Here is a 115,343-nt window from a genome sequence, read left to right as displayed (position 1 = left end):
TTCACCACCAGCGGCGATGCCTATGACCTGACTCGGGAGGGGGGGCACAGCCAGAGGCGCATCCTGCATGCCGAAGACATCACCGGCCGGGAGATCCAGCGGGCTTTGGTGGCGGCAGCAAGGGCCAACAAAAATATCACCATTTACGAGCACCACATTGCCATAGATCTGATGACCGAATCGAAGATCCTGCGCAAGCGGGTCAAGCCCAATCGCTGCATTGGTGCCCATGTGCTGGATATCGACAGCGGCACGGTCAAAACCTTCAAGGCAAAGATTACTCTTCTGGCCACTGGTGGAGCTGGCAAAGTCTACCTCTATACCTGCAACCCCGATGTGGCGACCGGCGACGGAGTCGCCATGGCCTACCGTGCCGGGGCAACCATCGCCAACATGGAATTCATGCAGTTCCACCCCACCACCCTCTACCATCCCAATGCAAAATCATTCCTCATATCGGAAGCGGTCAGGGGTGAAGGTGCCATACTGCGCCGCCGGGACGGGACCGCATTTATGGAGAAATACCACAAACTGAAGGATCTGGCGCCGCGGGACATCGTCGCCCGGGCCATCGACAACGAAATGAAAACCTACGGTGACGACTGCGTCTTCCTCGACATCACCCACAAAGACCCGGAATACGTCAGGAACCGTTTCCCCAACATCTATCAGACCTGCCTGGAATATGGGCTGGACATGACCAAGCAAGGGCTGCCGGTTGTGCCGGCCGCCCATTACCTATGCGGGGGAGTTGCCGTCGACACCAACGCGGAAACGGATATTCAGCATCTCTATGCCATCGGTGAGGTGGCATTCACCGGCCTGCACGGCGCCAACCGCCTGGCCAGCAACTCGCTGCTGGAAGCCGCCGTTTATGCCGGTCGTGCCTATGTCCATGCGGTACAACAACTGAAGTCCAACGATTACCACTTCCCAGAAATTCCGGTCTGGGATTCGGGCACTGCCACCAGCAGTGACGAGATGGTGGTGGTTTCCCAGAACTGGGACGAAATCCGTCGCTTCATGTGGAATTATGTGGGGATCGTGCGGTCCGACAAGCGTCTGGAACGGGCCATGCACCGGATCAAGCTGATTCAGGAAGAGATCGAGGACTACTACTGGAACTTTAACGTCACGTCGGATCTCATCGAATTGCGTAACATTGCCACTGTGGCAGAACTGATTGTCAAATGCGCCCGGCAGCGCAAGGAGTCCAGGGGGCTCCATTACAACATCGACTATGCTGATCGGGACGACATTCACTGGAACAAAGATACCTTTGTCAAAAAACAATTTTAAATGCCTTTAGCAGGTTGTTGGAAAAACGTCGAGAGGCTGCCGAGCTGCAAGGCCAATGCGAGCGAAAAGCCGAGGCGTACACTTTGTACGTTGAGGTTTTGAGCAAGCGGTAACACAGCAGATCGGCACTTTAGGCTCTGTGGGTCCGCAATAGTTTTCCAACAACCTGTTAGTATCCTCGGAGAGCTCCATGGAGATAGACGACTACAGGGAACAGATAGACCGGCTGGACAGTGAGCTTCTGCGGATATTCAACGAACGTGCAGGCCTGGCCCTGAAGATCGGCGAGATAAAAAAGGGGCTTGCGCTGCCTGTCTATGATCCTTCCCGGGAGAAAAAGATTTTCCAGCGCATGCAGGAACAAAATCCGGGGCCATTGGATGATCAGGCCATTGTTAGGCTGTTCGAGCGGGTAATAGACGAATCGCGCCGGCTGGAAAGGCTGATGACACGTTGTAAGGAGGGTAACGAATGCTGATAATAATGAAAAAGAACGCCGATGAGGCTGCACAGGTGCACCTCAAGGAATATCTGATCAGCCGTAATTTCGATATTCACCAGTCAACTGGAGCAAACAGGGTCATAATCGGCGTCATCGGTGACACGGAAAAACTGGAGCCGGTCGAGCTGGAAGCGATGCCGGGGGTGCTGCAGGTCATCAGGATCAACAAGGAAGAATGATGCCGGTTGCTGAATAACCGTAGACTACGCAAATAGAAGGGGCTGTGGAAAATTCCACCGCCCCTTCTGTTTTCTTATCTCTGTCAGGATAAACGAAAAGGGTTTATGCTTGCGCATAAACCCCTAAGTTTTTGGTGGAGCTGAACAGGATCGAACTGTCGACCTCTTGAATGCCATTCAAGCGCTCTCCCAACTGAGCTACAGCCCCATTCAAGAATCCTTTTTATACCAGAGCCCCTTTTTGGTGTCAACACTTTTTTTCATTTTTTCTTCTTGACCGCCAGATGCTCATTGGCTATAATCCACGGACCATTTCAGCCGGAGTGGTGAAATTGGTAGACGCACTGGACTCAAAATCCAGCGGGAGCAATCCCATGCCGGTTCGACCCCGGCCTCCGGCACCATCTAGTAATCCACAGAAGTTTCAAGCAGTCCATGAAGCCCTGAGAAATCAGGGCTTTTTCTTTTTGCATTGTCCATTAATGTCCTTTTGGGTATAGTGAAATCCATTGGTTTTGGGTATAGCGGTAGGTGTAAATATACCTACCTGAGATCCTCATATACCCAAACAAGGAGGGAAAACCAATGCCTAAGAAGATTGTGCCTCTTTCGGACGTTCAGGTGAAGAATGCAAAGCCTCAGGGAAAAGACACTACCTTGTTTGATGGTGGCGGCTTGTACCTCCTTGTCGGCCGGCAGAAGTTTGACAAGGCCGGTAAAGCTTTACCTGTGTCAAAGCTGTGGCGGATGAAGTACCGTTTTGCCGGAAAAGAGAAGCTACTTTCTCTTGGTGCCTATCCCGCTGTCACCCTTGCGGATGCAAGGCAACGTCGGGATGAGGCGAAGAGACTTCTAACCAATGGTGTGGATCCTGGAGAACTGAAGAAGTCTCAAAAAGAAGCAAGGAATGAGACTGCCGCTAATTCTTTTCAACAGGTGGCCCTTGAGTGGCACACCAAATACAAGGCGACCTGGTCACAAGTCCACGCGGCCACCATTCTTGATCGATTGGAAAAAGAAGTTTTCCCATATTTAGGATCAAGACCTGTGTCTGAAATCAAGGCGCCTGAATTGCTCGTAGTTCTCCGCAGGATGGAATCGAGGGGAGCACTGGACACTGCACACCGGGTAAGAAACCATTGCAGCAATGCCTTCCGTTATGCCATAGCTACCGGCAAAGCTGAACGGGACCCGGCTGCGGACCTGCGGGGAGCATTGCCACCTGTGAAATATGGGCACATGGCGGCACCGACAGACCCGAAAGACGTCGCACCTCTTCTGAGAGCCATAGACGGCTTTCAAGGGTCATTCGTCGTCAAGTGTGCCATGCAGCTTGCCCCTTTGCTTTTTGTTCGTCCTGGGGAACTCCGGCACGCGGAATGGGCCGAAATTGATTTTGAAGCCGAAGAATGGAATATCCCCGGCGAGAAGATGAAAATGAAGCAGCCGCACCTGGTTCCTCTCCCTCTGCAGGCTGTTGCTATTTTAAAAGCTTTGCACCCGATTACCGGGCACAGCAAGTACGTGTTTCCCTGCCACCGTTCGCCCCTTCGCTGCATGAGCGAAAATGCTGTCAATGCAGGATTGCGACGCCTGGGATTTGAAAAGGCTGAGATAACAGGGCATGGCTTTAGAGCGATGGCGCGGACGATCCTTGATGAAGTTCTTCAGGTCCGGCCTGATTTCATAGAGCATCAACTAGCACATGCAGTAAAGGACCCCAATGGCAGAGCATATAACAGGACTGCCCACCTTGCCGAGCGCCGAAAGATGATGCAGACTTGGGCTGATTATCTTGATGGCCTGAAGGCAGGGGCAAAGGTCATTCCAATACGGTCTAAGACCGCCTGAGTGGCTGCCTGAATTTATCTACAGTGAGCGCTGGAGACCGCACATCTCCATTTTTTCGCTCGCGGGAAGATAGCTCCAATACTGGTCAGTTTCCATCTCCTGCACTTTTCGCAGTGCCGGCCCCTGGTCCCGCAACATCGGCACCAGTTGCCCCGTTTCGGTCAGCAACTTGAACTTTCTGGGGTTACTGCTCAGCCACATCTGCAGAAGTTCTATCGCTCGATCAAGGGGCAACTCATCCTTCATTGCCAGGAGTTGTTTCATCCCCTCGGGGCCAAGCGCTTTCGCTACCTGATGGCTCATTACCTGCGTCATTTCATCCATCGTTTTCGGCGTCAGCATTAGGCACTCCCCCATTTAGCAGCATGAAGAAAAGAGCCTTGAATGGGCGCAGTCCAGAGGGCTCCAATTGCCCAAGGAGGCATTCCCACAACAAGGCTCAGATTTCAATGTACTGACAGAATTAGGTTGTGTCAATTCAAAGCTATTGTGCCTATTGGGGCAAAGAGCAGGACCGGACACGTACACGATCCCCGCGAGCAGCACCTCGTCACGAGGGCCATGCAAGTGGGTCCAGTTGCTTCCCCTCAATGCACCCGGTGAACTTCCTTAACAACATCATCCGGGAAAGCCTGCGCCACTTCATCAAGCAGAAATTGCGTGTCATCCACCGTAAGCCCGGTAATCCTGGCAATGTCTTCAGTAGTATGCACCGTATAACCTTCACCGTCGCAATGGGTGGGTTTGGGAAGATAGGCGCAAAATTCATTGATCAGGGCAAACAGCCCCGGCCTCATCTGCTTTTTCAGTTCTTCCGGGCTGTGGCGATGGGCATCAACCATCAATTTTAACCCCTTTGGTGTGGCCTTTTCTGCTTCCGGTAAACGTTCGTATGCCTGCAGCGCGTAAATCCATTCTTTGCTTATCTTCTCCATGGTCTCCCTCACTTCCTTTCTTGAATGACTGAAACGGCGTTACTGCTCAGACTGGTCATGGTTCCCATAGCCGTGGCGGCAACGGTCTTAGCCGCCTCAATTTTTACTACATTAGCCTGCTCTGCCTGCTGTATCTGCGCTTTGCCTTTCTCCAGCAAGATATTTGCTTCAATCTGCCATTTCTGCCGTAGATTTTCCTGATAGCCTAATTCCAATGTGCCGTTCACCTTCTCCACTTCCAGGTTGGCGAGAATCCCCCGTAGCGTCCCCTCGAACTCGGCAATGTATGCCTCTTGCTCTACCCTGAATTTCTCGATGATCAGCCGCGAATTGTCCAGGGAGAGCGCCGAGAACTTGATTGCAAAGTCCGAGTGCAACTGCTCTATGGATATCCCGGCCTGAATGGAAAGCTGTACGTTCTTCTGCGCCAGGTCGGCAATGGTCTTGACGATTTCCCGGTTTAGGTCGTTCTTGTTGTTCTGGTATGTGGTGAGCACTTCCCGCTGCAGGGCCTTGGTCATGGATGTGGGGTAGCGGCACCCCTTTGCCCCGGTCCTCGCCCCGGCAAGGTCCATGGCATCACGCATAGCCTGTAGATCACGTTCCCGCCCCTGGTTGAAAATGGCATCCTGTACCGCCTGTTCAATCCCTACGCCACTGGTCTGCACATACTCCATGAGCTTGTTTTGCAGGGTGTCCAGGTCGGCCCCCTGCCAGATGTGTGAGCGGTACTTTTCCAGGCTGTCATTGGACAGGTCGATATTGAGAAGCGCCTGTTTCAGCTTCGGCAGGTCGGCAATGGAGATTACCCCCGCCCTCTGCGGTTCAAAGGTCGGAGTCTGAGAGAAATTGAACCACGACAGATAGGGGAGAGAGGCGATGTTTTCCATGCGCTGCATGGCTTCCTGTACTTCGTTCTGCAGTTCCTTCACTTTTGCGTAGATGTCCGCCGACAGTTCTTGAGGGGTCATGATGATCTCCTTTGTTATTTTTGCTATGCGGCAATCGTTGTGAACTCGGGCTAAGCCATGATGACACCGGTATCAGGCTCTTCCGAAAAAGGCTGGATGGTTACCACATCTTCAAACCGTACAGCGCCGGGACCGGCTGCCCTAAAGTGGTATTCGCCCATCTCAGCGAACAAGCGGTCAATCAAGGCTTTGCGTGCAGCCCCCGCCATGTTGCGCAAGCGCTCTTCTTCACTTACGCTACATTGCCCCTTCCGCAAGATTTCGTTGAAGAACTTGCGGAACTCAAGGTCTTCATTGCGGCTGCTCTGAATAGATCGGATCTTCTGCAGGCTTTCGTCTACCACCTTCACCTTGCCGGTGATAAGCGCCTTCGCCTTGTCGATAGGTTCAGCAACTATTCCACGCAACCTGGTCAGCTCCGCCTGCAGGTCGTCAAGCTCCCTCTCCTCCCGTTCACCTTCGGCAACGAGGACAAGAAGCTGCGGATAGCCTGCCTCTATCTCCGCAATCCGTTCTCCCGCATTTCGTCTGCGGTTGTCCAGCCAGTTCATTGCGTCCACCAGTTGTTTCCGGCTCTTGGTGCATTCTTCCGCTGTCTTCATCGTGATTCTCCTTTTCAATGATGTTTTGTACCTTTTGTACCCTGCCCACAGACGGCTATTTTCTATACAGCAGGGTTTTGTACCTTGGCCTCGTACTTTTGTACCCATCAAGGGGGCAAAAGTTATTCTTTAAAATTAAGGGGTTGCAGAGCAAAAAGGGCTTTTGTACCTTTTATGCCTTTTGTACCCGCCTTAGTTATGTCGTATTCATGTAGCAGATCCCTCCTTCCCGCCAAATTTATTGACTATCTCAGCGGTACCTTCGTTAAAGCTTCCGATTCCGTCGCCCTTTTGTCACCCTTTTGTGAATTTTGTAGCTTATATAAATAATAATGATTTTTATTTTCATTATTTATATATATTCGCGCACGTAATCCCTTGAAGATGTTGGGTTTTGTTGGGGTTTTCGTACTTTTTACTTTCTGGTTTTTGCTGCACGTCTCCAGCCAGAGACACATTCACGGTACAGTTGACCAGCCCGACGAATTTCCTGCTGAAACTGGTCATCACGTTGCCGCTCAAACGCCGCGTCTATCTCATGCAGGGCGGTCATCAACTGTCGCCATTTACCGTGCAGGTTCTTCAACACCCATTGCCAGCAACTACCGCCAGGGTCATGCTGCCTCATTTTCGCCAACAGGTTGTCAATCGCTCGCTGATGATCTTCAGCATTAAACGGTATATCCCTATGATCTGCTTGGCGGTCCTTCCCCTCAGCCTGGTAATTTGTTGCCGACGATGAACCGGCCAACTTCGTTTCTCTCCATCCCATTTCCTTATTTCCCTACCGGGTACAAAAGGTACAAATGGTACAAAAGCCTTTTTTACCCTGTAACTCTCTGATTTTTCACATACTCTTTTGTACCCTGCATTTACACAAAAGCCCTTCACGATGGTACAAAAGCCATTTTCTGTATCTGCCCTTCCTTGTAGTCGGGTACAAAAGGTACGAAAGGGAAAAAGGGGAAAGGAATAATATCCCCTCCCCTCACATTGCTAACCTGCCTTTACTTGCGCCGGATGAAGTATTGCCGGGTTTACGGCGTACAGCACTGAGGGCCTGCCGCCGCTGTTCCGTTTGAATGGCTCGCTAATGATGTTTCGAGCGGTGAGGATTTTAAGAGCCTTCTCCAGGCGGTCGACAGTCCTGAACTGGCGCATGCTCTTTATCGCTTCGTTCTGCCGGAATGATGGTTTCCCGGTGGCGATGATCCACCGAAGCACAATCTGCGCATCGTTTTGCGCCGGTTCACTCCCCATGGTTTCGAAAGCAGTCTGGGCATGTGTGATAAGGAGCTCACACAAGTCAAGGGCTCGCTCGATGGTCTGAGCGTTGATGGTGGAAACTTCGGCGCCATGCTCCACAACATGAAACAATCCGGCAATCCGAAGGGCTGCGCCAGGGAGCTTGCTCGTCCAGTCCTGGAAGCTGTAGAATTCCCCGTCCGGTCCCTGCCGATCCTCAATATACTGGCTGAACTGGTGCCAGGCTTCCAGTGCCCCCGTGTCCAAGATCAGTATCCGCGCCTTTTCTTTTCCCTTGCTGTCAAGGTCAGGTTCTATGGCCAGCAAATTCATGATCCCGGCGCGGTACGCCTCTTTCACCTCTTTCGCTATTACCACCCGCTGCGTCACGTCCCTGGTACCTATCCTGCTCTTTGGCAGGCAGTAAAGGAATCTGGCAAGAGTACCGTTCCCACGGAAGCACGTCTTGTTTCCTTTCCCCAGATCGGCAATTACATCCGGCTGCACTGTGAGGCCGAAAGTTAACGCCGGTCTGTGAAGCATGACAGTCCGCCCTTGCCGATCAACACGGACCGAAGAACCGGCATGTCCTTGAAGGAATACGTTAAGATTTGCTTTGCCGCCGCTGTAAAGTCCACCCATGACCTCGAATACCCCTGATTCATCGGATAAGAGCGCCATACGCTCACCATGATCGAGGAGAAGTGACTGAAGGCGCTCAGGGGTGGTGTCATCCGTCCATAGTCGAGGGGCTATCAGTTCATCCGGCGTGTCTTCCTCAATTTCGGTGATCTCCTTAAGCAGTTCATCGCGCCCGGCGGCGCTGGTGTCGGCCTTGGCAGCACGGGCCTTTATCTGGTCAATAGCCTTCTGGTTTATCTCCCGCTGGTGCTTGATTCGCTTTATATCCGGTCTGAGTCTGGCGGCCTCCTCCTGTTCCCATTCTGTCAACGGCGCGGTGATAGCGGTCTTCACGGCGGTCTTTCTATTTCCAGGATCCAGGGCCGTCACAGTCCAGACGTTTACCGGTTCAAAATATTCTTCTCCATAGGGTGACACCTCAAAGCGCTTGGCCAGACAAGCGGCGACCGCGGCCAGGGCGAACATGACGGCAAGCCCCGGCGGCGTCTGGGTGGCGTCAGAAACAGCCTGGCAGAATTCTCCCAGGTATCCCGGCAGGAGGTGGGCCGGTATCTCCGGCGTGTCGATCTCCCCGAAAAGCAGGGGAGCATCCCAGGTATCAGCGGGGGCAACCTGGTTGTCTGCCGGCGGTTCATCATGCCCGGTTTCCGCTGGGGCCTTGTCTGTAGACGATTTTTCTGCAGGGCTTTCAATTTTGGCGTCTGGGGGGATATTATTGGGAGAGGAAGGGGGAGGTACAGGCTGTGCTGCTTCAATATACTCTTTAACACGGCCAAGCCCTTCAGCCAGGTGTAAATCATTGAAGTCAGTCGGCCTGTTGGTGGTATCCTGAAAGGTAGGTTTTGCAAGATACCCCCCCACGGCGCAGGCTGCTTTGGTTGCATCGATAATGCCGGTGTTTTCTTCCGGTTTCGCGTCAAGGTAGATAAAGGTTCCGTCTTCTTGCTTTTCCTTTTTCCATGCATCGTTATCTGCTGCAATGATGATCTTGATTTCAGGGCGTGCGGCTCTTATTACCTCGGCAACTGGCTGCAAGTTCCTGACATCGAAAGCGACTATCACACAACGTCCTGTTGCCTGGTGGATACTCGCGCCGGTTGCGTACCCTTCACAGACAATAACGGTGTTATCCTTCGCCTTACCAATAGTGAAGAAATGCCCGGTCTTGGCGCTGCCGGCCTTAAACTTCCTGTCGCCGTCCGGCCGGATGAACTGTACCCCGTGAATCGTTCCGGCCATGTCCTTGACTGGGATTATGAGGGAATTTCTGAGACATTTCAGGCCATAGGAGTGAACGCCTTTCCTTTGGAGATATGGGTGATCATCGGTTGCGTCTTTGGCTGTTTTACAAGTCTTGCCGCACCATTTCCTGCACTCGGCGCGCTGCTCCTCTTCTGCCTTTTCTCTCTCTTCACGGGCACGGGCTATTCGTTCCCGCCATTGTTTGCGCTGCTCAATGGTCATGGCTTTTTCAGGTGTGGCGCTCCATGTCTCTTTAATGTCCAGTTTCCACGATCCAAAAGAACCGGAAGGAATGCCGTCACTGAAAAGGGTATAGTAACCGTTCCGTGAACCGGCCTTGTCCTGTCGATCCCTGAAGCGGTGAAGCTTCCCGTCTGCCACGATACTGCAGTCTGGTTCAAGCCCTGCCGCCTGCATCGCGGTCAAAAACTGCTCCTCAATAGTCATGGCCGCACCTCACGGCCTTTCTTTTCAACCTCCTTTATTTGCCGGTAAAGCCATTTCCGATGTGCGGCCAGCCTACGGACTTCCTGAAAAAGGGTGCCTGCTGCATACTTCCTGATTACGGCCTGTGTCGTTTCATCGTCTGGGAATACAAATTCAACAAGGTCTAAACCGGGGATAATAGCCAGTGGCTTAGCTTTTGATGCGGTCATTATGGCCGCTGCAAGTTCTATATCTGTAGTCTTAAAGTCTTCGAGTCTGGTCATGATTGCCCCTATTCCATTGCCTGGATAAGAGCCTGTATGTCCGATAATTTCCAGTAGGAGCCTCTACATGACTCGATTTTTAACGGGGGTGGACATACTCCCTTTTGAATCAACGCATACCACCGGCTTTTTGACATTGGCAAATAACCGGTAATCCCACGTTTACGATCTCCAATCACGTCAGGTAGCTTCAATAAAATCTCTTCTTTTTGCCTTACATCCATTGTAATAATCCTTTCTTTCCGATGATGGATATGTATCAAGTTCAATTACCAAGTCCTAGTACAGCCTCTAGAGACGTGTATTGTCCTTTTACGGCCTCGTTCTTTCAGTAGTGCAACATAAATTGAGTGTCAATAACTTATTTATAAGATTTGCAGAATTTTTCTGAATCAGTTTTATATGGTTTTATTCAGTTTTATTTGGATGTAAAAAAAATGAGGAGTAAAAAATAGGTAGGGAATCGCTACACGTTCACGATGAGGATTCCCTTAAGGGGGAGGAATTTCAAACATTCAGGTAGAGAGCAAAGCATAGGCACGTATCGCAAGCCTATGGCCCATTATCACAGACGAGACTGGAACAGGCTTACACCTCCGCCAGAGTGGCAGACGGGCGGTTGACTTTACCGTATTCACGTACTAGACTGGCTACCCTGCCTGTCGTAATATTCAGCCTAGAGATGGCAAGGGATACCGCTGCTGCACACCGGTTTACCTCGGCTTGCGAAGGATCGACCGAATAGACCAACGTATCATGAACCATCCCAAGCACATCGGCAACCTCTACTAAATCAACCTCAAGCCTGTTCCATTGTTGCTCCATAAGCTCCTCCTTTAACATTGATAGCTTCATCCACAAGGTGCCTGCTATAGTGCTCTTGCGTGGTCCCTACTTTATCAGGCGGTCCGCCTCAGCCTTTTCTGCTGGGGTCATGCCGTACACGGCTTTGTGAAGGTCAACATAGACTTCACCAGCAAGGCTATGTAAGCCGTAAGCCTGGGAATAATCAAGGGGGTGCTTCAGTAGGCCCACCCCATCACGGATATAGCCCAGGGCATTGCTCAGAACAGCCAGACGGGCAACTACCTCTTCCAGGTCAACATCGTTCAGAAAAGGAGACGTTTCATTTTCCTTCGTCATTTCCAACCTCCCTCACTACGCAATGAATAGCACAGCCAATGTCTGTAAGCATCCGGTCCGAAAGCCTCTACCTGTTCTTTAGTCAGAATAATGCTTGTGATTATGGTGAGTGGGATGAGTTTAACTGTTCAGATTTCACAATCCTGGGACTAAAGGTGATGATTTCTGATTCATTACGATCAAGTTTTACCGCCATAATTTGACATTTCTGCACAGTTGCCGTGATGAGCATGGGGCACGGAACTACGTATCTTTTCAGAAAAGGAAATTTGGCGGCAACATCTTTAATTAGACTCCAGGAAGCGCCTTTTCTGTTTTTCTTGCCACATCCCCGGTAGATCGTTACCGTTTCAGGTAGTAACTCATAGACGGCCAGTTCTTCAGCCGTCATCATCTCAGTAACGGGCCCTGACTTAGGCAGCAAGTGCTTTAATATCGCTTGGTAATCAAAGATGTTGTCACAACCGGTCCAGTTCTCCCCCAGAATGCGGAGCCATAGTTCACCCGGCCCAATTTGCTTTACCATGTTGAGGATTACCCCCATCCGTGTGTATGAGTTACACAAAACAAGCTGACGGTAAATTTCATCGTTTGTCATGAACCCCGCGACCTCGTGCGTGTCCAGGATACCGGGTGTGCTGCAACTTCCATAATTCTGCACAAGTCCATCACTCATTGCTTTACCCCTTCCAGGTCAACATCGTTCAGAAAAGGAGACGCTTCATTTTCCTTCCTCATTTTCAACCTCCTTCACTACGCAATGAATAGCACAGCCGATGTCTGTAAGCATCCAGCCGAAAGCCGCTACCTGTTCTTTAGTCATAATGAACCGGCCAAGTTCATTTGAGGGTAGGTTGTTTATCTCGTCTCGAAGAAAATCCGAATAAGCCCCAGCCCTCAATAGTTCCAAGCTTACATCTTGCATGGTTGCCTCCCTGGTTTTTCGGAAGAGACTACTGCAAGAAAAACCCAATGTCAAAACAAAAAATTGTGTAACATATTGATTTTGTTCATCATCATGATGATGAACAGCCTTTGTAAAATTATTGTTTTCCTGAATTGGTAATGTCAGGTTTAGGTATACCCTTGGCTGACAAAAATAAAGATGCCGGAAAGTGTCAATTTTAAATCATAAATAAAATTACTTGACACATTTCTTTTTAAGTCATAGACTCTATTCTGACAGTTAAGCAAAAGTCAGGGGGCATATATGAAAGGGCAGAGAATTGGATATGTGAGGGTTTCCAGTGTAGATCAGAACACTGACAGGCAGCTTGACGGAGTACAGGTAGATAAGACGTTTCTGGAAAAGGTTTCAGGAAAGGACACGAACCGGCCAGAATTGGCGGCTATGCTTCAGTTCGTCAGGGAAGGTGATACGGTTATAGTTCACAGCCTTGACCGCCTGGCACGCAACCTTGACGACCTTAGAAAAATCGTCAAAGACCTTACAGGCCGAGGCATTGCAGTTCAGTTCATCAAGGAAAACCTCACCTTCACCGGCGAAGATTCTCCCATGTCAAACCTGCTGCTTTCGGTGATGGGAGCTTTCGCAGAATTCGAAAGGGCACTTATCAAGGAACGCCAGATGGAAGGAATAGCAATTGCCAAGCAGGCCGGCGCATATAAGGGGCGGAAGCGCTCAATGACCGCAGAAAAGATTGCTGAAATCAAGACGAGGGTGGCCAACAACGAAAAGAAGGCAAAGATAGCCCGTGATATGGGCATCAGCCGGGAAACTCTGTATCAGTATCTTGCTGAGTAACGCGGCGATTGACCACCTTGGGTGTAGTTTTGGGGGTTCTATTTGGGAATATAGTAAGTAATATAATGCAAAAACAATATGTTGCTGGTGTTATTCGACCCCGGCCTCCGCACCAGAGAAAGACAAGGCCCCATGGTTTTTCGCCATGAGGCCTTTTTTCATTCGCCATACCGATGACCGATGGGCCTTTCCATGGAAGATACTCTTTATTTGCCGAGGATTCCCCGGAGGCCCTTTTCAAGAAGTTCTTTTTCCGGAGGTTGGCGTTCTCCTTCCTTTCCTTTGAGAAGCTTTTCCCTGATGGTTCGTTCGAGCTGTTCCTTCCCTTTCTGTTTCAACTGTTCACGGACAGCCGAAACATCCAGAGCGAATTTCGGCGCGGAAAAGTTCCCCGTTACTTTGAGCGGCAAAATGCCCCACCCTTTGTCATCGGTAACGAACCGCCCCAGGCGTCCACCCGTTATCCTGCCGGTCAGCTGGGGGGCGATACGGGTTTGCAGGGAAATATCTAGACTCTTATCCAGTCCCGCCGTTCCTTTTGGCGCCATCTGCACGTCTCGCCCGGCGATGGTGCTGTCGATCATAATTTTGCCATGGCTGACCCTGAAACTGCCGTTAAATTTTTCGAAATTGATTACCCGCAATTGCTCTATGCCCAGGAACTGCGCCAGGCTTTGAACAAGACCGGGGCCTGTCAGTTTTCCCTGGGAAATTTCATAGTTTCCCTGCCCGCTGATGTTTTTCTTCATGGCCGCCATCTGCGTTCCCATGCCTGAGACCTGTCCCTTGAAGGAAAGGGTGCCGAAAACCGTTCCGGCAGGCTTAGGGGCCAATGCCGTCACGAGAGTTTCAGCTTTTACGCCGGCGACCGACAATGCCGTTGTATAGGCAAAACCCTTCCGCCCGAGATCGATGCGGGCCGTGTCGTTGAAAGACCCTCCAGCCACATTTCCTTTCAATTCGTCAATGCTGAGAACGTTCTCTGCAAGCCGGTATTTGACCGACAGCCCGGTGACCGGCAGCCCCTTTAACGAAGTCTGTCCCAATTGTATCGATCCCACGGCACGTACCGGAAGATTCATCGGCCCCGGTTCAGGCTTTTCCTCTGCGGCGCCTGCCTTCTTCGGGCTCTTTCTCAGAAACGGGTCCAGATCGAAACGGTCCGCGCTCACGGAACTGGTAAGGGACAAGGGCTTGCCGAGCAGGTCCGCAACAGTGAATGCTAGCTTTAGCGTGTTGCTGCCCATGACAAGCACCAGGTCACGGGAAGAAAGCTCTCTCCCCTTCAGTGCAAGGGTCCCTGAGAGAACCGGACGCTGGCCGGAAGCCGTAACAGCCACCTTGGTCAATTTCACTTCTCCGTCCTTTAGCAGTTCTTTCGGTGCCGAAACCGGGCCAGCCAGATGCAACCGTACATTCACCTCCCCCGAAGGGGCGAGAGCGCTGGTTTTTGCCGCCAGCTGTGGCGGCAGCCCCGCCACCAGCTTCCCCAGGTCGGCAGCCTTGATGGTGACGACTGCGTTCATTGCTGGCTTTTTCCCCACATCTGCGGCGTTTCCGCCCATTTCCAGCTTTGCCCCCGGAACGGTTGCTTTTACAGTAAAGGGAAATTGCCGATCCATGGCTATATCCTTGGCATCGATTTCGACACCGGTAATCTCATAGATAAAGGGCCGACCGTTTGTTTTGCGATCTTCGTAGCGTATTTTCCCGCCGGTCAGTGCAACCTGCGATACCAGCAGGTTGATCTCCCCTTTCTCAGGTTTTGCCTGCGGGGCTGCCTGCTCCTTCTTGGCTAGGATATCAGAATAGTTGAAAGTCCCGTCCGGCAGACGAATCACTTTTATTGCCGGAGAATCGAGCAGTATCTGGTTTACCACCACCCTCCCCGACAAGAGGGGCCAGAACCGGTACTTCAGCTTTACCAGCCCCGCCTGGACGAACGGCTCAACACCGTCTTTTTCCAGTACCGTCAGGTTCTTAAGGACAATACCCGAGAAGACACTCACCTGAACATCCCCCAACCGGACCTGCCGTTGCAGCTTTTTTTCGACCATGGGCAGCACCGTTTTTCTCACCCCGGCCGGACTGACGAGCACTTTGACCAGAACGGCAACAATGGTGAAAAACACAACTATTGCAGCAACGACAATGCCTGTTATCTTGAGCGTCTTGTTCATGGCTCCCCCCTTCAGGGTCCATTACTCACTCTGTACTCGTTTTTGACGATGAGCCGGTCCCGTTACAGGATAAGGCTGAAATTGCTGCGAAAGGAGGCATAAAGGTCCAGGTACTGCTCCGCCAGGCGGGAAAGTAGGAAGTTCTGCAGTACCTTCTCCCGTGCCTTTTTCCCCATTGCTTCCCGCAACCGGTCATCCTTCAGGAGCAGCACGATACGCTCTGCCGTTTCCTGTGGCGAACTTACGAGAAAGCCATTCACCCCATCGTCGATCTGGTGCACAATGCCCCCCACCCGTCCACCGATCACCGGTGTTCCTTTCAGCATCGCTTCGGCCACCGTCAGACCGAATCCCTCCTGCAGGGATTTCTGCAATACGACGGCGGCCCGCCTCTGCAGGGCGTTCGCCAGTGCGGAATCCTGGGAACTGAGAATCAGCAAGCGCTCTTCCTGGCACTTTAGCAGCGACTCGTATATCTGCGCCCCTTCGGGGTCGTCGGTCGCCATGCTTCCCAAAAGTACCAGGGTACATGGCACTTCCCTTCTGGCAATCCTGAATGCCTCGATCACCCCTTCCGGATCCTTCCAGCGGTCGAACCGTGAAATCTGGACAACGAGGGGCAGATCCACCGGGATGTCGTAGTGGCTGAGGCGTTCATCCATTTCGGGATCGCTCAACTCTCTATTCTTCTGGGAAAAGGGATCGATGGCAGGCATGAAGAATACCTGTGGCGTGCTCAGTTCCTGCCGGTATTCGGGCAGCGACATGATGACAGCGTCGTACATCTGGATGTAGCTCTGCAGATATTCCCACAGCTGGGGATGGGGATTGCTCAGTTGAAGATGGCAGCGCCATATCCAAGGGCCCCGCTTCCGGTTATGTGCCACGATCGGCAAAGGCTGCGGGTCGTGGACAACGACCAAGTCATGATTCAGGTGCATTCTGATGGCGTTTTCGTGGATAACCTCCTCGAACACCTGGACCTTTCTACGCGTGAAATGATACTCGCCCCCCTGCAGGGCGTTATGCATCTTTTTGGTGATGGCAAAGAAGTCGGGCGAGCCCGAGATCACGCGCCAGCCGGTCTTGATGCCGAGCCGGTTCATGAGGAGCGTGAGGGAAGAAAGAATCTCCGAGACCCCCCCGCCATAAAACGTGGAATTAATGTGAACGATGTGCAGATCGTTGAGGCGATGGGCCTTGCTGAGAATGCGATCAACAGCTTCACTGCCGATCAGCGGTTCATAATCATGGATATTGGCGATTTTGTGGAATTCCATGTCTGCCCCGCACCAACAATCCAATTGGGTGGGATGCACCACATACTGAAAGTATAAGACGAATAATTTCTCTTGCACCGTCCCAGCAGTAATAGCAGATTTCATTCTCCGCACGGATAAGCCGGTAAGTAGGCGTGCTAATAAGGGCAAAGATCTAAATTATGTACTTTCGGTTATTTGGAATCTAATTTTTAATGTGTTGGTTTAGTAATTGAAAAAGCAGCAGACTGTTCCTCTCAAAGCAGCTTCTGTTTTGCGATTCTTCTGGTATGTTTAAGGAAAGTTTTGTTTTTCACCGGGGAGGGAACGATGAAGAAATTAGTGATGGCAATCCTGCTACTTTTGCTGACGATTACCGCCGGTTGCGGGGACCACCGCAACGAGCCACAGTTGTTTACCACCGACATATTGAGCAATCAGGCATTCGATGGGGACATCGAGGTTAGCTCCACCACCACCTCCATCACTCAAGGTGCCGACAATGTTTTCGTCGGAATTGATCCTGTAGCCGTTTCTGAAACCCGTGGCTTTCTTGATTTTTCATTGGACACAATACCGGTCAACGCAGTCATTCAATCTGCAACACTCAGCATTTTCATCAATAACATCACATTCCTCGGTCCGACAGGAACCATACCGGTACAAATCGACCTGGTAAACTATGATCCGCAAAAACTGCTGGAAGGTAACTTCTTTCAGCCCCCGATTCTGAGCACCTCATTTCAGCCACCACTCAATCTCAACGACATTGGCAAAGACGTTGCCATTGATATCACACCCTTGATGGCAGAAGCACAACGGCAAAGGCTTAGCGCTCTTCAACTGCGGTTGCGATCTCTAACTAAGGCAGCAGGTCTCGTTGAGATCGACGAGAAAACCGTTGCACCGTTATTAACGGTCAGTTATTTCTGATCCGTTCCATATATCCACCTGGCCCCCCCCTGGCGAAATCCTCTTCCAGGCCCGGTTGCTCGATGATGGCAGAGACGGCACTGGCCAGCTCAACGCTCCTTGAGTCTCTGCCTGCTTCTTGCAGGCTCGTGGCCAACTGAATGAAAATGCTTTCCACAATCTGTTTCTGCACCATATTCATTATCACCAGGGGCGCTTCCGATTCTTCCGTCTGATTGAGGGCCGCTCTACAGGAAGCCGGATCGGTTGATGTTATGCTGCGGCAGAGCAACGGCCGAACCGGGTGGATGGAACACGCCCCTGCTTGATCCAGAAATGGGCAGAAAATCCCACGCCATGCCCGTTCCCCATCTTCCATCCATCTGATCCGCGCGACGAAATCCTTGAGGACCGGTAGCATGTCCGCCCGGCCAGTGCGCTGCAGGTGGCGGGCAATGACCATTGCTTCGGGAAAAAGGACAGAAACAGTAAGCCACAGCAATGGGGACAGCCTGGGCCGCAAGCGATGGTGGTACAATGGTTTTCAGCAAGAGCTTCCTTTACTCGGGCTTCCAGCCATGCCGCAATGGTGCCCATCATCTGCACAACGCCTTCGGTTCCACTGGAACTGAGGGCCAGTTTCACCTGCTCCCCGACAAATTCTTTCACCTCTTTTCTCATCCAATCCGCCATGGGAAACACCTGTTTTTGCGAGAGAAAATTTTATTCATGCCATTGCATTGGTAAAAATAAGATCTAAAATTATATTCATTTAATTTTAGGCTCTGATCCGGGAGGGGATATGGCCAGAATGGTAACGGTTCGATTCATTGACGGGGCGATTGAGCAGGTTCCGCCATCCCTGCTCAAAGAGCTGATAGAACTGCGGGAAATCATCGCCTTTGAGAGATCTGAGGGGTGGGTGTATATAGGTAAGGCCGCCATCAGGAGGAAATTGAAGCCCATCCAGGGGCCCGGCCAGCGTGCCTACGACATCTACCTGGAATGAGGGAGCCGGCGGCCCCCTCATTCATCACTTTTCGGCTTACTCCATCTCGTCCATCACCTCATCCATATCCATGTTGGTGTCATCGTCTGTCCCAGCCGGAGGATTACCGTAATTCATTTGGGGATGCTGCATCATCGGGTGTGAGCCATGGGGCAACATTTCCATGGATGCCCCGCCCATCTCCGTTTGCTGCTCGACCAGCCTGGTGATGATCTGTGACATAATTCCCAGCTTTTGATCATCAGGCGCTTCATTCATTCGATTCACCAGGTCCTGGAGCTCAGCATTCATTTCACCGTTACCCTGCATCATCATGGAGAGCATTCCTTTGCCGTGTCCCCCAGGCATCATGGCTCCGTGCATCCCGTCCATCCTGCACCCTTCCGTGATGAACGTCAGTTCCTGGCGCACTTCAGAGGATGGTACCCGGTCCCCCTTGGCGATTTCGTCCAGGCGGTCCAAATGCTTACGCATATCTGCCAAGTGCTGCTGCATCAGCTTCGGCACATCCTGCAGTGCCGCTTTCTTTTCTGCAGGCAGGGCGGACAGCACTTCATTATGCTGCTTTTCCAGGAGATCGGCACTGCGCCTCATTTCTTTTACCGCCGTGCGGACAACTTCACCTGGAGTGGTTTCGTTGTTCCGTGCTATATTATCCAGGGCGACGGCAAAATTAAGCAGGTTGTGGCGATAGGCCATGGCAAGCCGGTGGTTGGGATTACTCATCAACTCCTGCCTCAACTGGGGATTTTGTTCCATCATCTGCTTCATTTTAGCCTTAAGAGCGGTACTGGATATCTCGGCAGCAACAGCAGGCAAGGCAACAGCAGTCAGGATCGCTGCGAGGACGATGGATCGGACAGTGCGAGGCATGGGTTTCTCCTTTTACTGGACTTGTTTAATAGATGCATCTGTTCAGCGACAAGCTTAACGCATTTTTATCTTTTTGCACGGCCATCCGTTGAGGATAATATGAAACACAAAACACGCTCGTATGGACCAATTCCGTAGGGCCATTGAGCCCCCCAGCAATTCTGTCCATCCCTTGCCCCACACTACCCATCTAATTACTTAGTCGCATACATAGGTAAGTATCTACAAACAGATCTCTGCGTTCTGCACATGGTGGGGGTTTTCATCACGGATGGAGATGAGAGAGTACCTGACTTACCAGCGTTTGGTAATCTCGATCAGGTGGTAGCCGAACTGGGTCTGCACCGGTCCCAGCACCTTGTTCAGTTCACCGGAAAATACCACCTGATCGAATTCCGGAACCATCTGCCCTTGGGCGAAGGTACCCAGGTCGCCGCCGCGCATCCTTGAAGGACAGGCGGAATTGAGCTTGGCCACTTCACCGAAATCGGCACCTTCCTCGATCTGCTTCTTAAGCTGCTGACATTCTTCTTCCGTGTCCACCAGGATATGGCGGGCATTTGCACATGGCATGGTCAACTCCTTGCGATATGGATTTACCCTGAGCACTTAAACAGAGGCTCCGGGAGATTTTTGGATTCTTGTGTGGGAGTTAGGCAGATGTTCAGGCATTTAGTTTCCTGGCAACGAACACCACATGGCGCAGCCCTCCCCTTCCCGGCCGCTCGTTTTTTACCGAAAAACCGCCGTCCCTGAGTCGCTGATCGAACCCGGCATCATAGTTTTCCCCCCAGACGGCAAAGATACCATTGTCTTTCAGGGCAAGACGGGCGTGCTCGACGGCCTTGCTACCGTAGAGGGGATCGTCGCGCTTGTTGGTGCGATGATGGGGCCCCCTGTAAAGGTCCAGGACGATGGCATCGAAACCTTCTTCGCCGCTGCCGATCCTGGATCTGCGAATCACCTGGGCCACATCGGCTATCTCCACCGTCACCCGCGGGTCATTGACCGCCCCGTCCGTGAGCGGCGCCAGCGGCCCTCGGCACCATTCGAGAATCACCGGGTTCAATTCGGCCACCACAACCCGGGCTCCTGCCGGCAGAGTATCGAGAACTGCCCTCAGAGTACAGCCCATACCCAGCCCTCCCACTAGGACACGGGGAGCCGAACAGGTTTGCAGGTGAGCGCAGGCCAACCGCCCGAGGGCAAGCTCCGACCGATTGGCCCTGCTGTTCATGAGCACGAGGCCGCCTACAGTGATGAGGAAATCGTCTCCCCGCCGGCGAAGCTGCAGTTCTCCTTCTTCAATGGTAACCGTGTCTATGATTGTCCAGGGTAGTGCCATGTCATATCTCTCCGTGGGAGCAGCCCGATCCACCTGAAATGAAAAACCCCGCCGGGAAAGACGGGGTTTTCGGGGGGATTACATTGCAGCGGCTATGTTTAAGCCAGGTCCTCGACTGCCTTGTAAATGATGTCGAAGAGTTCGGGAATGTCTTTCTCAGCGATGCAGGAAAAGGCGATGCGCAGGTCAGTCTTGCTCGTGGAGATGGCACCGACGCCGTATTTGTCCAGCAGGTGGACGCGCAGCTTTTCCGCTTCCACCGTTTTCAGTTTCAGGCACATGAAGTAGCCGGAATTGAATGGATAGTAGGTCCAGGCCTTGTCGTACTTGCCGCTGTTGAGGACTTCCTTGGTTTTGAGAGCACGACCCTTCATTATCTGCAGTTTCTCTTCCTTCTGTTTGAGGAAATCGGGAGAGCGCAGCGCTTCAATGACGAAGGTCTGGGAGGGGTGCGGACAATTGGAGATACGGGCGCGGATGATGCCCATGGCCTTTTTCTCCAGGGCGGTCATGACCGGCGCGTTTTCGTAGCTGTTGCCGTCGGCGAAGGTGACGAAGCCGGTACGGAAGCCCCAGACGAACTCCTCTTTGGTCGCACCGTCCAGCTTGATGGCCAGGATGCGGGGATGGAGGTTGGCCAGCTTGCCGAACAGGGACTCTTTAAGGCTGTCTTCGTAGAAAAGCCCGAAATAGGCGTCGTCGGTGATTGCCACCACGTTGCATCCCGCCTCTGCTACCTCTTTGATGGCGGCGACGATGGCATCCCCTTCGGCAACCGTCGGGGTATAGCCGCTCGGATTGTTGGGGAAGTTGAGCAGTACCACTGCCTTGCCCTTTTCTTCGGCGGTGTTCTTGAGCACCGTTCTGAAGGCATCCACATCATAGCCGCCGGCGACGGTGAAGGTCGGATATTTCTGAACGATGGCGCCGCAGCAGGTGCCGAAGGTCAGGTTGTAGTTGCCCCAGAGCATGTCGGGAAGGATCAGGTGATCACCCTTGTTGATGAACATATCGGCAACGATGGAAAGACCGTGGGTAAGCGCATTGGTGACAATGGGATTGCTGAAGTGCTTGCCGCGCTGGCTGGGATTTTCCCGCAGCATCTTTTCACGCCATAGGGAGCGCAGTTCCGGTTTTCCGGCAGGGGGGGCATAGGGGTAAATATCCTTGGGATCGAAGGCGGAAAGCTTGTCCTGGATGCACTGCAGAAACATCGGGCCGCCGTTTTCCGTGGCAATGCCGATAGTTGCGTTGAATTTGTTGGCCTTTTCCTTGGCTTCTGCCGACTGGGTCAGAATTCCTTTGGGGAAAAAGAGGTTTTTACCCAGGTCCGAAAGCATTTCAAGGACATGGGGACTGTGCTGGGCAAGCTGGTTGTTCAGTTCTGTTGCTAATGGGTTCATGATTTTCCTCCGGGTATTTGAAATGATCTACGGCAAATCGGGAGATTTATTAATGATAACCTGAATGGTGCCAGGGGGCAGATGAAATGCCGCCGCTCAGACCCATGGATAATACTCGAAAGAATTCATCCCTGCAACAGTTGTTACGACCCGGACAATACTTTTCTCAGCGCCCCCTCATTTATCGATACGAAATTATTTTAGTAAAAATAAAATTTACATTGACTTTTACCCAAAGTTAAAATAATTATTATTACTAAAATAACCTTGTTTTGTTGAGGGCATCAAAAATACACCAGACCTGCTGTTTTACTGCAGGAATAATCCACCGGGGCATCATGTCTGAATACAATATTGGAGCGAAGATTAAGGCACTTCGCCGCGCGCGAAAACTGACACTGAACGATGTGGCCAATGAAACGGGGTTTTCAGTGGCGCTCATATCGCAGATAGAAAATGATAACGTTTCCCCTCCCATCGCCACCCTCTCCAAGATCGCACGTTTTTTCGACGTAAAGATCAGCGTTTTTTTCGCTGAGTCCGAGGAGGAGTGCCGCTACGAGGTTATCCGGTCCCACGAACGCATCGTCATACCGCGAGTCATCTCCCAGGAGGGGGCCAACCATGGTTATTTCTACGAATCCCTTTCCAATCACCGGAAAAACAAGCGGATGGAACCATTCATCCTATCTCTCAATGAAAAGGCAATGGACACCAATACCTACTGCCATGAGGGAGAGGAGTTTCTTTTCGTACTGAAGGGGAGCGGCGAACTGCTGCTTGATGATCAGAGCATCGCGCTCAACGAAGGGGATGGCGTCTATTTCGATTCCACCCTCAACCATCGGTTGCTTGCCGCCGGAACAGAAGAAGTCAAGGTTCTTGCGGTCGTAATGAGATAAAACAACGATCCATTAATCCCAGCAAGGTAAGGATGCGAAATTATGTCCAAATCGCCAGTTTTACCCATACTGAAAAATCCGCTCAAGCCTGCAACAAAAATAGATTTCAACATTCCCGGCGAGATCTCCCGTCCGGCCGGGGGCTATGAAGAGGCCATGCAGGAGGGGTATGACCTGATTCAGCGCCCGATCCGGTCAGTGCGCATCGACCAGATCGAAAAACAGCACTTCAAGAAGCGCATGACCGTCTGGGAGCGCATCAGGGTCCTTACGGAAGAAGAGCCCAACATCCTCTACCAGAACTGGGGCAAGAACCTGGACGGAGCATCGCTTGTCACCGGTATTCTCAATATAAACGGCCGTGATGTGGCTCTCTACGGGCATGATTTCACGGTCCGCGCCGGGTCCATGGATGCCACCAACGGCCGAAAGCTCGCCCTGCTCTTTCAGATGGCGGGAGAGAACGGCATTCCGGTCATCGGTATGAATGACAGTGCTGGCGCTTTCGTCCCGGCGGGTGTGGGGGGGCTTGACGGCTACGCCGAGGCATTCACAGCATTGCGCAAGATCAGCGGCGTTGTGCCCAGCATCATGTGCATGTTCGGCTACAATGCCGGCGGTGGCAGTTATCTCCCCCGCCAGGGGAGCTTTGTCATCCAGCCCAAGGATACCTTTTTCGGCCTAACCGGTCCGGGCGTCGTCAAATCCGTTCTGGGTGAGGACGTTACCCCCGAGGATCTGGGTGGTCCCCTCGTCCATGGCGGCTCGGGGGTAGCGGACCTGACCGTCGAGGATGAAGTCGCGGCGCTGCGCACCGCCCTCCAGCTGCTCAATTACATCCCGGGCAATAATGCCGTCATGGCTCCCTTCCAAGAGACCAGCGACCCGATCAACCGCAAGACATGGGAAATCAACACCCTCCTTAAGAAAGCTTTCAACTCCCCCACCGGCTTCAACACGCCCTTCGACGTTTCTATCATCATCCAGCAGGTCTGCGACCATGGCGATTATTTCGAGCTACAGCGGGACCGGGCCAGGAACGTCATTACCGCCTTCGGCCGCCTGGGAGGGAACGTCATCGGTTTCGTCGCCAACAACAGTGCCGTCGATTCAGGACAGATAGACGTTGACGCCGCCTACAAGGTGGCCCGCTTCAACCGCTTCTGCAATCTTTACAACATTCCCATGATCTTCATGGAGGACACGACCGGTTTCCTCCCCGGCCGGGAACAGGAGGCCCGCGGCATTGTTCAGGCTGGACGGGCCATGCTCGACTCCATCATCGACATCAGGACGCCGAGGATCCTGCTGATCCTGCGTAATGCCTACGGCGGGGCCTATGCCTCCTACAACAACTATCCCACCGGGGCCGATCTGGTGCTCGCCCTGCCGACAACGCGACTGGCCGTCATGGGCCCGGCAGGCAAGGAGTTCGTCTATAAGGAACAGCTGCGCCGGCTGCGCGCCGCGGTCGTGGAGCGGGTGAAAAACGGCGTTCTTGCCCGGATCGAGGCCGGAGCCGGAGAAGACGCGGCCCGGATCGATGCGGAAAATGAAGCTGCCGAATGGCTGCGCAACGAGGAGGCGGCCCTGAGCCTCAGCTATGAAAAGGAGCTGATGAACCCGCGGGAAGCCCTTAGCCTGGGGTCGATCTCATCCCTGGTCATGCCCACCGACCTGCGCAAGGTCCTCGGTGAAAATATGAATTTTTTCCTCAGGCACTATAAACCGGCCCCGCTACAGGCGGTCCAAAGGGAGTTCCACTAGCAGGCCGACCTGCTTGTGACCCGAGAAAAGGGAGATCCAATGACGCACGCTTACGATCATTACATGCACAACCCGCTGATACACAAGGACCGGCGCCTCTCTACCTCTCCATCCCCCTGGATACGCTCCTTCTCCTGCGAGGATCTGAAACCGCTCATCGTCTGTCGCGGCCCGATCCGCAAGGAAGCTATGGACGTCTATGAGGAAATGGGCATCAGCCACTATGGCATCCTCATCTCGGAGAAGGACTCCATCGTCTATCCCCGGGCGCTGGCTCCGGAACTTCGCACCCTGACCGATTCCCGACGGGTCCATCGCGTCCCCGACTACAGCGGCGCCGGCAAGGAGGAACGGCTGGAGCGGATTCACCAGATCATCCGCATCGCCAAGGAAAACGGCTATGATTCCATCTTTGCCGGCTACGGCTTCATGGCGGAGGATGAGGAGTTCGTTGCCGCCATCGAAGCTGCCGACCTCATCTTCATCGGTCCCTGCTCCACGACCCAGGCGGGCGCAGGCAAAAAGGACGAGGCGAAACGTACCGCTCTCAGCGTCAACGTCAGCGTCACTCCAGGGATCGATAACGTTACCGCGCTGACTTTGGTAAAAAAGCACGACTCCAGGGAAAAACTGCTCGCTCTTGCGGCATCGGACGGCCTGGCCTGCGATCCCGCAGTTCTCGACAATGCTGCCCTTCCCCTGGAGGATCTTGCCGACCACATCCTCATAGCAGCCTATGCAAAGGGGATCGATCTCTTTTCCGTGGAGGAACTCTGCACCCAGGTCCGGGATGGAGTGGCGGCCATGTTCAGGAAATACCCCAGAAGCCGTGTCCGGCTCAAGGCGATTGGCGGGGGGGGCGGCAAAGGACAGCGCATCCTCGGAGGGGCGCTCCTTTCAGCGAAAACACTTGACGACAAGACTATCGAGGCAGCTGCTTCGGAAGCCCCAGCCCTGGTACGGGAAATACTCAACGAGGTCAAGGCCAACGGTGTCGGCGACAACAAGAACATCCTCGTGGAACTGAACATCGAGCAGACCCGCCACAACGAAATACAGCTCCTGGGGAACGGCAACTGGTGCATCGCCTTGGGTGGGCGCGACTGTTCCCTGCAGATGCATGAGCAGAAGCTTCTGGAGATCTCCGTAACCCAGGAGGGACTTTCGGCAGCCATCGCCGAGGCTGAAACCCTCGGCAGAACCGCCGAAGCCGCCGCCCTTCAAAGCGACCTGAAGGTCCTCCGGCGGATGGAAGAGGAATCGGAGCGTTTCGGCAAGGCAGTCGGACTCGATTCCGCCTCCACCTTCGAGTGCATCGTCGATCGCGACCGGCATTTCTTCATGGAGGTGAATACGAGGATTCAGGTGGAGCACCGGGTTACGGAACTCTGCTACTGTCTGAAATTCGTTAACCCGGAAGACGAGAACGATTTCTTCATTGTGGAATCTCTGGTGGAGGCCATGGCCCTGCTGGCACGCCACAAATCCCGGCTCCCCCGTCCCGAACGTATCCCCCGCTGCAACGCTTCCGTGGAAGCGCGTCTCAATGCTACCGATGCCTCCCTTTCTCCCCACGCCGGAGGCGTTATCCGTTACTGGTCAAAGCCCGTCCAGGGTGAAATCCGCGATGACCAGGGGATCAGCATGCTCAATCCAGATACCGGCCAGTTCATGAAATACAACGTGGCCGGTGCATACGATTCCAACATCGCCCTGCTCCTCACCACCGGCAACGACCGCCGCCATAGTTACGAGAACCTCTGCGACGTCATTCGCAGCACCACCATCAACGGGGACAATCTGGCCACTAATCTGGAGTTCCACTTCGGCCTGGTGAACTGGTTCCTGGGGCGCAACGTCAACGCCAAACCGACCACCCGCTTCGTCACCCCCTATCTCACCCTGGTGGGCCGGCTCAAGGAGGAGGCGGACAAGCTGGACCCGGTCCATGCCTTCGTGCAGATGAAGAAACATTATGGGAAGCGCCTGGCAGAGGCGTTTCCCGATAATCCTCGAGCGGCGAAGATCATGTCGGAGGCCCTCGACCGCAAGGGGACTCTCATTACCCGGCCCATGGAGCGGCTCCTCGCCAACCCTCACCTCCTCTCCGGCTGGCTGAGCATGAACACGAAAAACTTCCGAATGGACAAGGGAAAAGTCGTCTGGCTCAGGAACCCCTTGGGTGTACTAAACGAGACCTATGAGATTCTCCACATGTCCTACCGCCCCCACAAGCCTGCCGCCGACGTCATCTGGAGCCATGACAACGAACTGTTGCAGGAATCCCTGGAATTCTACCGCACCCTTCGTGAAAGCTTCGGCCTGGCCAGGGACGAGTACTTCAAGCTCAACGACATCCTGCTGCTGGACAAGCCCCAGGGAGTGTATGACGAAGAGACCTGGTCCAGTATCCGCTCTGCCCATTTCGGATACGAAGCGGGGTTGGAACTGCTCGGCATGCTCTTTCTCATCGGTGAAAAGGTCGGATTCTGGGATCTGCGGGTTGAAGAAAACCTGGAGATCACCATTCCCGAGTATCTGACCGACCCGGACCTCCAGGCGAGGATGAAAAAGGTGCTCGTTCCTCCTCCGGCGACCAGGGCCGACGAAATAGTCGCCGTCTGCGGCGGTATGTATTACGGCCAGGAGGCCCCGGGCATGCCCACCTTCGTCAGTGAAGGGATGCATTTCGAGAAGGGGCAGCCACTCTACATCATCGAAGTGATGAAGATGTTCAACAAAGTCTGCGCACCATTCTCCGGGACAATAGACAAGATCCTCATGCAGGGAGCAGACGGCACAATCGTCCAGAAGGGGCAGCCCCTTTTCAAGGTGACTCCTGACGAACAATTCGTCGAAACGGATCCCGCCGAGATCGATCGTCTGAAACGAACCACGACCACGGAATACTTGCAAGCAGTGCTGTAACGGCTGGAAAACAAATTCAAATAAGGAGGGGTAGTATGAACATCCACGAATACCAGGCAAAGGCCATTCTCCGAAAATTCGGCGTGCCGGTCCCTGACGGTCATGTCTGCTACAACGGCGCCAGCGCCCGGGAGTGGGCCAAGCGTCTGGGAGAGGGCCCTTGGGTTGTCAAGGCCCAGATCCATGCCGGAGGCCGCGGCAAAGGGGGAGGCGTCAAACTGGCCCGCACCCCCGATGAAGTGCGCAACATCGCCCGCGATATGCTCGGCATGATCCTTTCGACCCACCAGACCGGTCCCGACGGTAAGGTGGTCAACCGGGTCCTTGTGGAGAACGGCTGCAATATCGATAGGGAACTCTATGTGAGCTTGCTGGTTGACCGGACAACGTCGAAGGTGACGGTCATGGCCTCCACCGAAGGGGGGATGGACATCGAAGAGGTGGCGGCCAAGACCCCGGAGAAGATCTTTGTAGAGGCGGTGGATCCCCTGGTGGGGCTCACTCTCTTCCAGTGTCGCAATATTGCCTTCAGCCTCGGCCTGGGCGGAAAGCTGGTCAACAAGGCGACCAAGGTGCTGCAAGGGCTCTACGAGACCTTCATCGCCTGCGACTGTTCTCTTTTGGAGATAAACCCCCTGGTGATCACCGCAGAGGAAGAGATCCTCGCCTTGGATGCCAAGTTCGGCTTTGACGACAACGCCGTCTTTAGACAGCCGAAAATCGGCGATATGCGCGATTATGACGAGGAGGACGCCAACGAAGTTGAGGCCTCACAGCACGATCTCTCCTACATCTCCCTGAACGGCAATATCGGCTGCCTGGTCAACGGCGCCGGGCTGGCCATGGCAACCATGGACATCATCAAGCACTATGGCGGCGATCCGGCCAACTTTCTTGATGTGGGGGGAGGAGCCACTATCGAGCGGGTCACCGAAGCATTCAAAATCATTCTCTCAGACCAGAAGGTGCAAGGGATTCTCGTCAACATCTTCGGCGGCATTATGAAATGCGACATCATCGCCACCGGCGTCGTGGCGGCGGCCAACCAGGTTTCCCTCCAGGTGCCGTTGGTCGTGCGGCTGGAAGGGACCAACGTGGAGCGAGGCCGGGAAATCCTCGAAGAAAGCGGGCTGAATATCGTTGCTGCAGACGGCATGGCCGATGCGGCGCAAAAAATCGTCAAGGCGGTGAAGGAGGCATAATAATGAGCATCATGATCAACAAGGATACCAAGGTCATTACCCAAGGGATCACCGGTGCAACGGGCCTCTTCCATGCACAGGGAGCCCGCGATTACGGCACAAAGATGGTCGGCGGGGTCACCCCTGGCAAGGGTGGCACCACCATCGACGGCTTCCCGGTATTCGACACGGTGCGGGAAGCCGTGGAAAAAACCGGCGCCACAGCCTCGGTCATCTATGTCCCCCCACCATTTGCAGCGGACTCGATCATGGAGGCGGTGGATGCGGGAATAGAGATGGTCTGCTGCATCACCGAGGGCATTCCCGTGCTGGACATGGTCAAGGTGAAGCAGTACATGGATGGGAAAAAAACCCGCCTGGTCGGCCCCAACTGCCCCGGCGTCATCACTCCGGGGGAGTGCAAGATCGGCATCATGCCCGGCTACATCCACAAGCCAGGCAAGGTTGGTGTCGTTTCAAGGTCCGGCACCCTCACCTATGAAGCTGTCTGGCAGCTTACTTGCCTGGGGCTCGGGCAGTCCACCTGCGTCGGCATCGGCGGCGATCCCGTCAACGGCACCAATCATCTGGACGTCCTGCGCATGTTCCAGGCTGATCCGGACACGGAAGCGGTCATCATGATCGGCGAGATCGGCGGTAATTCCGAGGAAGAGGCTGCTTATTTCGTCAGGGACCACATGACCAAACCGGTGGCGGCTTACATCGCCGGGGTCACCGCTCCTCCGGGCAAGCGAATGGGCCATGCAGGGGCGATCATATCAGGGGGCAGGGGAACGGCAGCGGAAAAGATGGCCGTACTCAGGGAATGTGGCATCAGCGTTGCGGAAAGCCCGGCCGAGATGGCCCGGGCGCTGCTGAACATCTACAAGCCATAGGTGTCCCCACCTTCATTCGTTTATCGTAACCACAGAGGAGAAGATAACATGAGTAAAAAATGCCCCCTCGAATATCATTCCACCGGCAGGAAAGGCAAGATCGAGGTCATCGCCACCAAACCGTGCCTCACCGCCGAAGATCTGTCTCTGGCCTATTCCCCAGGCGTGGCCGAGCCATGCCTGGCCATCGAGAAAAATCCCGCCGATGCTTATAAATACACCGCCAAGGGAAACCTTGTGGCGGTCGTTTCCAACGGCACCGCCGTCCTGGGACTGGGTAATTTGGGCGCCTTGGCAGGCAAGCCGGTCATGGAGGGGAAAGGTGTCCTCTTCAAGCGCTTTGCCGACATAGATGTCTTCGACATCGAACTGAACACGGAAGATCCCGACGAGATCATCAAGACATGCCAATTGCTGGAGCCTACCTTCGGCGGCATCAACCTGGAAGATATCAAGGCGCCCGAGTGCTTCTACATTGAGGAAACCCTGAAAAAGACCATGCAGATCCCGGTCTTCCACGACGATCAGCACGGCACGGCCATCATCTCGTCGGCCGCTCTTATCAATGCCCTTGATCTGATCGGCAAGAAGATCGAGGACATCCGCATCGTCGTCAACGGCGCCGGTGCCGCCGCCAATTCCTGCGCCAAGCTGGCCATTGCCCTGGGGGTCAAGCCCGACAACATGATCATGTGCGACACCAAAGGGGTCATCTACAAGGGGCGCACCGAGGGCATGAATCCCTACAAAGAGCTCTTTGCCGCCGATACCCACTTTCGCACCCTCGAGGAAGCGGCACAGGGGGCCGACGTGCTTTTCGGCCTTTCCGTCAAGGGGGCCTTCACCGCCGACATGATCCGCAGCATGGCACCCAACCCGATCATCTTCGCCATGGCCAATCCCGACCCGGAAATCACCCCGGAAGCGGCATACGCGGTACGAAGCGACGTGATCATCGCCACCGGCCGGTCCGATTATCCCAACCAGGTCAACAATGTCCTCGGCTTCCCCTTCATCTTCCGCGGCGCCCTGGATGTCCACGCCAGCTGCATCAATGAGGAAATGAAGCTGGCCGCCGTTCACGCCCTGGCCAGGCTGGCCCGTGAAGAGGTGCCCGATTCGGTGAGCAAGGCCTATGGCAACGTCAAGTTCACCTTCGGCCGGGACTACATCATTCCCAAGCCGTTCGACCCCCGGGTTCTTCTCCATGTGGCACCGGCCATAGCCCAGGCGGCCATGGATACCGGAGTGGCGCGGCAACCCATAGCCGATATGGATCTTTATCGGGAGCAGCTGGAACGGCAGCATGGCACCTCCAAAGAGATCATGCGCATGATCATTAACAAAGCCAAAAGCGATCCGAAAACAATCGCCTTTCCTGAGGGGGATAACGAAAAGATCCTCCGTGCCGCCAAAGAACTGGTCGAAGAAGGCATCGCCAAACCGATCCTCATCGGCGACCGGAAGAAAATCGTCGAAAAGATGGCCGAACTCAACATGGATCTGGATGTGCCGATCATCGATCCGACCGAGTACGAGCGGACGGAAAATTATGCCCAGGAACTTTATCAGCTTCGCCAGCGCAAGGGGCTTACCCTGTCCGAGTCGCTGCGCGTTCTGAGGCGGAAATCCCGCACCCATTATGGATCGATGATGGTCAGAACAGGGGATGCCGATGCTCTTCTCGGCGGTATCGACACCCACTATCCGGAAACGATCCGCCCTGCCCTGGAGGTGATCGGCAAACAAAAGGGGCTTTCCAGCGTTCACGGCCTCTATATGATGGTCTTCAAGAAAGAGATATTTTTCCTGGCCGACACCACGGTCACCATCGATCCGACTCCGGAAGAGCTGGCAGAAACTGCCATACTGGCGGCCGAAAAGGTGAGGATACTGGATATAGAGCCGCGGGTGGCCATGCTCTCCTTCTCCAACTTCGGCTCAGTCAACCATCAGCAGACAAAGAAGGTGAAGCGGGCGGTGGAGATCGTCAAGGAACGGGCGCCGGACCTGATCATCGAAGGCGAAATGCAGGCCGATACCGCCGTCTCTCCACAGTTGCTCGAAGGCTTCGGCTTTTCCAAGCTGAAATCCAGGGCCAACATCCTCATTTTCCCCGACCTGAACTCGGGAAACATCTGTTACAAACTGCTCCACCACCTTGGGGGTGCCGAGGCGATCGGCCCGATCCTCATGGGCATGGACAAGCCGGTGCACGTGCTGCAGCGAGGCGATAGCGTCGATGAAATAGTCAAGATGGCCGCCATAGCCGTGGTCGATGCCCAGAGTGCGCCGTTGTCAGCCTGCGCGGAGCCCAGGTCGCAACGCACATCCCATGGCCACTCCACCTACGATTCGTTCCCTGCCGCAGCAGGCATGTTTGCTAAAGGAGACATCCAGTGAGAAAAATGGTAACCATCGACGGTAACACCGCCGCCGCCCACGTGGCCCACGCCACCAACGAAGTCATCGCCATCTATCCCATCACCCCTTCATCGGTGATGGGTGAAATATCCGACGCCAAGAGCGCTGCCGGAGAAAAAAACATCTGGGGCACGATTCCCCTGGTCTCGGAGCTGCAATCGGAGGGGGGTGCTTCCGGCGCCGTCCACGGTGCACTGCAGGCCGGAGCACTGACGACCACCTTTACCGCCAGTCAGGGGCTGCTGCTGATGATCCCCAACATGTACAAGATTGCCGGTGAGCTCACCTCCACCGTCTTTCACGTCTCAGCCCGGGCACTGGCCACCCAGGCACTCTCCATATTCGGTGATCACTCCGACGTCATGGCCTGCCGTTCCACCGGCTGGGCCATGCTCTGCTCCAACAATGTCCAGGAAGTGATGGACTTCGCCCTGATCGCCCAGGCAGCAACACTGCGCGCACGGGTGCCCTTCCTCCACTTTTTCGATGGTTTCCGCACCTCCCACGAGTTGCAGAAAGTGGAGGAACTTACCTTCGATGACATGCGGGCCATGATCGACAATGGGCTGGTCAACGCCCACCGTGCCCGAGGGCTGTGTCCCGACCGGCCGATGATGCGCGGCACCGCCCAGAATCCCGACGTCTATTTCCAAGGGCGGGAAACGGTCAACAAGTACTACCCCCCCTGCATCGGCATCGTCCAGGAGGAGATGGACAAGTTCGCCTCTCTGACCGGCCGCTCCTATAAGCTGGTAGAATATGCCGGCGCAGCCGATGCCGAGCGGATCGTGGTCATTATGGGTTCCGGTGCCGATACCGTCGCAGAAACGGTTGAAACCCTGATCAAGCAAGGTGAAAAGGTGGGGGTGGTCAAGGTGCATCTCTATCGACCTTTCCCACTGGAGGCATTCATCAGCGCCCTCCCCGCCACCGTCAAGAGTATCGCCGTCCTCGACCGTACAAAGGAGCCCGGCGCACTGGGAGAGCCGCTCTTTTTGGATGTCAGGGCCGCCATCGGCGAGGCCCTGGCCGACGGCAGCGCATCCTTCAAGACCAGTCCGACAATCGTCGGCGGCCGTTACGGCCTCGGTTCCAAGGAGTTCTCCCCCGCCATGGCCAGGGCGGTTTTTGACAACTTAAAGGAGGCACAACCGAAAAAGAGTTTCGTGGTAGGCATCACGGACGACGTGACCCATTCCAGCCTTCCCTTTGATCCCGGTTTCAGGAACGACATGACCGGAACCTACGAGGCCATGTTCTACGGCCTCGGCTCTGACGGCACGGTGGGTGCCAATAAGAACTCCATCAAGATCATCGGCGAGAGCACCGACAATTTCGCCCAGGCCTACTTCGTCTACGATTCCAAGAAGGCGGGAAGCATCACCACCTCCCACCTGCGCTTCGGAAAGAAGCCGATCAACGCACCTTATCTGATCGATAACGCCGATTTCATCGCCTGCCACAACTTCACCTTCCTGGAGAAATACGACATGCTCTCCAAGGCCAAGCCCGGCGGCACCTTCCTGCTCTGTTCCCCCTTCGACCATGACTTGGTCTGGGACCGGATGCCCATGGAGGTGCAGAAGCAGATCATCGACAAGAAGCTGCGCTTTTACGTGATCAACGCCATCAAGCTGGCCGAAGAACTGGGGTTGGGGGCACGCATTAACGTCATCATGCAAACCGCCTTTTTCAGCATTTCGCAGATCATTCCGCTTGATACGGCCGTCGCCGAAATCAAAAAAGCCATCAAGAAAAGCTACGGTAAGGCCGGCGAAAAGGTGGTCGCCAAGAATAATGCAGCGGTGGATGCGGCGCTTCGCAATATCCATGAAGTAAAGGTAACGGCCCGGGCAACCAGTGACCTGCGCATGCCTCCGCCGGTCTCAGCCGATGCGCCTGCATTCGTAAAGGAGGTCACCGGCCGGATCATCGCCGGTTTCGGCGACGACCTGCCCGTATCAAGCATGCCCGCCGACGGCACCTTCCCTACAGCCACTTCCCAATTTGAAAAGCGCAACATTGCTGTGGAGATTCCCATGTGGGATGAGACCGTCTGCGTCCAGTGCGCCATCTGCTCTTTCGTCTGCCCACACGCCGCCATCCGTGTCAAAGCCTATGATCCAGCCCTTTTGTCCGGCGCTCCCGCCACCTTCAAATCGGCTGATTCGCGCATTCCCGAATTCACCGGGCAGAAGGTCACCTTCCAGGTTGCGCCTGAAGATTGTACCGGTTGCGGGGCCTGTGCCCACAACTGCCCGGCTGTCAACAAGGAAGACCCGGCGCGCAAAGCCCTGGACATGCGTTTCCAGCCGCCGCTCAGGGCTGCAGAGGCAAAGAACTACGAATTTTTCCTGGCCCTCCCCGATATGGATCCGGCCCAGCTGAAACTGGATACCCTGCGCGGCAGCCAGCTGTCCAGGCCGGTCTTCGAATATTCCGGAGCCTGCGCCGGCTGTGGCGAAACGCCCTATCTAAAACTGCTGTCCCAGCTCTTCGGCGACCGGGCCATGATCGCAAACGCCACAGGCTGCACCTCCATCTATGGGGGCAATCTCCCCACCACCCCGTGGGCACGGCGGGCCGACGGCCGCGGCCCGGCCTGGTCCAATTCCCTCTTCGAGGACAACGCGGAATTCGGCTATGGTATGCGCCTTGCCGTTGACAAATTCAACCAGGCAGCCCTGGAACTGCTGGAGAACCTAATCTCCTGCGGAGGTGCCCAATGCACTGAACACCGCGCTCTCATGGAGGAGATCCGGTCCGCCGACCAGTCGACCCAAGCCGGCATCGAAGCACAGCGCCTCCGGGTTGCGAAACTGAAGGAGGCGCTGAAAAAGATCGGCGAAGCTGCAGCTGCAGCACTCCTTCCACTTGCCGACTATCTGGTCAAAAAATCGGTCTGGTGCATAGGCGGGGACGGCTGGGCCTATGACATCGGTTACGGCGGTCTCGATCACGTCATTGCCTCTGGTAAAAACGTCAACCTGCTGGTTCTGGATACTGAAGTCTACTCGAACACCGGCGGCCAGGCCTCCAAATCCACCCCCATCGGCGCGGTGGCCCAGTTTGCCGCCGGCGGCAAAACCATGGCCAAAAAGGATTTGGGCATGATGGCCATGGCCTATGGTCATGTCTATGTGGCAAGCGTTTCACTGGCCAATCCCACTCAGGCAGTCAAGGCCTTTGTGGAGGCCGAGGCTTATGAAGGTCCGTCCATCATCATTGCCTATGCCCACTGCATCGCCCACGGTATCCACATGACCGCTGGGATTGACGAGCAGAAAAAGGCGGTCTCGTCGGGATATTGGCCACTCTACCGCTACAACCCCCTTCTTGCTGCCGAAGGAAAGAACCCACTGCTGCTGGACAGCAAGGAGCCTTCCACAGCCTTCGCCGAGTATGCCTATGGCGAAAACCGATACAACGTGCTGAAAAAGATTGACCCCCAGGTAGCCGAACAGCTCATGAAAAAGGCCGAGGCCTGGGCCGCCGGCAGGTTTGAATACTACCGGAAGCTCGCTTCCCTCAGCTTCGAACGTCCATAGCAGAAAGCCCCGGTAAATAATCCTACCAGGGCTTATCAAAGGAGATTCACATGCCGCAAAGAACCTTACGGGTCCTGGTGGGCAAACCGGGATTGGATGGCCATGACCGGGGCGCCAAGATCATTGCCCGTGCATTCCGCGATGCCGGTTTCGAGGTAATCTACACCGGTCTTCACCAGACCCCGGAACAGATTGTTACTGCCGCAATCCAGGAGGATGCCGACTGCATTGCCCTTTCCATCCTGTCCGGTGCTCACAACACCCTGCTCCCCGCAGTCAGCAGACTTTTGCAGGAGCGATCGGCCGCCGACATCGTCCTCTTCGGGGGTGGCGTCATCCCTGAAGACGACATCCCCGGATTAAAAGCCGCCGGAATTTGCGAGGTCTTTACCCCCGGCACCTCCACGGACACCATCGTCCAATGGGTAAAGGACAATGTGGCGCCGCGGCCGTAACAGCAACGGCAGTCATATGTGAAAGCAATCATTCAAGCGCTGAGGAGCCTGAACATGAGTATCACCACAAGGAAAAATATCTGGACCGACGGCACGGTGGCCCGAAACGTGGCCAAGGCGCCGGAGCGCAAGGAGGAGTTCCGTACGACCTCCGATATAGAGATGGAGCGCTGTTTCACCCCCGACTTCGAACTTCCCGGCTATGAAGAAAAGCTCGGCTTCCCCGGCGAGTACCCCTTCACCCGCGGTGTTCAGCCCACCATGTACCGGGGACGCTTCTGGACCATGCGCCAGTATGCCGGTTTCGGCACCGCCAAGGAATCCAACGAACGCTACAAATACCTCCTCCAGGCAGGACAGACTGGTCTTTCCGTCGCCTTCGACCTCCCCACCCAGATGGGCTACGATTCCGATGCCGGCATGAGCCGCGGCGAAGTGGGCAAGGTAGGGGTCGCCATCGACTCCCTCGCCGACATGGAAGTGCTCTTCGACGGCATCCCCCTGGACAAAGTCTCCACATCCATGACCATCAACTCCACCGCCGCCATCCTGCTTGCCATGTATATTGCCGTCGCCGAAAAGCAAGGGATCTCCTCCGACAAGATCTCCGGCACCATCCAGAACGACATCCTCAAGGAGTACATGGCCCGGGGCACCTATATCTATCCACCCAAGCCCTCCATGCGCATCATCACCGACATCTTCGCCTACTGCAAGGACCAGGTACCCAAGTGGAACACCATCTCCATCTCCGGCTACCATATCCGCGAAGCCGGATCCAGCGCCGTCCAGGAAGTAGCCTTCACCCTCGCCGACGGCATCGCCTATGTTGATGCCGCCATCAAAGCCGGCCTAGACGTGGACGAATTCGCCCCCCGCCTCACCTTCTTCTTCAACGCCCACAACAACCTTCTGGAAGAAGTAGCCAAGTTCCGGGCCGCCCGACGCATGTGGGCCAAGATCATGAAAGAGCGCTTCAAGGCCAAGAATCCCAAATCCATGATGCTGCGCTTCCATACCCAGACCGCTGGCTGCACCCTCACCGCCCAACAGCCCGACAACAACATCATGCGCGTCACCATTCAGGCCCTGGCAGCCGTTCTCGGCGGAACCCAGTCCCTGCATACCAACTCCCGGGACGAGGCCCTGGCACTTCCCACCGAAGACTCCGTGCGGATCGCCCTGCGTACCCAGCAGGTCCTAGCCTACGAATCCGGCGTGGCCGACTCCATCGACCCCCTGGCCGGTAGCTACTTGGTCGAATCCCTCACCGACCAGATCGAAAAAGCCGCCTTCGACTACATCGACAAGATCGACAATCTGGGTGGAGCAGTCGAAGCCATCTCCCAGGGATTCCAGCAGAAAGAAATTCAGGATTCCGCCTTTGCCTACCAGCGTGCAATAGAAACCAACGACCTGGTCATAGTCGGCGTCAACAAGTTCACCATCCAGGAACCCCCTCCTGCCGGGCTCTTGAAGGTGAAGGAAGAAGTGGAGATATTCCAGAAACAGGCATTGGCGGAAGTGAAGGCCAAGCGGGACAACGACAAGGTCAAGGCAACCCTGAAGAAGCTGGAAGAAACGGCCAAGGGAACCGACAACCTCATGCCGCACATCCTCGAAGCGGTCAAGGCCTATGCGACCCTGGGAGAGATTGCCGACGTCTTCCGCGAGGTGTTCGGCAAGCATCGGGAGACGGTGGTGCTGTAAAAAAATACAGCTCTAACGCAAAAAAGCCCTGATTTTTCAGGGCCTTTTTGCGCGCTTCAGCGAGCGTATGAAGGAATCTCGACTTCTTCGGTTTTCCATGATGCCCCCCAGACTTATACTAAAGACAACTCCAGCCTATGCTTCCGCTTCTCCCAGTCAGGCATCACCTTTTCCAGCAGATCGTAAAAAGTTGAACTATGGTTGTGGTACTGCACATGGCATAACTCGTGGGTGATAACATAATCGATGCACTCCCTCGGTGCACGGATCAACTCTGTGTTCAGCGTTAGGGTTCCTCTCTTGGAAAGGCTACCCCACCGTTTATTCATGTGTCGCAACTGGATCTTTGGTTTAATGGCTAACATGCTTGCAAATGGGGGCCAGCAGCGGTCAAAGCTGTCATTAAATTTGGCAACGGCTTTCTGCTTGTACCATTGGTCCAGTAAATGCCTCACCCTTTCGGCAGAAGTAGTTTCGGCTGTTGTAACGGCAATATGTCCACGGTTCAGCTTTACCTCATTGCTATCACCCTCACTGACCTTCAAGATGTAGCGTTTTCCCAGGTACAGGTGTGTTTCTCCACCCAGATACCGCCGTGGCGGGGTTCTTGGCTCGAACTGTCGAAAGTATTCCAACTGCCTCTTTACCCACCCTGCCCGTTTTACCACCCTCTGCCGCACCACATCAAACTCTGTCCCGACTGGTGCTTTTACGACAACCCGACCATCAGGATGGACGGCTATTTCCAAGGTTTTCCTGGCGACATAAAAGACGCTGAAACAGATGGTTTCCTTGCCATAGGTAACAGTCCCCCAGGATAGGCTCACAATGCACTCCTGTGCCGTGCCACCTGCATAGTCCGTTCAATGAGCTTGTCCATTTGCTGGAGGCTGATCTCTATCCCTCTGTTTCCTTTCACTTCATCATAGAGATAGTCATCGATCTCATTCATCGCCTGTTTCTGGGCGTCAGCATCATCCCAGAAGTGTACCTTCCTGTGTCTTTCCAGTATGCCTTGAATGGCCAGGGCAGTATCTGTTGTAATCGTTTCCTTCTCCTCCGGGCTCAAATATTCATTGGCAAAGAACGGCCTCAACACCCCGAAATAGGCCATTGCATCGTCATTGCCTGAAAGCTGCGGTGGGACGTCGTCATGGTGGCGGGTGACCACCTTGTTCCGAATCCCCGTAACCGTGGCGAGGTATTCCATGTCCGATAACCGCTTGGCGCGGAAATCTTCAATTGCCTGTTGTATCATCTTGGAAAACTTTTCGTAGAAGGCCGGGTCTTCGTCCATTTTCTCAGTAATGACCCGCGCCGTTGCATGGGCAATGGCGTCGGCCTTTGCTGCCGTCGTTTTCCCGCCATAAACCCCGTGCTCTTCTTTCACCACATTGAACATTTTTTCGTCGAAAATATTTACCGGCTCATTGAGCTGAATTACCTCATTGGCCTGAATATGCGTGTCGAGCAGCTTTTTGATCTTTGGTTCAAAATCACGGTAATCGATTCTCTCGGCATAGCGTAGCTTCACTGCAGACTTCAGGTTCTGGAAGCGTTTCAGGTCATCTTTATACCGTCGCAGCTTTGCTTCATCGACCTGCATATTGAATGATTCTGTTGATAAAGCAATACCAAGGGTCCTACAGTATTCCGCCAAGCGCTGATAAAAGTCCTCTCGCAAAGCATTGTCTGCCAGTAGCACCTCGTAAGCCTCTTCATCATAACTGTTCTTGACCGTCTTGAACAAATCCCACAGATCCGAATAGCGCTGGGGCAGCTTGTCGATTTCTGCCAGCACCGACGTCAGCGTTCCCTTCAAATCGTCCTCGTCGTACTCCTCAAAGGCGCTGTACATGGTCAACGCCTTGTCCAACTCCCCTAGCAGCCCAACATAGTCAATGACATACCCAAATTCTTTTTCTTCACAGAGCCGGTTAACCCGGGCGATGGCCTGGAGGAGGGTGTGCTCCTTCAGCTCCTTACAAAGGTAAATGACTGAGTTGCGCGGAGCGTCGAAGCCGGTCAGCAGTTTGCTCACCACGATCAGTATTTCCGGTTCCGCCCCGAACTTGAACTGGTTGATGATCTGCTTGGTGTACTCCTCTTCGCTGCCGTAGCGTTTCATCATCTTCTGCCAGAACTTCACCACCTCGTCCGTCGGCTCGTCATCTGTCTCCTCATACCCCTCGCGGGTATCCGGAGGGGAAATAACAACTTCTGAGGTCACAAATCCGACTTCATTGAGATACTCCTGGTATTTCAGCGCAGTTGCCTTATTCGGCGCGACTAACTGGGCCTTGAAACCGGTCTCCTGCCAGGTGGAGCGGAAGTGCTCGCTGATGTCGAAGGCGCGCATGTATACCACCTGATCGGCCTTGTTCAGCATCTCCGCCCGGGCATACTTCCTCTTCAGGTCAGCCTTCTGCTCTTTGGTCAGCCCCTGCGTATGGCGCTCGAACCACAGATCGATGGCCGCTTTGTTCTGTTCCATCTCCACATGGCGCCCTTCGTACAGCAGCGGCACCACCGCACCGTCCTCCACCGCCTGATTGATGGAGTAATGGGGCTCGATCAGCCCGCCGAATTTGAGGAAGTTGTTCTTCTCCTTCTTCAAAAGCGGAGTTCCGGTGAAGCCTAGGTAACAGGCATTGGGGAACATCACCCGCATGCGTGCCGAGAATGAGCCGAAATTGGTTCGGTGGCTCTCGTCGATCAGCATGAAAATCTCGGTGGATTCGTCCTGGTACTTCTTGAAATTGAGCGCCTTGTCGAATTTGTGAATGAGAGTGGTGACAATGGCAGCCTTCTCTTCCGCCACCAGTTCCAGCAGGTTCTTGCCGGAGGTTGCCCGTTGCGGGCTATGGCCGCAGGCTGTAAAGGTATTCCCCAGCTGCTTGTCCAGATCATCCCGGTCGGTTACCAGCACAATGCGCGGGTTCGGCACTGTCGGGTCGAGGGCCAGGTTTCTGACCAGCATCACCATCGTAAGAGACTTGCCGGAACCCTGGGTGTGCCAGATAATCCCGCCCTTGCGGCGTCCTTGTCCATCGAGCTGTTTGATCCGCTCAATGGTTGACTTAATGACGAAATACTGCTGGTAGCGGGCGATTTTCTTGATGCCCCCATCGAAGACGGTGAACTTGTAGGCCAGCTCCAACAAGCGCTCGGGTCGGCAGAGGCTATATATCGCCTTGTCCTGCTCGGTGACCAGCAGCGCCCCTTCTGCGGTTTGGGATTCAAAGAAGCGGTGGGCAACGGCAAAATCACCGCTGAAAAGAAGCTCCTTATCCTTTTTGGGGAAAGGATGATTCACCAGCCGCTCAACATCCTTATCCTTGTCCAGCAGCTCTTTCCAGACTGCCCAAAACTTTGCCTGTGTACCAGCGGTGGCATATTGGGCGCTGTTTTTGTTTACCCCCATCACCAGTTGAGAATAAACAAACAACTTGGCGATGTAGTCGTCGCTCTGGTTGCGGATCGACTGGGAGATCGCCTGCTCCACCTCGATCTTCGGCGATTTGCATTCGATAACAGCGAGCGGAATCCCATTGACGAAGAGGACTATATCCGGGCGAGCCTTCTCCGTACTGCGAGAGCGCTCGACGCCATACTCGGCGGTGACATGGAAGACATTCCTCTCCCAGCTGCGCCAGTCGATGTAGTTCAGATTAAAGCTCTTGGAATCTCCTTCGACAGTCTGCTCCAGTGCGGTTCCCAGGGTAATCAGGTCGTAGACGGCTTCATTGGTCTTCAGAAGGCCGTCGTACTTGACGTTTTTCAGTTTCTGGATGGCAGTCTGGATGTTTTCTTCGCTGAAGAGGAACTCGCGCCCCTTGTAAGTGATCCGGTTCAGGCGTTTGAGCTGCTCGCGGAGGATGTTTTCCAGAAGGACGTTGCCGTGCTTACCCTGGCGCTCGGCAAGGGTTTGCTCGGGGGGGAGGTAGGTGTAGCCCAGATTGATGAGGAGTTGGAGGGCGGGGATCTGGGAGAGGTATTTTTCGTTGAAACGGAAGCCGGTCATGAGCGCCTCCTAGCTCTCCTTGATGTCGCTGAAGAAGCAATAGGTCTCACGCCCTCTTTGTATAGTGCTTCATCGACCCAGCAAATTGCTCTGCGGAGGTTATCAGCCAGAGTGCCATGAGCCGACGCATAGTATTTGTTAAACCATGTGCGCAACAGGTTTCGCAGATAAGAGGAATTATCCGAGACCTCCTGGGGTGACAGCCCCCGGACAGATTGCAGACAATATTCTAAGTTTTTCTCTGACAATGAAGAATTAACTGAATTGGAAAGTAGTTGCCCTGCATAATCACGCTTCTTTTTTGCAGTTGGCGTATCAGTTTTTGGTAGCGGTAGACTTTGTGTAGATGAATTACTAACACGTTCTATCAATTTTGATTTGGACTTAGACCTTGAAACGACGTCTTTCAAAACCTCAATTGTTTTCTCACCATTAAGCCCCGCTAAGCTCATGTAATAGTAGACTGGAAGAAATGCTGTTTCTTCGAAACAAATCTGCCTGATATATTCTTGGGGTTCTGTTAGTGGTCCTTCGGTTAAAAAACTACCTACTATGTCGCCAACTCGAATCCCTTTGGTTTTAACTATTTGCTTTTTATCGGCGCTAGAAGAAAAGCTTCCTATGGTACGGAGATCGCCAATGAGTTTAAGAGCAGGCTTGCCTTTTACCTCCGAAAACTCTCCCTCTTTTATGAAGCACAATTGACTGAGCAATGATTCATCAATGAGAAATGATCCCGCAGCTCCTGTAACTAGACCTGTTTGAAGATCAAATATCCCTGATTCTCTAACGCCGATCCTAGCTATCGTCGAAAGGTGCTGCATCCAAAGCTGCTGTTCTTGTTCGCGCCTTGTCTCAAGAATGATGCGAAGATCAGGGTATTTAATGCGTTCTGTTCTTCCCCGATACCTGTAATAAATATCTCCTTCTTTTAATTCTTTTCCAGCATCTTTACAGCAAACTACGGGTTTGTTGCGCGACTCGTAAATGTACAATAAGCCATATACATTCCCTTCAAGTTCATACTGATTCATATCCCATTCAATTTCAGGTGCAAAGTGGTCGTTAAAATTCTTGGACATCTGTTCGGGATCAATTGCTTCAAAATACTCTAGATTTTTGCCCTTAAGACCAAGAAGCTTGTGCGGAGAATTAGCTATGCCAAATACAATGTATCCGCCTTTTGCATTGGCAAACCCAGCACATGACCGTAGATATTTACCTATGCTGGCCCAGCCAAATGACTCCTTGAACTCCAGCCACCCGCATTCACGTGAAATTACTCGATCTGGTTTAGTAGTCGATATCTTAAATATTTCGTTAAGGTTCTCCTGAGAAAACGGCGCGTTATTAGCCATACTGCACCTCCTTATCAAGCTTCACCCGCCACTTACCGGTCAACAGCTTCTGCATTATCCCGCGCTTCTGCCGGCGCACAGCATCGATCTGTTGTTTTAGCAGATCAATTTCCCGGCGGGCGGTGGTAAGAATGGCAGCGATTTGACGCTGATGCCCAAGTGAAGGAAACGGTACTGTTACCTTCATAAAACTTGTTGGACTTATGTTGAGTAGGCCATTATTACGCACACCTGTATTTACCAAGGCTGCGAGTTGTGGTTTGAGATAGTCAGACTGGAAAAGTTGATCGAGGTAATCTACGTCAATACCGGGTGTGGGCTTGAAGCAAACATATACATGCGGAACTAGGGCCTGTTCGTAGGCTTCAAGAGGGAATATGCAACCGAATTGATAGCGCAATGAATTTCCCTTGTTGTAGGCAAACTCACCACGCCGAAGTAAAGTATAATCATCCAGGCTTTTGCCGGCCATAAACCGGTTGTACTTTTCCTTCTGCAAAACGAAACCACTCGCAGAGGAAATGGTTAAAATCGGATAATCACCACCATCAGATTTGCGTTGAATACGTTCTGCTATGTCACAAATGCGTTGATGATTCCAACTGGGATTGCTCCTTGCTGGTGAAAGGATCGATTGATCTACCAGCCCCCAATACCGCTTCTCCTTGGCCGCAATCAGCCGTTCTGTCCTCTTGATGAAGCCATCCCAAGTAGAAAGTAAGTCGGCAATGGCAGTTTGCTCGGCAATAGTGGGCAGAAAAACAGGAAATTCCTTAAGCTGAGACGAATTGATACTGGCTAAATTTGTGCTCTGTTTTGAACAGCTCAGAAAATATGTTTTACCGTAAGAGCTTCCGGTCAACAGTGACAGGAATTGCGGCAAAATAATTTCACGTTTGGGTCGAGCAATGAATACATGGTTTTGATGGACGCAATCCTCTATTTCCCCTTGCCAAACAGTGCCACGTCCTAATTTGTCGTAATCGCCCCCCTCCGTCAGTAAGACATCCCCCACGTGAAGTCGGTAACGTTCAACTTGTTTTTTCTCAATTTCAATTTTTTTTAAAATACTAAGGTCGAGGTATCCATCCTGAACATTAGCTACCCGCAAGTATGGCAATTCGACGGCGTCATCTAGCCTCTTCGATCCTTTTGCAATGCCAGTTTGAACAGTTGCAACATCCGCAAGCCGTTTTCTTTTCCAACTTTTTGGAATCATTCCCTACCCTCCACCTTCTGCTTCCCCCGCCCCACCAACTTCGCCGCAGCCTCCAGCGCCTTTATCGACTCTTCCTCACCAAGCGCCTCCTTATACTCCCGCCGCCGCTGGGCGAACTGGCCATATTCTTCACGGGCATGATCCTCCGCCCTCTTCTTGCTGACGGACCCGGCATTGGGAAGCACATTCCGATCATTGAATCGCAGGAACTCATCCAGCTTCCGCTCCCAATCCTTCATGAACACCTGCTTGCGCCGCCGTGCCTGATCCTCGGCATAGTCCAGCCACATAACCACAATCCGGTTCAGTTCATCAATCTCCTGCTCGGTCAGGTAATTCTTGGCAGTAGTCACATCGGTCTTGCGCACCTCCCCAGCCTTCCAGTTGGTTAGCCCCATGTTGGGTTTGGTGTGGTCGGCGCGACGGTGAATCAGTTCAGGGGCGGTCATGCCGGTGGCGGCGTAGTGCAGCTTGTTTTGGATGATGCTGAAGAACTTGGTCGTTTCCGGCCATGACGGGTCATAATCTCCTGCCATGGAAAAGATCTCCTTCACCCGCAAATACATCCGTCTCTCGCTGGCACGAATGTCACGGATGCGCTCCAGCATCTCGTCGAAGTAATCTGGGACAGCCGAACCAGCAACAGGCGGATTCTTCAGCCGCTCGTCGTCCATGGTGAAACCCTTGACAATGTATTCTTTCAAGCGTTGGGTCGCCCAGATCCTGAACCGGGTGGCAATGGCGCTTTTTACCCGGTACCCCACGGAGATGATCATGTCCAGACTGTAGTACTCAAGATTCCGCCGGACCTGCCGTTCTCCCTCCTGTTGAACTGTCAAATATTTTTTGACAGTTCCTTCCGGATGAAGTTCACCTTCGTCTAAGATGCTCTGGATATGATGGCTGATGTTCTGCTTGCTGGTCTGGAAAAGGTCGGCCATCATCTGCTGGGTGAGCCACACGGTCTCATCCTCAAGACGGACATTTATCTTTATCCGCCCCCCTTCTTCGTAAACGAGGAACTCACTTTTCACCGGCAGATTATCGGTCATCGCACTATCTCCTTGAGCATCAACGCCATCTTCGCCCGCACCTCGGCCAACTCTTTTTCCAGCTGGTCAATCTCCAACTGCACTGCATCAATGTCAATTTCTTCCTCTTCCTCAAACGTGTCCACATAGCGGGGGATATTCAGGTTAAAGTCGTTCTCCTTGATCTCGTAGATCGGCGCAACATGGGCATATTTCTCGACATCTGTCCTCTGGGCATAGCTGTCGGCAATCTTGCGGATATGCTCTTCCGAGAGGGAGTTCTGATTCTTTCCGGGCATGAACTCGCGGCTGGCATCGATGAAAAGCACGTCTTTACGGTTCTGATTGGCGGCCCCTTTTTCACGGCTGCGGTCGAAGATCAGAATAGCAACCGGGATGGACGTCGTCGGAAAGAGATTGCCCGGCAGGCCAACAACCGCATCAAGCAGGTTCTCCTCGATCATCTTCTGCCGTATCCGCCCCTCGGCAGCACCACGGAAGAGAACGCCATGGGGAACAACAACCGCAACTCTCCCCTCTTTTTCCAATGCCGCCTCGACCATGTGACTGATGAAGGCCCAGTCCCCCTTGGATTTTGGAGGAATACCGCGCCAGAAGCGATTATAGCGATCTGATTCCGCCTCGGTAGCCCCCCATTTATCCAGAGAAAACGGCGGATTGGCAACCACCACATCAAACTTCATCAGCCGATCGTTTTCCACAAGTGCCGGGCTGGTCAGGGTATCACACCACTCTATGCGGGCACTATCGGCACCGTGCAGAAACATATTCATCCGCGCCAGTGCCCAAGTACTGCCGTTGGACTCCATGCCGAATAGCGCAAAGTTTCTGTCGCCAACCTTCCGTGCAGCTTCTATCAAAAGTCCACCCGAGCCGCAAGCCGGGTCACAGATGCGATTACCAGGTTTCGGCCCTGCCAGCTTCGCCACCAATTTGGAAACTTTGTGTGGCGTGTAGAATTCGCCGGCCTTCTTGCCTGCATCGGCGGCAAAACGTTCAATCAGATAGATATAGGTGTTCCCGATGACATCCTCGGACACCTTTCCCGGGCTCATATCAAGCTGCTGCTTGTGGAAATCTTCCAGCAGGTTCTTCAAACGGCGATTCCGATCCTTGGTCTTCCCCAGATTGCCTTCGCTGTTGTAATCGATGTTGCGGAAAACCCCTTCCAGTTTTGCCTTGTTCGCCTCCTCTATATGATCCAGGACTATGTTGATCAACTCCCCAATATTTGCTTCATTACGTCGCTCGTAAAGGCTGTAAAAATCGGCAAGAAAACTGTCTATTACCTTTTTAGTCTCTTTATCTTTCAGCTCCACGACAGGGAGCACAAAACGCTCCCGCTCAAGTTTTCGACGGATACGCACATCGTCATCGCCATACTGCTTCCGATACCCATCATAATGATCCTTCCAGACATCGGAGATGTATTTAACGAACAGCATTACCAGGATATAGTCCTTGTACTGGGCCGGATCTACAACCCCACGGAAGGTATCGCAAGCCGCCCATGCGGCATTGTTGATGTCTTTCTGATCGATCTTCGGACTCATCAGGATAGCTCTCCTTCTGCCAATTTGAGTAATGTTGCAGCTATATACTGCTGCCGCTTCTTTGCCAGCTTCTCAACCAGGGTCTGCTCCAGTTCAGCCAATGACGCCAACTCGACTATCGCCATTTGCCGTTCTAGCGACGGCACGAGGACTTCCAGGCTTTCCAGCGCATCTTTACTGATCATTTTCTGCGCCGTCCCTTTCACGTGACTTCCTAGATGGGCCTGGGCTGGGGCTTGGTTGATGTACCAGTTCAGATACTCAGGTAGGACTCGTCGATCAGTAATCCTGATACGAAATAGAGGTGCTGCAACCACAGCGCCACCGGGATCATCAACAACAATGGCGGCATTGTTTATAAACCCTCTGGAACGGAAAATCAAATCTCCGGTCCTGACGAGGTGATGCGCCTTCGGCTTCTCCATATCTATTCGCACCAAGCCACTGCAGTCAACACGATTATCATCAGTGAGATCTTTCATCTGAACGATCGAAACAGCACCGGAAGGCATCGACTGAATAGCAGCACGGAATGTGTAACCCGTCTGAATCGATGCAACACTTTTAAGTTCGGATTTCATGATATTCCCATACAGCAATTGTGTGTTACAGCACATTAGTTACAGAAGAAATATTTGTCAATATAAAAAATTCTGCAACAGCGTTACTGTATTTCTTTTATTCACCCTCTCTCGTCTTCGTCAGCACCTATTTTCTGCAGAGCTGTGGGAGCAGTCGTTTGGATTTCCCAAGCGGTGTAGGACTATCTAAAAACAAAAAGGCCCTGATTTTTCAGGGCCTTTTGCACTTCTCTGATCCTTGTTGGATCTTTAATTGGTGGAGGTGGCGGGAATCGAACCCGCGTCCGAAGATCGTACACGAAAGGCGTCTACATGCTTATACCAGTTTTTGTTTTAGCCCCTGAGAACTCCACTGGCCGGGATTTTCCAGGTGCGATCCTGCTTAAATTTCGCTTCGGGACCACAGGCATTTCCCTCGGCTATCCCACTGAAATGACGATTCTTCCTTCCCCGTGGGAGAGGGTCGGAGAATCGTTAGCAGGTTATTAAGCTGCTAAAGCGTAATCGTAATTATCGGCGTTTAATTCGCCCCGGATTGTTTTACGAGCCACCCGGACCTCGGCATGCGACCTTTGCTTATTATCCCCGTCGAAACCTTTACACCCCCATATGAAACGCCGCTTTTGAGCAATTTCTGCGTTGATCTTCGGGTCTCCTTGTGCAGCGTACCTTGCAGGTACGCTTCCGCGTCAACCCTCTATCGCCTTGAACTTACCCCAAAATCGACGTTTCAGTAACCTTTATGCAACTCTATTTGTTACGTTCCTTAAGTGCCACCGCCACGTCGCGGCGCATATCCTTTTTCTTCAGGTCTTCCCGCTTGTCGTAGAGCTTTTTGCCCTTGGCCATACCCAGTTCGACTTTTACCATGCCGGCTTTGAAGTACAGCCGGAGGGGAACAACTGAATAGCCCTGCTCTCTGATCTTGCCGAAGAGCTTGCCGATCTCTTTCTTGTGGAGAAGCAGCTTGCGCATCCGGTCAGGATCGTGATTCTCACGGTTGCCGAAATCATACGGCGAGATATGGAGGTTGTGCAGAAACGCCTCACCGTTTTTGATCAGGGCAAAGGAATCGTTGAGGTTGGCTTTCCCCATGCGCAGGGATTTGACTTCTGTTCCCTTGAGGACCATGCCCGCCTCGAATTTTTCCTCTATGAAATAATCGTGATAGGCTTTTTTATTGTTGCAGATCAACTTTTCCGACATGCTGGTATGGTAGCAAATCCAGCAAATAGTGCAAGGAAAAAGGACAGAATTTATCTTCTTTGCGTAGTGGCCACAGTCAGCCACTCCGAGAGCTCATGCATCCTTTTTTCATTGATGCCTGGCACCAGCAGCAGGTCTTCAACAGAGGTAAAGGGTCTGTTCTTACGGAAGTTGATGATGGAGCGCGCCTCGCCTGCGGTCATCCCGGGAAGCCCCAGCAGAATGGGTTTGGTGACAGTGTTGAGATCTATGCGCACCTGCAGATCGCTCTCTCCCTCCAAAGCCAGGTGTCCCTTGATGGCTTCATATACCCGCGGTGTAATGCCTTTTACCGAGGCAATATCCCTGACTGCGGTAAAATGTCCTCGCTGTTCCCTTTCTTTGACCAGGTGAAAGCCGATAACTTCGCCAACACCGGGAAGCCGTGCAAAATCCGCGGCCGAAGCGGTATTGATGTTGAGCTTTCCCTTGTAGGTGCGCAGGACTTTGGCTGATGCGACGTGGGTAGCGGACAGGACGCACAAAACCACCAGGAGAGACAGCAGGCTGCGAAAAGATGACATGACCGTTCCTTTCAGTTTATGGGATTTCCGGCAAGATAAACGTGATCCAGGCGGGCTTTTTCAATGACGGCGCGATACGGGTCGTCTCCCGGTGCTGCACCGTCGATTCCCATGACGAGGAAATCTGCCCGTTTCCCCTGCTCAAGGGAACCGAAATCCTCTTCGATCCCCAATATTTTTGCCCCCGCCAGGGTTGCCATGGAGAGCAGTTCATCGTGTCGGAAACCCCCGGGGAATTCTTTAAGAAGGAAGCTCATCTCGTCCCAGAGAGAGAGGGAATCGTTGCTGGCCAGGGAATCTGTGCCGATTGCCATAGGTATTCCCAGCTTCCGGAATAGCTGCAGCGGTGCCCTGCCCACTGCCAACCGATCATTGCTGCGGGGACAAATAACGATGCTTACACCTCGCTTCCTGAGAGTTTCCCCATCGGCGGGGGTCACATGAACGCAGTGAACGGCGATGGTGGATGGATCCAGGATGCCGAGGGAATCCAGGTATGCCACGGAAGTGGTTTTTCTGGGGTTCGGCAGATACTCTTCCCAATGAATATGTGGATAGAGCAGTTCGGCAATTTTACCGGTGGAATCATGCATGAAAGAGGCTTCTTCAGGGGATTCGGACAGATGCGTCATGACAGGCAGCGAAAAGTGGGCGGCAAGTTCCTTGATCTCACGGAAAAAAGAGGGCGACATGGTGTGAGGGGCATGGGGAGACAGGCCAAAGGGCAAATGGTGCGAGCGGATGGCCTGTGTTAGTTTATCTTTGAGATCACTGCACTGCCTGGGGTCCTGCCCGATCGCTTCGAGAAAGATGATGTTTCTCGCCGGAGAGCCCTCGTAGACCGGCAGCAGTCTACGGTCCGTAAGAATATCGGCAGATGCGACGGTTCCGGACTCCAGGGAAATGCGCAGTCCCTCCTTCAGGGACAGTTCCAGTTCTTCCGGCTGAAGGCTGCGCTTGATCTTGATCACCTGGATAACCCAGTCCGAATAGGTGCGGGGCGCATAATCCAGATCCTTGCGTATTTTCCACGAAGGGAAATGGGTCAGCTCAAGATGGGTATGGGCATTCACCAGACCGGGCATGATGACGCCATGGGGGAAACGGGTGACGGGAGCATCATATTTTGACTGCAAGTATTCTACTTGCCCCACGTCCCTGATCCGGCCGTTCTCCACCAGAATGCCCCCTTGTGCAATGGGAGGAGAAGATATGGGCATCACCGTTGAAGCGGCGAAGATTTCCATGGTATCCTCTGTCGGCTTTATTGGCTGCTGCTTTACCAGGCGACTTTTTTCAGGGTACCCTGTCCGGCAACCTCTTTGCGAGACGGGAGCATCCTGTTCTGTTCGTCCACAAAGACAAGCTTCGGCTCGTGCTGCAGCGCTTCCTTGTTGTCCATATTGACGAAGCTGGCAATGATGACCAGATCTTTGGGCGCAACCATGCGGGCAGCAGCGCCATTGATGCAGATAACGCCGGATCCTCGCTCCCCTTCTATGGCGTAGGTTTCGAAGCGGCTGCCGTTATTAACATCCCAGATGCACACTGCCTCATAAGGAATGATGTCGGCTGCTTCCATGAGGTCCTTGTCGATGGTGATGCTTCCCTCGTAATGGAGGTCGGCACCGGTAACTGTTGCCCGGTGAATCTTGCTCTTGAGCATCTTTCTGTCCATTGTTTACTCCTCCCCTAAAATACCGTTGTCGATGAGTCTCGTTTTTCCAATTTTAACAGCCAATGCCAAAACTGTCTGTTCATCCGCCCTGTCCATCGGCGCCAGGGTCGTACAGTGACGGAATTCCACATAATCTATTACCGCACAAGCCTCCTTGCCGATGGTGTCGATGACAATCTTTTTGAGGGCTGCCACCGATCGTTCTCCGCCATGAAAAGCTGCCTTTACGGTCCTGATGGACCGGGACAGGCAGAGAGCGCTGACCCGCTCCGCCGGAGACAGGTACGAGTTGCGGGAACTCATGGCGAGACCATCCGCATCACGGACAATGGGCATTCCGATTACTTCCACCTGCATATTCAGGTCGGCGACCATCTGCCTGATGACTGCCAGTTGCTGGTAATCCTTCCGGCCGAAAAGGGCGACATTGGGCGCAATGAGGTTGAAGAGCTTCGTTACCACGGTCGTCACGCCGCGAAAATGCCCGGGGCGATTGGCACCACACAAGGGCAAGGTCAGCTCTTCCACGTTGACGTAGGTCTGGTAACCGGAGGGGTACATATCCACAGCCCTGGGAGCGAAGATATAATCAACACCGGCTGCCTCGGCAACGGCGCGGTCGTTTTCCATATCCCGTGGATAGCTGTCGAAATCCTCACCTACGCCGAATTGAGTGGGATTGACGAAGATGCTGACCACCAGCAGGTCGGCTCGTTTTCGCCCTTCCTCCATGAGCGAAGCGTGTCCACGATGGAGGTACCCCATGGTCGGCACCAGGGCGATTTTCTTGCCGTTCGCCCTGGCTTCTTGACCGATGCTCTGCATTTCATCCATACATTCTATAGTTTTCATCAGTTGAATGAGTTTCCTTCCGTTGGGAATGAGCCCTCTTTTACTTCCTGTATGTAGCTCGTAATGGCTTGAGCGATGACCGGCTTCAATTCTGCGTAGCGCTTGACGAACTTTGGAGCGTATTTCTCGCAGAGTCCCAGAATATCGTGAATTACCAGCACCTGTCCGTCACAGGACGGCCCAGCACCGATGCCTATGGTGGGAATGGTAAGCTCTGCCGTAATTCTCGCAGCCAGTGCCGCCGGTATACCTTCCAGGACTACGGCAAAGGCACCGGCCGATTGCACGGCACGTGCATCGGCAAGGAGTCTCTCCGCCTGTTCGTGATTTCTCCCCTGGACGCGGTACCCTCCCATCCGGTGCAGGGACTGGGGAGTAAGCCCGATATGCGCCACAACCGGGATATCGATGGCAGTGATGGCCTCTATTACCGCCGCCACGTTTTCTCCCCCTTCTATCTTGACCGCAGCCGCCCCGCCGTCTTTTATGAGACGGCCGGCGTTTACCCTGGCGGCTACCATGTCGGTCTGATAGGAGAGAAACGGCATATCCGCCACTACCAGTGCCCGCGGTTGGGCTCTCACCACGGCCCTGGTGTGGTAAATCATATCTTCCATGGTCACCGGAAGGGTATTGTCGTAACCGGCGTAGACAACACCGACGGAATCACCGATGAGGATCATGTCGATGCCGCAATCGTCCATTATTCTTGCGGTCGGATAATCGTAGCAGGTGAGCATGGAAATTTTCTCGCCGTCCGCTTTCATCTTCTGAATATCGAGTATTGTCTTAGCTTTCTTCACGGTTTCTCCACAAAAAAAGCGCCCTGGTGAGGGGGCGCTTGTATAGACTTCAAGAGAGGTATCTCTCTTCTCAGCTATTGCCTCCCGTCCCGGTTCTGATGAATCCTGGCGGTATGTCTGAAGTTCGGAGATTATCGGATCCGCACTATAGTTACGGTCCATCTCACTGGAGTTGTCAATAGTAGTACCAGAATACCGAATTGATGTCCAGCATTTTTTTAACAGTGTTTGAAAATCTTCAATTTCAACCGGCTATAGATTTCAGCACTTCCAGCTCGCTCACCACCGCCCGGCTATCATCCTGCCGTTTTTCCAAGTCGTCGAACACGCCGACGATAAGTGAACCCACGGCATCCACGGATATTTTTATCTCGTTTCCTTCAGAAACTTGTTTTACGGTTGCTGCTACCATCTCTTCGGTCATCTCCTTGATGGAACCGATGGCCTTACCGATATTCCGAGTTGCTTTCGTCTGTTCCTTGGAGGCGGTGAATATCTGCGAAGTCATGGTGCTCACGTCTTCAATGGAGTGGGTGACCAGTTGAACGCTCTGCGACTGTTCTTCCGTAGCAATCTTGATCAATTCGGTCATTTCCATGGCGCGCCGGGAACTGTCCTCGATCATACCCAGCGCAGCCCCAGTTTCCTTGCCAAGCGTAACACCTTTCTGCACCAATTCCTTTGTCATAGTCACATTCCCGGCAGCAATACGGGACTCCTCCATGATCTCTTCAATGATTGCAGTGATTTCTCCGGTACTCTGCCCGGTCTGGAGGGAAAGGTTCCGTATTTCATCGGCAACCACGCCGAAGCTTTTGCCGTAGTCCCCTGCCTGCGCGGCTATGATGGAGGCATTCAGGGCCAGCAGATTGGTCCGCTTGGTAATTTCGTTGATGACGCTGACAATATTGTCGATCCTGCTGCTGTTCTCACTGAGGCGCTTGATGCCTTCGTAGGAAAGATCGACCGCCTTCTGTATCTCTGCCAGTGATGAGATGGTTTCGGAAACGACGAGCCTGATTTTGTCGCTGTGGGCCTTCACCTGGCTCGAAACGTTGTGGGAAACAATAGTGTTAGACTCCACCTGCTTGATGGTCCGTGCAATTTCCTCCATAGCCGATACGGATTTGTCCACACTCTCGGCAAGAAAATCCATGTTTTTCGTTATTTGCTCGGTAGCAACGGAAATTTCCGTTACGGCGGCGCTCGTTTCATCGACGGAAGCAAGGACGCTTTCCGATGCAGACGAGATGTGGGTGGCACTATCGGCAATTGCACCGGCTGAGGCTTTCAAACGATTCACATTTCGGGAACAGGTGTCACGATTGTCAAGCAGCTCGGAGAATGTCTTGCCCAATTGGAGTGTCAGGGTGTCTATGGCTTGCAGGAGATTGATCCTGGTAATGGCAGAAGCCGCCTGATCAGCAAAAAGTTTTATGGTGTCGGAATCGGTATCGTTAAGGGTCCGCTGGCTGAACCGGTTGTCGATGCCGAAAACGCCGCAGGTTTCACCTTTGACGACTATTGGGCAGAGGACGAAGCTTCGCGAGCGGAGGGGATGAATGGTATCGTAGGGTGATTGCAGGTGAAAATCGGACGGATATTTGGTGATGTCATCCACTAGGTACAGCTTCTTTTCCGAAAAACATTTGAAGATGATACCGCTCCTGCTGTCAATGGGCAATGAGACGTTGTTGCGGTCAAAATTGTCGGAGCCTGTTGCTGCAGCGAACCGGAGCCCCTTCCGCTCTTCATCGGCCATGAGAAGATTGACGCGGTCGTAACCCAGGATATCGTGCAATCCTTCCGCGCAAAGGGAAAGAACTTCCTGGATATTGATGGTTTTTTGAATCCGGCTGCTGATATGGTGAAAATTCTTGATGTTGTTGTCCAGGATTTTGTAACGGTTCTCGAAAATTTCCTTCTGCGAGGCAACTTCTTTGTGGAGAAGGTCCAGTTCTGTCGCCCGCTCATGGAGTTCGTCGCCCGCCTTGCCGATGAAAAAGCCGACCGCCGCCAGGACAAGCGCCGTGCCGATCCCCATATATGAATAGAGAGCGATACTGTAATCGTTTTTGACAATATCGTTGATAATCTGGGCAAGGAGTGGGGCATCCTTGTCGCGCAGAAAAATGAGACGAACTGCGGTCCATCCTATCGGTGCACCGGTCCCGAGAATGAAGCCCAGAAAGGCGTACAGCCTGCTCCGCTTGATTTTATCCATTCAGCTGCACCCTCCATTGCCCGGGATCAAAGGATCGAGCGCAGTTTAAGGTACTTGACCGGGTAATGTCAATTATTACATTACCGACCCAGCATTATCCCCAGGCTTTCGGCGGATTTCACCATCTCGCCGGCGGGATCCACGACCTTGAGTTGCTTGATCGCCTTTTCTATAGGCACTTTTCCGATCTCCCGTCCCTTGAGACATACCATCGATCCGAATTCCTCCCGGTCGACCAGCTCCATGGCCTTGACACCAAAACGGCTCCCCAGGCAGCGATCAAAGGTGGAGGGAGAGCCCCCTCGCTGCAGATGGCCCAAAACCATGACCCGTACATCCATATCCAGGTTTCCGGTGAGTTCTTTTGCAACTAATTCTCCGACACCCCCCAATCGCTCCACCATATGGGTTGCATCGGCATTTGCCTTGACGACACGCATCCCCCCTGCGGGAAAAGCGCCTTCGGCAGCAACGATGATGCTGAAACGACTGCCGTTGTTCCGCCTTTTTTCTACGGCCTGACATATCTTTTGAATGTCGAAGGGGATCTCCGGTATGAGTATCACATCCGCTCCTCCGGCAATACCTGATTCCAGAGCTATCCAGCCTGCATAGCGCCCCATGACCTCCATGATCATGACACGGTGGTGGCTCTCAGCCGTCGAGTGCAGCTTGTCCAGTGCGTCCGTTGCCGTTTCGAGGGCCGTGTTGTAACCAAAGGTCACGTCGGTTTCCATCAGGTCATTGTCGATGGTCTTCGGCACCCCCACCACCGGAACTCCTTTTTTCATCAGATCAACCGCTATGGTGAGGGAACCTTCACCCCCGATGACCACCAGTGCATCTATGCCGAGACATTTTATCCGTTCCACTACCTCATCGGAAGAATCCACATATTCAACCATTCCGCCCCTTTTCACCGGGCGGGAGAAAGGATTGCCCCGGTTGGAGGTCCCAAGAATGGTTCCGCCACGGGGCAGGATGCCGCGCACGTCGTCGATGGAAAGTTGGCGACATCTTCCACCAGCCATCAATCCGTCGAAGCCGTCTTCGATACCGACCACTTCCCAGCCGTACTGAAAAATAGCCGCCTTGACAACACCTCTGATGACTGCATTGAGCCCCGGACAGTCGCCACCGCCGGTCAAAACGCCGATTCGTTTTTTCATGGATGCTCCTCAGACAATTAATCGCATTAAATATACAAACTGGGCAACTAATTCCCGGCCATGGCCATCGCTGCGGCACCGAGAATGCCGGCATCGTCGCCTAGTTCGCTCCTGATTATCCGCAGTCTTCGTGCCGGGATGGGGAAAGCCCTGGCGACCACCTCCCGGCGCATGGCTTCGACAAGGAGCCCGAAGCTTGCCGCCACCCCGCCTCCGAGAATGATTCCCTCCAGGTTCAACATGTTTGCGGCAGCAGCTGCTGCAATGCCCAGATAGCGTCCCGCCTCGTCGAACATGGACCGGGCCAGTGCATCTCCCTTGGCTGCCGCATCGGCAATCATGGCGCTTGTTATCTCCATCGGGGAAGTAGCAGACAGACAACTGTCGCCACCTTTGTGCAAGGCTTCCAGGGTGGCGGACACTATGGCATTTGCCGAGGCGTATTGTTCCAGGCACCCGTGATTGCCGCACCGGCACGGGCGACCTGCAGGTTCGACCGTCGCATGACCGAATTCACCGGCTACCCCATCGATGCCGGTCCACAACCGGTCATTGAGAACGAGGCCGCTGCCGACTCCCGTACCGAGGGTAAGCATCAGGAACGAAGCCATGCCCTTACCCGCTCCGAAGCATTTTTCACCCCATGCCCATGCATTGGCATCATTGACAATGAAAGACGGAAGCTCCATGGTCTCGGAAATCTGCTGGCGAAGGTTGAGTCCTTCCAACGGGCGCAGGTTTACCGATGAGTAGACCAGTCCCTCGTTGGAGATCAACCCTGGAACTCCGACGCCGATGCCGACGACCCGTCCCCCTTCGGCAGCGCCCTTCCTTTTCAGGCGAGCAATGCCCGAGCACAGACGGCCGAGAAAGTCATCTCTCCCCCGGTCTATATCCGTAGGCTGCCGCTCACGGAAGAGAACCCTGCCCGCCCCATCCACCAGGCACAGCCTGAGATTGGTACCGCCGATATCGATGGCAATGCAGACATTTTCCATAGTCTCAATCGACCTTTCCGGCCGCTGCAAACATGGGCAGCAACCTGTCATAGGTGGTGAGAAGATTCTCAGGCATTACCCGCACATCTGAAATTACCGTCATGAAATTGGTGTCCCCGTTCCACCGGGGAACGAGATGGATATGGAGATGGTCATCGATCCCCGCCCCGGCTGCATGGCCCAGGTTGATCCCGACATTGAATCCATGAGGGAATGCTGTCTTTTCCACCACGCTGCGGCAGAGCTTAAGGACCCTGAACAGATCGAGCATTTCCTTGTCGTCAAGGGAATCCATGTCGCTCGTATGGCGGAGGGGTGCCACCATGAGATGACCGTTGGTGTAGGGGTACCTGTTCAGCATGACCAGGGACAGCTCGCTTCTGTAGAGGATGAGCCGGTCCCGGTCAGCTGTCCTGTCAGGGCCGATACACAGCACGCACCCTTCAGACTTGGAATTTTCAATGTATTCCATCCGCCACGGAGCCCAAAGCCGTTCCATATGCATCCTTCCTTGCAGCCGTAATCATTTGAATTATTACTAAATAACCTTATTTTACAATCTTGCCAATAATATTTCCGGTCAATAAAATCATTTTATATTTTACCTAGATTAAATTCTTGACAACAAATAAATAACGTGCTTAATGTATGAATCTATTGGCTTTTCAGTGTTTTTGTAAAACTGTGTTAGAATTTTTAAGAAAGACAAATTTTAAATAAAAGTAAAAGGATCACCAAAAAACGGAGGACCGCATGACAAAAAAAATGGACGCACTTGAATATCATTCCATAGGTCGCAAAGGGAAAATAGAAGTCATTTCTTCAAAACCCTGTCTCACATCCCGTGATCTTTCTCTGGCCTACTCGCCCGGTGTCGCCGAGCCCTGCCTGGAAATAGAAAAAAATCCCGAGGATGCCTTCAAATATACTGCCAAGGGCAATCTGGTGGCTGTAATCTCCAACGGCACCGCCGTTCTCGGCCTGGGCAACATCGGCGCCCTGGCCGGCAAGCCGGTCATGGAAGGAAAAGGTGTTCTCTTCAAACGTTTTGCCGATATCGACGTCTTCGACCTGGAAGTCAATTCGGAAAGTCCGGAAGAAGTGATCAAGGTCTGCCAATTGCTGGAGCCGACCTTCGGCGGCATCAACCTGGAAGATATCAAGGCACCGGAATGCTTCCATATCGAAGAAGAACTGAAGAAGACCATGAACATTCCAGTCTTCCACGACGACCAACACGGTACCGCCATCATCTCATCGGCGGCGCTGATCAATGCCCTTACCCTGGTCAACAAGAAAATCGACGAAATCAGGATTGTCGTCAACGGTGCCGGCGCTTCTGCCAACGCCTGCGCCAACCTGGCCATTTCCCTTGGGGTTAAGCGGGAAAACCTCATCATGTGCGACACCAAGGGGATCATCTATAAAGGGCGCACCGAAGGGATGAATAAATATAAGGAGCGCTTTGCTGTCGATACGTCTCTTCGCACCCTTGAAGAAGCCGCCAATGGCGCCGACGTACTTTTCGGCCTTTCTTCGAAGGGTGCATTTACCCCGGAAATGGTGCGCAAGATGGCAGCCAATCCCATCATTTTCGCCATGGCCAATCCGGATCCGGAGATTTCCCCTGAAGAGGCCCATGCAGTGCGTGGAGATATCATCATCGCCACCGGTCGCTCCGATTACCCGAATCAGGTCAATAACGTTCTCGGCTTCCCCTTCATCTTCCGTGGTGCCCTCGATGTCAGAGCCACGACTATCAACGAAGAGATGAAAAAAGCAGCGGTTTTCGCTCTTGCCGAGCTGGCCAGGGAAGAATGCCCCGATTCAGTCTGCCGGGCCTACGGCAATGTCAAATTTTCCTTCGGCAGGGAGTACATTATACCCAAGCCTTTCGATCCCCGGGCGCTTTTACGGGTAGCCCCCGCTGTAGCAAAGGCAGCCATGGATTCTGGCGTTGCCCGGCAACCAATAGAGGATATGGACAAGTACGTTGAGCATCTGGAATCGCTGCAGGGGAAAGCCAAGGAAACCCTGCGCCTGATCATCAACAAGGCCAAGTGCGAGCCGAAACGCATTGCCTTTCCCGAAGGGGATAACGAAAAGATCCTCAGGGCGGCACAACTGGTGGTGGAGGAAGGGATCGCTTCCCCCCTGTTGATCGGGAACCGTGCCAAGATCCTGGCAAAGATGGAAGAGATGAATATCGATGCCAATGGGCTTACCATCATCGATCCTGAAGATTACGAAAAGACAGAGGCCTATGCTCAGGAATTGTACCGGCTGCGCCAGCGCAAAGGCCTGACCCTCTCTGAGGCCCGCCGCATCATGAGAAGAAAGTCCCGCACCCACTTCGGTTGCATGATGGTAAGAATGGGGGATGCCGATACCCTCCTTTCCGGCATCGACACCCACTATCCCGAAACCATCAGGCCCGCTCTGGAAGTGATCGGCAAACAGCCGGGGCTTACCAGCGTCCACGGCCTCTATATGATGGTCTTCAAGAAGGGGATCTTCTTCATGTCCGATACGACGGTGGAAATAGAGCCCAATGCGGAAGAGCTGGCCGAAACGGCCATCCTGGCCGCAGACAAGGTGCGCATGCTGGATATAGAGCCTAAGCTGGCCATGCTCTCCTTCTCCAACTTCGGTTCCGTCCAGCATCCCGATGCCCTCAAGGTGAAAAAGGCGGTGGAGATCGTCAAGGAAAAGGTGCCGGGCCTGGAAATCGACGGCGAAATGCAGGCGGATACCGCCGTAGTCCCGGAGCTCCTGGAAAACTACCAGTTCAGCGCCCTGAAAGGGCCGGCCAACGTGCTCATTTTTCCAGACCTGAATTCAGGCAACATCTGCTATAAACTCCTCCATCGGCTGGGGGGTGCCGAAGCCATCGGCCCCATCCTCATGGGAATGAACAAGCCCGTGCACGTGCTGCAGCGGGGGGACGATGTCACCGATATTCTCAATATGGCCGCCATCGCCGTGGTTGATGCCCAGAACTCCTAACAGGTCCACAGATACAAAAAAGGCCGCTCCACCCGGGCGGCCTTTTTCTTTGCGGTTGTCAATTTCACCGCATATCTGATATATTTTCTTGGTTTGAGCAAATCGGGAGAAGATCCAACAATGGGGCAAGCACTGGATATACTGCAACCAACCTTCCACACGGAGAAATGGCAAGCCTTCAGGCTGATGGTTGTTCTTTCTCTTCTGCTGCACGTGGCGATTTTCCTTTCCCTGACCGGCAGCAAAGGGAACAAGATCGGCGGCAAAAAGGTTGCTTTCCTTGATCTGACCATGTCTGCCCCGGTAACCAGACCACGGCCCCCTGCGCCTCTTTCCGAAGAATCCCGTACACCTCTCCCCCGGCAAATACCGCAAGAAACGGCTCCCACACCAACCCCTGAGCTTGACGACCTGCAGAACAGAATAGAGAAGAACCTGCAGGGCCATGAGCAATCAGCTGCCATAGAGCGAGTTTCAGTCGGGCTTGGTGCCACGCGGGGATTTTTCCGCAGCCTTGGGGAAGGAGAAACCCTCAGGGAAGATATTCAGGCTTACTATTTCGAGTTGTTGCAAAACATCAACGAGAGGTGGTGGCTTGACAAAAGCATTGACAGGACCGGGACCAGGGAGTTGGTGCTGAACATACTCATCGCCCGGGATGGGACCATTGTTGCAAAAGAGCTTATCCGCAGCTCGGGCAACCCGGGATACGACAAGGCGGTGCTCAAGGCTCTGGAAGGTGTGGGACATCTTTCTCCCCTGCCACAGACATATCATGGCGATTTTTTTCTAGCCCCCATACGACTGGTTGCACCTTTGAATCTACTGGCCTCCTGAGTCAGACACTTCCACCAGCTCTTCGATCTCTTCGTAGTCGAGCTCGGTCAGGTCCAGCGAATCTGATTCGCCCTCCAGTGAAGCTATTCGCAAAGCCACCCCCGGAAACTGGGGATTGGCGTCCCTAACCTCCTTGAAGACATCGAGAGCTTCACTCATCCGCCCCGACGCCTCGTAAAGGACCGCCAGCTCGAACTTGAGTCCGAGGATGTCCTCATTGGCCACTTCCGCAAGATCCATTGCCTCCAGCAGCATCTTTTCGGCCTGATCGTAGTCGTTCTTCTCCCGGTAGCATGCTGCCTGCAGGGACGTACAATCCAGCTTTCTGCTGGGGCTGATCGACGCACGCCTGAATTCCGCAATGGCGTCGTCATAAAGCCCCATCTCCTTGTAGGCGATGCCCAGGTCGAAATGGGTCTCCGCATCTCCCAGGTTCGCCTGTTCATCCGTTTCCGTCAGCATGCCCTCCCACGAATACTTGGCGGCTTTGGCACCAACAGCCTGCTTTTCCTCAGGGGGAGATTCCTCTAATTCATGGAAAAGTTGATCGATTCCTGTGGAAATATCCCCATCCAGGTAAGGCTGCTCTCCGTGGGGCGCTTCCTCCATCTCCTCGATTCCCTCCGTCAAGGAAAGCTCAGGCAGATCTTCCTTTTCCGGCACCAGGACGAGAGGTTCCTGCTCCATCAGGTCATCCGCATCCAATTCCAGCAACCGGCAGGAACCAGTATTTTCCGGCTCTTCATAGTCGGCCAGATCCTCAACAAGGTCCAGCGGCAGGGCGTCGGCAATATCCTCATCTGCTTCACCATCTGGTGATAGCTCCATTTCCGGCTCTGTATCAGGCAGGTCGAGGAGGACCATATCAGAAGCGGCAGCGTCTTCTTCGGCGATCCCCTCTTCAGCCAGCTCCAGAATGGCACCCTCAGCGGCACCGTCACCATCGATGGCGAATGGAGACATGATGGTGTCGTCAGCAACGCCCATATCACCATCAGGGAAATCTAGACCGTCTTCGGCAGAGAGCAACTCCTCTTCGTCGGAAAGAACCTCTTCATCCATCGACAAAGCGTCCTCGTCGACCGAGAGATCGTCCTCAGTCAACTCGGCGGTAAGATCATCCTCATCGTCAATGGAAAGATAGATATCCTCTTCCCAGTCATCTCCCGTCTCAGGCTCGGAAAGATCGAGGGGCTCTGCCGGATCGGCGGCGGTGATCTTCAATGATGGCTGATCCAGGGGTTCGAAGGCAGGTGCAGCTGGCTCCTCTGCCAATAGTCTTTCTTCATCGGCCGGGATCGCGGCGGGTTTCAGACTGCTCTCCAGCAGGGCGAGCTTTTCAGCGTCCCCGCTCTTTCTGTACAGCTCCAGTAATCCAGCGACGATCCTCTCGTCGTCGGACAGATCCTGCACGGCAAGATAGAGTGCCTCCAGGGTTTCAAAAGCCGATTGCTCCAGAAAACAGGCAGCATGCTTGTCCAGCAGCGCTACTGTTTCCCCGTAGTGCTCACCTGCCATGGCGGTCCGTATGACCCCTTCACGGGCAAACAACTCGGCTGGAAAAAGGCGGATTATCAGGTCATAGGTCAGTCTGAGCTTTTCCGTGTCATTCTTGATCCGGTAGGCTTCGATGAGGAGTTTCCAAAGGGGAAGGTTGGTGCTGTCCTGTTTTATCAAGCCGCTGAGTTTGCCAATGGCGCCATCCACATCGGCTTTTACCATGACGGCAAGGTCGTCGATGGATAATTTCACCCTTTCGGGGAAAAGATTGGCGACCCGTTCTTCGATCTTTGCGGCGGCGGGGTGGTTGCCGCTTTTTTTCAGCAGTTGTGCCAGGTTGGTGTAAGCATCGAATGCGGCATCCAGTTCTCTCCGGGCAAAGAGCAGCTCGGCGTGCTTCTGGCAGGTGGCGGGATTTTCCGGGTCCAGCTCCAGCATTTTTTCGACAATTTTGACGGCATCGGCCAACTGGGCGTTTTTTTCATAGTGGTTGACAGCGGTCCGGTATTCGTCCAGGGCGTTGCCCATCAATCCCTGTTTGCCGTTTAGTGCTCCCAGGATGATCGTTATCTTGATATTGTCGGGGGTGAGTTTCTGGATCTGCTTGTAGACCGCAATTGCTTTGAGGTAGTAACCGTTGTCGTCATAGAATTTTCCTATGAACTCATATTCCGCCACTGCCTCATCGTTGCGCCCGGAGCGCACTAGCAGTTCCGCAAGTCGTTGCCGGTGACGGGTATCCTTCGGGTCGAGGGCTACAACCTGTTGATAATCCTTAATTGCTCGATCGATCTGCCCCTTGATAATGAATCTTTGAGCACTCTCAAGTAATTTTTCTCTATTTGAAGCCAAAAAACACCTTCGTTATTAAAGGGATAAAAGCCTCAACAAGTTAGTTCAAACCCTTTGGCATGTCAAGGCTTATGAAGGAAAATAACCATGCACCCCGGATACTTATCGGCAGGACCATTGCTTTATCTGAGAGAGAATATGCTTCAGTTGTTCAATCTGCAGGGCAGTCAAGGGGCGGTCGTGGTAGACTGCTTCCCCATAGATTACTACAAACTGCTTCACCAGCACGTCACCGGTATAGTTGGCAAGTTCGAACAAGCCGAAGGTCCCAGGTTCGCCGACAAAGCCATACCGTTTGTCAACTAGACGAAAAAACTCGGCGAGGATTTTTTCTTCGCTGGTTTTGCGCCGTCTCCGGCGAAAGAAGGTAACCGTGCCCATAACAGCCGCCACTATCGTCAGCAGGGCAAAGGGGAGCTTCATATCCCCGAACGTCAATGTTTTCAAGGTGCGACCGGCCCTGTCGGCCAGGGAGATCTGGCTCTCAAGGTCATAGGTGATGACCGCCCTGTTCCAGTAATACCCGAAAAGGTCCAGGTACATTCTTACCTGGCGGCCAAATGCCTGGCTGTCCCCTTCCCCGCTTCGCACCCCGTTCACGGCCCAGCGGGTCGGGTCCACCGTCACCCACCCCTCCCCTTCCCGATAGACCTCCAACCAGACGTGGGCCATGTCCTCGGTCACCGCATAATAACCTCCGAGGGGATTGTAGTCTCCACCCAGGTAGCCTCCCACAAGACGGGTGGGCACGTCGCACATGCGCAGCAACGTTGCTGCAGAAACGGCAAAGAGTTCACAATTGCCCCGCCGTCTCTCGAAAAGGAAGGTGTCGATTGAAGAAGAGCCAGTAGGCATGCCGCTGGTGAGATAGGTGAATCCAGCCTTCGTATAGAAATCCCGCAGACGGGCCAGCAGTTGTCCCTGATCTCGGCTCCCTCTTTTCAGATCGCCAGCCAGCTTTTCCATGCGCGGGGAAATCCCGGTCGGCAACTTGAGATAAAAATTCCTCCGGATATCCATGGCAAGACCGATCCTGCTGCCGGGAACGGACTCAACCGTGTAGCCGATGCGCCGCTGGGAGCGATAGGCTTTAACGAATACCTGGTCCCCGGATTGGACCGTCCTGGTTCCAGTTACCTGCCGAGGGATATTTAAAGTTATGAGATATCTGCTGCGGGACGGCTCGGGATAGATGGTTTGCCTGATGACCGCCCCCCCTCTGACAACGGCATGTTCCCCGGAGGGAGGTTCATTCCTCACCCAGGTATCGCCCATAATCTGGTTCAGGACGATTCCGCGCCAGTACAGCCTGTCCTGCTCAAGCCTCTGGCTTTCAGCGCGAAATGCCACAACTTTGGCAGAAGCAGTAGCCGAGGCACTCCCCGGCTCGATTTTTTCACTGAAGCCGCTGACGTTGGCAGACGCGTGCTGGACGAACTGCCAGAGCGGGTACTGGGTTCTCGGGAGAATGATAAAGAAAAGTACGGTGAGGGGGATGGTAGCCAAGGGAATGAGCAGGGCGGCACTCAGAATCTTCTTCATCCCGGTGCGACTGACGTTCATTCGGGGATCCTTGCCATGGAACGTCAGCAGCACCATGGATACGGAGATCAGCACCAGCTGTACCAGCAAGTAAACGAGGAACACAGCATCCAGGTTATAAAGAGACGAAGCGGCGAGCGCCATGAGAGCAAGCACGTATATCTGCAGGTAATTTCTGCCGCTCTTGTCGCCGACCAGCCGCACTCCCAGAAGCAGGATAATGGCATTTGCCGCAGGAGCGATTATGTTGTCCCTGCCGAACTGGAGCCCATAGTAGACGAAAAAAAGAATGGAGCAGAGGGTGGTAACAGCCGTTCCGGGATGGCGGCTTCTGTAATCGGCAACGATCCCGGCGGCAAAGGCAGCCGCAAACAGAATCCTTGGCCCAATCTCGATGTATGGGAAAAGGGGTATGAAGCCGAGCAGGGCTATGCAGTAGGTAAGGAAAAGGAGAACGACCCTAATTCTGATCATAGAGTGCCAACTCCGTCAGCAAGCGGAGCCTGTGTGTTTTAGTGACCCCTGGTTCGATGATCCTGTCCCTGATCCGCAGGCCAACAGGGCGGTTGCTGCGGATCAAGCTGTTGACGAGGTACGCCGCAGCTGAAAGACGCCCGTTCAGGGTGACGTCCGGCAAGAAGTCAAGGTCGAGAATAACAGGTTCCCCCCCCGCTGCGCTCATTTCCTTCACCTTCATTTGCGGGTGCTTTGCCGAGAGCCGCCAATGTATCGTTTTCAAGGGGTCACCCCCTGCATAATCCCTGATGCCGGTCAAATCCCCTTCCAGCCCCTTGTTCAGAGCAGGGAGATTCATGTATCGCTGCCCCTGATCGGCAGCTCGGACCTGGGAGACACGGCGTGGGGCAGGAAATACCAGGCATGCCTGATCAAGGCGCAGGCGATTGCACCGGACGAAAAAATTGACCGGAAAGGGGGAAAAGACCTGCGCTTCGCCCAAGGGATGCCGTCCCCTGTCGGGGAATCGTACGACAACCGAATCCGTTTCGGTGGAGGAGCCGCCAATGTAATTGAAGTCCACGGAGGCCCCGCGGATGGAAATCTGGAGAAGGAATGAGGGCATGAATCTTTTGGCGTTGGTAAGTCTGACCACCGCCAGGGTGTCGGTCCCGGTATAGACCTCATCTGGAAAAACCACCTGCAGCTTTAACCCTCTGATATTGGTCCAGCCAACAATGCCCGATACCGCCATGAATCCGAGCATGGCTGCAACGACAAGAAACAGCAGATTGTTGCCGGTATTGACGGCGGAAAAGCCGAGAAGCAAGGTCAGGGCGATGTAAAATCCCCCACCCTTGGTTATCTTCAGTGCAGCGGTACGGGTATCTTTTTTACGATCGACCGTAACAACTCCTCCTTGTCCATGCTCTGGCTCTCTTCAGTGGTGATGAGCCGGTGAGAACCTACGGCGACGGCAATCTCCTTAACATCTTCCGGGATGACGTAATCACGCCCCTCCAGATAGGCAACTGACTTTGCGGCATCTGCCAGATTGATCCCTCCCCTGGTGGAGATACCGGACAAGACCAGGGGATGGCTCCGGGTGGCGGAAATGATGGCGAAAACATAGCCGACGATGCTGTCTGCCAGGTGGATATGTTCCCTGATCTCCCCCTGTGCGGCAAGGACATCTTCCTGGGTGAGCAGGGCAGGAATGGTTCGGATTTCCCCCCGCAGACTCCCGTACCTAATAATAGATTTTTCGATCTCTTCAGGGGGATAGCCGATGCCGGTCCTGATTATGAAACGATCGAGTTGGGATTCGGGCAGAGGATAGGTCCCAACCTGTTCCACCGGATTCTGGGTAGCGATGACCAGAAATGGCTCGGGAAGCGGATATGTGGTTCCTTCCACCGTCACCCTCAGCTCCTCCATGGCCTCCAGCAGCGCACTCTGGGTTTTCGGCATCGCCCTGTTGATTTCGTCCACCAGAAGAATGTTGCTAAAAACCGGTCCCCTGATGAACTTGAAGGAGTTAAGTTCACGGTCGAAGATGGAAAGCCCGGTGATGTCCGAGGGGAGCAGATCGCTGGTACACTGGATCCTGCCAAAGGAAAGCCCCATGGAATTGGCAAGAACGAGGGCCAGGGTCGTCTTGCCAAGGCCGGGGATGTCTTCGAGGAGGACATGCCCGCCGCTCAAAAGGGCCACGAAGCAGAGCCTGACAGCCTGTGCCTTCCCCTGCAGGTAGCGCTGTAAAAGGGTGTCCATGACATTGACGATTTTTTCCCTGGTTGCAGATTGCATGAGTCAACCTTTTTTCGGAAACTTACGCCTGTTTTAGAATACAGTGCCGTGATCAATTTTCAATGTTGCTGAGGAGCCTTCCCCTCCACTGTCGCCAGTGGGCATGGTCGAAAGAAAGCAGCACGGCCGCAGGGATCAGGGTATCAAGCTCACTAAAGCTCTGTTTGAGCAATTGCTTGGTAAATAGCTTAAAAAGCGTCGTTTCGTCTTGAAAAAGCTCGATAAACGGAAAGCGAAGCTCAGCCGGTAGTATAGCCGTCATGCCTGTAAAATTCAGGCTGCAGCCGTCTTCGTCAATAACCTCCCCGCCGGAGTCGATCAGGGGAATACCATGGAGGCGGCAGGTCATGGGGCGATGCTCGTACACCAGGCATTGACCGTGGTCATCCAGAAGGACGCAGGGAGTGTCGTCCTCATCGGGCATGACCGCATCCCATTCCGCGTCGGGCCGGTGGTTCAATATAAAAGGTAAATTGAACTCGGGCCAGATCGCCTTGACGCCATTCAGGCGCTTTATCGCCTTTTCCAGCACCATATCCTTAACCTCTTCGCTCAAGCGGTCAAACCCACTCTTCAGGTAACAGGCATCGAGAAGAGTAATGTCGAAGAGCCCCCGGCAGCACTCAGAGCAACCTCTGCCGCATCGTATGTCATCGGGAGCCGCAGCCATGCATCTGGCGAACCATTGGTCCACGCTGGTAAGAAGCTGGCCGTAAAGCTGAAGTATGTTTGCTATTTCCATAGTGCTGTTTAAAGAAAAAGGGCAGCGAAATCTTCGCCACCCTTTGTAAATTGCCGGCCTGGTGCTGTCACGCCAGTACTTCGGACTTGGTAAAGATCGATTTCAGCCAGTAGCCCTCTTTTTCGATGTTTTCCCGGCCACCCTCTTCCCTGTCCACGAGGGTCACCACCCCCAGGACTTTCAGACCTTCTTCCTCTGCCCTTTTAATGGCCTTGAGAGAAGAACCGCCACTTGTGACCACATCCTCAACGATAACGACCCGTACCCCCGGTTTGAAGTTCTTCCGACCTTCCAGCCAGGCGCCAGTACCATGGCCCTTCGGCTCTTTGCGGATGATGAAAGCCGGAATGGGCTTCTTTTCCAGGAAACTGACCACCGATGTTGCCGTGGCAATGGGATCGGCACCAAGGGTCAGGCCCCCTACCCCCTCGACCCCTTCCACATCCCTTATGGCTTCGAAAAAGAGTTTGCCGGTGAGATAGCCCCCTTCGGGATGGAGGGTGGTCTGCTTGCCGTCGAAATAGAAATCGCTTTCCCGGCCCGAGGCTAGTACGACCTTTCTTTTTTCATAGGACAGCTCAAGGATGATCTGTTTCAATCTCGCCTTATCACTCATATTCTGGAAGCTCCTTTTCAAATAGGTCCAGCTGGGGCGCGACACCCAGCTTTGGGAATTTAACGGGATAACTCCCGGTGAAACAGGCACGACAATAGCCGGTATTACCGGTTCCCACCGAGTTGATCAGACCGTCTTCGGACAGATAGCCGAGGGTGTCGGCAGTTATATACTTGCGGATCTCATCAATGGTGTGGGACGAGGAGATCAACTCCTTGCGGTTGGGGGTATCGATACCGTAATAACAGGGATAGCTGGTGGGGGGAGATGAAATGCGGACATGAACCTCTTTGGCACCGGCATTGCGGATCATCTTGACGATTTTCCGCGAGGTGGTGCCGCGGACAATAGAATCGTCAATGACCACCACCCGTTTATCCTTAAGCACCTCCCTGACCGGGTTCAGCTTGATCTTGACGCCGAAATGGCGGATGGCCTGCTGGGGCTCGATGAAGGTGCGACCCACATAATGGTTGCGGATCAGCCCCAGCTCGAACCGAATGCCAGATTCTTCTGCATAGCCCAGGGCCGACGGCACCCCAGAATCGGGAATGGGAATGACGATATCCGCCTCCACATGATGCTCCCGTGCCAGTTGTCGCCCCATTTCCTTCCGTACCTGGTAGACGTTCTTGCCGAAGATGTAGGAGTCAGGACGGGCGAAGTAGACGAATTCGAAGATACAGGGGGTGGGTTGTGCCTTTTGAAAGGGGAAATAGGAGGTGAGCCCCTCATTGGTGATGATGATCGCCTCGCCCGGCTCGATCTCTCTGATGAATTCGGCATCGATCAGATCGAGGGCGCAGCTTTCCGAGGCCACCACATAGGAACTGCCCAGCTTGCCGAGGCACAGGGGCCTGAAACCATTGGGGTCCCGCACTGCAACCATTCTTGTTTCCGTAAGGAAAAGCAGACAGTAGGCCCCTTTGATACGGTTTAATGAGTCGGTAATCCTGTCCAGCAGGGAATTGGCCTTGGAGGTGGCCAACAGGTGGACAATAATTTCGGTGTCCATTGTGGTCTGGAAGATGGAGCCGTAGGCCTCCAGCTCATCCTTGACGATTTGGGCATTGACAATGTTGCCGTTATGGGCGACGGCGATGGACCCCCGGGAATAGTCGACCATGATCGGCTGGACGTTTTTTATAACCGAAGAGCCGGTGGTGGAGTAGCGCACATGGCCGATGGCAGATCTTCCCGGCAAGGATTTGAATATTTCCTGGTTGCCGAAAACATCGGCCACCAACCCCATACTTTTATGGGCATGGAGCGCCGAGCCATCGGAGGAAACGATGCCGCAGCTCTCCTGCCCCCGGTGCTGGAGGGCATAGAGCCCCAGATAAGCCAGGTTCGAGGCCTCGGGATGGTTAAATATACCGAAAATACCGCATTCTTCTTCTGGACGTTGTAACTTCATAACGTAAACACACTCCTTCCCGTGAATGGCATATCCAGGGGGTGTTCGTTAATTAGGCTATGGCACAAGATTAAAAGTTCTTCTTCACGTAATCTGCTGCGTTTTTGAAGAGAATCAGGCCGTCCCCGTCTTCGGGCAACTCTTCACGGGTCCAGCGTGGATGCTGAACGCGGTTGACGAAGGCCTCAGGGTGGGGCATCAGACCCATGATGCGCCCCGATTCGCTGCAGATGCCGGCAATGCCGTTCACCGAGCCGTTGGGGTTCAGGGGAAATTCCATGGTGGCGGACGTGTAGGCCGGGTCTGAATAGACGAGGACATCAAGATTGCCATTGACGATCCGTTCAAGAGTCTCGGGACAATCCACGACGAACTTCCCTTCCCCGTGCCTGATGGGGAGATAGAGCCCTTTTTCCACGCCATAGGTGAAGATGCAGCCGGAAGCGGTGTTGTTCTTCAGATAAACCCAGCGGTCCTGGAAGCGGCCGCTGTCGTTGAAGGTGAGAGTCGCCACCTGCTGCCGGCCGTTGTTGGAAAACCCAGGCAACAACCCCATTTTTACCAGCAGCTGAAAGCCGTTGCATACCCCAAGCACCAGCTTACCGGCATCAATGAAACGCTGCAGTTGCTCGAAGAGGTGCTCGTTGCCATCCTTGATCCTGGCATGGCGGAGACGATTAGCCTGGGCCTTGGCGCTTCCCAGATCGTCTCCGTCGAGGAAGCCGCCAGTCAGGTTGAGGAAGTGGTAATCGTCGAGTCTGACTTCACCCGAGAGGAGATCGGAGATGTGGGCGATATGGGCTTCATCGAAACCGCCGAGGCGGCAGGCATGGGCGGCCTCCGTCTCGCAGTTGGTGCCGTTACCCGTTATGATCAATGCTTTTGCGTTAGCCATTCAAAACTCCCCAAAGTGCTACAGTGATTGCAACGGAGACTGCCAGGCTGCTTTAAGCGCGGCAATTTCCGCCTTTACGACTACCTTACCAGAAACCCCGGTGACAGTTAAAGAGGTATCTGCCGTTACGAGACCGATGCGGGCCATGGCCTGTCCCGACATGGCTTTTTCAAATGCAGCCTCCTTGTCAGGATGCACAGTCACCAGCAGACGGGAGGCCGATTCGGCGAAGAGAAGAGGCTCGTCACCCAGAGGGGCATTTCCCTTGGCGACTACATATTTCAGATCCAGGGCCATGCCGAAGCCACCGGCAAAGGCCGATTCGGCAGCTGCCACCGCCAGCCCGCCATCGGAAAGGTCGTGACAGGAGGCAACCAGCCCATTCTTGACCGCTGCGTGATAGGCACGATATCTATCCAGAGCAGACTCGGCATCGACCTGGGGCACCTTATTGCCGGTAAATCCTTTTGCCGCAAGGTACTCGGAACCGCCTAGCTCATCGTCAGTTTCTCCCAGCAGATAAACAATATCGCCAGGCTTTTTCACATCCATGGTCACTGCTTTGCGGGCATCTTCCATCTTACCGATGACGGAAAAGAGCAGGGTCGGTGGAATGGAGATCTTGGTGGACCCGTCATAGAAGTCATTCTTCATGGAATCCTTCCCGGAGATGAGAGGAATGCCGAAGGCGACGCAGTAATCGTAAAGGGCTTTGTTGGCCCGTACCAGCTGGGCCATCTTGTATTCCCCGTCGGGGGTCTTTTCCGATTTAACCGGATCGCACCAGCAGAAGTTGTCAAGGCCGGCGACCAAGTCGGGAGAGCCTCCTACGGCAATGTAGTTGCGCAAACCCTCGTCGATGGCGTTGGCGGCCATGTGATAGGCATCTATATCACTATAACGGGGGCAGATGCCGTGGCCCACCACCACCCCTTCGAAGGAGTCGAGGATCGGTCTGACGACAGCGGCGTCGGACGGTCCGTCGTTATCGGCCCCGGTAAAAGGCTTGACGACACTCCCCCCCTGGACTTCATGATCGTAGCGGCGGACCACCGATTCCTTGGAGCAGATATTCAGCGAACCCAGGAGCTGGAGCAGGTCTTGGGTAAAATCGCTTTTGGCGGCAGGTGCAGGCTCTTCGTGCTGCTTGATCTCCCAGACCCCCCGCATTTCCATGGGGGGCAGGCCACCGTGCATAAAGCTGATGGGGAGATAGGCCACTGTTTTGTCCCCATGGAGGATATGGAAGTAGCCGGAATCAGTGAATTCTCCGAGTACCGTCGCCTCGACCCCCATTATCTTGGCAAGGGCAAGGAATTCATCGATCTTTGCCGGGGGAACAGCCAGGCTCATGCGTTCCTGGGCTTCCGAAATGAGGATCTCCCATGGTTCGAGTCCGGCATATTTGAGCAGCGCCCTGGAGAGGTCGAGACGGCAACCGCCGCACTCCTCGGACATCTCGCCGATGGAGGAAGAAAGACCGCCGGCACCGTTGTCGGTGATGAAGTTGTACAGGCCGCGGTCCCTGGCCCTCAGAAGAAAGTCGGTCATCCTTTTTTGGGTGATGGGATCGCCGATCTGCACCGCCGAAACGGGAGATGACTCATTCAACTCCTCCGAAGAGAAGGTTGCGCCGTGGATGCCGTCCTTGCCGATCCGCCCGCCGGTCATGACGATGAGGTCCTCAGGATCGATCCGTTTCACATGGGAGGGCTCGCCATTGATGACCGCTGGCATGATGCCCGCCGTGCCGCAGAAGACCAAGGGTTTGCCGGCAAAACGGTCGTCGAAGACCAGGGAGCCGTTGACGGTAGGGATACCACTTTTATTACCCCCGTGCTCGACCCCTTCAACAACGCCTTCGTAAATGCGCCGCGGATGGAGCAGCCGTGCGGGAAGCGTCTTATCGTAAAAAGGTGAGGCGAAGCAGAAGACATCGGTATTAAAAATGAGCCGTGCCCCCTTGCCAGTGCCGAAAGGGTCACGGTTGACACCGACGATGCCGGTCAACGCCCCACCGTACGGGTCCAGGGCGCTGGGCGAATTGTGTGTCTCAACCTTGAAGACCAGGGAATAGTCCTTGTTGAAGCGGATGACACCGGCGTTATCCTTGAAGACCGACAGACAGAAATCCTTGTCGCCCAGATTCTCCCTGACTTTCGCCGTGGTCCGCTGGATGAAGGTTTTGAAGAGCGAGGAGATCTGCTCACGATTTCCCTTCTCATCCACATACTCCACATTGCCGGAAAATATCTTGTGCTTGCAGTGCTCGGACCAGGTCTGGGCAAGGGCCTCCAGCTCCACGTCGGTGGGCCGATCCCCCAGGCCCAGTTTTCTGCGCTCGGCAACCACCTGTGCATCCCGGTAATGTGCCTGAATGATCATCATCTCGTCCAGGGTCAGAGCCAGGACCCCATCCCGGCTGATGCGCATCAGTTCCTCGTCACTGACGTCGAGATCGATCTCCTTGACAGTGCCGGCGGCATGTGCCGCCACCTTGGGGACATAAGCCCGAATGCCTTGCTGCGCCTCGAATGTGGTGCGATCAAGGATCTGATAACGCTGGATGAGGGTGTTGCAGAGGAGCCCGGTAGCGATCCGCTCCATCTCCTTCAGGGTCATCTCTCCACTGAAGAGGTACTGGACCGAGGTGTAGACCCCCTCCCCTTCAGGAAGCGGTCTGCCGATGATGTATTCGATGGCCTCCTTGGCGGTCCTCCCCACATTATCGGTAACTCCGGGACGGAAACCGACCTCGACGACAAAGTCGAAATCGGTGGCGATGGGTGCATCGATGGCGAAATCCTGTATGACGGGATCGGAAAAGGGGCCGGCCGCAGCCAGCTCAAGCTCGTCGGCAGTCAATCCTGCATCTACGGTAAAGACATCGATGGTCCGCACCATTTTGACAGGGATATTTAGAAAATGTTCGATCTCATTCCTGATCCGTTCTCCGCGGGCATCACGAACGGTCTTCTTCAGGGCTATTTCTATTCTATGGGCCATTATCAGTCCTTTTGCATCAGTACCGTTCTAGTCGGATAGGGTATCTGGATGCCGTTCTCCTGAAATCTTTTTGCAATGAGACAGTTAAGCTCATCGGTAACCGAAAAAACCTTTGTGTAATCATCTACCCAGAAAAATAACGACATGTTCAATGCACTGTCGCCGAAGGAAACGAAAAAAGCCTCCGGAGCAGGATCCCTACGGACGTGGGACACCTCCAATGCAGTTTTGACCAGGAGCGCTTTTACGGCAGCCACATCACTGCCATAGGCAACTCCCAGGTTGATCCTCCCTTTGCTGAGCACATCGGGAAAGGCCATGTTGATCAACACCGTGTTGCACAGTTCCGAGTTGGGGATGATCAGGTAAGTGTTGTCCAGGGTCTTGATCTTGGTGCTGCGAAGGCCGATATCGAGCACATCACCAACCTGTCCCCCTGCAAGCTGAATACGGTCGCCGATATGGAACGGACGATCCAGCATTAGGGTGAAGCCGGAGATCATATTGGCCAGGGTGTCCTTTGCCGCCAGGCCAATGGCCAGTGAACCGATACCGAGAGCGGTGATGATCGACCAGATATCGTAGTTGAAATGCTTGAGGGTTATGATCAAGGCCGTACCGATGAGGAAAATGCTGATCAGCTTCTCCACCAGGGGGATCAACTGCCTCAGTCCACTGCTCTCCACGCCGGTCATTCTGGCGGTGTACCACTGGAGAAATTCATCAGCAGCCCGGTAAGCGATGATGGTGATAATGACAATGTTAATGATGAAAAGGATCCCTGACGTGACGACGTGGGCCTTTTCCGGCAAAGGCAGGGACTTTACGGCAAAATACAGGCCGGCGAACATGATCAGCAGCGATGCCGGCGGCGTGATACGCTGCAGAATCCGATCATCCAGGTCGGTCCTGGTAAAGGAGGTAAAGCGGGGCCCCCAGGACACCAGTACGTGGCGCAGTATCAAGGCCATCACGTAGAAGGCGGCAAATATGATGACGGCAATGAGGCTCTCCTTCAGCCAGAAGAGCAAAAGACCATCCGTCGCCTCAAGTTTGAAGAAGCGGATCAGGTTATCCACCGAAAACCCTCGTAAATATTGTATCTACGTGCTTCAAGTGATAGTTGAGGTTGAACGCCTCCCGAATCTGCTCTTCGGAGATATATTTGCGCACATCTCCATCATTAAGTAGCTCGGTCTGGAAATCCTTACCCTCTTCCCACACTTTCATGGCATTCCTTTGAACGAGTGCATAGGCATTCTCCCGGGAAACGCCGTTGTTGGCCAGCTCCAACAGTATGCGCTGGGAGAAAATCAGGCCGCGCATCAGGTTCAGGTTTTTCATCATGTTTTCCGGGTAGACGACCAGGTTCTCGATAAGGCCTATGCAGCGGTTCAACATGAAATCCATGAGAATAGTCGCGTCGGGGCCGATGATGCGCTCGACGGAGGAATGGGAGATATCCCGCTCGTGCCAGAGAGCCACGTTTTCCATGGCTGAAACTGCGTAACCGCGGACGAGCCTGGCAAGACCGGTGAGATTTTCGGAGAGCACCGGGTTGCGCTTGTGGGGCATGGCTGAGGAACCCTTCTGACCCTTGCTGAAGAACTCTTCGGCTTCCAGGACTTCGGTCCGTTGCAGGTGTCTGATTTCAACGGCGAACTTCTCGATGGACGAGGCAATGATGGCCAGGGTGGAAAAGAATTCCGCATGGCGGTCCCGCTGGATGACTTGGGTGGAACAGGGAGCCGGCTTCAGCCCGGCCTTGGCGCAGACATATTCCTCCACCTTTGGGTCGATATTGGCGAAGGTGCCGACAGCTCCGGAGATCTTGCCATAGGCGATGGTTTCCCGTGCCGATTCCATGCGCCGCAGGTTCCTGCGCATCTCGTCATACCAGAGGGCCATTTTCAGGCCGAATGTTACCGGCTCGGCGTGAATGCCATGGGACCGTCCCATCATGGGGGTCTCCTTGTGCTCCATGGCCCTTTTCTTAATGACTTCCATCAACCGTTTAATGTCGGCGATGATGAGATCGCTGCTCTCTTTGAGCAGCATGGCGAATGATGTGTCAAGGACATCGGAGGAAGTGAGCCCGAGATGGACGAAGCGGGAATCATCGCCGATATAATCGGCTACGGAAGTAAGGAAGGCTATGACGTCGTGTTTCACCGTCTTTTCGATCTCGTCGATGCGGGGGACGTCGAATTTAGCCTTTGTTTTGATCCGGTCGACCGCTTCCTGGGGAATATCGCCCAGTTGTGCATGGGCTTCGCAGGCATATATCTCTATTTCCAACCACTTCTGATAACGGTTCTCGGGTTCCCAGATTCTGGTCATTTCCGGGCGGCTGTAGCGTTCTATCACTGTATCGATCTCCTATGAAATAAAATCAGACAGCAGGGTCTGTAAATCGGCAACCGTGATCTTTTCCCGTCACCCATTGAGACAAAAGACAGCGCTGGCCTGGTCCTGGGCGCCGACAATCAGCCTGGGTGAGCAGATATTCTGGCAGTCAAGCATGGCAGTGGCAGTATTGTGGGCCAGGTTCGGATCGTTGTTGGTTTCAGAAAGATGGGCGAGAAAAACACCTTCGAGATTTGGATGGAGTATTTCTTCCAGTAACGCGGCAGAATCATTGTTGGATAGATGTCCGTGACGGGATCTGATTCGTTGTTTCAGATGCCATGGGTACGGCCCGTTCATCAGCATCTCCTCGTCATGGTTCGATTCGACTATGAGAATACGGCACTTCTGCAATTTATCCACAACAAGCCGTGTGGCAATACCCAGATCGGTGGCTATCCCCATGGTCCCTTCGCTGCTTTCGATTATGAACCCCACCGGATCGCAAGCATCGTGAGTGATGGGAAAGGGATCAATGGCAAGATCCCTGAAGCAGAATGAATATCCCGATTCGAACTCAATAACCTGCGTTTTTGCCAGATGGCGCGAAATTTCCTTGTGGGTCGGGTAGCTGAGAATGACAGGGATCTTCAGTTTACGCGCCAAGGCACCTGCTCCACGCACATGATCCTGATGTTCGTGACTGACCATGATCGCGTCGATTTCGCTGCCTTCAACGCCGATTGCATTGAGCCTGCGCAGAATCTCCACAGCGGAAAGGCCTGCATCAAGCAAGATTTTCGTTTCACCGGTATCGATGAAAAGAGAATTGCCCTTGCTGCCACTGGCAAGCAGGCAGGCTCGCATATTAAGCTCCTGGGCGGTTTCATACGGAAAGGGATTCGGCAGAAAAACTTCGTATATATACAGGAAAACAGGAATGGATTCAAGGGCTATCTTCTAATGTGATCAATGGAGCAGGTTCATGTAATCAAGGGAGGAGTCCCCCACCAGCGGATTCAACGGCAGAAGAATATGAAATATGGAACCGGTTCCGCTGCCAGGATTATAGCCCGGCGACTCGACCCATATTTCGCCGCCGTGCATATCGACGATTCCCTTGGCAATGGACAATCCGAGCCCGGCACCTTTAGCTTTGAAGGCAACCTTTCCGGTGCTGTGCTCTTCGATGTTACCCGCCTCATAGAATTTATCGAATATGCGCAGCTGGTCCTCCCGGTCGATGCCGATGCCGGTATCGGCAACCGCCACTTCCACGTAAAGATGATGCTCCTTGCCGATGTTCACGACCGACTGTCCCTGGGCGCTGTCCACCGGCTGTTTGCTGCGCAGCAGGTATTTTGCACTGGTGGTCACGGTAATCTCGCCCCCGTCGGGGGTGAACTTGATGGCATTGCCAAGAACATTTGAAAATAACTGCACGAGCCGGAGCATATCCCCTTTGATGTTGGGTATGCTCTCATCCAGCTGGAGGACCAGCTTCTGCTTGCGCATGGAGAAGAAAAAAGCCAGCTCCTTTACCGCATCCTGGACCAGCTGATTTACCTGGACATCGTCGATCTTCAGCTGCAGCCGTTTTTCGTCGATCATGGAGACATCGACCATATCCTTGATTATGTTATCCAGGCGCATGGCAGCACTGGAGATATTTCCCACCATCTCCAGGACCGTCTGATCTACCTTGTCGGCCATATCGGTGGAAATCAGTTCGGCGTATCCCATAATTACTGTGAGAGGCGTCTTGAGCTCGTGTGAGGCAAGACCGAGGAAGGAATCCTTCATTTTGTTGAGCCGGACCAAGTCGGCGGCGCTTTTTTCCAGGTTCATCATGATTTCGCGCTCTTTCGTCACATCCCGGAATATTGCCTGCACGAGCCTATCATTGCCGCTTTCGATGCTGCTGGCATGGAGCCTCGAAACCACCAGCGCCCCCCCCTTTTTTACGATCTGCATCTCTTCGGCGATGTGCATCCCTTTGGAAGCATCCTTGAATATTTTATGGATCTTGGGGATGTTCTCGATATTCAGGAGGAGGAGCATTTTGGTCAACGGCAGACCGACAAGTTCGCGGGCGTTGTAGCCGAAAAACTCTTCGGCCATTTTGTTCACCATTTTCACCGACTCGTCTTCACCGACGACGACGATGGCATCGCTGGCATCCTCCATTAATGATTTATAGAGTTCCTCCGACTTCTCCAGCTCATGGCTTAGGTGCTCCAATTTCAGATATGAGGCATGCAGTTCGTTATGGGTTCTTTCCAGTTCCTGATAATTTTTCCTGATTTCCTCATCGCGATTTTTCAGGTTTGCGGACATGATGTTGATATTCTTCGCCAGCTCATTAAATTCATAAACCGGCACTTCCTGTATCCGCACATCGAATCCCCCCTCGGAAATCTGCTTGACCCCTTTAAGCAGAACTGAAACGGGCTGTATAATGCTTTTTTTCATAAAAATAACAACAAGGGAAAAGGAGAATGCCAGAAATATCAGCAGCAGGAACACCGAGCGCAGAATCATGCCCTTGACCTTGGCAGATATGATCGACTCCTCAAAGCCGATATGTACCTGGGCCGTGGGCCTTCCATCGGAACTCTTGACGATGGTTACAGTATCGTAAAAGGAAGGGTTTTTGCCGATGAGATTTATCTTGACGGTGGGGTTGGAGGTGTAGGACCTGCTTGCATCCTTGATGGCAAGACTTTGAAATTTGACATCACTCAGGTAGAGGATATTGCCGTCCAGGTCGGTTACTATGCAGTAGCCAATGTCCGGATTTCCATCCACAAGCTCGCGGCATTTTTCGGAAATTCCGGCTATATCTCTGATATCGAGCCCCAGGTTCAGAACCTTTTCGATGCTGCCCTTCATGGAGGCACCGAGACTTTGGGATCTCAGAAACAGTGCGTTGATGTAATCCTTTCTGAAACCGATAATATCCAGACCCGCGCTAACCAGGATCGTCAGGAACAAAATCAGAAACGAGAAGAGGATGATGCGCTTTTCCAGGGTTCTTTTCATGGGCTCTATTTCAACTCTTTTTAACGTAGAAGCACTATATTATCACAATTGTCCTTGAGAAGAAGATGAAATTTTCCTCGTGGCGATTGGGGAACGACATGATAGTGGTTTTTCGCCTGCCTTCTCGGAATGCATTTTTTTGAATTTCTTAGATGAAATCTTGACCAGACAGGGTTTATTTGTTACATAAATCTGAGTTGTGAGTAATAATTCATAAATTACTCTAATAAATTTTACAGGGAGGTAACAATGGCATTGCGGGTTGCAATCAATGGCTTTGGCAGGATTGGACGCTCCGTACTCCGGGCAGCCGTCAATGAGAAAGCGATCGAATTTGTAGCGATCAACGATCTCACCGACGCTAAAACGCTGGCACATCTGCTCAAATATGACTCCGTACATGGCATCTTCCCCGGTAAAGTCGAAGCAAAGGAAAACGCACTGGTTGTTAACGGCAATACCATAAAGATTTTAGCCGTCAGAAACCCTGCGGAACTTCCCTGGAAGAATGAAAAAATCGATGTAGTCCTGGAATCCACCGGTCTTTTCACAGCCCGGGAAAAGGCAGAAATGCACCTGCAGGTCGGCGCCAGGAAAGTGATCATCTCCGCACCTGCCACCAATGAAGACATCACCATCGTCATGGGGGTCAATCACCACCGCTACGATGCAAAGAAGCATAACATTGTCTCAAATGCCTCCTGCACCACAAACTGCCTGGCCCCCGTGGCCAAAGTCCTTCAAGAGGCCTTCGGAATCGAAAAGGGCCTTGTTACTACCATTCATTCCTACACCAACGATCAAAACATTCTGGACTTGCCCCACAAGGACCTTCGTAGGGCAAGAGCTGCTGCCATGTCCATGATTCCGACCACAACCGGAGCAGCAAAGGCTGTCTCACTGGTACTTCCCGAGTTGAAGGGGAAACTTGACGGCATGGCTATCAGGGTTCCCACTCCCAATGTTTCCGTTGTGGATCTGGTGGTGATGCTGAACAAAAAGACCGATGCCATCGAAGTGAATGCAGCGCTGAAACAGGCGGCAGAAGGATCACTTAAAGGAATTCTCGGCTATTCCGACGAACCGCTGGTATCCATCGACTACAACGGTAATTCCTTGTCCTCCATCGTTGACAGTCTCAGCACCAAGGTAATTGAAGGCAGCATGGTCAAAGTTATCTCCTGGTACGACAATGAAACCGGTTTTTCGCAGCGGGTCGTTGATCTGATGAAAATCATGCTGTCTTGATCCTGTCAAAGCACTGTTACAAAGGGGGGGTGTCTTCCCCCTTTTATTTTGCCTGTCAATTTATTCCACATGAGGAGGGAAAGATGTCCATTCTGTACATTGACGAAGTGAAAGATCTACGTGGGAAAACCATATTTATTCGAGTCGATTTCAACGTCCCCCAGGACGAGAGTGGAAATATAACTGAAGACACACGAATTGTCGGCGCTGTGCCGACGATTAAATACGCGATTGAGAATGGCGCGAAAATAATCCTCGCTTCCCATCTCGGCAGACCCAAGGGTGAGAAAAAGCCGAAATATACAATGGCCCCTGCAGCACAGCGCCTGTCGGAGCTGCTGGGAAAAGAGGTGAAGCAAGCCCCAGATTGTTTCGGTCCCGAGGTGGACGCCATGATTTCTGCACTTCAACCGGGCGATGTTCTCATGCTGGAGAATGTGAGATTTTACCCGGGCGAAGAAAAGAACGATCCCGATTTCGCCTGCAAGCTGGCTAACGGCTGCGAGATTTATGTCAACGATGCGTTCGCAGTTTCACATAGGGCACATGCGTCGGTACATGCCATTACGAAATGCGTTCCAGTTATTGCAGCAGGCTTTCTGATGAAGAATGAGATGACCTATTTCGAAAAAGCAATGACGCGCCCAGTCCGGCCATTGGCAGCCATTCTCGGAGGAGCGAAGGTTTCCGGCAAACTGGAGGTTCTGGAAACTTTGGTCGGCAAGGTCGACATAATAATAATCGGTGGTGGAATGGCATTCACTTTCCTCAAAGCTCAAGGCCTTTCGGTAGGAAAGTCTTTAGTAGAAGACGATCTGATCGACACGGCAAAAAGAATCCTCGAAAACGCTGCCAAAAGAGGAATTCAATTCTTGCTCCCGGAAGATTGCGTCGTCGCGGACAGGTTTGCCGCCGATGCCGACTGCAAGACCGTTTCAGTCAAGGACATCCCCTCCGAATGGATGGCCCTCGATGTGGGACCTGCATCAACAGCGCGTTTCGCAAATGCCTTGAAAGATGCTAAAACCATAATTTGGAATGGCCCGATGGGTGTTTTTGAGATGGAGCGTTTCGCCAAGGGAACGTTTGCTGTCGCCGATGTCGTTGCCGGTCTCAATGATGCAACCACCATCATCGGCGGCGGAGATACCGACTCAGCAGTTCGCAAGGCCGGGGTAGCCGACAAAGTCAGCTATATTTCCACCGGCGGCGGTGCATTTCTCGAACTTCTTGAAGGAAAGAAACTGCCCGGCGTAGAAGTCCTTGAGCAGAGCAGTAAATGAAACAATATGCACTGAAGCGATAACGGAGGGAACATGAGAACGCCTGTAATTGCTGGAAACTGGAAGCTTTACAAGACTGCCGGTCAGGCACTCGAACTGGTTGGCGGCCTGATCCCGCTTGTTGCCCAGACTAAAGAGGTTGAAATTGTCGTCGCTCCTGTATTTACCGTCCTTGGCAAAGTTGCCGGTGCTCTCGCCGGGTCGAACATTCGCCTTTCTGCACAGGATTGTTTTTGGGAGGAAGAAGGTGCTTTTACCGGCGAAATCTCCAGCACCATGCTGGTCGATGCCGGATGCAGCCACGTCATCATCGGCCACTCCGAACGCAGGCAGTATTTCGGTGAAACCGATGAAACGGTAAACAAGAAGACCAAAGCGGCCGTCAAGGCCGGTTTGACGGTGCTGTTCTGCATCGGTGAAACCCTTCAGGAACGCGAAGGCGAGAAAACATTCGACGTCCTGAAACGGCAGGTAACACAGGGGCTGACGGAACTCTCCAGAGAGCAGCTGAAGAAGGTGATCATCGCCTATGAGCCGGTCTGGGCCATAGGAACCGGCAAAACGGCCACCGACAGCCAGGCCCAAGAGGCACACCAGTTTATCCGTGGAGTGGTCGCAGGTCTATATGACAAGGCAACTGCAGATGAAATGCGCATCCTCTACGGCGGAAGTGTTAAACCTGAAAATATCGGTGGACTGATGGCGCAAGCCGACATCGACGGAGCACTCGTCGGCGGAGCAAGCCTCAAAGCCGACTCTTTTGCAGCCATTGTCAATTTTGGTAAATAACCCTTGGCTTTTGCCCTGGGTTTGTGTTAAAAGGTTTTTTTATTCTTCTGGAGGAAAAAGCGTAGATGACCACTCTATTAGTTATTTTACACATCCTTGTTTGCCTGGCTCTGATTGTCATCGTTCTCCTGCAGTCCGGGAAAGGCGCAGAAATGGGCGCATCCTTCGGTGCCGGTGGTAGTCAATCCGTATTCGGTGCAGGGGGTGGCACTACTTTTCTCAGCAAGCTGACCACGAGCGCAGCCATCATTTTCATGCTTACTTCGCTTACTTTGGCTTTTCTTTCCGGCAAAGGGGGCAGCTCATCCATAATGTCCTCCAAGTCAAAGGCAAAACCGGCACAGCAAGCTCCCGCACAGAAACAACCAGCCGGCCAACCTTTGACAAGTCAGCCGTCACAGACGCCACCAGCGTCTCAGACTCCGGCAGCGCCTAAATAAGCAGGAATTTTTTATTGACTTGGTGTTCGGTTAATGATAAAAGAGTTTTCTTCCTTGCCGAAGTGGTGGAATTGGTAGACACGCCATCTTGAGGGGGTGGTGGGCGACAGCCCGTACGAGTTCGATTCTCGTCTTCGGCACCAAGAGATCAAAAGGCTTTCCTTGTACAAGGGAAAGCCTTTTTTATTGCCAACTGCTGCTCAATTTGAACCTGTGTAGTGGTTCCAATGTATTTAAGGAGAAACTTTCGCAAAATCAGATATAATTCTTATTGCTTTACCCCTTTAAATGACGTCGAGGAGGGAAGAATGAAAAAATCAATGATTTTACCGGTTCTGATCATGGTCGTTATCCTAGCGGGTTGCACCCATGTCATTAGCGAAGGAGCTAGGAAACGGGTCGATAGCACCATCTCTTTCAGTGATGTGAAAAAGCGCGCTGATTCATTCATCGGTAAACAGATTTTAGTAGGCGGGAAAATAGCTGTGGTGAGAAATACCAAAGGAACCGGACAAATGGAGGTCGTCCAGTTTTCCATCGACACCAGCGGTTACCCCATTGAGACTTCCCAATCTGGCGGCCGCTTCATAGCCACCAGTGCCGATTTTCTTGACCCGATCATCTATAAAACCGGCAGACTGATTACCATGACCGGAGAAGTGAAGGGGCAAAAATCCGGTACCATCGACGGTGCCGAATACACCTTTCCTGTCATTGGCATCAAGGAAATTTTCACCTGGAAAATGAATGACGACGAAAAGTCCCCCTCCTCTGCTTTTTACAACAACTACAATCCATATGAGTATAATCATGACACGCCGCTCTTGTATCGCCCAACTGGGCCCGTCATAAAATAACTAGCGAATCAGGATTTTTTTCTTGCAGTTGCATAAAAAGGATGTTATACAGATTGTCTCATTGCCGAAGTGGCGGAATTGGTAGACGCGCTAGATTCAGGTTCTAGTGAGGGTTCCCTCGTGCTGGTTCGATTCCAGTCTTCGGCACCAATAAAATCAAGGCTACATGGTTAAAAACCATGTAGCCTTTTTTATTACACCTTTACTGCTTTATTCACCCTTTCTTACAGACAAACGATCTCGTCAGACATGTCCGTAAGCTTGATTCCTCCGTTACTGCTGACTGCAAAGGTATTTTCTATGCCGATGGCACCAATGCCCGGTAAGACAAATTTGGGCTCTATGGCTATGGTCTGTCCAGTTTTCAACGGCACCTTGAAACCTTGGGCAAGTACAGGGTATTCGTCCAGTTCCAGGCCGACTCCATGGCCGACGAACCGCGCGTTCTCACCGGGGGCACCCATGAAATTCCGCCCGAGGCCGGCTTCTTCTGCCATAGCTGCCGCGGTAAGAAAAAGCTCTTCGCAGATCATGCCGGGCTTCAGGTTGTCGACCAGATACTGCTGAATAGCGATGGAGACAGCGAAAGCCTTCTCCAGCTCGGGCGCCGGTTGGCCGACAATGAAAATCCGCGTCATATCCACGATATAGCCGTTGAAAACCCCTGTATAATCGACCAGCACCGGACTACCGGCAGTAATTTTTTCAATGGATGAACCTTGAGGAAAAGCAGCCGAAAGACCACGACCAGTCACGGCACCATCAAAAAAGCCCGGTTTGTCTGAAGTGGCACCGCTGACGGCCAGACCATGGAAAAGTTCTTGATTGAAGGCCCGCATCCGTACATAACCTTCCCCACCGGCCTTGCGCAAACGACATTCGAATTCAGCCGACAGGTCGATTTCGCGCATACCCTCCTTGAGAAACGCCGGCACCTGGGCAAATACCCGGCAGAGGCGGTCGCCGCTGTAGTGCATCTGCTCCAGTTCCCATTCTGACTTCACAGAGCGCAGCTCTCTATTGACAGAAGATATATCCATGAGTTCGCATCCGGGGAGCATTTTTGAATAATATTGATATTGCTGCACCGGTACCACATCCCATGTGAAGCCGATCTTTCTAACCTTCGGACCAAATAGTGCGGAGAACTCCTTGCTGGAGGGGAAAGGCCTGGTATCCTCGATGAGGCTCTCGGTAGTGGCCCTGAGATAGCTTTTCCGTACCAAGAGCATTGGATTTCCATCTGAGGGAACCCAAAGGGTCGCATTCTGACGGGTGCCGGTAAAGTAGTAGACATCAATGGGATAGATCAGCAATGCACCATCCAGCTCTTTCTCCCGCAAGGCCTTCTGCAGCCTGAGAATACGCTGTTCCGATTCCATTTTTATCACCATATCTTTTAACCTCCGGTTCGGGATAGTTTCATAGACATGTAAAGGGGGCCGCACATACGTTTATTTAACCATGAAGATGCGGCTGGGAAGAGTTTATAACTTCAGGAAAGTTCTCCCCATGCGCGGAAGATACAGTTAGTTTACGTTTATGTCAAGCATAAATAAAACGTTTTTTTACTATTGACCTTGAAATGTCTAGTCCAACAAAAGCAGAGTTGTTGACAATGCACCCCCAAAAACCTAAAGTGCTATTTACTTAACGTAAAGGTGAAAAAAGGAGCATATGCAATGCATCTCTGCCCAAAGACATCGTCGATTACCGTCAAAAGATGATAGGCAGGATCACCCTAGCAGGATGTGACGGTAAAATAAGTGAAGAAAAAGTAGAAAAAAAAGCGGGCTCCCTGAGAGCCCGCTCTTGGTGTATCTATACCTGCATCCTTAGTATCCGTAGTTGCCGTTCATTTCGTAGTTTACCGACACTCCCTTGTCCTGAACGGCAAAACTGCTTATTTTCTCGGCGGCCGATTCCACCAGCAGATCCAAAAAGACCTTTTTTTTCTTTGGCGGCCGAACAATCTCGGGTTCACCTTTGATCCCCCCTAGCCTTCCAGCCTCTTCCACAGCGTCCTGAAGTGTTCCTAGCCTGTCCACGAGCTTGAGCGCCAGAGCCTGTTCCCCCGAATAGATCCTGCCGTTGGCCAGTGCCCTGACCTGTTCCACCGGCAATTTTCGACCTTCGGCAACGGCCTTGACGAACTGGCCATGGGTGCTGTCGATAACGCTTTGCAGCATCGCTCTTTCTTCTTTGGTCATTGGTCTAACAGGTGAGCCAACATCCTTGTATTTACCCGCTTTCAGGGTGAAGGCCTTCATGCCTATCTTATCCATCAGCCCTTCCATGTTGGAAAATTTCATCAACACCCCAATACTGCCGGTGATGGTCCCCGGATTGGCGAATATCTTCGTGGCAGGCACTGCAATGTAGTAGCCCCCGGAAGCCGCAAGGCTTCCCATGGACACAACGACTTTCTTCTTCATGTTCAGCTTCTTCACCGCATCGTGGATCTCCTGGGAAGGTCCGACGACACCCCCTGGGGAGTCGATGCGAAGCACCACGGCTTTTACTTTTTCGTTTTTTCGCAAAGCCTGTAACTGTTTTACCGTTTCCTGCGGATCGAGAATGATTCCCTTGACTTCGACGAGGCCGACTCCTTCGCTGTGTGAGGTTTCATCAGTGTCGGAAAAAAGACTTTTCAGGACCGAGATCACAAAAAGCGAAAAAAGCATCATTATAACGACCACAACCAGAGCGATTATAAGCCACTTGTTTTTCATGATTCTCCGAGAATTACCTTGCCATCGAGAGTAACTCTATCATAGGATTGAATGTAACGTCAGAACAGCAAAGAGTTGAAACAGCCATGAACATTCTGGTTCTCTCGGACACCCACGGCAATTATCCCCTGGCCATCAAGGCCCTTGACGCAGTCGGTAACGTGGATCACATCGTCCATCTCGGGGACGGGCTCGAGGATGCGGTGATCGTCGAGGATATCTCAAGGCTGCCCACGACAAAGGTTTTGGGCAACTGCGACTTCAGCACGACTGAGGTCAAAGATATCTTCATCACCCTCAGCGGCCGGAACATCTTCATTACCCACGGCCACAGATTCGGCGTCAAAGCAGGATTAGAGGAATTATATCAAAAAGCCTCGGCTGGCGGTGCATCCATTGTCCTTTTCGGCCATACTCATCTTCCGCTGATACAGACGGTTAACGGCATGCTGTTCATCAATCCCGGCTGTTTGAGCCAGAACTGCAAGACAACCACTTGTGCCCTCCTCACAATCACTGCAGGAGATGCAACCGCAAAAATCCTGCCGGTAGCTTGATCGAAATCAACAGCCGCAGCCACAATTGTGGCAGACTCTGCGATTATGCTCTTCTGGCGCAATGGTTTCGGGAGCGAATGCCACCCTGTTTATGGCGCGTTTAAGATCCTCCATCAGGTCCAGATTCGGACTCTTGTCGATAACGTGTCCAACGCAGATATTGCCGATGTTGTCTGCAGGAGATGATATCCGGACGGCATTGAGGACATCCGCGTAACTGTTCACAGTGATCGCCGTCTCGTGGTTATCGGTGTGCTGCAATGTTATGCCGAACCTTTGCAGATCGTCTGTCAGCTCAATCAGGAACATTTGAAAGCGTGCGCTGGAGGTATCCACCTTCCAATCGGGCCTCATGTGGTCCTGCCGGTAGAATGTGATCAGTATTTCCTTGCCTGCCATGTAACTCTCACCTCGTCTGGTTTATCGGTCAACTCGCCGCTTTTCTCTGCATTGAGCTAAAGATCATGTTCAGCACATCCTTTTGCTTCGCTTCGTATTTATTGAGCACCGCAAGGCACGTCCCCATTGGAAAGTGTTCGTGAAGATAGTCGGCATCGCGGCCGGAAAGAATGACTATTCTGTTCTTATCGATCCCGGAATCGGTCGCATATTTGAAAATCTTCGCCCCATCCAGCATCGGCATTTCCAGATCCACCAGCAACAGGTCGATTTTCTGCCTGCCGATGGCATTCAGGGCTGCGACGGGATTGGTGCAGGTCTCCACATCAAGAAGCGGATAATAAGTTTTTATGTAATTTCCCAGGAAATCCAGGAAAAGGGCATCATCATCAACAATCAAAATCTTACCCATTAAAACCTCTGATCGCTTTAAGCGCCTTTCATTTAATGACTTTGGTCGAACTGCTCAAAACCTGTATGGGTACATTGATATCCAGTTGCCTGGCCGTTTTCAGGTTGATGGCCAAATCAACCTTTTTCGGCGTCGCTACCGGAATCTGCCCCTGCTTCTTTCGCTGCAGTATAGCCGAAACGTATTCCCCTGCCAGTTGTCCCTGCTCGAATGCGTTAACCTCAAGGGTAACCAGTGCTCCTTTATCGACTGCCTCCGGCACATGGGAGATGACCGGTATGCCTTTATCCTTTGCCCTGGAAATAACCTTTTCAAGGCTGCGGGTCACCAACGTACTTTCGGCAGCATAAATGAAATCCACACCGCTGGATGTCAACGAGCTCAGTGCTGAATCGAGCATGCTGCCCGACGATACGTTGTATTCCACCACCGAGAATCCCATTTGTGCCGCCAGACGTCTGATCTCCTTCAACTGCACAACGGAACCGATTTCTCTTCCATTATACAGTATGCCTAAGGATTTTATCCGCTTGATGTCATTGGCTGCTTTTATAAGCGTGATCATCGGCACTTTTGAACTGACACCGGTAAGGTTTCTACCGGGAGCGGTCATACTCCTTGTAATGCCGGTCTCGACAGGTCCATAGACATCGACAAAAACAATGGGTATATTGTCCGCCTCCCGGACGGCAGCCAAGGTCACCGGTGCCCCATAGGTGACAATGATGTCGGAGCCGATCCCATTGAATTTTCTGATGGTGTTTGCCCAGGAAATGGGGTCGGCGTTGGGAGTCTGAACGATTATTTCCACCTTGTTGTGATCGAGCCCCTTTTGCGCAAGGGTCTTCACGAAAGCTCTGTGCGCCTCTTTATAGCGGGTGATATCGCTGGTCAACACGGCGGCAACAAGCTTCCGACCGGCATATGACGGTACCGTCCATGCCAATGACAGCAAAAACAATGTAACATACAAAAATCTTCTCAAAGGTAATCTACCACTTGGCACTCACGTAAGCCGTTACGGAATGGACCGTCCCGTCGAACGTGGAATTGAATTTATCGTAGTAATCCTGCAACATATATTCCAGCGAGCAGACAAGGTTCTTGGTAACTCGATAGTTGCCGCGTGCCGAGAACGAGGTCTCGAAGGTTTTCGAGTGGGAAAGCTCTGAAATGCCGCTGGTACTGCTGCCGCCCGAAAAAGTCTTGTTTTCCGGCCTGAACTCCGATAGGGAGTGCACCTCCTGCAATGTGAGGGAGACATCGGCTTTTTCGGTGAATTGATAGGTTGAGCTAAGGGAATAGAGGTGGGATACAGCCTTGTAGTCGCTTGCGGCCAGGTTGCCATCGCTGGAAATCTGGAACATCACCACCTGATCCGTGTCGTACTGCAAATACCCATAGTTTGCAGTGATGGTAAGCTTCTGGGAAGGCTTGAACCATATGGATCCCGTAAGATTGTGGGTACTCTTCTCCCTTGCCAGAAGCGTAGGGAAAAGGGAATAGCTCAAGGGGCTCAGGGAGGATATGATCCGTCTCCGGATCTCATCGTTTTCCTCACGGCTGTTGCGGTAGCTGGCGGTAAAGCCGGTTTTGCCTGAGACAATGTAGCTGGAAGTCAGCTCCCCTTCATGCTTCCGGGCAAATGAGGAGCCGTAGGACGGATGGTCGATGGATGTATAGCCGTAGCGAGCGGTCATCCTCAGTCCTCTCACGGGCCTGGCGATGATAGAAACCGTTCCCTTGTGTGTTTCTTCGTTCTCATTGAGATACCAGTTAAGGGTTTCTTCGCTGAAATGGGTCAGATCCCGGTGCAGGAACTCCCCTTTATACTCCCCCTTGATGGTAACCACACTGGTTGGGCGGTACAAAACAGAGGCAAGGATCAGGTCCTTTTCGGTACCGATCGAGGGGCGCACAGACACGGGATTTTCAATAAAGAAGATGTTGGAGATTGTGGTCGGATTGTTATTGTCCACTTCCTGCCGACGATATTTTAGACCGAGCGACAGTTCCTGGACCGGCGTATAGACAAGATCTCCGGCCACATTGTCCAGGCGTGCCGAGGTCCGATCTGCTCCGGCAGTATCGTTCAGCCGCGAGAGGTTATCCCTCTTGCCGTAAGTATAGGACGCCGCCCCAACCAGCCCGCCTGCCAGTGATGTATGCAGTTTGACCGTGTGGACCATATAACGGCTGTCCGGTTCTTCATTGTGTTCCTGCAGACCTCCGTTTCTCACGGTAACGCCTAAGATATCGCTGCGCCCGGCGTAGACATCACGTAGCTGTCCGGCACTATTAGTAAACTGTCTGATCTGGAAGTTGTAAATGATGTCGATCGGTCCCAGATGGGTATCGAAACCGATCTTTCCCTCGTGGGTCTCCCGGTTGATTGGCCTCGCCACGGCAAAGAAGTTGTTCTCGGCACCTTCAAAGGCGATATCGGCAAAACGTATCTGACCCGTCCCTTCTTTAACCATGCGCCAATAGCCGACATTGACATGCAGAGGAAAGTCGTGGATCTTGTAACGAAGGCTTGCCGTATCCTGCTCGGTGCGCACACCGAAGCCGGTCAGGGGTGCGTTCTGGTGGGGGATATAATCGGCCAATGCGCCCGGCACATCGGCTCTGCCGATCTGGAAAGGGTTGCTGAACAGGTTTTCGCCTGTCGTATTGTGGAATAGCGATTCGGTCCGCAGATGAAAACGATAGTCACCTGCATAGTCGAAATTCAAATCCCCGAAATAATCATTATCATTCAGATAGGTGCCGTCCAGAGATAGCTTGAGGTCCTGTCCCAGCCTGTTGTATGAAGCGCCGCCGATCATACCCGAATGCAGGTAGTTGTACTTGGCCGCGCGGCCACCATAATTATCGATGGTTAGAAACCGGTAGCCGGTGTGACCCTCAACCACCGTATGGGTCTCCGCAGGCCTCGCGGGAAATGCCTCTTGCAGCTGGGCTTCGTCCAGTTCTTCTACCGTCTCCGGAATATCTTCGGCAAGCGTGTCTTCCGCCCCCACAGGAAGATCGGCGTATTCCGAAGCCAGGACATCAATACCCGCGAGATGTAAACTGACGAATGTTGCAGCAAGCAAACAGGTCGATCTGAAGAGATTTATCACCAGCTGTCTCCTTCTGCGCAAACGGAACGTATTTTACTGACGCATGGTTCCCAGACCGGTTATACCGGTCGAGGGGATATCACTGCCATGGATCTGCGAATGGCAATCCGTACAACGGTTCGAAAAGAGCTGCTTGTTGCTTCCGGTGCTTCCGGCCATGTGGCCGGGGTGACACTGGAGACACAAAAAGGGCATTGGGGCATTGAGCAGGTGGTTGGTGGTGGATCCGTGGGGCGAATGGCAGTTGGCGCAATTCTCAGTCACATCGCCATGCTCGAAGACAAAGGGTCCCTGCTTCTCCATGTGGCATCTGGTACACGTTTCCTTGGGGGTATCTCCCTTGAGCAGCTTCTGCTGAGTCGAGCCGTGAACATCATGACAGTCGACGCATGCCATTTTTTTCTCGATGAGCGGATGGTGCGAAAAGAGGCTGTTTTCGATCCGTACCTGGGGGTGACATCCGTAGCAGAGCTCGGCCATTTCTTCGTGCTTCACCTTCTGCTGCGGTCCCTGGTGAAGCTTATGGCAATCGAAGCAGCTCACGTCATTCAGTGCGTGGGTGCTGGCATTCCAGTGGGCAAGAGTCGGCATGGATGCAGCCGAATGACATTTGAGGCAGATGAGAGACTGGGCCTGGGCAGGGAGATTCAGAATATCGAGGAAGGTTTTGGTGTCGCACTTGGTCTTTCGGGCGTCGTTCAGTTGCGGGTCATCAGGTATATCCATGATGGCAAGGCTTCCGGGACCATGGCATGATTCACAGTTGACCAGAGGCAGACCCGTTCCCGGTTTGATCTGCTCTCCATGAACGCTATGCCTGAAATCGTCGGTAATCTTGTCGTGGGCATGGCATTTGGCGACGCAATTGTCGGTGCCCACATAGTCTGCATCGAGCCTGCCGACAATCATCTTTTCATAATCGGATACGGGCAGAATCGGCTTCGTCTGCTTCAACTGGGAACAGGCGGCCGACAAGGCAGCAACAGCCAACGTGATGAAAAAACGGGCCGGCAATCCCTTCTTCATGTTCTAATCCCCTCGTATTCCTTTGGTTGTCGTGTAGATAAAGCCTTTTACGATCGGATTTTCACTCTTCTTGATCTGCGCCGGTGCGCCGACCTCGATGATCTTGCCTCCGTGCATCATGGCAATGCGATCGGAAATGTAGAGGGCAAAGTTCAAATCGTGGGTGACGATGACGGTAGTATTCTTTGTGGTTTCCTTGAGCTTGAGGATGGTGTTGGCAAGCTCGTCGGTGGTGACCGGATCCAGCTCCGCGGTCGGCTCGTCGTAGAGTATCAGATCCGGATTCATGGCCAGTGAGCGGGCAATGGCAACCCTTTTCTTCATCCCCCCGGACAGCTCGGACGTCCTGAGGTTTTCCGTCCCCTGCAACCCCACCTTTTCCAGCTTTTCGGCAATGATCTGCCGGATCCTCACTTCCTTGCAGATGCGTTTTTCGCGAAGCCACAGCCCCACATTTTCACCTACAGTCAACGAATTGAAGAGCGCAGAAGATTGAAAAACCATACTATAGCGGTAATCTCTGACGGAAGTACCCTTGGCGCGGTTGAAAATGGGATTGCCATCGATATAAATCTCGCCGCTGTCCGGCTTTTCCAGCTTTACCACATGTTTCAGCAGGACGCTTTTCCCGGTACCGGAAGGGCCGATGATGCTGAACGTTTCTCCCGCCTTGATCTCCAGGTCCACATCCTGCAACACATGCTTGTTGCCGAAATACTTATTCAGTTTTTCGATACGGATATCCACCCCGCGAGTATCATTGAGATCGATGGTGCATTCCATTTCATCGTGAAAGATGGAGCCGGTCAGGCCATGCTTTATTTTTTCAAACACAGAAGCTCCCATAGAGACTAGAACAGATACTTGTGCTTGTTGGTAAAATAGTGCTTGTGGCGATAAATGAACTGGGTCAGGAGCAGAATAGCCAGGGAAGCCGCGATGTTGTTGGCCCACATGGCCTCCGGCTGTACCCGGGAGCCTAAAAGAGTTTCAACCTCCTGGGGCTTGATGAAGGTGAGGTTGATGATGGTGTTGGCCACCTGGAAGAGGTTGTAAAGGATCAGCATGTACCACGTCAGCAACTGGCGTTTCATGGTTCCCAGAAAGAGATAGAGACACATGAGGCTGTCGGCAAAAACCAACATCTTGGCAGGAGTGTCCGTATAAATGCCACCGAGGAACGGATACGGATTGCCGAAGGTGGAAACTGAAACAAGAAAAAAGAAGAAATAGAGCCCTGTGAGAAGTGTCAATCCCAAAGGGCGGCGCAATTCGTCGCTGTCTACCATGCGGTTTTCCTCTCCAGTGGCTGTCGGACCAGTACGCCCTGCCTTGCTTTACAGCGGTTAAAGCAGGTCATTTCTTCTTTCTCATATCGCTGATGGCTACGCAACAGAATATGGTGATCATTACCAAGGCGATGAAAAGCCAGTCTCCCGGGCTGAAACCGAACATAAATCTCCTAATAGAGCCCTGCCAGTGCAGCGCGGGCCTCTTCATACTCGGGATTTATCCTGAGTGCTTCCTGCAGATACTCTTCCGCATACTTGGGCATAGCCAGGTTTTTGCAGCATAAGGCCAGGTAGTAATAAAGCTCCGGCAGGGGAAATTGATCACGGAAGACGGCATCGTCGATTATGTCCTGAAGAATGGCCGCCGACTCGTCGTACTGCTCCCGCTCATAAAGGCCCAAGGCCACGGCCACCGCTTCGAGATAGTCCACTGCCGGTATGCGCGGCAGTTCCCCAGCTTCGATTGCTTTCAGGCGTGCTGCGAGCTTTCCGGCCTCGGCTGCGTCAACCTCTGTAGCTAGCCCGCTCCAGCAGGATGCCGCCTTTTCGTACTTGCCGAGCAGATAGTAAACCTCACCAAGGGCGTTTCGGGCAGGGAGATGCTGCGCCTGCAACTGGCGCGCCTTTTCAAGGTAATCGGCTGCCCGGTAAAGGGAAACCGTGGAAAGATGCAGGGCGGAGAGCCTCAGTCCCTTGTCCAGTAGAGTTTTGCCTATCTCGAATGGAAACTCCGCGTTTTCCGGTTCGAGCAGGGCAAATATCTTCAGATAATTGATCTTCCTGTCCAGATAGGAAACTTCCACGTCTTTCCGATCCAGCATGACGATGTGGCTTGCCAGTTCAGAAAGGTAGTGTGGATAGGCCTGCTGCAGTAATTGTGCATAGTGGCTGCTGCCGACTGCATCGGGATTTGCCCGTAACAGCTGATAAATGCCTCGCCCCACAGCGTCGTAGCTGGGGCAAGAAACGTCAAGAGAGGCAATATCCTCTTCCAGAAGCGGAATGGGCACACCGCCGATGGGAATATTGATTTTGTCGTCAAGCCCTTTCAGGGTGGCATCTACAGAGGGTTCAAAATAGGCGATTCCTGCCACCGGAGTCATGGTGGCGATAGTTAGGTGTTCGATGATTCGTTCTCCTGTCTGTCCCTTTCGGGAAAGGTATCGATGCCGGCCGACCTGCCGATCATCTTGTATATCTTCACATCATCCCAGGGCTCGTCCAGGATACCATCATGGATAGACCAGCTGCGGCCGAGGACCGTTGCGGCCATCTCCGGACGGCGAAAGGGGGTCGAGTTGTCCAGCCGCGCAGCGAGCATGCCCCCCGGTTTGAAGCCTTCGTTTATATCCTGCATCAATCGCTTGCCGGTGATGTAGTCGAAACCGTATTTCTCGTAACGGAGCGCATTATCGTAAGTCAGCGGTTCAGCAATGATCATTTCCATACCCAGACCATCCACGAAGAGTTCCAGAAGCGAGAAAACCTCCTTGAACATCTTTAGGCCGCGATGGGTCTGATTGGGGAAAAGGCCGACCTCCATGGCCCGCATCTCCTCCGGAAGATTTCTGCCGGTGCTGGCAAAGCAGTTGTCTTGCCCGCGCTCATCCTTGTCCACATCGTACCGGGGTGCGGTCATGTCGTTAATGATGCAGAACGACAGCTCCATCTGCCGGTAATGGGTGTCCGCCAACTCCAGAAAGAAAACCCGATCGTTCTCAGCAGGGTTTAGCCGCGCTTCGATGCGCATTAGGCCCAGGCCGGAAGGAGCAATGAAGCGGATTTTTGCCGTATCGCCGGCACCTCCCACGGTTCCCGGTCTGATCCCCAGCACCTTATACAGGCGTTCGGGAATGAGTCTCGAATATAGTCTTTCTTTCTCCCCGGCATCAAGAAAACTAATGTCCCTAAGGGAAAAAAGGGCATTTCCCCTGGAATCGGTCAGTTGTTCATTTCCCGGAAGTCTTGCCATAGGCACCGATAATAACAGGAAAAATGGTTTTTCTCAGCAGGGCTATGGATTTTTCTACGGCATCCAATGCCCGGTTACGATCATCCTCCTCCGCCCAGTGCATTGCATCCAGAAGCATACTATGGGGAAAGCCCATCGGCCTGATCGCCTCGATGAAGCTCGGGGGGAGCGATGGGGCCAGGTCCCTGCCATTCATGATCCCCCAGACTATCGTCCAGGCCCGGGCAACATTCATGTTGTCGTATCCCCCGCCCCCCACTGCCACCCAGGGGATGCGCAATGCCTTCAATTTTCTGGTGATGTAGGAATAGGCATGGGTAGTTATTTCCAGCTTCGTCAAAGGATCGGTGCGAAAGGTGTCGGCTCCCATCTGGGTGACCAGTACATCCGGATCGTATGCGGCAATCAGCGGAAATGCCACCTCATCGAAAGCCTTCATGTAAATGGCATCGTCAGTATGCTCAAGAAGGGGCACATTAACCGTGTAACCGGTTCCTTTTCCGGTGCCGATCTCCTCTTCAAAACCAGTGCCGGGAAAAAAATATACCCCACTCTGATGCAAAGAAATCGTCAGTACCCGGTCGGTTTCGTAAAAGGCCTCCTGAACCCCGTCTCCGTGGTGGGCATCCAGGTCCAGGTAGACCACTCGCTTCCCTTGCTCAAGGAGGTAGTTGATGGCGACGGCAGCATCATTCAGGTATGAAAAGCCCGAAGCATTATTCCGGTGGGCATGATGCCAGCCGCCGGCAAGATTGAAGGCCGCTTGGTAGCCCTCTTCGACTACCAGTCGGACAGCTGCCATGGTTCCTGCCGTCCCCATGCATGCCCAATCGAATACACCTTTAAAAATGGGGTTTTCCGTATCGCCGAGACCGAAACGGAAGTCCGCTCTCGGTTCTGCCGAAGCGCTGAATTCTTTCAGCCTGGCCAGATAATCCACTGAATGGAAAGAAAGCAGCTGGTCTTCCGTAACGGTGCCGCAATCGCACAGACATGCATCGGGAAGCGATGCAAGTCCGTAGGCACGAATCAACTCATAGGCAAGCCGGTACCGTTGAATTTTGAAGGGATGATCAGTCCCGTAACAGTAGGAGCCGCAATCGGGTGAATAGATTAGTGCGGTTCTGGCGGTCAATGGTTCTCCGGCCGTTCACAGAGTGGGGAACTAGCGTGAATTGTTGAGAATTTACAATGATAGCCAGTAACCGTCAACAACTATTTCCGCGTCAGAAGTCATGTTTTTAAGCATTGGCGGTGAATTTTTAAGCAGCCGGCAGAATATATGAAGAACTCCGGCCTGTGATTCCCTGTAATTACATGCAATTACAAATTGGCAAAAAGGTTGCTATGGCAAAGCCTGGCCTTGCCCAAAGAGGGGCAAGCAGTTTACCAATGGAGGTAATAAATGGAAGCAATGCCAACGCCGGCAATTCTTCACAGTAGTGCAGACATTCTCTTTCTCATGCTTGGTGCCGTGATGGTCTTTGCCATGCACGCAGGGTTCGCCTTTCTTGAAGTGGGCACCGTCCGGAAGAAAAACCAGGTAAATGCCTTCGTCAAGATTCTCACCGACTGGTCGGTTTCGACCATCATCTATTTTCTCGTGGGCTTTCCCCTTGCCTACGGCATATCGTTCCTGACACCGGCGGGCAACCTGCTGGGAAACAGCCAGGGATATGACCTCACCCACTTCTTTTTCCTGCTCTGCTTTGCCGCCTGCATACCCGCCATTATCTCCGGAGGGATCGCCGAACGGGCGAAGTTCTGGCCACAGGTGCTGGCAGGGGCCATATTTGCCGGATTGACCTATCCGCTCTTCGAGTCGCTGATCTGGGGTCAACACTCCTCGACACTGCAAGGTCTTTTCAAATCCCTCGGTGGAGCAGAGTTTCATGATTATGCCGGCTCAGTGGTCGTCCATTCCCTCGGGGGCTGGATCGCCCTGCCTGCCGTGATCATCCTGGGCCCGCGCATGGGGCGCTACCTGCGAGGTAAATCCCATCCTATTCCCATCAGCAACATACCCTTTCTTGCTCTCGGTTCCTGGATTCTTGCTGTGGGGTGGTTCGGCTTCAACGTCATGAGCGCAGGACACCTGGAAAAGATCTCCGGCCTCGTTGCCGTCAATTCGCTCATGGCCATGGTCGGGGGAGTACTTGCGGCAGTTGTGGCTGGCAAAAACGATCCCGGTTTCGCCCATAACGGCGCCCTGGCCGGATTGATTGCCGTCTGCGCGGGAAGCGACATCATGCATCCCTTGGCTGCCTTCATCACCGGCTGTATAGCTTCCATCATCTTTGTCTATGGGTTCCATCTGGAGCAGGAAAAACTGAAGATCGACGACGTACTTGGTGTCTGGCCGCTCCATGGGGTAATCGGTTCCTGGGGAGGAATCGCTGCCGGGATCTTCGGTCAACGGTTTTTCGGCGGCATGGGAGGCGTCACATTCCTATCGCAACTGATGGGATCGGTGCTGGCCATTGCCTTTGCCCTGACGAGCAGCATCATTGTCTATGGCTGCCTTTCAAAACTGGTCGGCATCAGGCTCGACGAAGAACAGGAGTTCGCCGGTGCCGATCTGAGCATCCACAGCATCGGTGCTTATCCGGAAGATCATGTCCGTTAGAACGGGCCGCAAGACCGACTCTTTCCAAGTGACGGGTCCTGAAGCCGCTAAGGCCTCATTGAGGCCGACCGCCTTAATATCCGAAATTCTCTTCCGCTAACACAACCGTCAGAAATAACAAAACCCCGCCAAAAAAGCGGGGTTTGTCAATGAGCCGCCTTTACCAAGGCGGCTTTTTTCATATTATCGAAAGCGTTTACAGATCGTCTTCGTCAGGTTCGTCATCCCCATATTCGTCGACGCCAAACGCTTCATCGTAGCCCATATCACCGGCACCTTCCGTATCGTCAAGCTCGTCGGCCATAAACTGCTCAGGGGAGCGCTCGTCTTCTTCCTTGATAGCCTCGAATTTGGCAAGGATATCCCCTTTGGTGCAGTAGCGCCCGTCGCGGTGAGAACAGACGTCCCGGTCACACAGGTCGAACAGCTGAATTTCAGAACAAAGCCTTCGTTGAGATTGTACTTCTTCCATATTTACCCCGTTTTATGCTTTGACCACATACTCCATCGCCCGGTTCACGTCTTCAGAGCAACCTATGTAAATAGGGGCTCGCTGGTCGAGACTTTCCGGCTTGATGTCCAATATGGGTATCTTGCCGTTGGTTGCAGCACCTCCGGCATGTTCGATGAGAAAGGCCATGGGATTGAGTTCGAAAAGGAGACGCAGCTTGCCGTTGGGCGAACCATTCAGCGCCGGGTACATGAAAAGTCCCTTGCCTTTCATCAGGACCTGATTGATGTCCGGTACGAACCCGCCAGAGTAGCGCAACTTGCAGCCTTTGGCCTCCAGATAGCGGATAAATTTCTCGTCCCCATCATTGTACTTGTTGCGCAAACCGCCGGGGGAGTAAATATTACCATCGCGCTGCATGCGGACATTTTCGCGGGTCAGGTTGTACTCCATCAGCTGGTTCATGGTGAATTCGTGGACACCGTCACCCACCGAGTATACCAGCGAGACCCGTGGTCCGTAAAGTATGTACATGGCCGCCACCTGCTTGCGTCCTTCCTGCAGTAGGTTGTCTCCCTTGAAGATGGAGACGATGGTCCCGACGGCCAGGTTGACGTCCACCAGCGAAGAGCCGTCAAGGGGATCGTAGGCGACCGAGTAGAGACCGTCGGAATCGGTGGTCACCTGGTAGATCTCGTCCATCTCCTCGGAAGCGATATTGCAGACCACCCCCGAATGGATGAGCCGTTTCCTCATGATCCTGTCGGACAGCACATCCAGAGCCAGCTGCTCCTCGCCGTAAAGATTCGATGTACCGGCTACGCCCAGGTCGCCGGTGCGGACGGCGTTGATCACGTACTTGCTGGCCTCGGCAATCTCACAGATAAGATGGACAAGCTTGTCGCAAATATTCTGGCTGCGCAGATGACGGCGCAGATCAATCTGGAACTTGGACTTCCCCGGTTCGCTTAACATTATGGTGCCCCCTTTGAACTAAGATTAAATTTTTGTAAGCTTAACTGAAACCGCAGCGCAAATCAAGCGCAAATGGCCGGTAAGATCTCCTGCCTTCAGCCCTTTCCCATCATCATTTCCATCAATCTATATCCCTCGCTGACAATCAGCCCCGCGGCGGCAGCGGATTCCTCGTCATAGCCGGCAACGGCATCGTCGGCCTTTTCCTCACCACCGTAGAGAATGAAGGGAACAGGGTTCGCGGTATGGGTCATCAGGCCGACCGGGGTGGGATGGTCGGGGGCGCAAAGAATGCGGTAGTCGCCGAACCGGCGTATGCCCTCCATGACCGTCCCGACCACCAGTGCATCGAACTGCTCGATGGCCTTGATCTTGTCCTGCAAGCTGCCCGAATGGGATGCCTCATCGGGCGCCTCCACGTGCAGGTAGACATAGTCGTGATTCTGCAGCGCCTGAAGGGCCGCATCAGCCTTGCCCTTGTAATTGGTGTCGATATATCCCGTCGCTCCCGGTACGTTGATGATGTCCAGGCCAGCATAGACCCCGATTCCCTTGATCAAGTCCACTGCCGAGATGACGGCGCCGCTGAGACCGAACTTGTCGGCAAAGGTGGACATTCTCGGTGATTTACCGTGCCCCCAGAGCCAGATGGAGTTGGCCGGAGTCTCCCCTTTTTCCGCCCGCCGCTTATACTGGGGATGATTGAAGAAAAGCAGCTGGGAAGAGTTCATCAGGTTGATGAGCTCCTCGGCCCCGTCCCCTTGGGGCAGGAACTGGAGAATTTCCTTTCCGGTGATGTCGTGGGGAGGCGTGGCGCGGAGTTTGTCCTTTCCGTTGCGCCAGACCATGAGATGGCGATAGCCGACCCCGGGATAGAATTGGAACTCCTCGTTGCCCAGGTGCTCTTGCAGTGCCTCGGCCAGTTCTCGACCATCCTCGGTAGAGATGTGTCCCGCAGAATAATCGTTCATGTACAGCTTGCCTGCACAGGGTTGCAGATTGACCAGGTTGACCCGGAAGGCCACGTCATCCCGGCCAAGTTCAACACCCATGCTCGCCGCCTCCAGGGGAGACCTGCCGGTATAGCAACTGGCGGGGTCATAGCCGAATACGGAAAGATTCGCCACGTCGCTTCCCGGCGGCAGGCCATCGGGGACCGTTCTGGCCAGTCCGAGCCGGCCGCGCTTTGCCATGAAATCCATGTTGGGGGTGCGAGCCGCCTGCAGGGGAGTTTTTCCCCCGAGCTCTCCGATCTTTTCGTCCGACATGCCGTCGCCGAGCAAGACGATGTACTTCATGAAACTTCCTTTCGTGGGTATAGTGACAACTTCAACCTCTTGGATGGAACTCCTGGTGCAGCTGCTTGAGCCGCTCCCTTGTGACGTGTGTATAAATCTGCGTGGAGGACAGGTCCGCATGGCCGAGCATGATCTGGACGCTGCGCAGGTCTGCGCCGTTTTCCAGCAGATGGGTGGCGAACGAGTGGCGCAGGCTGTGGGGCGAAATGGTTTTCCTGATGCCTGCTGCCCCGACTCGCTTCTTGATGATATTCCAGAAGGCCTGGCGTGTCATGCCGTGCCCCAGCCTGCTGAGAAACAGGATGTCGCAGTTGCCTCCTTTGGCGGCTTTCCGCCGGGCTGCCTGCAGGTATTCCATTGTGGCGGCTTGTGCGGATTCTCCCATGGGCACCAGACGCTCCTTTTCCCCCTTGCCCATGGTCAGGAGATAGCCCGCATCAAGGTTGACATCCTTGAGCTTCAGCGCCACAAGTTCGGAAACGCGCAGCCCCGTGGCATAAAGCACTTCGAGCATGGCCAGGTCCCGCTCATCCTTCAAATCCCCGGAGCGGGCCGAATCCAGGAGCTGTTCCACCTCGCGGCCGGACAGCACGTCGGGCAGCCGGTTCAGGCTCCTCGGTGCTTCGATGATAGCGGCAGGATTGTTCGGGCAATGGTTTTCCACCATCAGGAAACGGTGGAACATTTTTATTGCCGAAAGCGCCCTGGCCCGGCTTCTGGGGGAAAGTCCCCGCTCCTTCAAGTGCCCCAGGTGCTCGACCACGTCCGTGGCCGTGATCCGCTCCGGATCGAGGAGCCCCCGACCTGCCAGGAAATTCAGGTAGACGCTCAGGTCCCGACTATAGGCCTCAAGGGTGTTCCTTGTCAAACCCTTCTCCACCAGCAGGTAGTTGAGAAAGAGATCCAGAAATTGGTTCATGCCTCGTCGATACTCTGGAGGAGCCGCCCGCGAATCTCCTCCAACTTACCCTCATCCAGGATCTTCTGACCAAAGATATCTTTCACATAAAAGACGTCGGCAACCTGATCTACCTTGGTGGAAATCTTCGACACGCCGATGTAGAGCCCGAGATCGCTCAGGGTGCTGGTGATCCGGTAAAGGAGCCCAACCTTGTCGTGGGCATAGATATCGATGACCGTGTAGTCGGCGGACACCTCGTTATCGATCTCGACCCTGGTGGGGAATTTCGGCTTTGCCTTCTCCGCAAGGAAAGCGGCCCGGTTCCGTCGCTTCACCAGGGCAGCGATCTTCGTCTTACCTTCGAGAACCTGGCGCATATCATCCTCGACCCGCTTCCAGCGTGCCTCTTCGGTCACCACAAAGCCCTGGGGAGAATTGACCTGCAGTATGTCCAGCACCTTGCCGTTAAGATTGGTCAGTATTTGGGCACCTAATATATTCATGCCGTTTGCCGCCATCACCCCCGTTATCATGGAAAAGAGACCGGGGGTATCTAAGGTGCAGATGGTAAAACTGGAGAAACCCTTGTCAATTTCGTGGGCAACCTTCAGCACCAGCGGTTTATCTTCCAATTGGAGCAGAATGCGCACGTGGTCGGCAATGACCGGCGGCGAGTTGGAAAGGACGTGCCGTGTGGTTAGTGCCTTCAATTCATCCTTGACCACTGCCGCCGGATATTCGTCATCGATGATCTCCAGGACCTGGCGTTTGACCTTTTTCACCCGCTCGCTGCTTGCCTCCAATTCGAAATCGCCCCGCTCAAGAACCTGGAACGCCTTTTCATACAGCTCCTGCAACAGCAACGCCTTCCATTCGGTCCAGACCTCCGGCCCCACTCCCTTTATGTCGGCATAGGTGAGCAGATAGAGCATCTTCAGGTTTTCACTCTTGCCCATCTGACGGGCGAACTGGATGATCATCTTCTCGTCGTGCAGATCGCGTCGCTGGGCGATGTGGGCATAAAGCAGGTGGCTCCTGATGAGGAAATCGAGGCGTTCGCTGTCCTCCTTGCTGAGTCCCATGCGCCGGGCAATGGTCCGGGACAGATCGGCCCCCTTTTCCGCATGGCCTCCCCCTTCACCTTTGCCGATATCGTGAAGCAGCACCGCCAGAAGAAGCAACTCCCGCTTGTCCACCTCGCAGGCAAGCTGCGTCAGAAGCGGCAGATCCTCCCGATGCACCCCTTTCCACAGCTTGACGATCTCTTCAACACAGAACAACGAATGGATATCCACCGTATAGATATGGTAGATGTCATGCTGCACCTTGCAGTAGATCCTCTCGAATTCCGGCAGAAAGACATTAAGAAATTCCAGGTGGTGCATGAGCTTGAGGGTCTCGGCAACCCCTTTTTCCGAGCGCAGAATGGCGAAGAAGGAATTATTGACCTCTTTCGAACGGCGGAATTTGTCGTTGACCAGGTGCAGGCTTCGCCGCACCAGTGACTTCACCTTGATGTTCAGGGATACGCTGTGCTTCTGGGCATACTCGAATAGCTTCATCAAACGGGCCGGGTCCTTCTGGATGATTGACTCGTCCGGAATCACCAACTCCCCTTTCAGCACATAAAAGCCTTCTCCCACTGGGCGGCGGGTGAAGTAGCCGAGAATCTTCAAAGGTCCCTCTTCGCGCAGCGCACACTTGGTCATGACCAGGGATGAAAAATGCTCTACCCTCGTGGCGTGGAGATAGAAATCGCGCATGAAATCTTCCACCGCCAGCACCTTGCCCCGGTCCCTGTAGCCGAAGAATCGGGCGAGGCTTGTTTGGATGTCGAAGGTCAGCTGGTCGTTCTTGCGCCCGGCCAGGTAGTGCATTTCATTCCGGATGCGCCACAGGTAAGAGAGCGAGGCGTTGTACACGGCGAGTTCGTCCTCGGAAAGCACCCCCTTGACGATCAGCTCGCGGGGATCGGTGATCTTGTATTTGATCTTGGCGACCCAGATTGCAGTGTGCAGGTCCCGCAGGCACCCCTCCCCTTCCTTGATGTTCGGTTCGAGGATGTAGATGCTGGACCCGTATTTATCCCGCCGCTTCTTCAACTCGTCCAGTTTCTCGCGGATAAAGGCATCGCTTCTCTTGGCCAGGATCTGGGTCAGCATGGTCTTCTGAAAGTTCTGAAACAGCAATCGACTGCCGACGATGAACCGGGCGTCGAGCATGGCCGTTTTCACGGTGGTATCAGCGCCGGACATCTCGATGCAATCGTTGAGGGTGCGCACCGAATACCCCACGTCCAGCCGCATGTCCCAGAGGAAATAGAGAAGCTTCTGGGCGATTTCCTCGATCCGTTGAGGCTCTTTCCCACCATGGAGGAACATCAGGTCGATATCGGAATAAGGATTGAGCTCGCCGCGGCCGTATCCACCGACAGCAATCAGGGTAAGCTGTTCCCTGGCCTGCTTGTAATTATCAAGCCACTTGGTGATGCTGAGAAACAGCTTGTGGATCAGGGTATCGGTCATGGCGGTGATTGCCTTCACCACCCACTCCCCCGATTCCCCGGCGCGGTGCCGTTCCTTTATCTGCTCCCGATAGTACCCCAGATATTCCTTGCTGGCGGCCAGCAGGACCGGGCGCACCTCCTCAAAGGAGGCGTAGCCCTTCTTGTACGTTTCCGGAAAGTAATGATCGATGTGGTATTCCATAGTGCTCCGCTGCAGTGAAACTGCCGATCGTGACCTGCTATTTCAGGGTCGAAATATATCCCTTGATCCCTGCCGTTATCCCTTCGGCCACCGCCTCCTGATAGCGCGGATCCTTAAGGCGCTCCTCCTCACGCTCATTGCTGAGGAAAGCGGTCTCCACCAGGATGCTCGGCATGGTCGCTCCCACAAGCACATAGAACGGGCCCTGTTTCACCCCGAGGTTCTTCAGGGGGAATTGGGCGTTGGCTTTTCCGTAGGCAGCCTTTTGCACTTCGTCGGCAAGATGCGCCGAATCATTCAGCTTGTAGTTGGCCATGAGATCGAAGAGCACCGCCTGGAGCAGGCTGACCTTTTCCAGAGAGGTGCCGTTTTCCTTGGCAGCCAGTTGGGCGGCCTTTTCCGTCTTGGCCAGGTTGAGATAATAGGTTTCCATGCCGCTGGCATTACGATTGAGGGAAGCATTGGCATGGACTGAAACGAAAAGGTCGGCTCCCACCTTGTTGGCAATGGCGGTACGCTCCTGCAGCTCGATAAAGACATCGGTGGAACGTGTCATGACAACATCCAGTCCCAGTTCCTCCTTCAACTTGCGGGCAAGCTTCAGGCCGATCTGCAGCACCACGTCCTTTTCCCGGGTTCCGCCAGCCCCGACGGCACCCGGGTCATGGCCGCCGTGTCCGGGGTCGACTACGATCCTGCGGATCTTGGCCGGTTTTCCCTTCTTTGCCGGTTGGACCTTTTCTTCAACGGCAGCAATCTTCGCCACCTCGGCAAGGGGAGGCGCCTCCTTGATGCTCTCCTTTGTGGCGGATATTTCTGGCTGGCGGTCCCCCTTGACATCGATGATGATGCGGAATGGACTGGAAAAAGTAAATATCTTGTAATCCTTGATGCTGTCCAGATCCAGCACGACCCGGACCACGTCGGCCCGATACTGGGCAACACGGGCTGTTTTCAGCAGTCCGTCGCCGATGGGGTGGTCTTTGACCCCCGGATCAAGGCGAGCACCTTCGATATCGATATAGACCCGTGATGCACCTGCATCTCCGGCAGCCAGTATCCGGTGATATTCAAATCTGGCCTCGCGGTCGAGGGTGACGGCAATACGGGTATAGTCGGGGTTGGACCAGTGGCGGATCTCTTTTACCAGTGCGGCGGGTTCCGGCTCTTCACTCTTGATGGCCGCGGCCTTGGGCAGAGCGGCTCCCTTCTTCTCCTGCTTTCTGGCTTCCTTCTTGCCTGCCTTTTTCTTGCCCTCTTTTCTGGCGTTTTTACTCTTGCCGTCCTCTTTTTCTTTCGCTTTTTTACCGACCTTTTTCACATGTTTGGCCGTCTTGCCGGTGGCGCCCTCTTCAGCCCATGACGGCAGTGCGGAAAAGAAAAATACCGCGACTATGGTTATCCAGGAAAAAATCAGCATCCTTCGCATTATTTCATGCCATCCTTTTCAGTTCGTCCAGCAGGTTAAGCGCCTCAAGGGGAGTCAGCGTAGTCACATCGACGGCCATAAGCCTTTTGCGCAGTTGATCTTCGGTGTCGTGAAACAGTGAAAGCTGGGAAACGGGAGCAGTGTAGCCCCCTTTTTTCCCACGGGCAATGCGGGGTATTCCTTCTTCGGCGAATTCCCCCTTTTCCAGGTTGACGAGGATTTCCTTGGCCCGTTCGATCACCTCCAGGGGAAGCCCCGCCAGCCTCGCCACCTGGATGCCATAAGAGTGAGAGGCTCCGCCGGGAACGATCTTGCGCAAAAAGATGATCTGCTCGTTCCATTCCCTGACGGCGATGTTGAAGTTCTTGATACGCTTACGCGTAGCGGACAGTTCGGTCAATTCGTGGTAATGGGTAGCAAACAGGGTTTTTGCCGCATGTGCTCCGTTATCGTGGAGGAACTCGGCCACGGCCCAGGCTATGGACACCCCATCGAAGGTGGAGGTGCCGCGCCCTATTTCGTCCAGTATTACCAGGCTCTTCGGTGTGGCGTTGCGGAGAATGTTTGCCGCCTCCATCATCTCCACCATGAAGGTGGACTGGCCGCGAGCCAGATTGTCGGAAGCCCCGACCCTGGTGAAAATGCGGTCCACAAGGCCGATACGCGCTTCTGTAGCCGGAACGAAGCTTCCCATATGGGCCATGAGGACGATCAGCGCCACCTGGCGCATGAAGGTGGATTTACCGGCCATGTTGGGTCCGGTGATGACGATGATCTGGTTTTCGTCGTTGTCCAGCAAGGTATCGTTGGGGACAAACCGCTCCCCCTGGTTGAGCGCCTCGATGACCGGGTGCCGTCCCTCGATGATGGTCAGTTCGGCACTTTCCTCGACCTTAGGGCGGCAGTAACTGTTTTCATGGGCCAGTTCCGCCAGGGAAACCAGCACATCCACCGTAGCCAGGCAGTCGGCGGTACGGGCAATGAGCCTGCCGTTGCCGGCCGCAATCTCCCTGACTTCCTGAAAGAGGGAAAATTCAAGGTCCCGGATGCGGTCTTCCGCCCCCAGAACCTTGTCCTCGTACTCTTTCAGTTCGGGGGTTATGTACCGTTCGGCATTGGCCAGGGTTTGCTTGCGGATGTAATCGGCGGGAATGGCATCCAGATTGGTACGGGTGACTTCTATGTAGTAACCGAAAACCTTGTTGTAGCGTATCTTCAGTGAGCCGATACCGGTCCGGCTCTTCTCCTGGGCTTCAAGGCGGGCGATAAAACCCTTTCCTTCCCGGCTGATGGCCCGCAGCTCATCCAGTTCTGCATTGTAGCCATCGGCTATGATCCCCCCCTCCCGCAAGACGAAGGGTGGGTTTTCCACGATGCCGCGCTGAATCAGCTCCACCAGCTCAGGCAAAGGGTTGAGACTTTCGTTGAGACTGTCCAGGAGAGTGCAGGAGAATCGCGCCAGGACATCCTTGATCGCCGGGATCCGCGCCAGGGATTCCTTCATGGCCACCAGGTCCTTGGCTCCGGCACTGGCCAGGCTGATCCTGCCGTTCAACCGCTCCAGATCGTAGACCCCGTTCAAGAGCTCAACAATCTCGGCACGAGCACCAGCATCCTGCAGCAGCGCCTCCACCGCATCCTGACGATCGACGATATCCCTGATACTTATTAGTGGATAATTGATCCACTGCTTGACCTTTCTCCCCCCCATGGCCGTTGTGGTTCTGTCCATGAGCCCAAGCAGGGAGCCCTTACGCTTCCCCTCGGCAAGGGTTGCCGTCAGCTCCAGATTCTTCCGGGTCGACTCGTCCAAAAGAAGATGTTCGGCATTGGTGTAGGCCTTGATGGAAGTGACATGGGCAGCCTTTCCCTTCTGGGTTTCCTGCAAGTAGTGGAGCACCGCACCTACCGCATGGAGGCCGCTGGGCATCTGATCACATCCCAGGGACGACGGGGTCGCTCCGGCAAAATGGCCCGCCAACAGGCGACGGCAGTAGTCCCCGTCATAAACCCAGTCTTCCACGTAGGTCACAACCAGACCTGCCGTGGCACGGGCCAGATCCTTCATCCTGCCGTTGTCACGAAATGAGCCGGGCAGCAGTATCTCCCGGGGAGCAACGCAGGCCATTTCGGCAATGGTCGCATCAAGATCGTCAAGTTCCGTAAGGCGGAATTCTCCGGTGGAAAGGTCAAGGTACGAAAGCCCCCAGCGGTTGCCGTCATCGTTGTAAAGGGAAAGGAGATAGTTGTTGTCCTTGGGGGAGAGGCTGGAACCATCCACCACCAAGCCGGGCGTTATCACCTTGACCACTTCGCGGCGGACGATTCCCTTGACGCTCTTCGGGTCCTCCACCTGCTCGCAAATGGCGACTTTTTCCCCGGCTTCGATAAGTTTGGTTATGTAGGGACCGGCCGAATGATAGGGAATGCCGCAGAGGGGGACGTCATCCCCTTCGGCGTTCTTGTTGCGGGAAGTCAGGGTAATATCCAAGATGCGCGAGGCCTTGACGGCATCGTCAAGGAACATCTCATAGAAATCGCCGAGGCGGAAAAAAAGGACTGCGTCGGGGTGGTCAGCCTTTATTTCCAGGTACTGCCGCATCATTGGGGTGACTTGAGACATGGAAACCTTTTCTGCCTTTTCTGCAGCTGGAATGCGGCCCACATCCTAGCAAAATCGGCTAAGGTTGTAAAATGAAAACCAAGGCATGCCCATGGGCATTCACCGCTATCGCGAGAAGCACCAAAAGCGGAAAGACAGGCACGTATCGCCTTACAAGCGCAGATACTTACCCATACACCAGTCATACCCGTATGCCCGCCTGCACTGACTTCGGCCATATGGTCAGACATGGTACGCGAGAAAAAATTCGTTGCCAAATTTTCTAATGAGGAATACAGTTTCGGCAGTACCGATGTCTCCGTCACTACTTGAGGCCACCATGATATATCTGCGGCAAATTATCAGTCTCTGCTTGCTTGTCCTTTGCACTGCTCCTCCTGCCACGGCAGAATCCGTATTGGAGGGTATGGTGTCCGAAGTCCACAGCGGCGACACCTTTTCCCTTACCCTTCCCTCCGGTGAAACTCTTAAAATCCACCTCTACGGCACAGATGCGCCGAAACGGGAAAAGCGGGATCCGAAAACGGGCAAGGTGAAACGACCGGGGCAACCATTCGGAGAAGAAGCATTTCAGGTGCTGAAGAGCAAACTGGAAAGGCGCAAGGTCTCGGTGAACATGATGGGGAAGGAGAAGCATTCGGGCACAATCGTCATCGACAAACAAGACATCGGCCTGGAAATGGTGAGAGCAGGTTTCGCCTGGGCACATCAATGCAATCCTGCGGGGAGGGTGGCCGCAGAGTACGCAAAAGCCGAAGAGCAAGCCAGGAAAGAGCGCCGCGGACTATGGAAACAGGATCATCCCCAGCCTCCTTGGGAGTTCTTGAAATTGTGGCAAATGAAAGAAGCCCTGCTTGTGGGTTAGCTCTAACCCGATTCACACAGATAAGGAATCTGCCGGCTTTCCGCTCAGAACCTCAATACGATTGTCGGTGCTCCATGAGTATAAAATTCCTCGCTGTTGACGAGGATTTTTTTTGTGGTTTATTTTGTATTAGCGTTAGTTAATAACTTTTGAAGGAGTCAACAATGACACAGAAGATGATGGGAACGGCCCTCCTGGTGCTTACGTGCCTCTGGGCTCTGGCCGGATGTCACACCGTCAAGGGTGTCGGCGAGGATGTCCAGAGCGGTGGACGGGTCATCGAGCGGTCTACCGGAGAATAGCGCCACCAGCACAAGTCACTCATCCTACCGGGTTTCCAGGTCTGCCCTGTATCGGGGCAGGCTCTCCGGGTGGGACCTCACCATAAAGTCCACCAGTTTCTCACGCACATGGCAGCGCAACTCCCACAGATTACCGGCATTGTCGGCGCCGACCAAGCCCTCAGCTCAAGGGATCGCGCCTTGGCACCGGTCAGATGCAGCGCCCACGCTTCCCTGTTCCTTTCCCTTGGTTATCAGGACAATTGATGGTATGGTGACACCATCCTGACCACCAGATGTCGAAGGAACATCCATGCCTGCCAATGCGCATCCCTTTCATACCCTCACCCCGAGCTTTATCATGGAAGCCGTGGAAAGCCGTGGTTTTCATTGCGACTGCCGCACCCTGGCTCTGAACAGCTACGAAAACCGCGTCTACCAAGTGGGTATCGAGGATGGTGCACCTCTCATCGCCAAATTTTACCGCCCCGGACGCTGGAACGACAGCCAGATCAGGGAAGAGCATGCATTTTGCCTTGAGCTGGCGGAACATGAACTGCCGGTGGTGCCTCCTCTCACTGACGCCTGCGGCGAGAGCCTCTTTCACCATGGCGGCTTCCGTTTCGCCCTCTATCCGCGCCAGGGGGGACACGCCCCGGAGTTCGACAACCTGGACAACCTGCCGATCCTCGGCCGACTGCTGGGCAGGATCCATCGCATAGGCAGCACGAGGCCGTTCCTGAACCGCCCTCCCCTCGATAGCCAGAGCTTTGGTCATGCCAGCGCCGCCTTTCTTCTCGATCGCTTCATTCCAGACGAATACCGTGAAAGCTACCGGGCGCTCACCTCTCAGTTGCTGGCGGCAATCGACGGCATAGTGGCGCAGGTGCCGTTCCGGGCCATCCGCGTCCACGGCGACTGCCACAGCGGCAATATCCTCTGGCGAGACAGCGCTCCCCATTTTGTCGATTTCGACGACAGCCGGATGGCGCCGGCGGTGCAGGATCTGTGGATGATGCTTTCCGGTGAACGGCCGCGCCAAACGGCACAGCTTGCCGCACTGATCGAAGGCTACAGCGAGTTCTGCGATTTCAATCGGGCGGAACTGCGGCTGATCGGCGCCTTGCGTGCCTTGCGCATGCTCCATTACAGCGCCTGGCTTGCGCGCCGCTGGCAAGACCCCATCTTTCCCCAGACCTTTCCCTGGTTCAACACCATCCGCTACTGGGGCGAGCACATTCTGGAGCTACGCGAGCAGCTTGCGGCCCTGGACGAACCACCCCTGGAGTTGCCGTAAAATGCTTTGAACTGAAAATGAAAAGCCCACCATGTCGTACGGTGGGCTTCTTCTTTTATCAATCTTCAATACCTTTTCAAGGTCTGTTCCGGCTCAGGATACCTCCGGATCTGATGGAAAACTATGTATGCAACCTGCCTGGTGGAGTATTGTCTATAACTTTGTCCTCCTTTGTGCAGTTTCTGCTTCCTTCCAGCTGGTTTTACTGTAACATCGGAAAGTTTAAAAAACAGCCTGTTTAAAATATTTTTTCCAGTGTATAGTTATTTGGTTACAGGCCACTGCACCAGCAAGCCCAAATTTCATGCCGAATCCCTGCTCTCCAGCCTTACGTACCCCCAAACCAAAGCACCACATTCCCCAAACTCGAAATATCATTCATCAGGTTGTCATGGGGGCATGACAATTTTTGTCAGAAAATGAGACTCTTTCTGTTCCCCCTCATGTTTCCAATATACCGCTTTGCCACCGCTGCCACCCGGAAAATCATGTAATTCCGATCAATTACCACCGTCAAACACAAAAAGGAATCCATCTTGCACAGCATGAGAAAAATTTTTAATGGTAGACGACAATACTAAACCATCCGCGAGGGTGGGGCGGAAAACCCATGGGTCTCCAGCAGACAGCCGGGCTGCCGAAATATCACATTTACGGCACCCGGCTTTCTTTTTATCAGCGGAGGGAAAAGCGGGGCAAGGAGGTGATTGGAAAGTTAGGACCGCTGGACAAAAAATGGAGGTATTGTCATGTCTGTCCTTCGTCGTTTGCTCCTGCTCTTCTCCCTGTTTCTGTTCTTTTCCTTCCTGATTGTAGTCTCAAACAGTGAAGCTGCCCGTATAAAGGCGAAAAAAGTAGAAACGCTAAACAAGAGCACGGCCGGTGCAGTTGCCAAGAAACAGCCGTCCATTGGCGTTTCACGCCGCGATACCCGTAACCGCGCCCTGCCGTTGGCAGAAGAATATCTGGAGTCGGAACTGGAGCCTTCTGAAAATGCGGTGCTGCAGAAGGCTTTCGGCCTGCTGGGGATCAAGTACCGTTTCGGCGGCAGCAGCTATGCCGGCATCGATTGTTCAGCTTTCGTCAAGAAAGTTTTTGCATCCCTCAGCCTGCCGCTCCCCCGTACGGCCCGGGAACAGTACGCCATTGGCAGGGATGTGCCCCCCGGAGACCTGCAGAAGGGGGACCTTCTCTTTTATCGTACCTACGCCGGTTTTCCCTCCCATGTAGGGATATACATCGGCAACGACCTCATGATTCACGCATCCTCTGAAGGGGGAAGAGTGACGATTTCCAGAATAGACACCCCTTATTTTCTTTCCCGGTTTCTGGGCGCGCGCCGCATCCCGTCAGACGGAAGAGAAAATCTCTGGGAGCTTGCCGATGTGGAAACGTTGATAAAGGAACTGGTAAACGTCTGATGGCGAGTATCGGATAAGGTGAATCGCAGGGTGAAAAGGCAGGCTGTATTTTTTTTGAAAAACAGCCTGTTTTTTTTCGTCTAAGCGATTTTGAAGACAATCATGGTGACGTCGTCGGTACGCCTGAACAGCTTCAATTCTTGCAGCAAGGCCCCCATAATCTCTTTTGGATGCAGGTCGCAATGGGTTTCGATAACGCGACGAAGCCGGTCTGTGCCGAATGGATCACCTTGAGCATTCTCCGCCTCGATGATGCCGTCGGTATAGAGGGCCAGAATATCCCCCGGCTCCAGTACCGTTTCCTTTTCATCAAAGATCACCGTCTTTCTTACCCCCATGACCAGACCATCGGCATCCAGTTCGAGAAACTCGCGCTGTCTGTGGCGATAGAGAAAAGGATGGTTGTGCCCTGCATTGGCATAGGCCAGGGTGGATCTCTGGTTGTCGATCCGCACGTAGAACATGCTGATAAGCAGCTCTGTCCGTGAAAGGTCGTCGTAGAGCAACTCATTTACCGCCGCAAGAAGGTCCCGTGGGGAACGGCTGAGATTCACCTTGGCATGAAGCACACTGCGCGTGACGCTCATCAACAGCGAAGATCCTACACTGTGCCCTGTGACATCGGCGATGACGGCATCGACAATGCTGTCATCAAGCACAAAAAAATCATAGTAATCGCCCCCAACCTGCGCTGCAGGAATACAGCAGCAGGTCATGAGCATGCCTGGAAGTGATGACGGGCACGCAGGGAGGAAGGATTGCTGGATCTGCTTTGCTATATCCAGCTCCCTGTTTATCATGGCGTTTTCCACCATGGCGGCCGCTGACTTCTTCTGATCGGTGATGTCCCGGGCGATGGTCGATACGGCAATCACCTTTCCCAGTGAATCCCTGACAGGCGAATAGGTAACGGACATGTTGATAAGGGTCCCATCTTTCCTTCTACTGACGATCTCGAAATGTTCGATATGCTCCCCCTGTCTGACCCGGTCATGGACACGGAGAAGCTGGGCTGCATTCTCGGGAGGGACAAGCATGGTAACCGGTTGGCCGCGAACTTCGCTCTCAGCATAACCGAAAATCTTTGCAGCACCCTTGTTCCAACTGGTGATGATGCCATCCACCGTTTTACCGATCACGGCGTCGTCGGAAGCTTCGACGATGCCTGCCAACCGCTCGTTCTTTTCCTCCGCAAGCCTGCGGTTCGTTATGTCGGAAAAGCTGCCGCGCACCCCCAGGTATTCCTCATTGTCGGCGTAAACCGGGAGACAGATATGGTGGACCCAGCGGGTATCGCCGTCCGGACGGACCATGCGTAGCTCTACATCGCTCAAGGCCTTGATTTTTGTAACATCGTGACGGTGATCGAGCCAGATTTGCCGGTCATCCGGATGGATAATCCGGATCAACAAGCCTGCATCGGCGATGAATTCCTCAGCACGATGACCGCTGATGCGAAAACAGGACGGAGATGTGTAGAGAAACCGACCGTCGGGAGCAAGCCAGAACTCCCAGTTGTAGGTATTGTCGGCAACGATCCGGTACTTGACTGCAGACTCCCGCAGGGCCTGCTCCGCCCGCCTCCGTTCCGAGATATCCCGCCCCTCGGGAACGAGCAGCACCACGTTCCCCTTGTGGTCCTTGACTGGTTTCAGGGAAAAATCCACGTAAATCATTTGGCCATCACTGGTCATGTGGGTCGTTTCGAAGCGGACGAACTCACCGCGAGCAGCATCCCCGACGGCCTTACGCAGGCGTTCCTGCTCAATGGAAGAATGGGCCCACCAAGGAGTTTCCCAGAAGGGCTTGCCGATCACCTCAGATTCATGACCACTGATGGAACGGTGCGCAGTTTTGTTGATCTTGATCAACGTTCCATCCGGCTTCAGAAGCCCCATCAGCTGGAAAGCCTCGTCAAAAACGACCTGCAACAAGGCAAAACTCTGCTGCGATGCCTCATCTTTATGGCGGTATTTGCTCCCGATCCTTTTCAGAAAATCGTCAAGAATTTTCCTTCCCATTGTCCGGCATCCTTATTTCAACTGATGGGGTCAAGTCTTGAAATATCACTTTTCCCGGTTTATCACCTTGCTGATCGTCGTATAGTGAAGGCCCAGCTCCTCGGCTATTTCTTTGAGGGTGTAGCCATGGGTGCCATGGGCCAGAGCAATTGCCACGTTCCTTTCTCCCTTGTTCGTCCGCATGTGGTCATTGAAAAGTTCAACGAGTGCAGGACGCCCTACATTCCGTTGTACCCGGGGGATTTCCGGAAGCGTCTCTTGATTGTCGAATCTCCCCCTGATCCGTTCGATGAACTGCTCAGTGCCGAGTACTATCTGCCCGGCAAGTCGCTCCCAAGGCGATTCATCCAAACCGATGCCGTCATGGACAAAGGATTTGTATAACCGCATTGCACTGGATGCAGTGCCGGAGAAGTTACTCAAAACCCATGCGGTGGTAAGACATGGCTCTTTTGGCACTTTGCCGATTGTGGCAAGGTAACTGCTCCATCTGTATTTTTCCGGCGCATCGACCATGTGTGCCCGGATCGGGTTCAAAACAACATAGCGGCAAAGCTCCAACAGATGACTCTCTTTTTCCACCAGAATGGCCTTGAACCTGCCTTTGAAAATATGGCCATCTCGGGAGCATTCCCTGTTGAAGGCCTGAGTATACACACCATTCAGCTGCCTCATCCCTGCGGACAGGTTTCCCTCGGGGGTCTCCACCAGTAGATGGTAATGATTATCCATGAGGCAATAGGCGTGGCACACCCAGTTAAAGCGCCTGACAACCTGTCCCAGGATCTTCAGGAACAATCCCCGGTCGGCGTCACCGGTATAAATATCTGCACGGGCATTGCCGCGGGATGTGACGTGGTAGACTGCACCAGGGTATTCTATGCGTAGAGGACGAGCCATAGTTTTTATTTTACCGGTAAAAAGTTATATTTCAAGACCTGACCCCACTGGATTATGTAAAAGCGGTAGATTCTATTCGTAAGTGCACCACGTGATAAAAAAGCAGGACATGATGGTTTTCTGGTAGTGTGTGAAGCGCGACCAACACTCACTCCAGAAAGGAACCCACCATGTCCTACAGCCATTTTACT

The 115,343-nt window shown here is 53.5% G+C and carries 99 protein-coding genes, 4 tRNA genes, 1 other RNA gene and 1 riboswitch (1 of these 105 running past the window's edge); of the genes, 32 read left to right on the top strand and 72 right to left on the bottom strand.

The features are described 5' to 3' along the window. The 3 genes from nadB to ML541_RS13500 all read left to right on the top strand — a co-directional run. Positions 1-1,299: the 3' portion of an L-aspartate oxidase gene (gene nadB / locus ML541_RS13510; protein ID WP_243373624.1), read on the top strand. The gene continues 297 nt to the left of window position 1, outside the view; the window shows 1,299 of its 1,596 coding nt (coding positions 298-1,596); the start codon falls outside the window, past its left edge; the stop codon is at positions 1,297-1,299. A gap of 190 nt (positions 1,300-1,489) precedes the next feature. Further along, positions 1,490-1,777: a chorismate mutase gene (gene pheA / locus ML541_RS13505; RefSeq protein ID WP_243373622.1), complete on the top strand. Its 288-nt coding sequence runs from the start codon at positions 1,490-1,492 to the stop codon at positions 1,775-1,777. Then, positions 1,771-1,980, top strand: coding sequence for a hypothetical protein (locus ML541_RS13500; protein WP_243373620.1), 210 nt, complete (start codon positions 1,771-1,773; stop codon positions 1,978-1,980). The genes pheA and ML541_RS13500 overlap by 7 nt, the downstream gene beginning before the upstream one ends. Positions 1,981-2,112: 132 nt before the next feature. Here the strand turns inward: ML541_RS13500 and ML541_RS13495 are convergent. Next, positions 2,113-2,188: transfer RNA gene (locus ML541_RS13495), tRNA-Ala, on the bottom strand. A gap of 109 nt (positions 2,189-2,297) precedes the next feature. On the opposite strand from ML541_RS13495, the gene ML541_RS13490 reads away from it, so the two are divergent. Next, a tRNA-Leu gene (locus tag ML541_RS13490) sits at positions 2,298-2,384 on the top strand. Between the two features lie 181 nt (positions 2,385-2,565). Further along, positions 2,566-3,831 carry an integrase arm-type DNA-binding domain-containing protein gene (locus ML541_RS13485; protein WP_243373618.1) on the top strand — a complete coding sequence of 422 codons (1,266 nt, stop codon included), beginning with the start codon at positions 2,566-2,568 and terminating at the stop codon, positions 3,829-3,831. An 18-nt stretch (positions 3,832-3,849) separates the two neighbouring features. Here ML541_RS13485 and ML541_RS13480 read toward each other — a convergent pair whose 3' ends face one another. From ML541_RS13480 to ML541_RS13430, 11 genes are all read right to left on the bottom strand, one after another. Beyond that, positions 3,850-4,173, bottom strand: a complete 324-nt coding sequence (locus ML541_RS13480) for a hypothetical protein (protein ID WP_243373617.1) — start codon at positions 4,171-4,173, stop codon at positions 3,850-3,852. Positions 4,174-4,418: 245 nt separating this feature from the next. Then, positions 4,419-4,766: a hypothetical protein gene (locus tag ML541_RS13475; protein ID WP_243373616.1), complete on the bottom strand. Its 348-nt coding sequence runs from the start codon at positions 4,764-4,766 to the stop codon at positions 4,419-4,421. Positions 4,767-4,774: 8 nt separating this feature from the next. Continuing rightward, positions 4,775-5,737 (bottom strand): hypothetical protein, encoded by a 963-nt coding sequence (locus ML541_RS13470; RefSeq protein ID WP_243373615.1) that lies wholly within the window; start codon positions 5,735-5,737, stop codon positions 4,775-4,777. A gap of 50 nt (positions 5,738-5,787) precedes the next feature. Beyond that, positions 5,788-6,339 (bottom strand): hypothetical protein, encoded by a 552-nt coding sequence (locus tag ML541_RS13465; RefSeq protein ID WP_243373614.1) that lies wholly within the window; start codon positions 6,337-6,339, stop codon positions 5,788-5,790. Positions 6,340-6,754: 415 nt separating this feature from the next. Further along, positions 6,755-7,111 (bottom strand): hypothetical protein, encoded by a 357-nt coding sequence (locus tag ML541_RS13460; protein ID WP_243373613.1) that lies wholly within the window; start codon positions 7,109-7,111, stop codon positions 6,755-6,757. A gap of 224 nt (positions 7,112-7,335) precedes the next feature. After that, positions 7,336-9,915 carry a DUF3987 domain-containing protein gene (locus ML541_RS13455; protein WP_243373612.1) on the bottom strand — a complete coding sequence of 860 codons (2,580 nt, stop codon included), beginning with the start codon at positions 9,913-9,915 and terminating at the stop codon, positions 7,336-7,338. Then, entirely contained in the window at positions 9,912-10,178 is a 267-nt protein-coding gene (locus ML541_RS13450; RefSeq protein ID WP_243373611.1) for a hypothetical protein, read from the bottom strand. Before ML541_RS13450 ends, ML541_RS13455 begins: the two co-directional genes overlap by 4 nt. 588 nt (positions 10,179-10,766) lie before the next feature. Further along, positions 10,767-11,003, bottom strand: coding sequence for a hypothetical protein (locus ML541_RS13445; RefSeq protein WP_243373610.1), 237 nt, complete (start codon positions 11,001-11,003; stop codon positions 10,767-10,769). A 66-nt stretch (positions 11,004-11,069) separates the two neighbouring features. Further along, positions 11,070-11,321 (bottom strand): hypothetical protein, encoded by a 252-nt coding sequence (locus ML541_RS13440; protein WP_243373608.1) that lies wholly within the window; start codon positions 11,319-11,321, stop codon positions 11,070-11,072. Positions 11,322-11,421: 100 nt separating this feature from the next. Then, complete coding sequence (locus ML541_RS13435) at positions 11,422-11,997, bottom strand: hypothetical protein (protein WP_243373606.1); 576 nt, start codon at positions 11,995-11,997, stop codon at positions 11,422-11,424. 45 nt (positions 11,998-12,042) lie between these two features. Continuing rightward, positions 12,043-12,246 (bottom strand): hypothetical protein, encoded by a 204-nt coding sequence (locus ML541_RS13430; RefSeq protein WP_243373605.1) that lies wholly within the window; start codon positions 12,244-12,246, stop codon positions 12,043-12,045. Between the two features lie 285 nt (positions 12,247-12,531). On the opposite strand from ML541_RS13430, the gene ML541_RS13425 reads away from it, so the two are divergent. Further along, positions 12,532-13,086 carry a recombinase family protein gene (locus ML541_RS13425; RefSeq protein ID WP_243373603.1) on the top strand — a complete coding sequence of 185 codons (555 nt, stop codon included), beginning with the start codon at positions 12,532-12,534 and terminating at the stop codon, positions 13,084-13,086. Positions 13,087-13,292: 206 nt separating this feature from the next. On the opposite strand, the gene ML541_RS13420 is transcribed toward ML541_RS13425, so the two are convergent. Both ML541_RS13420 and ML541_RS13415 read right to left on the bottom strand, forming a co-directional pair. Continuing rightward, on the bottom strand, positions 13,293-15,266 hold the full coding sequence (locus tag ML541_RS13420) for an AsmA family protein (RefSeq protein ID WP_243373601.1): 1,974 nt from the start codon (positions 15,264-15,266) through the stop codon (positions 13,293-13,295). A 62-nt stretch (positions 15,267-15,328) separates the two neighbouring features. Further along, positions 15,329-16,546, bottom strand: a complete 1,218-nt coding sequence (locus ML541_RS13415) for a glycosyltransferase (protein ID WP_243373598.1) — start codon at positions 16,544-16,546, stop codon at positions 15,329-15,331. 309 nt (positions 16,547-16,855) lie between these two features. On the opposite strand from ML541_RS13415, the gene ML541_RS13410 reads away from it, so the two are divergent. Then, complete coding sequence (locus ML541_RS13410) at positions 16,856-17,458, top strand: hypothetical protein (RefSeq protein WP_243373596.1); 603 nt, start codon at positions 16,856-16,858, stop codon at positions 17,456-17,458. Here the strand turns inward: ML541_RS13410 and ML541_RS13405 are convergent. Further along, positions 17,445-17,939: a YkgJ family cysteine cluster protein gene (locus ML541_RS13405; RefSeq protein WP_243373595.1), complete on the bottom strand. Its 495-nt coding sequence runs from the start codon at positions 17,937-17,939 to the stop codon at positions 17,445-17,447. The genes ML541_RS13410 and ML541_RS13405 overlap by 14 nt on opposite strands. A 300-nt stretch (positions 17,940-18,239) precedes the next feature. Here ML541_RS13405 and ML541_RS13400 point away from each other — a divergent pair, with 300 nt between their 5' ends. Next, positions 18,240-18,446, top strand: coding sequence for a GSU3473 family protein (locus ML541_RS13400; protein ID WP_243373594.1), 207 nt, complete (start codon positions 18,240-18,242; stop codon positions 18,444-18,446). A gap of 36 nt (positions 18,447-18,482) precedes the next feature. Here ML541_RS13400 and ML541_RS13395 read toward each other — a convergent pair whose 3' ends face one another. The 4 genes from ML541_RS13395 to ML541_RS13380 all read right to left on the bottom strand — a co-directional run bounded on the left by ML541_RS13395 (position 18,483) and on the right by ML541_RS13380 (position 22,067). Beyond that, positions 18,483-19,319 carry a hypothetical protein gene (locus ML541_RS13395; RefSeq protein ID WP_243373593.1) on the bottom strand — a complete coding sequence of 279 codons (837 nt, stop codon included), beginning with the start codon at positions 19,317-19,319 and terminating at the stop codon, positions 18,483-18,485. A gap of 294 nt (positions 19,320-19,613) precedes the next feature. Next, positions 19,614-19,892, bottom strand: a complete 279-nt coding sequence (locus ML541_RS13390) for a peptidylprolyl isomerase (protein WP_243373592.1) — start codon at positions 19,890-19,892, stop codon at positions 19,614-19,616. A 91-nt stretch (positions 19,893-19,983) separates the two neighbouring features. Beyond that, positions 19,984-20,664, bottom strand: coding sequence for a spermidine synthase (locus ML541_RS13385; RefSeq protein WP_243373591.1), 681 nt, complete (start codon positions 20,662-20,664; stop codon positions 19,984-19,986). Positions 20,665-20,762: 98 nt separating this feature from the next. Further along, positions 20,763-22,067 carry an aminotransferase class I/II-fold pyridoxal phosphate-dependent enzyme gene (locus tag ML541_RS13380; RefSeq protein ID WP_243373590.1) on the bottom strand — a complete coding sequence of 435 codons (1,305 nt, stop codon included), beginning with the start codon at positions 22,065-22,067 and terminating at the stop codon, positions 20,763-20,765. Positions 22,068-22,405: 338 nt separating this feature from the next. On the opposite strand from ML541_RS13380, the gene ML541_RS13375 reads away from it, so the two are divergent. The 9 genes from ML541_RS13375 to ML541_RS13335 are packed head-to-tail and all read left to right on the top strand — an operon-like array spanning position 22,406 to position 37,878. Next, positions 22,406-22,969, top strand: coding sequence for a cupin domain-containing protein (locus tag ML541_RS13375; RefSeq protein ID WP_243373589.1), 564 nt, complete (start codon positions 22,406-22,408; stop codon positions 22,967-22,969). 42 nt (positions 22,970-23,011) lie between these two features. Further along, positions 23,012-24,736: a carboxyl transferase domain-containing protein gene (locus ML541_RS13370; protein WP_243373588.1), complete on the top strand. Its 1,725-nt coding sequence runs from the start codon at positions 23,012-23,014 to the stop codon at positions 24,734-24,736. A gap of 39 nt (positions 24,737-24,775) precedes the next feature. Next, complete coding sequence (locus ML541_RS13365) at positions 24,776-27,664, top strand: biotin/lipoyl-containing protein (protein ID WP_243373587.1); 2,889 nt, start codon at positions 24,776-24,778, stop codon at positions 27,662-27,664. A 35-nt stretch (positions 27,665-27,699) separates the two neighbouring features. Next, positions 27,700-28,866: an ADP-forming succinate--CoA ligase subunit beta gene (sucC, locus tag ML541_RS13360; RefSeq protein ID WP_243373586.1), complete on the top strand. Its 1,167-nt coding sequence runs from the start codon at positions 27,700-27,702 to the stop codon at positions 28,864-28,866. Between the two features lie 2 nt (positions 28,867-28,868). Next, positions 28,869-29,741 carry a succinate--CoA ligase subunit alpha gene (sucD, locus tag ML541_RS13355; protein ID WP_243373584.1) on the top strand — a complete coding sequence of 291 codons (873 nt, stop codon included), beginning with the start codon at positions 28,869-28,871 and terminating at the stop codon, positions 29,739-29,741. Between the two features lie 48 nt (positions 29,742-29,789). Further along, complete coding sequence (locus ML541_RS13350; protein WP_243373582.1) at positions 29,790-32,144, top strand: NADP-dependent malic enzyme; 2,355 nt, start codon at positions 29,790-29,792, stop codon at positions 32,142-32,144. A gap of 5 nt (positions 32,145-32,149) precedes the next feature. Continuing rightward, positions 32,150-35,713: a pyruvate:ferredoxin (flavodoxin) oxidoreductase gene (gene nifJ / locus ML541_RS13345; protein ID WP_243373644.1), complete on the top strand. Its 3,564-nt coding sequence runs from the start codon at positions 32,150-32,152 to the stop codon at positions 35,711-35,713. Positions 35,714-35,763: 50 nt separating this feature from the next. Further along, a complete protein-coding gene (locus ML541_RS13340; protein WP_243373580.1) occupies positions 35,764-36,168 on the top strand; it encodes a cobalamin B12-binding domain-containing protein in 405 nt (134 codons plus the stop codon). Positions 36,169-36,222: 54 nt separating this feature from the next. Further along, a complete protein-coding gene (locus ML541_RS13335) occupies positions 36,223-37,878 on the top strand; it encodes a methylmalonyl-CoA mutase family protein (RefSeq protein WP_243373578.1) in 1,656 nt (551 codons plus the stop codon). A 113-nt stretch (positions 37,879-37,991) separates the two neighbouring features. Here the strand turns inward: ML541_RS13335 and ML541_RS13330 are convergent, their stop codons facing one another. The 18 genes from ML541_RS13330 to ML541_RS13245 form a co-directional block, all read right to left on the bottom strand. Further along, positions 37,992-38,705, bottom strand: coding sequence for a SprT family zinc-dependent metalloprotease (locus ML541_RS13330; protein WP_243373576.1), 714 nt, complete (start codon positions 38,703-38,705; stop codon positions 37,992-37,994). After that, positions 38,702-41,902, bottom strand: a complete 3,201-nt coding sequence (locus ML541_RS13325; RefSeq protein WP_243373574.1) for a type I restriction endonuclease subunit R — start codon at positions 41,900-41,902, stop codon at positions 38,702-38,704. The genes ML541_RS13330 and ML541_RS13325 overlap by 4 nt, the downstream gene beginning before the upstream one ends. Then, positions 41,899-43,260: an ATP-binding protein gene (locus ML541_RS13320; RefSeq protein WP_243373572.1), complete on the bottom strand. Its 1,362-nt coding sequence runs from the start codon at positions 43,258-43,260 to the stop codon at positions 41,899-41,901. Before ML541_RS13320 ends, ML541_RS13325 begins: the two co-directional genes overlap by 4 nt. Further along, positions 43,253-44,479 carry a restriction endonuclease subunit S gene (locus tag ML541_RS13315; RefSeq protein WP_243373570.1) on the bottom strand — a complete coding sequence of 409 codons (1,227 nt, stop codon included), beginning with the start codon at positions 44,477-44,479 and terminating at the stop codon, positions 43,253-43,255. The genes ML541_RS13320 and ML541_RS13315 overlap by 8 nt, the downstream gene beginning before the upstream one ends. Next, positions 44,476-45,531 (bottom strand): virulence RhuM family protein, encoded by a 1,056-nt coding sequence (locus tag ML541_RS13310; protein WP_243373569.1) that lies wholly within the window; start codon positions 45,529-45,531, stop codon positions 44,476-44,478. The genes ML541_RS13315 and ML541_RS13310 overlap by 4 nt, the downstream gene beginning before the upstream one ends. Beyond that, positions 45,528-47,084: a type I restriction-modification system subunit M gene (locus ML541_RS13305; RefSeq protein WP_243373568.1), complete on the bottom strand. Its 1,557-nt coding sequence runs from the start codon at positions 47,082-47,084 to the stop codon at positions 45,528-45,530. The genes ML541_RS13310 and ML541_RS13305 overlap by 4 nt, the downstream gene beginning before the upstream one ends. Then, a complete protein-coding gene (locus ML541_RS13300) occupies positions 47,084-47,665 on the bottom strand; it encodes a restriction endonuclease subunit S (protein ID WP_243373567.1) in 582 nt (193 codons plus the stop codon). Before ML541_RS13300 ends, ML541_RS13305 begins: the two co-directional genes overlap by 1 nt. 254 nt (positions 47,666-47,919) lie before the next feature. Beyond that, positions 47,920-48,272: a transfer-messenger RNA gene (gene ssrA / locus ML541_RS13295) on the bottom strand. Positions 48,273-48,415: 143 nt separating this feature from the next. Beyond that, positions 48,416-48,871 carry an SsrA-binding protein SmpB gene (gene smpB, locus ML541_RS13290; protein ID WP_243373566.1) on the bottom strand — a complete coding sequence of 152 codons (456 nt, stop codon included), beginning with the start codon at positions 48,869-48,871 and terminating at the stop codon, positions 48,416-48,418. A gap of 50 nt (positions 48,872-48,921) precedes the next feature. Next, positions 48,922-49,434: a helix-hairpin-helix domain-containing protein gene (locus ML541_RS13285; protein ID WP_243373565.1), complete on the bottom strand. Its 513-nt coding sequence runs from the start codon at positions 49,432-49,434 to the stop codon at positions 48,922-48,924. A gap of 11 nt (positions 49,435-49,445) precedes the next feature. Beyond that, positions 49,446-50,681 (bottom strand): amidohydrolase family protein, encoded by a 1,236-nt coding sequence (locus ML541_RS13280; protein ID WP_243373564.1) that lies wholly within the window; start codon positions 50,679-50,681, stop codon positions 49,446-49,448. A gap of 32 nt (positions 50,682-50,713) precedes the next feature. Further along, the gene (panD, locus tag ML541_RS13275) at positions 50,714-51,112 is read right to left on the bottom strand and encodes an aspartate 1-decarboxylase (protein WP_243373562.1); all 399 of its coding nucleotides are present in this window, start codon (positions 51,110-51,112) and stop codon (positions 50,714-50,716) included. Positions 51,113-51,115: 3 nt separating this feature from the next. Then, entirely contained in the window at positions 51,116-51,964 is an 849-nt protein-coding gene (panC, locus tag ML541_RS13270; RefSeq protein ID WP_243373560.1) for a pantoate--beta-alanine ligase, read from the bottom strand. Continuing rightward, the gene (panB, locus tag ML541_RS13265) at positions 51,964-52,767 is read right to left on the bottom strand and encodes a 3-methyl-2-oxobutanoate hydroxymethyltransferase (protein WP_243373558.1); all 804 of its coding nucleotides are present in this window, start codon (positions 52,765-52,767) and stop codon (positions 51,964-51,966) included. The genes panC and panB overlap by 1 nt, the downstream gene beginning before the upstream one ends. Before the next feature lie 244 nt (positions 52,768-53,011). After that, positions 53,012-54,991 (bottom strand): methyl-accepting chemotaxis protein, encoded by a 1,980-nt coding sequence (locus tag ML541_RS13260; RefSeq protein WP_243373556.1) that lies wholly within the window; start codon positions 54,989-54,991, stop codon positions 53,012-53,014. Between the two features lie 80 nt (positions 54,992-55,071). Further along, complete coding sequence (locus ML541_RS13255; protein ID WP_243373555.1) at positions 55,072-56,160, bottom strand: 6-phosphofructokinase; 1,089 nt, start codon at positions 56,158-56,160, stop codon at positions 55,072-55,074. A 47-nt stretch (positions 56,161-56,207) separates the two neighbouring features. Further along, the gene (locus ML541_RS13250) at positions 56,208-57,158 is read right to left on the bottom strand and encodes an ROK family protein (protein WP_243373554.1); all 951 of its coding nucleotides are present in this window, start codon (positions 57,156-57,158) and stop codon (positions 56,208-56,210) included. A 4-nt stretch (positions 57,159-57,162) separates the two neighbouring features. Continuing rightward, entirely contained in the window at positions 57,163-57,657 is a 495-nt protein-coding gene (locus tag ML541_RS13245; protein WP_243373553.1) for an HIT domain-containing protein, read from the bottom strand. A 254-nt stretch (positions 57,658-57,911) separates the two neighbouring features. Between ML541_RS13245 and ML541_RS13240 the strand changes: the two genes are divergently transcribed. After that, entirely contained in the window at positions 57,912-60,164 is a 2,253-nt protein-coding gene (locus tag ML541_RS13240) for an NADP-dependent malic enzyme (protein WP_243373552.1), read from the top strand. Positions 60,165-60,284: 120 nt separating this feature from the next. Continuing rightward, entirely contained in the window at positions 60,285-61,001 is a 717-nt protein-coding gene (locus tag ML541_RS13235; RefSeq protein ID WP_243373551.1) for an energy transducer TonB, read from the top strand. On the opposite strand, the gene ML541_RS13230 is transcribed toward ML541_RS13235, so the two are convergent. The 13 genes from ML541_RS13230 to ML541_RS13170 form a co-directional block, all read right to left on the bottom strand. After that, on the bottom strand, positions 60,987-63,353 hold the full coding sequence (locus ML541_RS13230) for a tetratricopeptide repeat protein (protein WP_243373550.1): 2,367 nt from the start codon (positions 63,351-63,353) through the stop codon (positions 60,987-60,989). The two genes, ML541_RS13235 and ML541_RS13230, sit on opposite strands and share 15 nt — an antisense overlap. A gap of 102 nt (positions 63,354-63,455) precedes the next feature. Then, complete coding sequence (locus tag ML541_RS13225) at positions 63,456-65,369, bottom strand: DUF3488 and transglutaminase-like domain-containing protein (protein WP_243373548.1); 1,914 nt, start codon at positions 65,367-65,369, stop codon at positions 63,456-63,458. After that, positions 65,356-66,180: a DUF58 domain-containing protein gene (locus tag ML541_RS13220; protein ID WP_243373546.1), complete on the bottom strand. Its 825-nt coding sequence runs from the start codon at positions 66,178-66,180 to the stop codon at positions 65,356-65,358. Before ML541_RS13220 ends, ML541_RS13225 begins: the two co-directional genes overlap by 14 nt. Before the next feature lie 38 nt (positions 66,181-66,218). Further along, positions 66,219-67,160: a MoxR family ATPase gene (locus ML541_RS13215; protein WP_243373544.1), complete on the bottom strand. Its 942-nt coding sequence runs from the start codon at positions 67,158-67,160 to the stop codon at positions 66,219-66,221. A gap of 52 nt (positions 67,161-67,212) precedes the next feature. After that, a complete protein-coding gene (locus ML541_RS13210) occupies positions 67,213-67,902 on the bottom strand; it encodes a YkgJ family cysteine cluster protein (protein WP_243373542.1) in 690 nt (229 codons plus the stop codon). Between the two features lie 67 nt (positions 67,903-67,969). Next, on the bottom strand, positions 67,970-68,518 hold the full coding sequence (pyrE, locus tag ML541_RS13205; protein WP_243373540.1) for an orotate phosphoribosyltransferase: 549 nt from the start codon (positions 68,516-68,518) through the stop codon (positions 67,970-67,972). After that, on the bottom strand, positions 68,511-69,935 hold the full coding sequence (purF, locus tag ML541_RS13200; RefSeq protein WP_243373538.1) for an amidophosphoribosyltransferase: 1,425 nt from the start codon (positions 69,933-69,935) through the stop codon (positions 68,511-68,513). The genes pyrE and purF overlap by 8 nt, the downstream gene beginning before the upstream one ends. 70 nt (positions 69,936-70,005) lie before the next feature. Beyond that, entirely contained in the window at positions 70,006-70,830 is an 825-nt protein-coding gene (locus tag ML541_RS13195; RefSeq protein ID WP_243373537.1) for a phosphoribosylformylglycinamidine synthase subunit PurQ, read from the bottom strand. Between the two features lie 18 nt (positions 70,831-70,848). Continuing rightward, positions 70,849-73,836 (bottom strand): phosphoribosylformylglycinamidine synthase subunit PurS, encoded by a 2,988-nt coding sequence (locus tag ML541_RS13190; protein WP_243373536.1) that lies wholly within the window; start codon positions 73,834-73,836, stop codon positions 70,849-70,851. Between the two features lie 2 nt (positions 73,837-73,838). Then, positions 73,839-74,915 (bottom strand): mechanosensitive ion channel family protein, encoded by a 1,077-nt coding sequence (locus ML541_RS13185; RefSeq protein WP_243373535.1) that lies wholly within the window; start codon positions 74,913-74,915, stop codon positions 73,839-73,841. Then, positions 74,908-76,203 (bottom strand): adenylosuccinate lyase, encoded by a 1,296-nt coding sequence (gene purB / locus ML541_RS13180; protein ID WP_243373534.1) that lies wholly within the window; start codon positions 76,201-76,203, stop codon positions 74,908-74,910. Before purB ends, ML541_RS13185 begins: the two co-directional genes overlap by 8 nt. 69 nt (positions 76,204-76,272) lie before the next feature. Further along, positions 76,273-77,049 (bottom strand): MBL fold metallo-hydrolase, encoded by a 777-nt coding sequence (locus ML541_RS13175; RefSeq protein ID WP_243373533.1) that lies wholly within the window; start codon positions 77,047-77,049, stop codon positions 76,273-76,275. 102 nt (positions 77,050-77,151) lie between these two features. Beyond that, the gene (locus ML541_RS13170) at positions 77,152-79,224 is read right to left on the bottom strand and encodes an ATP-binding protein (protein WP_243373532.1); all 2,073 of its coding nucleotides are present in this window, start codon (positions 79,222-79,224) and stop codon (positions 77,152-77,154) included. Positions 79,225-79,473: 249 nt separating this feature from the next. Here ML541_RS13170 and gap point away from each other — a divergent pair, with 249 nt between their 5' ends. The 7 genes from gap to ML541_RS13135 all read left to right on the top strand — a co-directional run bounded on the left by gap (position 79,474) and on the right by ML541_RS13135 (position 83,991). Then, positions 79,474-80,472, top strand: coding sequence for a type I glyceraldehyde-3-phosphate dehydrogenase (gene gap / locus ML541_RS13165; protein ID WP_243373531.1), 999 nt, complete (start codon positions 79,474-79,476; stop codon positions 80,470-80,472). An 83-nt stretch (positions 80,473-80,555) separates the two neighbouring features. Continuing rightward, positions 80,556-81,755, top strand: a complete 1,200-nt coding sequence (locus ML541_RS13160; protein ID WP_243373530.1) for a phosphoglycerate kinase — start codon at positions 80,556-80,558, stop codon at positions 81,753-81,755. Positions 81,756-81,788: 33 nt separating this feature from the next. Continuing rightward, complete coding sequence (gene tpiA / locus ML541_RS13155) at positions 81,789-82,544, top strand: triose-phosphate isomerase (RefSeq protein WP_243373529.1); 756 nt, start codon at positions 81,789-81,791, stop codon at positions 82,542-82,544. Between the two features lie 65 nt (positions 82,545-82,609). Beyond that, positions 82,610-82,984 (top strand): preprotein translocase subunit SecG, encoded by a 375-nt coding sequence (gene secG, locus ML541_RS13150; RefSeq protein WP_243373527.1) that lies wholly within the window; start codon positions 82,610-82,612, stop codon positions 82,982-82,984. Positions 82,985-83,040: 56 nt separating this feature from the next. Continuing rightward, positions 83,041-83,127: transfer RNA gene (locus ML541_RS13145), tRNA-Leu, on the top strand. Between the two features lie 165 nt (positions 83,128-83,292). Then, positions 83,293-83,841 carry a Slp family lipoprotein gene (locus tag ML541_RS13140; RefSeq protein ID WP_243373525.1) on the top strand — a complete coding sequence of 183 codons (549 nt, stop codon included), beginning with the start codon at positions 83,293-83,295 and terminating at the stop codon, positions 83,839-83,841. 63 nt (positions 83,842-83,904) lie between these two features. Continuing rightward, positions 83,905-83,991: transfer RNA gene (locus ML541_RS13135), tRNA-Leu, on the top strand. 74 nt (positions 83,992-84,065) lie between these two features. Here ML541_RS13135 and ML541_RS13130 read toward each other — a convergent pair. Then, the gene (locus ML541_RS13130; protein ID WP_243373523.1) at positions 84,066-85,235 is read right to left on the bottom strand and encodes a Xaa-Pro peptidase family protein; all 1,170 of its coding nucleotides are present in this window, start codon (positions 85,233-85,235) and stop codon (positions 84,066-84,068) included. A 441-nt stretch (positions 85,236-85,676) separates the two neighbouring features. After that, a complete protein-coding gene (gene sppA / locus ML541_RS13125; RefSeq protein WP_243373521.1) occupies positions 85,677-86,573 on the bottom strand; it encodes a signal peptide peptidase SppA in 897 nt (298 codons plus the stop codon). A gap of 86 nt (positions 86,574-86,659) precedes the next feature. On the opposite strand from sppA, the gene ML541_RS13120 reads away from it, so the two are divergent. After that, complete coding sequence (locus ML541_RS13120; RefSeq protein WP_243373519.1) at positions 86,660-87,130, top strand: YfcE family phosphodiesterase; 471 nt, start codon at positions 86,660-86,662, stop codon at positions 87,128-87,130. A gap of 6 nt (positions 87,131-87,136) precedes the next feature. On the opposite strand, the gene ML541_RS13115 is transcribed toward ML541_RS13120, so the two are convergent. The 10 genes from ML541_RS13115 to ML541_RS13070 all read right to left on the bottom strand — a co-directional run bounded on the left by ML541_RS13115 (position 87,137) and on the right by ML541_RS13070 (position 96,491). Continuing rightward, positions 87,137-87,529, bottom strand: a complete 393-nt coding sequence (locus ML541_RS13115) for a hypothetical protein (RefSeq protein WP_243373517.1) — start codon at positions 87,527-87,529, stop codon at positions 87,137-87,139. A gap of 28 nt (positions 87,530-87,557) precedes the next feature. Continuing rightward, the gene (locus ML541_RS13110) at positions 87,558-87,941 is read right to left on the bottom strand and encodes a response regulator (protein WP_243373515.1); all 384 of its coding nucleotides are present in this window, start codon (positions 87,939-87,941) and stop codon (positions 87,558-87,560) included. 28 nt (positions 87,942-87,969) lie between these two features. Beyond that, positions 87,970-88,839: an ABC transporter substrate-binding protein gene (locus ML541_RS13105; protein WP_347710805.1), complete on the bottom strand. Its 870-nt coding sequence runs from the start codon at positions 88,837-88,839 to the stop codon at positions 87,970-87,972. Between the two features lie 94 nt (positions 88,840-88,933). Further along, positions 88,934-91,066, bottom strand: a complete 2,133-nt coding sequence (locus ML541_RS13100; RefSeq protein WP_243373511.1) for an MtrB/PioB family outer membrane beta-barrel protein — start codon at positions 91,064-91,066, stop codon at positions 88,934-88,936. 33 nt (positions 91,067-91,099) lie between these two features. Next, positions 91,100-92,092, bottom strand: a complete 993-nt coding sequence (locus tag ML541_RS13095; protein WP_243373509.1) for a DmsE family decaheme c-type cytochrome — start codon at positions 92,090-92,092, stop codon at positions 91,100-91,102. A gap of 3 nt (positions 92,093-92,095) precedes the next feature. Continuing rightward, positions 92,096-92,926 carry an ABC transporter ATP-binding protein gene (locus tag ML541_RS13090; protein WP_243373507.1) on the bottom strand — a complete coding sequence of 277 codons (831 nt, stop codon included), beginning with the start codon at positions 92,924-92,926 and terminating at the stop codon, positions 92,096-92,098. A gap of 17 nt (positions 92,927-92,943) precedes the next feature. Further along, positions 92,944-93,381 carry a hypothetical protein gene (locus tag ML541_RS13085; protein WP_243373506.1) on the bottom strand — a complete coding sequence of 146 codons (438 nt, stop codon included), beginning with the start codon at positions 93,379-93,381 and terminating at the stop codon, positions 92,944-92,946. 173 nt (positions 93,382-93,554) lie between these two features. Continuing rightward, positions 93,555-94,487, bottom strand: coding sequence for a tetratricopeptide repeat protein (locus tag ML541_RS13080; RefSeq protein ID WP_243373505.1), 933 nt, complete (start codon positions 94,485-94,487; stop codon positions 93,555-93,557). An 11-nt stretch (positions 94,488-94,498) separates the two neighbouring features. Beyond that, positions 94,499-95,356 (bottom strand): hypothetical protein, encoded by an 858-nt coding sequence (locus ML541_RS13075; RefSeq protein WP_243373504.1) that lies wholly within the window; start codon positions 95,354-95,356, stop codon positions 94,499-94,501. Next, positions 95,334-96,491 carry an acetoin utilization protein AcuC gene (locus ML541_RS13070; protein ID WP_243373503.1) on the bottom strand — a complete coding sequence of 386 codons (1,158 nt, stop codon included), beginning with the start codon at positions 96,489-96,491 and terminating at the stop codon, positions 95,334-95,336. Before ML541_RS13070 ends, ML541_RS13075 begins: the two co-directional genes overlap by 23 nt. Before the next feature lie 270 nt (positions 96,492-96,761). Between ML541_RS13070 and ML541_RS13065 the strand changes: the two genes are divergently transcribed. Further along, positions 96,762-97,982, top strand: coding sequence for an ammonium transporter (locus tag ML541_RS13065; protein WP_243373501.1), 1,221 nt, complete (start codon positions 96,762-96,764; stop codon positions 97,980-97,982). 196 nt (positions 97,983-98,178) lie between these two features. On the opposite strand, the gene ML541_RS13060 is transcribed toward ML541_RS13065, so the two are convergent. The 7 genes from ML541_RS13060 to mutS all read right to left on the bottom strand — a co-directional run bounded on the left by ML541_RS13060 (position 98,179) and on the right by mutS (position 108,367). Further along, complete coding sequence (locus ML541_RS13060) at positions 98,179-98,454, bottom strand: hypothetical protein (RefSeq protein WP_243373498.1); 276 nt, start codon at positions 98,452-98,454, stop codon at positions 98,179-98,181. Between the two features lie 12 nt (positions 98,455-98,466). Next, on the bottom strand, positions 98,467-99,411 hold the full coding sequence (locus ML541_RS13055; protein ID WP_243373643.1) for a class 1 fructose-bisphosphatase: 945 nt from the start codon (positions 99,409-99,411) through the stop codon (positions 98,467-98,469). A 92-nt stretch (positions 99,412-99,503) separates the two neighbouring features. Beyond that, complete coding sequence (locus ML541_RS13050; RefSeq protein ID WP_243373496.1) at positions 99,504-100,706, bottom strand: cofactor-independent phosphoglycerate mutase; 1,203 nt, start codon at positions 100,704-100,706, stop codon at positions 99,504-99,506. A gap of 31 nt (positions 100,707-100,737) precedes the next feature. Continuing rightward, positions 100,738-101,625 carry a site-specific tyrosine recombinase XerD gene (gene xerD, locus ML541_RS13045; RefSeq protein WP_243373491.1) on the bottom strand — a complete coding sequence of 296 codons (888 nt, stop codon included), beginning with the start codon at positions 101,623-101,625 and terminating at the stop codon, positions 100,738-100,740. Continuing rightward, positions 101,622-104,315 (bottom strand): [protein-PII] uridylyltransferase, encoded by a 2,694-nt coding sequence (gene glnD / locus ML541_RS13040; protein ID WP_243373488.1) that lies wholly within the window; start codon positions 104,313-104,315, stop codon positions 101,622-101,624. The genes xerD and glnD overlap by 4 nt, the downstream gene beginning before the upstream one ends. 37 nt (positions 104,316-104,352) lie before the next feature. Further along, complete coding sequence (locus tag ML541_RS13035; RefSeq protein ID WP_243373486.1) at positions 104,353-105,744, bottom strand: N-acetylmuramoyl-L-alanine amidase; 1,392 nt, start codon at positions 105,742-105,744, stop codon at positions 104,353-104,355. Positions 105,745-105,748: 4 nt separating this feature from the next. After that, positions 105,749-108,367, bottom strand: coding sequence for a DNA mismatch repair protein MutS (mutS, locus tag ML541_RS13030; protein ID WP_243373484.1), 2,619 nt, complete (start codon positions 108,365-108,367; stop codon positions 105,749-105,751). Between the two features lie 409 nt (positions 108,368-108,776). On the opposite strand from mutS, the gene ML541_RS13025 reads away from it, so the two are divergent. From ML541_RS13025 to ML541_RS13010, 4 genes are all read left to right on the top strand, one after another. Continuing rightward, a complete protein-coding gene (locus ML541_RS13025; protein ID WP_243373482.1) occupies positions 108,777-109,232 on the top strand; it encodes a thermonuclease family protein in 456 nt (151 codons plus the stop codon). A gap of 164 nt (positions 109,233-109,396) precedes the next feature. Next, positions 109,397-109,534: an entericidin A/B family lipoprotein gene (locus ML541_RS13020; protein WP_243373481.1), complete on the top strand. Its 138-nt coding sequence runs from the start codon at positions 109,397-109,399 to the stop codon at positions 109,532-109,534. Between the two features lie 292 nt (positions 109,535-109,826). Next, positions 109,827-110,810 carry a serine/threonine protein kinase gene (locus tag ML541_RS13015; RefSeq protein WP_243373477.1) on the top strand — a complete coding sequence of 328 codons (984 nt, stop codon included), beginning with the start codon at positions 109,827-109,829 and terminating at the stop codon, positions 110,808-110,810. 566 nt (positions 110,811-111,376) lie between these two features. Continuing rightward, positions 111,377-111,452, top strand: a riboswitch (cyclic di-GMP riboswitch). A 107-nt stretch (positions 111,453-111,559) separates the two neighbouring features. Beyond that, entirely contained in the window at positions 111,560-112,231 is a 672-nt protein-coding gene (locus ML541_RS13010) for a C40 family peptidase (protein ID WP_243373476.1), read from the top strand. 80 nt (positions 112,232-112,311) lie between these two features. Here the strand turns inward: ML541_RS13010 and ML541_RS13005 are convergent, their stop codons facing one another. The 3 genes from ML541_RS13005 to ML541_RS12995 form a co-directional block, all read right to left on the bottom strand. Further along, positions 112,312-114,252, bottom strand: a complete 1,941-nt coding sequence (locus ML541_RS13005; protein WP_243373475.1) for a PAS domain S-box protein — start codon at positions 114,250-114,252, stop codon at positions 112,312-112,314. A 45-nt stretch (positions 114,253-114,297) separates the two neighbouring features. Beyond that, positions 114,298-115,152 carry a transposase gene (locus ML541_RS13000; protein WP_243373474.1) on the bottom strand — a complete coding sequence of 285 codons (855 nt, stop codon included), beginning with the start codon at positions 115,150-115,152 and terminating at the stop codon, positions 114,298-114,300. A 5-nt stretch (positions 115,153-115,157) separates the two neighbouring features. After that, positions 115,158-115,343: hypothetical protein (locus ML541_RS12995; RefSeq protein WP_243373473.1), on the bottom strand; the 186-nt coding region annotated here is incomplete at its 5' end.

The sequence above is a fragment of the Geotalea sp. SG265 genome (assembly GCF_022808985.1).
Lineage (GTDB): Bacteria > Desulfobacterota > Desulfuromonadia > Geobacterales > Geobacteraceae > Geotalea.
This window is presented reverse-complemented; position numbering and strand designations above follow the sequence as displayed.

Bases quoted from the DNA above. Each gene is read 5' to 3' on its own strand.
- ML541_RS13450 (WP_243373611.1), bottom strand. From the start codon at position 10,178: ATGACCAGACTCGAAGACTTTAAGACTACAGATATAGAACTTGCAGCG.
- ML541_RS13060 (WP_243373498.1), bottom strand. From the start codon at position 98,454: ATGGAAGAAGTACAATCTCAACGAAGGCTTTGTTCTGAAATTCAGCTG.
- ML541_RS13445 (WP_243373610.1), bottom strand. From the start codon at position 11,003: ATGGAGCAACAATGGAACAGGCTTGAGGTTGATTTAGTAGAGGTTGCC.
- ML541_RS13500 (WP_243373620.1), top strand. From the start codon at position 1,771: ATGCTGATAATAATGAAAAAGAACGCCGATGAGGCTGCACAGGTGCAC.
- ML541_RS13365 (WP_243373587.1), top strand. From the start codon at position 24,776: ATGACGCACGCTTACGATCATTACATGCACAACCCGCTGATACACAAG.
- ML541_RS13140 (WP_243373525.1), top strand. From the start codon at position 83,293: ATGAAAAAATCAATGATTTTACCGGTTCTGATCATGGTCGTTATCCTA.
- ML541_RS13470 (WP_243373615.1), bottom strand. From the start codon at position 5,737: ATGACCCCTCAAGAACTGTCGGCGGACATCTACGCAAAAGTGAAGGAA.
- ML541_RS13065 (WP_243373501.1), top strand. From the start codon at position 96,762: ATGGAAGCAATGCCAACGCCGGCAATTCTTCACAGTAGTGCAGACATT.
- ML541_RS13245 (WP_243373553.1), bottom strand. From the start codon at position 57,657: ATGGAACGGCTTTGGGCTCCGTGGCGGATGGAATACATTGAAAATTCC.
- ML541_RS13010 (WP_243373476.1), top strand. From the start codon at position 111,560: ATGTCTGTCCTTCGTCGTTTGCTCCTGCTCTTCTCCCTGTTTCTGTTC.
- ML541_RS13420 (WP_243373601.1), bottom strand. From the start codon at position 15,266: ATGAACAAGACGCTCAAGATAACAGGCATTGTCGTTGCTGCAATAGTT.
- ML541_RS13035 (WP_243373486.1), bottom strand. From the start codon at position 105,744: ATGCGAAGGATGCTGATTTTTTCCTGGATAACCATAGTCGCGGTATTT.
- xerD (WP_243373491.1), bottom strand. From the start codon at position 101,625: ATGAACCAATTTCTGGATCTCTTTCTCAACTACCTGCTGGTGGAGAAG.
- purF (WP_243373538.1), bottom strand. From the start codon at position 69,935: ATGAAGTTACAACGTCCAGAAGAAGAATGCGGTATTTTCGGTATATTT.
- gap (WP_243373531.1), top strand. From the start codon at position 79,474: ATGGCATTGCGGGTTGCAATCAATGGCTTTGGCAGGATTGGACGCTCC.
- ML541_RS13120 (WP_243373519.1), top strand. From the start codon at position 86,660: ATGAACATTCTGGTTCTCTCGGACACCCACGGCAATTATCCCCTGGCC.
- ML541_RS13225 (WP_243373548.1), bottom strand. From the start codon at position 65,369: ATGATCAGAATTAGGGTCGTTCTCCTTTTCCTTACCTACTGCATAGCC.
- ML541_RS13465 (WP_243373614.1), bottom strand. From the start codon at position 6,339: ATGAAGACAGCGGAAGAATGCACCAAGAGCCGGAAACAACTGGTGGAC.
- ML541_RS13475 (WP_243373616.1), bottom strand. From the start codon at position 4,766: ATGGAGAAGATAAGCAAAGAATGGATTTACGCGCTGCAGGCATACGAA.
- ML541_RS13015 (WP_243373477.1), top strand. From the start codon at position 109,827: ATGCCTGCCAATGCGCATCCCTTTCATACCCTCACCCCGAGCTTTATC.
- ML541_RS13340 (WP_243373580.1), top strand. From the start codon at position 35,764: ATGCCGCAAAGAACCTTACGGGTCCTGGTGGGCAAACCGGGATTGGAT.
- ML541_RS13350 (WP_243373582.1), top strand. From the start codon at position 29,790: ATGAGTAAAAAATGCCCCCTCGAATATCATTCCACCGGCAGGAAAGGC.
- ML541_RS13315 (WP_243373570.1), bottom strand. From the start codon at position 44,479: ATGATTCCAAAAAGTTGGAAAAGAAAACGGCTTGCGGATGTTGCAACT.
- ML541_RS13240 (WP_243373552.1), top strand. From the start codon at position 57,912: ATGACAAAAAAAATGGACGCACTTGAATATCATTCCATAGGTCGCAAA.
- ML541_RS13400 (WP_243373594.1), top strand. From the start codon at position 18,240: ATGGCCAGAATGGTAACGGTTCGATTCATTGACGGGGCGATTGAGCAG.
- ML541_RS13390 (WP_243373592.1), bottom strand. From the start codon at position 19,892: ATGCCATGTGCAAATGCCCGCCATATCCTGGTGGACACGGAAGAAGAA.
- ML541_RS13005 (WP_243373475.1), bottom strand. From the start codon at position 114,252: ATGGGAAGGAAAATTCTTGACGATTTTCTGAAAAGGATCGGGAGCAAA.
- ML541_RS13080 (WP_243373505.1), bottom strand. From the start codon at position 94,487: ATGACTCCGGTGGCAGGAATCGCCTATTTTGAACCCTCTGTAGATGCC.
- ML541_RS13215 (WP_243373544.1), bottom strand. From the start codon at position 67,160: ATGCAATCTGCAACCAGGGAAAAAATCGTCAATGTCATGGACACCCTT.
- ML541_RS13415 (WP_243373598.1), bottom strand. From the start codon at position 16,546: ATGGAATTCCACAAAATCGCCAATATCCATGATTATGAACCGCTGATC.
- ML541_RS13325 (WP_243373574.1), bottom strand. From the start codon at position 41,902: ATGACCGGCTTCCGTTTCAACGAAAAATACCTCTCCCAGATCCCCGCC.
- ML541_RS13210 (WP_243373542.1), bottom strand. From the start codon at position 67,902: ATGGAAATAGCAAACATACTTCAGCTTTACGGCCAGCTTCTTACCAGC.
- ML541_RS13375 (WP_243373589.1), top strand. From the start codon at position 22,406: ATGTCTGAATACAATATTGGAGCGAAGATTAAGGCACTTCGCCGCGCG.
- ML541_RS13160 (WP_243373530.1), top strand. From the start codon at position 80,556: ATGTCCATTCTGTACATTGACGAAGTGAAAGATCTACGTGGGAAAACC.
- pheA (WP_243373622.1), top strand. From the start codon at position 1,490: ATGGAGATAGACGACTACAGGGAACAGATAGACCGGCTGGACAGTGAG.
- ML541_RS13175 (WP_243373533.1), bottom strand. From the start codon at position 77,049: ATGCGAGCCTGCCTGCTTGCCAGTGGCAGCAAGGGCAATTCTCTTTTC.
- ML541_RS13460 (WP_243373613.1), bottom strand. From the start codon at position 7,111: ATGGGATGGAGAGAAACGAAGTTGGCCGGTTCATCGTCGGCAACAAAT.
- sppA (WP_243373521.1), bottom strand. From the start codon at position 86,573: ATGAAAAACAAGTGGCTTATAATCGCTCTGGTTGTGGTCGTTATAATG.
- pyrE (WP_243373540.1), bottom strand. From the start codon at position 68,518: ATGAGTGATAAGGCGAGATTGAAACAGATCATCCTTGAGCTGTCCTAT.
- ML541_RS13440 (WP_243373608.1), bottom strand. From the start codon at position 11,321: ATGACGAAGGAAAATGAAACGTCTCCTTTTCTGAACGATGTTGACCTG.
- sucD (WP_243373584.1), top strand. From the start codon at position 28,869: ATGAGCATCATGATCAACAAGGATACCAAGGTCATTACCCAAGGGATC.
- ML541_RS13310 (WP_243373569.1), bottom strand. From the start codon at position 45,531: ATGACCGATAATCTGCCGGTGAAAAGTGAGTTCCTCGTTTACGAAGAA.
- ML541_RS13380 (WP_243373590.1), bottom strand. From the start codon at position 22,067: ATGAACCCATTAGCAACAGAACTGAACAACCAGCTTGCCCAGCACAGT.
- ML541_RS13115 (WP_243373517.1), bottom strand. From the start codon at position 87,529: ATGGCAGGCAAGGAAATACTGATCACATTCTACCGGCAGGACCACATG.
- sucC (WP_243373586.1), top strand. From the start codon at position 27,700: ATGAACATCCACGAATACCAGGCAAAGGCCATTCTCCGAAAATTCGGC.
- ML541_RS13050 (WP_243373496.1), bottom strand. From the start codon at position 100,706: ATGAAGTACATCGTCTTGCTCGGCGACGGCATGTCGGACGAAAAGATC.
- ML541_RS13410 (WP_243373596.1), top strand. From the start codon at position 16,856: ATGAAGAAATTAGTGATGGCAATCCTGCTACTTTTGCTGACGATTACC.
- ML541_RS13020 (WP_243373481.1), top strand. From the start codon at position 109,397: ATGACACAGAAGATGATGGGAACGGCCCTCCTGGTGCTTACGTGCCTC.
- tpiA (WP_243373529.1), top strand. From the start codon at position 81,789: ATGAGAACGCCTGTAATTGCTGGAAACTGGAAGCTTTACAAGACTGCC.
- secG (WP_243373527.1), top strand. From the start codon at position 82,610: ATGACCACTCTATTAGTTATTTTACACATCCTTGTTTGCCTGGCTCTG.
- ML541_RS13430 (WP_243373605.1), bottom strand. From the start codon at position 12,246: ATGCAAGATGTAAGCTTGGAACTATTGAGGGCTGGGGCTTATTCGGAT.
- ML541_RS13435 (WP_243373606.1), bottom strand. From the start codon at position 11,997: ATGAGTGATGGACTTGTGCAGAATTATGGAAGTTGCAGCACACCCGGT.
- panD (WP_243373562.1), bottom strand. From the start codon at position 51,112: ATGGACAGAAAGATGCTCAAGAGCAAGATTCACCGGGCAACAGTTACC.
- mutS (WP_243373484.1), bottom strand. From the start codon at position 108,367: ATGTCTCAAGTCACCCCAATGATGCGGCAGTACCTGGAAATAAAGGCT.
- ML541_RS13110 (WP_243373515.1), bottom strand. From the start codon at position 87,941: ATGGGTAAGATTTTGATTGTTGATGATGATGCCCTTTTCCTGGATTTC.
- ML541_RS13130 (WP_243373523.1), bottom strand. From the start codon at position 85,235: ATGGTGATAAAAATGGAATCGGAACAGCGTATTCTCAGGCTGCAGAAG.
- ML541_RS13455 (WP_243373612.1), bottom strand. From the start codon at position 9,915: ATGACTATTGAGGAGCAGTTTTTGACCGCGATGCAGGCGGCAGGGCTT.
- ML541_RS13300 (WP_243373567.1), bottom strand. From the start codon at position 47,665: ATGAAATCCGAACTTAAAAGTGTTGCATCGATTCAGACGGGTTACACA.
- ML541_RS13195 (WP_243373537.1), bottom strand. From the start codon at position 70,830: ATGGCTAACGCAAAAGCATTGATCATAACGGGTAACGGCACCAACTGC.
- ML541_RS13235 (WP_243373551.1), top strand. From the start codon at position 60,285: ATGGGGCAAGCACTGGATATACTGCAACCAACCTTCCACACGGAGAAA.
- glnD (WP_243373488.1), bottom strand. From the start codon at position 104,315: ATGGAATACCACATCGATCATTACTTTCCGGAAACGTACAAGAAGGGC.
- nifJ (WP_243373644.1), top strand. From the start codon at position 32,150: ATGGTAACCATCGACGGTAACACCGCCGCCGCCCACGTGGCCCACGCC.
- ML541_RS13425 (WP_243373603.1), top strand. From the start codon at position 12,532: ATGAAAGGGCAGAGAATTGGATATGTGAGGGTTTCCAGTGTAGATCAG.
- ML541_RS13320 (WP_243373572.1), bottom strand. From the start codon at position 43,260: ATGGCTAATAACGCGCCGTTTTCTCAGGAGAACCTTAACGAAATATTT.
- ML541_RS13255 (WP_243373555.1), bottom strand. From the start codon at position 56,160: ATGAAAAAACGAATCGGCGTTTTGACCGGCGGTGGCGACTGTCCGGGG.
- ML541_RS13000 (WP_243373474.1), bottom strand. From the start codon at position 115,152: ATGGCTCGTCCTCTACGCATAGAATACCCTGGTGCAGTCTACCACGTC.
- smpB (WP_243373566.1), bottom strand. From the start codon at position 48,871: ATGTCGGAAAAGTTGATCTGCAACAATAAAAAAGCCTATCACGATTAT.
- ML541_RS13385 (WP_243373591.1), bottom strand. From the start codon at position 20,664: ATGGCACTACCCTGGACAATCATAGACACGGTTACCATTGAAGAAGGA.
- ML541_RS13480 (WP_243373617.1), bottom strand. From the start codon at position 4,173: ATGCTGACGCCGAAAACGATGGATGAAATGACGCAGGTAATGAGCCAT.
- ML541_RS13335 (WP_243373578.1), top strand. From the start codon at position 36,223: ATGAGTATCACCACAAGGAAAAATATCTGGACCGACGGCACGGTGGCC.
- ML541_RS13395 (WP_243373593.1), bottom strand. From the start codon at position 19,319: ATGCCTCGCACTGTCCGATCCATCGTCCTCGCAGCGATCCTGACTGCT.
- ML541_RS13370 (WP_243373588.1), top strand. From the start codon at position 23,012: ATGTCCAAATCGCCAGTTTTACCCATACTGAAAAATCCGCTCAAGCCT.
- ML541_RS13075 (WP_243373504.1), bottom strand. From the start codon at position 95,356: ATGGCAAGACTTCCGGGAAATGAACAACTGACCGATTCCAGGGGAAAT.
- ML541_RS13485 (WP_243373618.1), top strand. From the start codon at position 2,566: ATGCCTAAGAAGATTGTGCCTCTTTCGGACGTTCAGGTGAAGAATGCA.
- ML541_RS13170 (WP_243373532.1), bottom strand. From the start codon at position 79,224: ATGAAAAGAACCCTGGAAAAGCGCATCATCCTCTTCTCGTTTCTGATT.
- ML541_RS13190 (WP_243373536.1), bottom strand. From the start codon at position 73,836: ATGGCCCATAGAATAGAAATAGCCCTGAAGAAGACCGTTCGTGATGCC.
- ML541_RS13260 (WP_243373556.1), bottom strand. From the start codon at position 54,991: ATGGATAAAATCAAGCGGAGCAGGCTGTACGCCTTTCTGGGCTTCATT.
- ML541_RS13250 (WP_243373554.1), bottom strand. From the start codon at position 57,158: ATGGAAAATGTCTGCATTGCCATCGATATCGGCGGTACCAATCTCAGG.
- ML541_RS13285 (WP_243373565.1), bottom strand. From the start codon at position 49,434: ATGTCATCTTTTCGCAGCCTGCTGTCTCTCCTGGTGGTTTTGTGCGTC.
- ML541_RS13095 (WP_243373509.1), bottom strand. From the start codon at position 92,092: ATGAAGAAGGGATTGCCGGCCCGTTTTTTCATCACGTTGGCTGTTGCT.
- ML541_RS13280 (WP_243373564.1), bottom strand. From the start codon at position 50,681: ATGGAAATCTTCGCCGCTTCAACGGTGATGCCCATATCTTCTCCTCCC.
- panC (WP_243373560.1), bottom strand. From the start codon at position 51,964: ATGAAAACTATAGAATGTATGGATGAAATGCAGAGCATCGGTCAAGAA.
- ML541_RS13085 (WP_243373506.1), bottom strand. From the start codon at position 93,381: ATGGTAGACAGCGACGAATTGCGCCGCCCTTTGGGATTGACACTTCTC.
- ML541_RS13305 (WP_243373568.1), bottom strand. From the start codon at position 47,084: ATGAGTCCGAAGATCGATCAGAAAGACATCAACAATGCCGCATGGGCG.